66 protein-coding genes and 2 other annotated features are annotated in these 83,187 nt (G+C 38.1%); of the genes, 55 read left to right on the top strand and 11 right to left on the bottom strand.

Features of this window, described 5'->3' with window-relative positions:
* The first annotated feature begins 161 nt into the window (after positions 1-161).
* Positions 162-638 (top strand): hypothetical protein, encoded by a 477-nt coding sequence (locus N7548_RS07090; protein WP_263608776.1) that lies wholly within the window; start codon positions 162-164, stop codon positions 636-638.
* 38 nt (positions 639-676) lie between these two features.
* Here N7548_RS07090 and N7548_RS07085 read toward each other — a convergent pair whose 3' ends face one another.
* Both N7548_RS07085 and cls read right to left on the bottom strand, forming a co-directional pair.
* Positions 677-1,219 carry a DUF1836 domain-containing protein gene (locus N7548_RS07085; protein ID WP_263608775.1) on the bottom strand — a complete coding sequence of 181 codons (543 nt, stop codon included), beginning with the start codon at positions 1,217-1,219 and terminating at the stop codon, positions 677-679.
* 86 nt (positions 1,220-1,305) lie between these two features.
* Entirely contained in the window at positions 1,306-2,817 is a 1,512-nt protein-coding gene (gene cls / locus N7548_RS07080) for a cardiolipin synthase (RefSeq protein WP_263608774.1), read from the bottom strand.
* A 102-nt stretch (positions 2,818-2,919) separates the two neighbouring features.
* Between cls and N7548_RS07075 the strand changes: the two genes are divergently transcribed.
* The 4 genes from N7548_RS07075 (at position 2,920) to N7548_RS07060 (ending at position 6,579) form a co-directional block, all read left to right on the top strand.
* Positions 2,920-3,615, top strand: a complete 696-nt coding sequence (locus N7548_RS07075; protein WP_263608773.1) for a DsbA family oxidoreductase — start codon at positions 2,920-2,922, stop codon at positions 3,613-3,615.
* 81 nt (positions 3,616-3,696) lie between these two features.
* A complete protein-coding gene (locus N7548_RS07070; protein WP_263608772.1) occupies positions 3,697-5,133 on the top strand; it encodes a nicotinate phosphoribosyltransferase in 1,437 nt (478 codons plus the stop codon).
* A 119-nt stretch (positions 5,134-5,252) separates the two neighbouring features.
* The gene (locus N7548_RS07065) at positions 5,253-5,576 is read left to right on the top strand and encodes a PadR family transcriptional regulator (RefSeq protein WP_263608771.1); all 324 of its coding nucleotides are present in this window, start codon (positions 5,253-5,255) and stop codon (positions 5,574-5,576) included.
* A 10-nt stretch (positions 5,577-5,586) separates the two neighbouring features.
* On the top strand, positions 5,587-6,579 hold the full coding sequence (locus tag N7548_RS07060; protein WP_263608770.1) for a hypothetical protein: 993 nt from the start codon (positions 5,587-5,589) through the stop codon (positions 6,577-6,579).
* Between the two features lie 6 nt (positions 6,580-6,585).
* On the opposite strand, the gene N7548_RS07055 is transcribed toward N7548_RS07060, so the two are convergent.
* Positions 6,586-7,719, bottom strand: coding sequence for a glycoside hydrolase family 88/105 protein (locus N7548_RS07055; protein WP_263608769.1), 1,134 nt, complete (start codon positions 7,717-7,719; stop codon positions 6,586-6,588).
* Positions 7,720-7,943: 224 nt separating this feature from the next.
* Between N7548_RS07055 and N7548_RS07050 the strand changes: the two genes are divergently transcribed.
* From N7548_RS07050 to lspA, 26 genes are all read left to right on the top strand, one after another.
* Positions 7,944-9,356, top strand: a complete 1,413-nt coding sequence (locus tag N7548_RS07050) for an MATE family efflux transporter (RefSeq protein ID WP_263608768.1) — start codon at positions 7,944-7,946, stop codon at positions 9,354-9,356.
* Positions 9,319-10,248: an epoxyqueuosine reductase gene (locus tag N7548_RS07045; RefSeq protein ID WP_263608767.1), complete on the top strand. Its 930-nt coding sequence runs from the start codon at positions 9,319-9,321 to the stop codon at positions 10,246-10,248. The genes N7548_RS07050 and N7548_RS07045 overlap by 38 nt, the downstream gene beginning before the upstream one ends.
* A gap of 1 nt (position 10,249) precedes the next feature.
* Positions 10,250-10,771, top strand: a complete 522-nt coding sequence (locus N7548_RS07040; protein ID WP_263608766.1) for a tRNA (cytidine(34)-2'-O)-methyltransferase — start codon at positions 10,250-10,252, stop codon at positions 10,769-10,771.
* The gene (locus N7548_RS07035) at positions 10,768-11,286 is read left to right on the top strand and encodes a pyroglutamyl-peptidase I family protein (RefSeq protein ID WP_263608765.1); all 519 of its coding nucleotides are present in this window, start codon (positions 10,768-10,770) and stop codon (positions 11,284-11,286) included. Before N7548_RS07040 ends, N7548_RS07035 begins: the two co-directional genes overlap by 4 nt.
* A complete protein-coding gene (gene trhA / locus N7548_RS07030; RefSeq protein WP_263608764.1) occupies positions 11,255-11,887 on the top strand; it encodes a PAQR family membrane homeostasis protein TrhA in 633 nt (210 codons plus the stop codon). Before N7548_RS07035 ends, trhA begins: the two co-directional genes overlap by 32 nt.
* A gap of 112 nt (positions 11,888-11,999) precedes the next feature.
* Positions 12,000-13,178 carry an acetate kinase gene (locus N7548_RS07025; protein ID WP_263608763.1) on the top strand — a complete coding sequence of 393 codons (1,179 nt, stop codon included), beginning with the start codon at positions 12,000-12,002 and terminating at the stop codon, positions 13,176-13,178.
* A gap of 305 nt (positions 13,179-13,483) precedes the next feature.
* Complete coding sequence (locus tag N7548_RS07020) at positions 13,484-13,945, top strand: hypothetical protein (protein ID WP_263608762.1); 462 nt, start codon at positions 13,484-13,486, stop codon at positions 13,943-13,945.
* Between the two features lie 351 nt (positions 13,946-14,296).
* A complete protein-coding gene (locus N7548_RS07015) occupies positions 14,297-15,265 on the top strand; it encodes a LacI family DNA-binding transcriptional regulator (RefSeq protein WP_263608761.1) in 969 nt (322 codons plus the stop codon).
* Between the two features lie 13 nt (positions 15,266-15,278).
* Entirely contained in the window at positions 15,279-16,721 is a 1,443-nt protein-coding gene (locus N7548_RS07010; RefSeq protein ID WP_263608760.1) for an ABC transporter substrate-binding protein, read from the top strand.
* 67 nt (positions 16,722-16,788) lie between these two features.
* A complete protein-coding gene (locus tag N7548_RS07005) occupies positions 16,789-19,713 on the top strand; it encodes an extracellular solute-binding protein (protein ID WP_263608759.1) in 2,925 nt (974 codons plus the stop codon).
* Positions 19,700-20,632, top strand: coding sequence for a carbohydrate ABC transporter permease (locus tag N7548_RS07000; RefSeq protein WP_373425186.1), 933 nt, complete (start codon positions 19,700-19,702; stop codon positions 20,630-20,632). The genes N7548_RS07005 and N7548_RS07000 overlap by 14 nt, the downstream gene beginning before the upstream one ends.
* 9 nt (positions 20,633-20,641) lie before the next feature.
* The gene (locus N7548_RS06995; protein WP_263608757.1) at positions 20,642-21,514 is read left to right on the top strand and encodes a carbohydrate ABC transporter permease; all 873 of its coding nucleotides are present in this window, start codon (positions 20,642-20,644) and stop codon (positions 21,512-21,514) included.
* Positions 21,515-21,523: 9 nt separating this feature from the next.
* Positions 21,524-23,542 (top strand): YIP1 family protein, encoded by a 2,019-nt coding sequence (locus N7548_RS06990; RefSeq protein ID WP_263608756.1) that lies wholly within the window; start codon positions 21,524-21,526, stop codon positions 23,540-23,542.
* Positions 23,535-25,799, top strand: coding sequence for a DUF5696 domain-containing protein (locus N7548_RS06985; RefSeq protein ID WP_263608755.1), 2,265 nt, complete (start codon positions 23,535-23,537; stop codon positions 25,797-25,799). The genes N7548_RS06990 and N7548_RS06985 overlap by 8 nt, the downstream gene beginning before the upstream one ends.
* The gene (locus tag N7548_RS06980) at positions 25,796-26,671 is read left to right on the top strand and encodes a carbohydrate ABC transporter permease (RefSeq protein WP_263608754.1); all 876 of its coding nucleotides are present in this window, start codon (positions 25,796-25,798) and stop codon (positions 26,669-26,671) included. Before N7548_RS06985 ends, N7548_RS06980 begins: the two co-directional genes overlap by 4 nt.
* Before the next feature lie 2 nt (positions 26,672-26,673).
* Positions 26,674-27,594, top strand: a complete 921-nt coding sequence (locus tag N7548_RS06975) for a carbohydrate ABC transporter permease (protein ID WP_263608753.1) — start codon at positions 26,674-26,676, stop codon at positions 27,592-27,594.
* 2 nt (positions 27,595-27,596) lie between these two features.
* Positions 27,597-28,943, top strand: coding sequence for a glucoamylase family protein (locus N7548_RS06970; protein WP_263608752.1), 1,347 nt, complete (start codon positions 27,597-27,599; stop codon positions 28,941-28,943).
* Between the two features lie 100 nt (positions 28,944-29,043).
* Positions 29,044-30,276: a glucoamylase family protein gene (locus N7548_RS06965; protein ID WP_263608751.1), complete on the top strand. Its 1,233-nt coding sequence runs from the start codon at positions 29,044-29,046 to the stop codon at positions 30,274-30,276.
* Positions 30,252-31,838: a glycoside hydrolase family 13 protein gene (locus tag N7548_RS06960; RefSeq protein WP_263608750.1), complete on the top strand. Its 1,587-nt coding sequence runs from the start codon at positions 30,252-30,254 to the stop codon at positions 31,836-31,838. The genes N7548_RS06965 and N7548_RS06960 overlap by 25 nt, the downstream gene beginning before the upstream one ends.
* Before the next feature lies 1 nt (position 31,839).
* On the top strand, positions 31,840-33,966 hold the full coding sequence (locus N7548_RS06955; RefSeq protein ID WP_263608749.1) for a glycoside hydrolase family 3 N-terminal domain-containing protein: 2,127 nt from the start codon (positions 31,840-31,842) through the stop codon (positions 33,964-33,966).
* An 11-nt stretch (positions 33,967-33,977) separates the two neighbouring features.
* Complete coding sequence (locus tag N7548_RS06950; protein WP_263608748.1) at positions 33,978-37,262, top strand: GH36-type glycosyl hydrolase domain-containing protein; 3,285 nt, start codon at positions 33,978-33,980, stop codon at positions 37,260-37,262.
* 67 nt (positions 37,263-37,329) lie between these two features.
* Positions 37,330-38,262, top strand: a complete 933-nt coding sequence (locus N7548_RS06945; RefSeq protein ID WP_263608747.1) for an NAD-dependent epimerase/dehydratase family protein — start codon at positions 37,330-37,332, stop codon at positions 38,260-38,262.
* Positions 38,263-38,325: 63 nt separating this feature from the next.
* Positions 38,326-39,687 (top strand): 23S rRNA (uracil(1939)-C(5))-methyltransferase RlmD, encoded by a 1,362-nt coding sequence (gene rlmD / locus N7548_RS06940; RefSeq protein ID WP_263608746.1) that lies wholly within the window; start codon positions 38,326-38,328, stop codon positions 39,685-39,687.
* 325 nt (positions 39,688-40,012) lie between these two features.
* Positions 40,013-40,378, top strand: a complete 366-nt coding sequence (locus N7548_RS06935; protein WP_262096464.1) for an ArsR/SmtB family transcription factor — start codon at positions 40,013-40,015, stop codon at positions 40,376-40,378.
* Positions 40,379-40,392: 14 nt separating this feature from the next.
* Positions 40,393-42,732, top strand: a complete 2,340-nt coding sequence (locus N7548_RS06930; protein WP_263608745.1) for a heavy metal translocating P-type ATPase — start codon at positions 40,393-40,395, stop codon at positions 42,730-42,732.
* 159 nt (positions 42,733-42,891) lie between these two features.
* Positions 42,892-43,356 carry a signal peptidase II gene (lspA, locus tag N7548_RS06925; protein ID WP_263608744.1) on the top strand — a complete coding sequence of 155 codons (465 nt, stop codon included), beginning with the start codon at positions 42,892-42,894 and terminating at the stop codon, positions 43,354-43,356.
* Positions 43,357-43,773: 417 nt separating this feature from the next.
* Here the strand turns inward: lspA and N7548_RS06920 are convergent, their stop codons facing one another.
* A complete protein-coding gene (locus N7548_RS06920) occupies positions 43,774-44,742 on the bottom strand; it encodes a hypothetical protein (protein WP_263608743.1) in 969 nt (322 codons plus the stop codon).
* Between the two features lie 91 nt (positions 44,743-44,833).
* Here N7548_RS06920 and N7548_RS06915 point away from each other — a divergent pair, with 91 nt between their 5' ends.
* From N7548_RS06915 to N7548_RS06865, 11 genes are all read left to right on the top strand, one after another.
* Positions 44,834-45,001, top strand: a complete 168-nt coding sequence (locus N7548_RS06915; RefSeq protein WP_263608742.1) for a hypothetical protein — start codon at positions 44,834-44,836, stop codon at positions 44,999-45,001.
* 184 nt (positions 45,002-45,185) lie between these two features.
* Entirely contained in the window at positions 45,186-45,698 is a 513-nt protein-coding gene (locus N7548_RS06910) for a sigma-70 family RNA polymerase sigma factor (protein WP_263608741.1), read from the top strand.
* The gene (locus N7548_RS06905) at positions 45,695-46,093 is read left to right on the top strand and encodes a hypothetical protein (protein WP_263608740.1); all 399 of its coding nucleotides are present in this window, start codon (positions 45,695-45,697) and stop codon (positions 46,091-46,093) included. The genes N7548_RS06910 and N7548_RS06905 overlap by 4 nt, the downstream gene beginning before the upstream one ends.
* Positions 46,094-46,128: 35 nt before the next feature.
* Positions 46,129-47,013, top strand: a complete 885-nt coding sequence (locus N7548_RS06900) for a nucleotidyltransferase family protein (RefSeq protein WP_263608739.1) — start codon at positions 46,129-46,131, stop codon at positions 47,011-47,013.
* A 16-nt stretch (positions 47,014-47,029) separates the two neighbouring features.
* Entirely contained in the window at positions 47,030-53,752 is a 6,723-nt protein-coding gene (locus N7548_RS06895) for an RHS repeat-associated core domain-containing protein (RefSeq protein WP_263608738.1), read from the top strand.
* Positions 53,753-54,617: 865 nt separating this feature from the next.
* Complete coding sequence (locus N7548_RS06890; RefSeq protein ID WP_263608777.1) at positions 54,618-54,752, top strand: ATP-binding cassette domain-containing protein; 135 nt, start codon at positions 54,618-54,620, stop codon at positions 54,750-54,752.
* Positions 54,753-55,230: 478 nt separating this feature from the next.
* A complete protein-coding gene (locus tag N7548_RS06885) occupies positions 55,231-55,821 on the top strand; it encodes a type IV toxin-antitoxin system AbiEi family antitoxin domain-containing protein (RefSeq protein ID WP_263608737.1) in 591 nt (196 codons plus the stop codon).
* Complete coding sequence (locus tag N7548_RS06880) at positions 55,818-56,699, top strand: nucleotidyl transferase AbiEii/AbiGii toxin family protein (protein ID WP_263608736.1); 882 nt, start codon at positions 55,818-55,820, stop codon at positions 56,697-56,699. The genes N7548_RS06885 and N7548_RS06880 overlap by 4 nt, the downstream gene beginning before the upstream one ends.
* A 293-nt stretch (positions 56,700-56,992) precedes the next feature.
* Entirely contained in the window at positions 56,993-58,375 is a 1,383-nt protein-coding gene (locus N7548_RS06875; protein ID WP_263608735.1) for a family 4 glycosyl hydrolase, read from the top strand.
* 14 nt (positions 58,376-58,389) lie between these two features.
* The gene (locus N7548_RS06870) at positions 58,390-59,742 is read left to right on the top strand and encodes an amidase family protein (RefSeq protein WP_263608734.1); all 1,353 of its coding nucleotides are present in this window, start codon (positions 58,390-58,392) and stop codon (positions 59,740-59,742) included.
* 172 nt (positions 59,743-59,914) lie between these two features.
* Positions 59,915-63,460 (top strand): InlB B-repeat-containing protein, encoded by a 3,546-nt coding sequence (locus N7548_RS06865; protein ID WP_263608733.1) that lies wholly within the window; start codon positions 59,915-59,917, stop codon positions 63,458-63,460.
* A 348-nt stretch (positions 63,461-63,808) separates the two neighbouring features.
* Here the strand turns inward: N7548_RS06865 and N7548_RS06860 are convergent, their stop codons facing one another.
* Positions 63,809-64,336: a phosphatidylglycerophosphatase A family protein gene (locus N7548_RS06860; RefSeq protein ID WP_263608732.1), complete on the bottom strand. Its 528-nt coding sequence runs from the start codon at positions 64,334-64,336 to the stop codon at positions 63,809-63,811.
* A gap of 196 nt (positions 64,337-64,532) precedes the next feature.
* Here N7548_RS06860 and N7548_RS06855 point away from each other — a divergent pair, with 196 nt between their 5' ends.
* The 3 genes from N7548_RS06855 to N7548_RS06845 are packed head-to-tail and all read left to right on the top strand — an operon-like array spanning position 64,533 to position 67,350.
* On the top strand, positions 64,533-65,417 hold the full coding sequence (locus tag N7548_RS06855; protein ID WP_263608731.1) for an RsmB/NOP family class I SAM-dependent RNA methyltransferase: 885 nt from the start codon (positions 64,533-64,535) through the stop codon (positions 65,415-65,417).
* 1 nt (position 65,418) lies between these two features.
* The gene (locus N7548_RS06850; RefSeq protein ID WP_263608730.1) at positions 65,419-66,252 is read left to right on the top strand and encodes an RluA family pseudouridine synthase; all 834 of its coding nucleotides are present in this window, start codon (positions 65,419-65,421) and stop codon (positions 66,250-66,252) included.
* Between the two features lie 30 nt (positions 66,253-66,282).
* A complete protein-coding gene (locus tag N7548_RS06845; protein WP_263608729.1) occupies positions 66,283-67,350 on the top strand; it encodes an endonuclease/exonuclease/phosphatase family protein in 1,068 nt (355 codons plus the stop codon).
* A 39-nt stretch (positions 67,351-67,389) separates the two neighbouring features.
* Here the strand turns inward: N7548_RS06845 and N7548_RS06840 are convergent, their stop codons facing one another.
* The 5 genes from N7548_RS06840 to N7548_RS06820 all read right to left on the bottom strand — a co-directional run bounded on the left by N7548_RS06840 (position 67,390) and on the right by N7548_RS06820 (position 71,750).
* A complete protein-coding gene (locus N7548_RS06840) occupies positions 67,390-68,274 on the bottom strand; it encodes a phosphate acyltransferase (protein WP_263608728.1) in 885 nt (294 codons plus the stop codon).
* Positions 68,267-69,337, bottom strand: coding sequence for a butyrate kinase (gene buk, locus N7548_RS06835; protein ID WP_263608727.1), 1,071 nt, complete (start codon positions 69,335-69,337; stop codon positions 68,267-68,269). The genes N7548_RS06840 and buk overlap by 8 nt, the downstream gene beginning before the upstream one ends.
* 87 nt (positions 69,338-69,424) lie before the next feature.
* Positions 69,425-70,066: a protein disulfide oxidoreductase gene (gene pdo / locus N7548_RS06830; RefSeq protein WP_263608726.1), complete on the bottom strand. Its 642-nt coding sequence runs from the start codon at positions 70,064-70,066 to the stop codon at positions 69,425-69,427.
* Position 70,067: 1 nt separating this feature from the next.
* Positions 70,068-71,039, bottom strand: coding sequence for an NAD(P)/FAD-dependent oxidoreductase (locus N7548_RS06825; RefSeq protein WP_263608725.1), 972 nt, complete (start codon positions 71,037-71,039; stop codon positions 70,068-70,070).
* A 42-nt stretch (positions 71,040-71,081) separates the two neighbouring features.
* On the bottom strand, positions 71,082-71,750 hold the full coding sequence (locus N7548_RS06820) for a transposase (protein ID WP_263608724.1): 669 nt from the start codon (positions 71,748-71,750) through the stop codon (positions 71,082-71,084).
* Between the two features lie 238 nt (positions 71,751-71,988).
* On the opposite strand from N7548_RS06820, the gene N7548_RS06815 reads away from it, so the two are divergent.
* From N7548_RS06815 to N7548_RS06790, 6 genes are all read left to right on the top strand, one after another.
* Positions 71,989-73,392, top strand: a complete 1,404-nt coding sequence (locus N7548_RS06815; RefSeq protein WP_263608723.1) for a flotillin family protein — start codon at positions 71,989-71,991, stop codon at positions 73,390-73,392.
* Positions 73,393-73,520: 128 nt separating this feature from the next.
* Positions 73,521-74,417: a hypothetical protein gene (locus tag N7548_RS06810; protein ID WP_263608722.1), complete on the top strand. Its 897-nt coding sequence runs from the start codon at positions 73,521-73,523 to the stop codon at positions 74,415-74,417.
* Positions 74,418-74,471: 54 nt separating this feature from the next.
* Positions 74,472-74,680 (top strand) — a binding site (T-box leader).
* Between the two features lie 164 nt (positions 74,681-74,844).
* Positions 74,845-75,645 (top strand): transporter substrate-binding domain-containing protein, encoded by an 801-nt coding sequence (locus N7548_RS06805; protein ID WP_263608721.1) that lies wholly within the window; start codon positions 74,845-74,847, stop codon positions 75,643-75,645.
* A 2-nt stretch (positions 75,646-75,647) separates the two neighbouring features.
* Complete coding sequence (locus N7548_RS06800; protein WP_263608720.1) at positions 75,648-76,325, top strand: amino acid ABC transporter permease; 678 nt, start codon at positions 75,648-75,650, stop codon at positions 76,323-76,325.
* Entirely contained in the window at positions 76,315-77,061 is a 747-nt protein-coding gene (locus N7548_RS06795) for an amino acid ABC transporter ATP-binding protein (RefSeq protein WP_263608719.1), read from the top strand. Before N7548_RS06800 ends, N7548_RS06795 begins: the two co-directional genes overlap by 11 nt.
* Before the next feature lie 27 nt (positions 77,062-77,088).
* Positions 77,089-77,787 carry a YaaA family protein gene (locus N7548_RS06790; RefSeq protein WP_263608718.1) on the top strand — a complete coding sequence of 233 codons (699 nt, stop codon included), beginning with the start codon at positions 77,089-77,091 and terminating at the stop codon, positions 77,785-77,787.
* Here N7548_RS06790 and trpB read toward each other — a convergent pair.
* Complete coding sequence (trpB, locus tag N7548_RS06785) at positions 77,776-78,951, bottom strand: tryptophan synthase subunit beta (RefSeq protein ID WP_263608717.1); 1,176 nt, start codon at positions 78,949-78,951, stop codon at positions 77,776-77,778. The genes N7548_RS06790 and trpB overlap by 12 nt on opposite strands.
* 63 nt (positions 78,952-79,014) lie before the next feature.
* Positions 79,015-79,262: a binding site (T-box leader), on the bottom strand.
* A gap of 105 nt (positions 79,263-79,367) precedes the next feature.
* On the opposite strand from trpB, the gene N7548_RS06780 reads away from it, so the two are divergent.
* The 4 genes from N7548_RS06780 to N7548_RS06765 all read left to right on the top strand — a co-directional run bounded on the left by N7548_RS06780 (position 79,368) and on the right by N7548_RS06765 (position 83,032).
* Positions 79,368-80,120, top strand: coding sequence for a hypothetical protein (locus N7548_RS06780; RefSeq protein WP_263608716.1), 753 nt, complete (start codon positions 79,368-79,370; stop codon positions 80,118-80,120).
* Positions 80,121-80,202: 82 nt separating this feature from the next.
* Positions 80,203-80,670, top strand: coding sequence for a hypothetical protein (locus N7548_RS06775; protein WP_263608715.1), 468 nt, complete (start codon positions 80,203-80,205; stop codon positions 80,668-80,670).
* A gap of 33 nt (positions 80,671-80,703) precedes the next feature.
* Complete coding sequence (locus tag N7548_RS06770) at positions 80,704-81,819, top strand: GGDEF domain-containing protein (protein WP_263608714.1); 1,116 nt, start codon at positions 80,704-80,706, stop codon at positions 81,817-81,819.
* Between the two features lie 106 nt (positions 81,820-81,925).
* The gene (locus N7548_RS06765) at positions 81,926-83,032 is read left to right on the top strand and encodes a GGDEF domain-containing protein (RefSeq protein ID WP_263608713.1); all 1,107 of its coding nucleotides are present in this window, start codon (positions 81,926-81,928) and stop codon (positions 83,030-83,032) included.
* The last annotated feature ends 155 nt before the right edge of the window (positions 83,033-83,187 follow it).

Here is an 83,187-nt window from a genome sequence, read left to right as displayed (position 1 = left end):
ATGTATAGAGATTTTTCAACTATATTATAACATTATTTATGGGCATTTGTATACATAAATCAAAAGAAAAAATCAATTCATCCCGCTACCTAAAGAGGGTGTGGACTTCTTGATTGTGTTGTTAAAAATCATCATTTGTGAAGTGAGGTATTAAATCTATTATGAGCAGTAAATCATCGCTTAAAAGTGTGGTATTCACCCTGACGATATTGGGGCTAGTCATCGTATATGCGTATTTTAAACAAGACTTTATCGCGATTTTGAATGGTGTCATGGGCCTCTTTTTCATGGCTATTTTTGTTCATACAGTGGTTAAAGATGTGTTGTATTATCGGATACCAAAAGTGCGTGTGGATGCCATCATTCAAAAGACAGATGACACTCCAATTGACTTACTCAATACGACGGTATATACGTATCAATATCAGGGGTTTGAATCTGTTTATACCTGTTCAGACTTGGAAATCAAAAACCATTTAAACCAACCTCGAGTGAGCTTAGAAATCGAAAAGGAACATCCTTCAAGTATCCGTATTTACAATCCGAAGTTTCTGATAAAAAAGTATATTTTCATGTCTATATGGTTTTTACTAACCATTTGGTTACTCTTTGGATCTATTCAACATATATTGGCTTAATAATGAGAAAAAAGAACAGTTCTTAGACTGTTCTTTGTTTATTCTTGAGTGTTCTTTTCTTTGTCTTTCTTTTTCTTTTCTTTACTGTGTTCGGTATCTTTGCTGAGCATCATATGAGCGAAATATGCTTTGACGGATGCGTCAATCGCGAGTTCTAATGCAATCTTTGTCAATTCGTCTTCAGCGGTTAGTGCTTTTTCCATGTTGAGCATCGATTGATTGACTGCGTCGAGGTTTTTTTGATAAACACTGTAGAGTTTTTCGATGTCATTTGGACTCGATAGAATGGTTTTAATGTCTTGAATTGGCAGCACACGTTTTAGGTTCGCAACCATGATTAAAGAAGCGATGGCTTCCTTATCGTATTTCTTATCGACTGGATTCTTAATCACATTGTCTTTGACATAGTTGTTGATCATCGAGGCAGTTAAGATGTCCTTATCGGATTCTTTAAATGGGGGTAAGTGCTTTTTGATATAGGTCAGTACTTGATCCATGTAAAGGTCGATTTCAGGTAGTTTATCATAGGCTGGTGTCTTAAATACTTGTAAGAGGGCCAATAATTCGTTGAGTTCATTCATAATATCACCATGATTATTATAACATATAAATTGTGTTTAGATATCGTCATTTGAATGACAAGACATCTTATTGAAAACGAGATGGATTATAAGAGGTGCGAGAATCCCACCAATGCTTGTTGATACAAGCGGTAGAACAGATTGTGTTTCTTCAGTTCATTTAAGGTGAGCATGTTTGAGGACAACATGGCGTCTTCTAAGTAGGATTTAATGTCTTTTAAAGCGGTGGTGCGGTAAATCCAAACGGTATTTTCAAAATGCAGATACAAGCTTCTAAAGTCAAAGTTGGTCGTACCAACGGTCGCGTGTTGGTCATCGATATATAAAATTTTAGAATGGATGAATCCTTCTTTAAATTTATGGATTCGGACATTTGGAAATTGTATCAATTGCTTATAGTAGAATTCGGAAACCACGGCGACATATTTCTTATCTGGAATCCCAGGCACGATTAAATCAATGTCAATGCCAGAGGTGGCTTGTAGGTATAACGCGGTTTGAAGTTCTTGGTCTATCACAAAATAAGGGGTTGTGATGATGATTCGCTTTTTGGCGGATTGAATCATCAACATATAGGTATGTTTTGTGATGAGATTACGGTCAAGTGGGCTGTCAGAAAACGGAATAACCAATCCATCCGTAGGTCTGGTTTGAACGGGTGATGATAAGTTGGGTTCAAACTGTTTCGTTTTGTTTTCCCAGTTCATTAAAAAGATTCGCGTGAGCGATACGACCGCTTTACCTTCGATTAAAATAGAAGCGTCTTTCCACTGTCCAAAACGTTGGATGACATTGAAATACTCATCGGCTAGGTTCATCCCACCGGTGATCGCTTTTTCATTATCGACAATCACGATTTTACGATGATCACGGTAGTTCATCGATAAGTTTAAACGGGGCCTAACCGGATTGAAATTATAAACTTGAATGCCTGCCTGAATGAGCCTTTTATCGAAGTCGTTGGGTAAATTCATCGATGAACCAAAATCATCGTAAATGATTCGAACATCGACCCCTTCGCTGGCTTTTTGTTTAAGGATTGGAAATATTTGATCGAAAGCTTGTCCTGTGTTGATGATGAAATATTCGATATAAATCGACTTTTTCGCTGATTTAAAGAGTTCAATAAGGTAATTGAATTTCGCTTCACCGGTAGGTATAAATGTCGATGCAGTCTCATTAAAAACCGGCCAATGATCACTTTCTAATAGATGAATGATTTTTTGAACGTGAATATCGTCTACATCGATGTTTTGTTGGAAAGACTTTAAAGATTCGACGCGATGCGCATCGATGATGGACATCACGCGGGTCGTTCGTTTGGTTAAATTGTGGTTTTTAAACAAGATGTAGAAGAAGCCACCAAATATGGGAACAATCAATATGGGGATGATCCACGCAATCTTATAAACCAAGGGTTCTTCGGAAACCAGCACGAAAAACACCACGATGAATGAAAGTACCTCGAGGCTATAGACTACCCACTGACTGTATTTAGAAGCAGATAAGATCAACCATCCAAATACGAATAGTTGAATTAAAATCAATATACCGATGATGGTGATACGGTGTGTGATGAAGCGTAAGAATCGTGTCATAAGAACACCTCTACTCCATTATACTAAAAAACCATATATTGGGTATATCTTTTGAGATTTTTAACCAAACCATCTATAATGGTCTTATGGAGGGATAACCCCATGGAATTAGAAATTTGGATTGATTTTACCTGTCCGTTTTGTTACTTAGGTAAAATACGGTTTTTTAAAGCGTTGGCGCGATTTAAACACAAACAAGATGTGCATATCATCTTCCGAAGTTATTTATTGTCACCTAACGATAACAACCAAGAACAATTGAATGGCCACGCTTGGCTAGCCAAACATAAAGACATCTCGATGGAACAAGCCCAACAACTCAATGCTGGGATTGAAACCATGGCTTTTGATGAAGGGGTATTGTTAGATTTTTCTAAAATAACCCCAAGAAATACTTTGTGTGCACATAAAATCATGAAACAGCTCAATTCAAAAGATCAAATTGAGTTTGTCAATCGGGTATTTGATGCGCAATTCGTCAAACACTTGGACATCTCATCCTTAGAGGTGTTAACCGAGTTAGCGACACCTTTTCTAGACCCCATCAAAATCAGTGAAATATATTTATCCAATACCAGTTTGGATTTGATCAAAGAAGACATTGACTTGTCAACCAAGTTTGGACTCAAAGGGGTCCCATTCTTCGTACTCAATCGAAAATACAGCATTTCTGGGGCGCAGGATGAATTGTATTTTTATGATATGTTAGAGGAACTGTATTTTGAAACTAGGCCGAAAAAACCCATCAAGACGAGCTATTGTGTGGGTGAACATTGTGAACGTAAAGTGAAAAAATGAGTGCGAAAGCACTTTTTTTTGCCTCAAACATCTCACAATAAGGTTTATATTTGGTATAATGAATAACGCACGGAGGTATGTATGAGAAACTTATCAATGTTGATTGATTTTTATGAATTGACCATGGCCAATAGCTACTTCGAACACAACAAAAACGAAGAAGCGGTATTTGACCTGTTTTTCCGTTCTGTCCCTGATGAAGGTGGCTACGCGGTGATGGCAGGTTTGGAACAAGCCATCCAATATATCCAAGAACTCAGTTTTACCCAAAAGGACATCGATTATCTACGCGGTAGAAATCTATTTTCCGAAGGCTTTTTAAACTATTTAAAGGACTTCAAGTTCACGTCCAGTGTGTACGCCATCAAAGAGGGGACCCCAATATTTCCCAATGAACCGGTTTTGACGGTTCAAGGGCCCATCATTGAGTGTCAACTGATTGAAACCATGTTGTTGTTAACCATCAACCATCAAAGCTTGATCGCGACCAAAACCGCACGTATTGTTGCTGCAGCGAAGGGTAGAGCTGTATTGGAATTTGGTTCTAGACGTGCTCAAGGCTACGACGCTGCGACCTTCGGGGCACGCGCTGCCTATATCGCAGGCGCGGTAGGTAGTTCGAATACCATCACAGACCGTGACTTTCAAATCCCTGCGATTGGTACCATGGCTCATGCCTATGTTCAAAGCTTTGACAGTGAATACGATGCCTTCTTAGCTTATGCAAAAACTTATCCAAAAGATTCAGTATTTCTAGTGGATACCTATAGTACATTAGGTTCAGGTGTCCCTAATGCGATTAAAGTCTATCAAGATTACCTCAAACCCAACGGATATACCTTAAAGGGCATCCGTATCGATAGTGGAGACTTAACCTATCTATCGAAGAAGAGCCGAGAACTGTTAGATGCTGCTGGCTTAACCAATACCAAAATTACCGTTTCAAACTCATTAGATGAGTATCTGATTCGCGAATTGGTTGAACAAGGGGCACAAATCGACGCTTTTGGTGTCGGTGAACGTTTGATTACCTCAAAGAGTGATTCGGTTTTTGGTGGGGTGTATAAGTTATCGGCTTTAAAAGAAAATGGGCAATGGGTACCCAAAATGAAACTTTCAGACAATGTGGTTAAGACCACCAACCCTGGGGTCAAAAAATTATTCCGCTTGTTTGATAAAACCACAAACAATGCCATCGCGGATGTCGTGACCTTGGATCATGAAACCATCGATGACACCAAACCCTTCTTGTTATTTGACCCGAATTTCCCATGGAAACAAAAACAAGTCAAGAACTTTAGAGTAGAAAGTTTATTAGAACCCATCTTTATCCAAGGTAAATTGGTCTATAAGAAACCACTATTAAAAGACATTCGTGCATTCCACCAAGCTCAAATGGCGACGCTTTGGGATGAAGTCAAACGTTTTGAAAACCCACATCCATACTATGTGGACCTTTCACAAGATTTGTGGAAATTGAAACAACAACTCATTGAACAATACTCTAAAAAGGCTTAAAAACCCTTTTGATAAAAAATTATTACTATAAGTAATCACCGAAAGGTGGTTATTTTTTATTATTATACGCTTGACAATAGTGTATGACATACAGTATTATATTGGTGTGAGGTGAGAACGTGGATCAAACCATCCTAAATAATCTCGAAATTGAATTAAGACGAGGGACACAAACCTTAGCGGTGTTGTCTCTACTTAAAGAAAAACAATATGGCTATTCTCTACTACAAGCATTAGAAGAGAAGCATGTGTACATTGAAGCGGGGACGTTATACCCGATGTTGAGAAGATTGGAAACCCAAGGGTTGTTGGTATCGAATTGGGATACCCAAGAATCTCGACCGCGAAAATACTATGAATTGTCGACAGATGGACAAGCAGCATTGGATAAACTGATCGAGGTTTATCGCGACATGACCAAACACTTCAGTAGTTTGTTATAAGGAGGACACTATGAACGATTATATTGAAAGGTATATTTATGATGTTACTAAGCGTTTAGATGAAAAACAACGTGAAGACATCTCGAAAGAATTAGAAGCAAATATTTATGATATGCTTGGTGAAGATCAAAGCACTGAAAACATCAAAACCGTGTTAACTACCTTAGGATCTCCAGCGAAAATGGCGATGAACTACAAAGAACCACGCTATTTGATTTCCCCAGAACTCTTTGACGATTATAAGCATGTATTGGTGATTGTGGTTGCAGTATTTGTGGGCATTTCGTTCGCGATTGGTATCATTGAGGCCGTTACGGCTACGGGTATTGCTATCCTTGAGGGTGTATTTGAAACCCTATTTGGTTCGGTCATTTCCGCTGGTTTTAATGGGTTTGCAGTGACTACATTGATATTTGCAGGTATCGAATTATACAGAAAGAAAGTGAACCCACCATTCAGAGTGGAAAGTTTGCCTAAAATCCCAAAAGTTGAATCCAAAAAGAACCTACGTGTTGAAATGATTATAGAAAGTGTATTTGCGGTTATTTTTGGATACATATTCATCCATGTGTTGTTGACTAATTATGTAAATATCAACGCGATTTGGGATGAAGTCACTTGGATTTATACAGGCTCTGTACTCAACGCATGGGTTGCTAATCTATTTGTCCCGTGGTTCATTGCGTATTTGGTTTTAACCGTCATCATCAAAGTTTTTCAGTTTAAAGAAGGTGGCTTTACCAAAGTCTTGGGCATTTTTTATACAGCATTGGAACTCACTAGTCTGGTCATTATGTCCATCGTATTTACCAGAATGAACACGTTCAATCCGTTGTTTGTTCAATCGGTATCAACAGCCTTTAATATTGATTTTGCCTATCATTTAGATTTAGCAGTCAAAGGGATTATCTCTATGGTATGGATCATTACCACCATTGAACTGATAGTCACTTGGTACAAAATTTATCATCCCAAAAAAGGATTACCTAAACAAAAAAACTAGCCGCGGCTAGTTTTTGATTTTTTTAACTTCGGTGTATGCCAAAATGAATGGCCCAACGCCTTTCGCATCATTCGATACGATGGGTTCAGATAAGTAGTATTCTACAGTACCATTGCGTCTTGTATTATGGTCAGGACCTAGCCCAGCGACTAAGCAAATGCCATCCATGTTCAAATCGCCATTTTCTTCAGAAATGTATGTTTTTACAAGACCGTCAAAGATACCTAAACCAATCGCTTGATAAGAAGCATCGAGTGCCCCTAAACGGACCCCCTTTAAAATGGCGTATGCCAGTAAGGAAGAACCGGAAGATTCGAGGTAATTACCTTGAACATCGCTTCGATCAATCACTTGGTAAAATAGATTGGATGTTTTGTCCTGGTATTGTAAAAGGCCATCGACACATTCTTTTAAGAGTGGGAAGAAGAACGATTGTCTTTCTTTATAGTTTGGATTTAAGTACCCGATCACATCGACCAACGCGACGACATACCAACCGGTAGCACGCAACCAAAAGTTTTTCGATAACCCGGTTTTTTTGTCTGCCCAAAAGACGGTTTTAGAAGCGTCATAACCGTGGTAATAGAGCTTTTTATCTTCATTGAACATGTGAGATCTGACCACTTTAAAATGATTCACGATGTCAGCGTAATTCTTTTCTTGATTGAATACCGTCTCATAGCGGGTGTAAAAGGGTTGTGACATGAATAAACCGTCTAACCATACTTGTTGTGGGTAGATGAATTTATGCCAGAATGACCCCTCCTTCGTACGGGGTTGTCTAAGGACATGTGTATAAGTTAAATCAATGGCTTTTTTGTATTTCTCATCTTGGGTTTTCGCATATAAATCAAACAAAACACGGGATTCACATATATCATCCAAGTTGAATGTTTTCATGTCATACCCAAGCATGGAACCATCATTAGATACATAATGATCGATGAATTTTTTGACAAAGTCATAATATTTTGGGTCTTGTGTTTGGTCATAAAGAGATAATAAAGCCGTCATCATACAACCGTCAACATAATTCCAAGCAGCTGCTTTACCTTGATGGATGGCTTCAATGTTCCAAAGGGGTTTATCTGGGGTTGAACCCGACATTAATTTTTGGATATAACGATCGATCAATTCCATGGGGTATCCTCCTAAAGTCAACCCAATTATACCCTATATTTTTAGATAATAAAAGGCATTCAAAAGAGATTGATTGGAAACTTTCGAATTGTTCATCATGATAGACGAAAAGGCCGAAAATACGCCATTTTAGACAAATTATGAGAAAGACCATATATTGTATATATGATTGCAAAAGGCCCTGGATTACGTTATAATAGATGCGTTATTGAAAGGGTTATAGCATGGGTCAGCGCACACGTAAGTATTTAATACTTGAAGATAAAAACATCATGAAGGGCATCGTCGTAATGGCGTTACCTTTATTCTTTGTGAATTTACTGAAATCGCTCCATGATATCGTCGATTCCTTTTTTTTAGCCCGTATGGACGGTACTGAAGATGCCATCGCATCTACCCTCGCGGCCATCAATATCCACTGGCCAATCTATAATATTTTCAATGCGTTGGGGATTGGGTTGGGGATTGCAGGGGTAGGGATCATCAGTCAATATTTGGGTTCTGGTAAAGAAAGAACAGCCAAAACCTATGCAGCCAAACTATTAACTTATTCGGTGGTCCTAGGGATCATTGTCAACGCGATACTATTCTTGGGTGCACCTTTGATCGCGAGAATGATGGGGGCACAAGGGCTAACTTTTGACTACGCCGTGACTTATTTTAGATACCGATCGATGGAGTTTACCTTTGTTTATATATTCTTAGCGTATCAAGCCATCCGTCAAGCGAGTGGCGACACCTTCTCTCCTGTGATACTCTCTTTCGCAAGCATCCTCATCAACATGTTTTTAACTTGGTTGTTCATATCGGTATTTCATATGGGGATTGCTGGGGCTGGTTTATCCACTTTGATCGGTCAAGCCATCATCGTACCGTTTGCAGTATATGATTTGTTTTTTTCAAATGATCACCCTAGAATTGAAGTGGGTGACCTTGGCTTTGATGGACACATCATCAAAGAAATATCCAAATTCGCGCTGCCATCAGCGACCGCACAAGCATTCTCTTCCTTGGGATTCGCCGTCATTCAAGCGATGATTCTCAGCTATGGGGATGTGGTATCGTCAGGGTTTTCAACGGGGAATCGCATATCATCCTTATTATTAAACCCAGTCATGGCGATTGGTTCAGTGGTTACGGCTTATATCGGTCAAAACATTGGGGCGAATAACCCTGATCGAGCGAAAAAATCGTATCAAATGGCGAGAAACCTCAGCGTCATTATCATGGTGATTGGGGTACTCATCATCATCCCTTTCGCAAAACCCATCGCCGAATTCATTGTTGGACCTAAAAATGGTTCGATTGTCGCGGTCACCGTTGAATATTCAATTTGGATTTTAGGGACACAGCCGTTGATGGCCATCTTCCAAACCCATCTATCGGTATTCAATGGGTCTGGTAACAATAAATATGCGTTATTCATGACGTTTACACGCTTATGGATATTACGAGTACCGCTCGTTTTATTCTTTAAATACGCCACCGATGTTGGTTATGCAGGCATTTGGTATGCCATGGTTATTTCCAACTTAACTATATTATTTATGGGTTCATATCTCTATCGAAAGGTGAAATTCCAACGAAAGGTATTCATCGATGAACACGAAGAACCTCTGGACAATTTTTCAATCTAAATTCGATTTGGTGGGGATCATTCGCACCAAAGATTACTTAGAAGCAGCCCGTCAAATGGGTAAAAACGTCATCCATGAGACGTACCCGACGATGGTTGTTTTGGGGTTAAGTTACCCCAAAAGGACCCTCAAACACACACATACACACTTAGTACCTTCCTTTTATACCTTTGGAAAAGACTACCACTTGGTTTTAAAAGACCGAATGATGTCTGTATTGAATGATTTAGGTATTGAGTACAAATTGGGTGTCGATAACCATAACCACGATGAACGTTTAGCAGCGACCTTGGCTGGTTTGGGTTTCTTTGGAAAGAACCAATTGATTATCAATGAAATGTATGGTTCATATTTCTTTTTGGGGCTTGTGTTTCTGAACATCGAAATTGAATCAGAACTAAAACTGACTGTCCATGATGATTGTGGTACCTGTCGTAAATGCATCGATGCTTGTCCAACCAACGCCTTGTCCGAACAAGGCTATCGCATGGACTTATGCATGAGCCATTACAACCAATCCAAACGCATCCTCACGGATGTTGAGATGGATGCGAACTACAGTTTATTTGGCTGTGATATCTGTCAAATGGTCTGTCCAAAAAACATCCAAATCGTGAAACAAACCCACCCAGAATTCGAACTCTCAGGTAAAGAAATGGTATCGATTGTGGACTTGTTCACCGATTCGGAAAAAACATTCAAAGATAAATACGCAGACATGCCTTACTTATGGAAAGGTAAGACCGTGTTGATGCGTAATGCATTGCTCATCATCAAACGACTTAATATGAAAGAACACATCGATTTGATCGCGTCTGGACCAGACAAATCATCGATTTTATGGTATCAAGATACCTTAGACCGTGTCTTAAAAGCACTGAAGGAGGACTAATATGGACTTAAACATTGTTTTATTTGAACCTGAAATCCCTCAAAATACGGGGAACATCATGCGGACCTGTGTTGGCATCAATGCGAAACTTCATTTGATTAAACCTTTGGGATTCTCCTTAGATGAAAAGTATTTGAGAAGAAGTGCCTTGGATTACATCAAAGATTTAAACTACACCATTTACGAAAACTATGCAGATTTTTCATCCAAAAACCCAGGTCAGTATTTCTTTTTAACCCGTTACGGTAAAAAGACCTACTCTGAAATAGATTATACGAAGATTACTGAACCGATTTATTTGATTTTCGGTAAAGAGTCCACTGGGGTAGACCGCACCATTTTAGCTGCGCATATGGATACCTGTTATAGGATCCCAACCACCGACAAAATCCGTTCGCTCAATCTGTCCAACGCCGTCGCTCTGGTCGCATTTGAAGTGATGAGACAAGTGGATTTTGAAGGCTTATCTAAGTATGAACCAGAAACCATGAAAGGCAAAGATTTCTTGGATCAATTCAAATGATTCTAATCACGGCCTTTGAACCCTTTGGTGGGAAAACATGGAATGCGTCATCGATGATTTTAGAGCGCTTGAATGAGGTTTTCGATAAGCGGTTATTACCTGTATCCATCTCTGGTGCGAAAACAGAGATTGAACAACTGAATGTAGGGCTTTACCAAGCCATCATTATGTTGGGTGAAGCGAACCGTTCGTATTTATCTTTAGAACAGTTTGCGTATAACGAAATCGATATGCGAATCCCTGACAATACAGGGGTCCAAATAAATCAGCAAACCATCGATGATGGTCAGACCTATCAAACCCCATTTCAACTGGAACCATGGGTTAAATCGGGTATTCAAATTTCGGATGATCCAGGGCGTTATTTGTGTAATTATGCGTATTATCAAATGGGTAAAAAGCACCCAAATGTGTTGTTCATTCATGTCAGTGCTGATATCGATAAAATAGACTTACAAACCAAAGAAATAGAGGAGATTATTGATGAAATTAAGACCATTTCAATCGCTCGGTGAAGAGATTGCAAACGCAGTTAGTCATGGGTTAGGTGCGATATTTGGTATCGTCGCCTTGATTCTCATGTTATTAAAATCCAACAACGCCAATGAAGTTTTTGGTGCGTTGGTATTCGGTTTAAGTATCATTGTGTTATACACGATGAGTACGTTATATCACGCATTTAAAAGAGATACCAAAGTCAAACGCTTATTCAAACGTTTCGATCACATCTCTATCTATATTTTAATTGGAGGTACGTTCGCACCGATTTTCATCATGGTGGTCGATAAACCGATGGGTTGGTACTTACTCGCGGGTCAATGGGCACTCATCGCTTTAGGTGCAACCCTCAAAGCCATCCATATCCACAAGTATCAAATCCCACATCTGTTGTTATACATCATTTTAGGTTGGAGTGGTTTAGCACTCATTGGACCGCTATTTGAAGTATCTCAAGGCGCGTTTTACTTCATCCTTGCGGGTGGGGTTGCTTATACCGTAGGTGTCATATTTTACGCGTTGTCTAAAGTCTTTAAATACAGTCATTTCATTTGGCATATTTTCGTATTTTTAGGTACTTTATTACAATTTATCGCGATTTACGGCTATTTGTTATAAAAAAAGTGGATTTAAGTATTGTGAATAAATATTCATAATGATGGGAAAAAATCTTGCAAAAGCAAGTGAATTATAATATGATTAGTATGTACTAACAAGGAGATTAATAACTATGAAAATTATGGCAGTCAATGCGGGTAGCTCTTCGATTAAATTCCAATTGCTAGAAATGCCAGCGGAAAAACAAATCACATCGGGTATTGTTGAACGTATCGGATCAGAAGAAGCGCTATTTACCATTAAATATAATGGCGAAAAGTTTGTTGAAACTTTACCAATCAAAGACCATGGCGTTGGGGTCCAACTCATTCTTGAAGGGTTGATTAAGCACAACGTTATTTCTAACATCAACGACATCGAAGGCGTTGGTCACAGGGTCGTTCAAGGGGGCGAATTCTTTAAGGATTCCACCATCATCACCGATGAGGTTTTACAAAAGATCATCGATTTAGGCGAAATGGCACCACTCCATAACCCTGCGAACGCGACAGGGATTAAAGCTTTTAGACAAGTCTTACCACATGTACCTCAAGTCGCAGTCTTCGATACCGTATTCCATCAAACCATGACTAAAGATGCTTATCTTTATGGTACACCGTATGAATGGTATACCCAATATGGCATTCGTAAATATGGATTTCACGGAACTAGTCACCAATATGTGTCTGAACGTGCCAATCAATTGATGGGGACAACCCAAACCAAAGTAGTGGTATGTCACATTGGTAATGGGGCTTCCTTATCGGCTGTTAAAAATGGTCACTGTGTGGAAACATCGATGGGCTTTACACCGCTTGAAGGTTTCCCAATGGGCACCCGTTCTGGTTCGATTGACCCAGCCATCACCGCTTATATGGCCAATAAGTTAAACAAATCCGCTCAAGATATTACAGATATCTTAAATAAGAAGTCTGGTTACCTCGGTATCTCTGGGTTATCTAACGATGCAAGAGACATTGAAGCAGCCATTGAAAAAGGCAATGAAAGAGCCCGTTTAGCGTTCGATATTCAAGCAAAACAAATTGCTGACTATATTGGTTCCTACTATGTTTACATGGGTGGATTAGACGCGATTTGCTTCACCGCAGGGATTGGTGAAAACTCCCCTGTCTTAAGACAAATGATCATCGATCGTTTGGCAGTCCTTGGGGTAGAACTCAATAAAGACCTCAATAAATTGCGCGGCGAAAGACTCATCTCTTCTGAAAGCTCTAAAGTGAAAGTATTCATCATCCCAACCGATGAAGAAGTTATGATCGCAAGGGACACCATGAGATTATCGCACGAGTAGTTACCATTTTTTAAACTCTCATATAACCCTTCTATAAAAGACACGATAAATTATTTAAGTGTTTCTATAAAGGGTTTTTTTGTTTTCAATTTTTGTGATATTGATAAGGGATGTCGAGGTCTGTCTCATGAATTAAATAAGAATAAAATGATTTAAAGGTCATTCATTCATCTACAAAAAGTGATTACTTTTCATGATGATTATGGGTAAAACATCCAATTTATTTGAATTCTACGTAAATCCATCTAGTATTAAATATTTAGACATGATAGTATTACAATAGATTACTTTTGGAGGAACAAACCATGAGTTTTGACTATAATGAATACTATCAAGCATTGGTGTCAGGTCCTGCAAGCTTTTTAGCATTTGGATTCGTTATTTTCGTTTTAGGTATCATTTTCCAAATCAAACCTCAATTAATGCCTCGAAATATCAAAGAACAGTTCAAATATGCAGGCTTATTAATATCAGTGTTAGCCTTTCTAATTTCTCTTTTTATAGTTACGTCGACAAGTCATTTTACTTTGATTTATGACAAAGAAGAACAAGTGGTAGAAACGAATGGTACTATAACAAAAATTGACTTTGATCGTTACCATATGAAAATGTATTATGAAAATGAACTTGCGAACCCAATGTATATCGTAATTAATGATAGAACTTACTACATAATGACTATTGGTGATTTTGAAGTTGGTGATGATGTAACGATTGAGTATTTACCCAAATCCATGATTATCATGAAAATAGAATCTTCAGAATGAACGTTTCGGTTAAAAAATAATAAAGCGGCTTATCTAAGCCGTTTTATTTGTTTTAGGTGGACATAAAGTGGTCTTTGAATAGAGAATAGTTAACTGTGTATGGTGTTAATGATTCACCAGTGTGGAGAAATGCTCAAACAAATACGATTAAGACAATAAGGTTAATCTTTTATATGGAAAATTGAAACATTTAAAAAAATCTTAAAATCGGTTACACAAACCCCTTGAAATTATGTAAGCGCTTGTGATAAGATGATAATACAAATTGAAATGTTTCAATTCTTTTTATGGGATGATTTGAATCTTATCATTCTATAGAATGGTTTCGATACAAAAATGAGGGAGGTTCACATGGCCACAATTAAAGATGTTGCAAAACAAGCAGGGGTATCGATCGCCACGGTATCCTATGTCATGAACAATGACCCACGCATCAAAAAAGAAACAGCCGATAAGGTTTTACGGGTAGCTGAGGAAATCAATTATTTGCCCAATGGGATTGCGAGAAATTTTAAAAAGAATAAAACCAACAATGTCTTGGTCTTGATTCATAACTTTGGTGGACCGATTTATCAAGAAATCTTAGAAGAAATTCATACCACATTAAAAGCATTGTCCTACAAAATGATTGTATGCAGTGGCGAACTTGCACACAACCTCTTACAAGAAAAACAAGCCGATGGGGCGATTGTATTGGATACGACTGTGGAACCGAACTTGTTGGAACGAATTGCGAAAAAAGGTTTTCCAATCATCGATTTAAGAAAAATCTATGGACCAGCTTCAGAAATCATAGTTAAAAGTATGGATGGATTTACCCCAGTGTATGAAGTCATTAAATTGGCGATTCACTCGGGATTTTCCAAATTTGGTTTCATGCATGGGAATGAAGACTCACCCGATAATATCAAGCGGTACCGAGGCTTTGTTAAAGCCCTTCAAGAAAATCAACTTCAACCCTTTTGTGAGTTAAAAGGTCAATTTAGGGAACAATCCGGCTATCAAGCCATCAAAGAATATTTTGAAACGGGTAATGTGTTGCCAGAAGTACTGTTTTGTGCCAACGATGAAATGGCGATTGGTGTCATCAACTACTTGAATGAAATGAAAGTGGATATTCCAAAAGTCATGAAAATCATTGGCTTTGATAACATCGAACTGGGTAAATACATTAAACCAGAATTGACCACCATTGATGTCAATCGTGCGGAATGGGCTAGAAATTTAGCTGAATCCATCGTTTCCGCGATTGAAGGTAGAACCGCTGAAATTCAAAAATACGACGCACGATTCGCAATCATCCGTCGTCAAACATTTTAAAAGGAGGATTTTTATGAAAAAAGTATTCGTATTCATGGTTTTATTGTTTTCAGTCACGTTGTTAGTTGCATGTAACAATGGTGGCACAGAAGATGGCAAAGTTAAAATCACTTACGCCAACTGGAATTTAGGGGCACCTGATGCAGAAACCCCAAACATGGAAAGATTGATGATTGAAGCATTTGAAGAAGCCAATCCTGACATTGATGTGGAAATCATCGAAAGACCAAAGATTCCTGGCACCACCAATGACGTTTCTTGGAGTGAGTTCCTCGCTGCTAGAGCATCCACAGAAAGTCTACCAGATGTCTTCATGGCTGATGACATCCCTTACTATGTCGTCAATGACTGGGCTTATAACATCACAGAAGTAGCCAATGCAGACCCTGAGTTTTTAAATGTCTCTGAAGGCATTCGTGGTGCAGCTACATACAATGGTAAAGTCATGGCATTACCAAACGCTGTATTCTATGCAGGTTATGTTGTCAATAAGACATTATACGATCAACGTGGACAAGACTGGCCAACCACAACGACCACATTCGATGAATTCATTCAATTGACCAAAGCCGCTGCGAACCATTCATCGACAACCAATACCGGTATTGTCGGGTTAGAAGGTATCGAACACATCATTCACTGGTACCCAGCCCAACTCAATAACGATTATGGTTGGTTTACGATGACACAAGATGGTTTCAATTTGGATTCCACTGAATTCGCCACCACCATCGATTTCTATCGTTCATTACAAACAGACACATCCTTTGTATTAGAAGCACTCCAATACGAAGCAGCTAAAGAAGATTCCGGTATTGACATCGAAGCCATTTTCCAAGGTGGTAGCGCTGGTGCAGCGTTTAATAACGGTGCGATCCTTGCGAAATGGTTCTATTCATGGGATTTTGGTTGGATGCAAGCCAACATCAACACAGGTAACTATACTTGGGACTTAGATTTCATTGGTACCCCTGTCGTCAATGGCAACAAACGCGTGCCAATCGTCGCTGACTTCTTCACCATCGCTTCAAACACTGATCACCCTCAAGAAGCCTATGAATTGGCTAAGTGGATGGGATTTGGTAAAGATGGTTATTTGAAACGCATTGAATTGTCCAAATCGGTCGAAGGGCTTTCCCAAGTCAACTTCGCACCGCTTCAAAACGATGCAGACTTATTAGATGCCTACTTCGAACTGTACCCAGCATTCACAGGCTTAAGAGCCATCGTTGAAGCAGGTAATGTCGTTGTTGAACCACCGAAATTCTTACCTGGTTACATTCAAGCACGTTACCAAGGTACTTATGACGCTGAAAACAAGATGGGAGACATCATCAACAAGCTACGCTTTGGTGAAGTTCTTTACGCTGACGTTAGAGTAAACTTAAATAACCGTGCAAACGCTATTTATGACGAAGCGAAAGCGGCGTTTGATCAAGCAATTCAACAAAGATAAGACAAATGATAGGGGAAATCTACGTCCAGATTTCCCCTTCTTCAAATGAAACACTGTGGAGGTTAAGATGAAAATTTCAGCTAAAATGCGTAAAATCATGATGGGTTCTTTAGGGCTATTATTGATGATTTGGATCGTCAATATCATTGTCCAAAACCTCAACCCTGAGGTTGCGAAACCCACGTTAATCGAATATACCACTTCCGCACAATCGGGTACATACGCGGCTTTTTTACAAGCCCATGCCCAAACCTATGACAATGATCAAAGCTACTCATATCCGGCATCATCGTTCATTTTAGAACCAGGTGAAGCCATTTCTGTGGGTGGTTTTTATGATTGGACAACAGAAAGTTTCCTCGATTTGTCCCTTTCAGGGGTAACCCCTGGTTTGTATCAAATCGTGATGAATTATCAAGCAAAATCAGACAATTATTTACCGATTGTATTATCGATGACAATCGATGGAGCATTGCCTTATCAAGAAGCAGCACAAGCCTCTTTAGATACCTATTGGGTAGAGGCGGACGATGAAGTCAGACAAGACCGTTATGGCAACGATGTTTCTGTCTTAAAGGCGACCTACGATGCGTATGTCATCCAACCGCTTAAAGACCCGAACCGATTATACACAGAAGGGTTATTGGTGTATCTGGATGAAACAGTGGATGTCATCACATTGGAGAAGATTTCTGGGGCACTTCAACTGAAATCCATCGAATTGGTGCCTCATCAATCATTAATACCTTACAGTGATTATTTGCCTCAAGGCAGTTTTGTTCAAACCCCTAATTACCGATTTGAAGCAGAAGATATGTTCTTAATGAACCACTCCAGTATTACCAGAGGGATTTCTAAAGACATCGGGGTTTTGCCATTTTCTATATCCAAACTCAAACTCAATGTGTTAGGGACTGAAAACTATCAAGAACCTGGTGACGCAGTCACCTGGATCGCAGATATTGAAACAGCGGGTTATTATGAATTGACCTTTAAAGTCAGACAAGACCGTCAAAAGACCACAACCTATAGAACATTGTATATCAATGGTGAAATACCATTTGAAGAAGCCAAACATTTACCATTTGGGTTTAGTCGAAACTGGCAAAATGTGACATTATCGAGTTTAGAAGGCGAACCTTATCTATTTTATCTAGAACCAGGGGATACCATCACCCTCGAAGTCGACAGCCGTCTATTCATCGATATTGCGAGAAAAATGCGCATGATTTCGGATGAAATGACCCAATTCGGATTAGAAGTAACCAAACTTACCCGCAACAATGTCGATAAATCGATCGACTGGGATATGATTGCCTATTTCCCAGACATTTACACACGTTTAGAATCCTGGACCGTTGGACTCACAGAAGTCATTGAAGCATTAGATCAACTCTATGGGTATCAAGGGGATTCCAAAACCGTTTCCGATTTAAAAGCAGCAAAATCCAAAATTCAAACCCTCATCAACGACATCGATGAAATTCCAAGACGTTTAACCTTGTTATCCACTGGGTCATCGTCAGCGGTTACCCTCATCTCGGGTCAAATCGATGTGGTTTTACAACAACCCCTCGTCATGGATGCGTTTTTTGTTCATGGCGATCCAAAATTACCAAGACCGAATGCGCGTTTCTTTGAGTCCATCGCGATTGGCGTCCAACGATTTTTCGCTTCTTTTATCAACCCATCCTATTCTGAAGGGGTAGCTGATGACGAAATCGAAGTCTGGGTCAACCGTTCGAGACAATATGTCGACCTCATTCAGCGTATTACCGATGGCGTATTTACGGAGGAAACCGGGATTAAAGTCAAAGTTTCCATCATGAACGATGATGGTAAACTGTTGCTCGCAAACTCAGCTGACCAACAACCCGATGTGGCACTCGGGGTATCGGCGTGGATTCCAAACGATTACGGTATGCGAGGGATGCTCGTCGATTTATCCTCGATGCCTGGGTTTGAACAAACCCTTCAAGTATTTAATCCAGAACAAGTGGTGCCGATGATATACAACAACCAATTGTTTGGGTTGCCTGAAACTGAAAACTTCTATGTCCTCGTTTATCGAAAAGACATTTTAGATCAATTAGAACTCGATGTACCAAACACGTGGGATGATGTCTTAGAGATGTTACCCATTCTGGAACGTTATGGGATGAGTTTTTATGTCCCACTATCGAATAATTCCAGTTTGAAATCATTTGATACCACAGCACCATTCATTTTCCAATTTGGTGGTCAATTATACGCTGAGGATGGTTTATCCGCAGCGATTGATAATGAAAACACAATTCAAGCCATGACATTTATGGCGGATTTATACAGAGAATACAGCTTGTCTTATCAAGTGCCAAGCTTCTTTAATAGTTTCCGTTATGGGAAAATCCCTGTCGGTATCGCTGATTTTGGGATGTACCTACAACTCCTCAACGCAGCCTCTGAAATCAAAGGTTTATGGGATATCGCCTTGGTGCCTGGGGTAGAACGCGAAGGTGAAATTCACCGCGACATGCCTGGGGCACAACAAGCGAGCATCCTCTTTAAAAAGAGCCAAAAACAAGACGATGCCTGGGCATTCATGCAGTGGTGGCATTCTACTGAAACCCAAGTATTATTCTCAAATACTTTGATCAATACACTTGGTACCAGATACTTATGGAATACTGCCAATATCGAAGCCTTTGAACAACTCAATTGGAACAAAGCCCATCAAGACATTATTTTAGAACAATGGACCCATTTGAGAGAAGTACCGAAGATTCCAGGGTCATATATGGTGGAACGTGAATTGTCCAATACCCTAAACAGTGTGGTCTTTTATGATGCCAATTTGAGAAGTACCATGACCGACAGCATTCTCAAGATGAATAAAGAAATCAGTCGAAAGATGTTGGAGTTTGGTTATATCAATTCAAGGGGAGAATCCATTAAACCATTCATCATACCAAATCGAAGTATCGTCGAAGGGTGGGTGAATGACCATGAATAAACTTCAACAATTCATCCAAACAGAAAAACGACAATTCAAACAGGACGATAAAGCGGCTTATTTGTTCGCTTTACCGTATACCTTGTTATTTATTGTCTTCATTGTAGTTCCTATTTTACTCGCGATTCTGTTGTCATTTACAACCTATGATTTGGTCAGTTCACCGAAACCCATCGGGATGAACAACTATATTTATTTACTGACCAGCGACGAAGAATTTATGAAATACATCCTTTCTAACACCATTAAATTCTCTATTTTGGTTGGACCTGGTGGGTATGTATTATCCTTCGTTCTAGCGTGGTGTTTGGCTCAGTTACCGCACCGTTTAAGAACCATTTTAGCCGTGATTTTATACACCCCATCGTTAACGGCTGGGGTGACCATGAGCGTCATTTGGAAAGTTTTCTTTGCGGGAGATTCGAGTGGTTATTTAAACTATATTCTTTTAGAACTGGGTTTAATCGTTGAACCGATTGCGTTCTTACAATCCCCTCAATACTTATTTACCATCATGGTATTAGTCACCCTTTGGGGGTCCATGGGGGTTGGGTTCTTAGCGATGCTTGCCGGTATTTTAAATGTCGATAAAGAACTCTATGAAGCCGCTTATTTGGATGGGGTTAAAAACCGCTTCCAAGAAGTCATCCACATCACGATTCCTTCGATGAAACCGCAGATGTTGTTTGGTGCTGTGATGGCAATTGTTACAGCATTTTCAACGGGGGCCATTGGGGTTCAATTATCGGGTAGTAACCCAACACCGAACTATGCGGGGTCTTTGATTGTCAACCACATTGAAGACTTCGGATTCATTCGATACGATATGGGTTACGCGGCAGCGCTATCGGTAGCGTTACTCTTATTGATCTATTTCTTTAGCAAGATTGCGTACAGATTATTTGGAGAAAGGGACTAGGTGGAAAAGATGCCAAAATTTCAAGCCATTAGAACCAATCCAGACAAATTTCATCTCTCACAATTGCCCTATTTACTCTTTGTGTTGCCATTTGCGGCAGTCATGGTACTGCCGCTAGCATACATTTTTAACCATGCGTTTAAACCGTTTGATGAACTCATTGAATACCCACCAAGGTTCTTTGTTCAAAGACCGACTTGGGATAATTTCATTGAACTCTTCCAAGCGTCCACCACCACAGGAATTCCCGTATCAAGATACTTATTTAATTCGATTGTGATTACCTTATTGGTTGTCTTCTTATCGATATTTCTCAGTAGTATCACCGGTTATGCTTTATCTAAAATGAAATTTCATATCAATAAAGTGCTTTCTGAAATCAATACCATCGCGATGATGTTTGTTGGTACAGCCGTCATCATTCCAAGATACATCATCACCGAAAGTTTTGGTTTGGTGGATACCTTTTGGGTGCACATCATCCCCGCTTTAGCGGTGCCTATTGGGTTGTTCTTAATTAAACAATTCATTGACCAAATTCCCAATGAACTGATAGAAGCAGCTAAAATCGATGGCGCGAATCATTTCACCATTTACTTGAAAATCATTTTACCACTCATCAAACCAGCACTCGCAACCATCGCGATTTTATCCTTCCAATCGGTTTGGAATAACGCCGATGTGTCCGCAACCTACATCAATTCCGACAGTTTGAGAACATTCGCTTATTACATGTCTACCCTCTCTTCCGCATCCAACCAAGTGGTTGGGATTGGGATGAGTGCGGCAGCCAGCTTAATCATGTTCTTACCCAATTTAATCATCTTCATTTTCCTACAGAGTAAAGTCATGAATACCATGGCACACTCTGGGATTAAGTAGGAGATCATCATGAAAAAAATCATTGGATTGATGTGTATCTTACTAGGGTTTGGATTCCTATTTTCGACCATCCAAACCAAAGCCTCTCAAGCAACCACTGGGATTCCCTACAATACCTATACTTTGGGGGAATACAACCGTTTGGTTCAGACCCAAACCGCTTATATCCCTGTGGGCACATTGAGTGATTTAAATCTCAAAAACCCACAAGATATCTATCAAAAGAACAATCAACTGTATATCGCTGATACCGGCAACAAACGCATTTTATGGGTTGAACTCGATGGGACACTCATCGATACGTTTGAATCCCCAGAATTCGTCACCCCAACCGGGGTATTTGTCGATGGGCAATCGATGTATGTTGCAGATAAAGATGCGCGAACGGTGTTCATTTTAGATCTCAATACGAAAACCATTCATACCCGTATCACCAAACCAACTTCTCCAATCTTTGGTGCGAACAATGCGTTCTTGCCGACCAAAGTCGTGGTTGGTTCGAATGACGCCATTTACGTCGTGGGTGAAGGGTCTACCTCAGGGATCATTCAGCTTAACTACGCTGGTGAGTTTGTCGGTTACTTAGGGATCAACAGTGTTACCATCAGTTTCCGAAAGTTTTTATACAATTTATTCGTTAAAGATTCTGATTTAGCATCTTCTCTACCACCATCACCAACCAATGTGGCACTCGGTCAAAAGGGGTCTATTTTAACCACCAACATCAATTTCAGTCAATCATTTAAGCGATTGAATATTTCTGGGGTGAATACACTATTATCCGATACCTTATACCCTAATACGGCATTGGCAGACATATGGATGAACGATGAGAACTATATTTATATGGTATCCACCACAGGTGATATTTATGAATATGACGCCAATGGTCGATTGTTATTCCAATTCAATACCAAAGATAGTTCCATGAAACAAACCCTCGGTCTAACCAATACCCCATCGGGTATTACAACCGATGAGGCAGGGAATCTTTATGTATTAGACCGTATTTACAACAACATTCAAATTTACCAAAGAACTGTGTTCGTGGATTTAGTTCATACCGCGGTTACCCTATACAACGATGGTAAGTATTTAGAATCCAAACCCATTTGGGAAGAAATTTTAAGACAAAATACCGGGTTTGCGTTAGCACATGCCGCTTTGGGTGAAGCCTTGGTCAAAGAAGGTAACTTTGAAGATGCTCTAGATGCATTCTTTGAAGCCAAAGATTTGGCAGGCTATTCGAATGCCTATTGGGAAATCCGTAATGTCGCCATTCAGAATTATTTGGTGACTTGGGTACTGGTTGGTCTTGGATTATGGGTGGTTTATAAGGTTTCAAGAAGAAGTGTTGAGTACTTACCATTCTATTCAACCATTCAAGATAAAGTGAATACCTTTAAATCCTACCGAGTGGTTTCTCAAATTCGTTTGACCAAAAACATATTTAAGAAACCCGCTGATTTAGTCTATTATGTGAAACGGGAAAACAAAGGTGGTTATTTGAGTGGGTCACTCATCCTTTTAGGATTCATCATCGTTTATCTATCCGATACTTACTTATCGGGATTCCTGTTTAGAAATCATTTTGTCGGAAACCTCATTCAAGAACTCAGTTTGGTACTGACCGTCTTTGGTTTATATGTCGTTGTGAACTATTTGGTTTCCACATTCTCGGATGGTGAAGGTCGTTTTAAAGATGTATTTGTGATGTCAGCTTACGCCTTGATTCCATTCATCTTATTCATCCCAGTGATGACGATTTTGTCTCACTTCCTAACGTATAATGAAGCCTTTATTTACTCGTTCTACCATCAAGTGGTTTTCTATTACACCATTTTCCTATTCGTTTATACTTTAAAAGAAGTCCACAACTATACCTTATTAGAGACCATTAAGAGCATCTTATTGATTCTCTTTGGTATGCTTATTTTGGTTTTGATGGGGTTACTCATCTACGCATTCATCGGTCAAGTGTGGGACTTTGTTGTTTCGATCATTAAGGAGGTGATCTACCGTGTTTAGACACATCCGTATTAAAGTATGGATTTTGATATCCATCCTAGCATTGGGTTTGGGCGTGAAAGTCGCTATCGATAGTGCGATTTTGACCTCTGCAGATCAACCACTCCCGAGTTTCTCACAAATCACCGATTATGTGTCATCAAATCGATACACTCAAGTCGATGATTTAACGGCAGTCACCAGTCCTTATACTGTTGACCCTGAGCATACCGTGATTCCAACCGAATTAGGTAATGTCTATCTTGACATGAGTTCATTGTCATTCATGATTGAAAACGAACGTGGTTATATGTTCTCAAGTACCATTGATTACACCACCTCAGGTTTGTCTAATAACTGGCAACGCCGTGTGAGAAGTGCGATTCACATTTACTCTTATAACACCAATACGGCGAATAATGCGAGAACAGAGGAGTTTATTCTTTCAGAAAATACCTCTAAAACCACGCGCATCATCGACAATGGGTTTGAGTCTACCATTCGTTTTGGAATATCGAGAATCGCCATCACCTTGAAAGTGCAATTTTTAAGTGAAGGCATCGTCGTTGAAATCCCCAATGAATCGATTGTTGAATCGGGTAGTTTCAAAATCGCGTCCCTCTATGTGTACCCTTACTTAGGGGCAGTTAAAGAAGATACCATCCCTGGGTATATGTTTGTTCCAGATGGCGTAGGTGCATTGGTCAGATACCCGAAGGCAGTGACCGCCAATCCATACTCTAAAGAATTTTATTCACCGAATTTATCCTTCAATACAGAATCGGATTTAAATCGTATGATATCTGAAGGGACCCAATTGTACGCCCCTGTGTTTGGTTTTGTCCATGGCATAGAACAAAATGCGATGTTCGCAACCATCGAATCTGGTGCGGAAAATGGGGTTTTAACCATCAACTACGCCGGCAATTTAACGCCGTATAACGCGATATTTACTGAATTTATCTATCGTCGCATTTACAATCAACCGATCGATAAAGCAGGCAATGTCATCACCCTCATGCAGGAAAATCGTAATCCGATTGACATTAAAATCAAGTATCAAATGCTTGTCAATGAGGATGCAAGTTATGTTGGGATGGCAAAAGCATACCGCGAACAGCTTATTTCAAGCAACCAATTGACACGTCAAACCCCGAGTGTCGGTCCTACGCCACTCAAACTTGAATCCATTGGTTTGGTCAAAAAAGATGGCATTCTGTTTTCGGATACCATCGTCATGACCAAGTTAAACGCGTTAAGAACGATGATTGAATCCTTAACGATGGACAACATCATTGTCGCCTACGATGGGTTTACCAATACCGGTGCTGCCTGGGATGGTCCAACCTATGGCGGTCTATCCAATCGTTTGGGTTCTTCCAAAGATATTGAAGCTTTAAAAGCACAAGTAGCAGCCCTCTATTTTGTTACGGACGCAGTCAAAGCCAGTAGCCGTTCGGGAGACTATCAAGGGTTCACCGATTTGGCCAAGAAAATCAATGAACAAAGCTATCGTTTTGTTGAAATAGACCACAATCGCTTTTTGCTCAAACATTCAAAAGTAACATCGAGTTTCGAGGCTACTGAACACAGATTATCGAAATATGATGTCGATGGTTTGGCAGTACATTCTTTAGGCAATACCTTATATGCCGATTATGGCACAGGCGTGAGTTTAGGACAATCCATCGAAATATTCCAAACCCTGTTAAGTGAGGCTACGATGAAAACCGCTTTGTATGATGCGTATGCTTACCTTTGGGGACGAATGGACACTTATTTCGACTTACCAATGTATTCTTCACAATATTTATCCTTTAGTGATACCGTACCATTTATCCCAATCGTCTTAAAAGGGTCAATGGACTTATTTGGTTCCAACGCCAATTTCTATGATTATGCGAGAGACCAACTCTTAAGAAGCATCGATTATGGTGTAAATTTATCCTTTATCGTCACAGAAGCTTCCTCTAAAAATTTACAAGACACCGCTTTAAGACACATTTATACCTCGAGATTTACCGACCTTAAACCAGCCATTGAAACGTATTATGCGTTCGTCAATGGGGCATTATCCTTTGTTCAAGGTCAAACCATCGAGTCGAGAACGGTTTTACAAGAAGGCGTGGTTAAAGTGGTCTACGAAGACGACACCACCATTTATGTGAATTATTTAGACCAAATGGTCATCGCTGAGGGTCGTGTGGTTTTACCAAAGAATTATATCGTGGTGAAACAAGGGGTCATCTTGTCACAAACCATGGGAGGTGTCCTATGAAAAAACCGATGGCCAGAGCTACCCGTGAAAACATTTATGGGTACACATTCATTGGCATATGGGTGCTGGGTTTCCTCATTTTCATGGTTTACCCATTACTCACATCCATTTTCTACAGTTTAAATGACGTCAGATTTACTGCAGATGGCATTAGAACCACCTTCGTTGGGTTTGATAATTACTTAAAGATATTCCAAATTGAACAAGGGTTTGTCTTTGTGGAGTCCTTAACAGCATTCTTACAACAAATGGTTTTACAAATCCCAGTCATCGTGGTATTTTCCATTTTGATTGCGTTACTACTCAATCAGAAAATCAAAGGCAGAGGCATTTTCCGATCGATTTTCTTCTTACCTGTCATCATTTCATCGGGTCCAGTCATCAATGAGCTCATATCTCAAGGGGCTGGGGGCACCAATATTTTTGATTCGTATGGGTTCATCACCATCATTGAATCGACACTTAACCCTGGACTAGCCAAACCGATTGTCGATTTGTTCTCACAAATCATCATCATCTTTTGGTTCAGTGGGGTTCAAATCTTGATTTTCATCGCTGGTCTTCAAAAAATCGATGGTCAAATTTACGAAGCCGCACAAATCGACGGTGCTGGTCCGTGGCAATCCTTTTGGAAAATCACGATGCCATCACTATCGAGTCTCATCTTTGTCAATACGATTTATACCATCGTTTTACTGACCACATTCTCGGAAAATAAAGTCATTCTTTCCATCAAATCAAACATGTTCAATACCGTGACTGGGTTTGGTATGGCTTCCGCGATGGCATGGCTTTACGCTTTGGTTGTATTCATCACGATTGGTTTAGTCGCGTTCTTGTTTAGAACCAAGAACAGTAGAAGGAGGACTTAAGTATGCAAAATCGTAAAGCGACCATACAAAAATTCTTCCTCGGCCGTCATTTTACAGATGGTATGATTTTCAAAGTGGCCATCTATGTATTATTGATATCTATTGGCTTTGTCTATTTGTATCCGATGTTGTATATGATTTCCAACAGCTTAAAGAGCCAAAGTGATATCATCAACCCGATGATCAACTGGATTCCATCTGAGTTTTTCATGGGCAACTATCAAAGTGCATTTAGGGTTTTAAACTACTTCAGTACGTTTTATAAGAGTTGGTTGGTCACCTTGTTACCCGCGTTGATTCAAACGGCTGTGACCTCACTCATTGGCTATGGGTTCGCAACATTCAACTTTAAGTTTAAGAAAGTATGGTTGGTCTTGGTCTTACTCACCTTCATCATTCCACCACAGGTTTATATGATTCCAAGGTATGTTATGTTCTTTAGACTCTACCTATACAGAACCCCATTTTCCATCATCCTACCAGCATTGTTTGGTCAGGGGTTGAATTCCGCGATATTCATTTTGATTTTCTATCAATTCTTTAGAATGATTCCGAAATCATTGAATGAAGCGGCTGAAATCGATGGGGCTAGCCAAGGGTATATCTTCTTTAAAATGGCGGTACCCCTATCGGTACCAGCTTACATCACCAGTTTCTTGTTTGGTTTGGTATGGTATTGGAATGAAACCTATATTTCAAGTTTATTCCTAGACTCTAGCAATGCCAATTTACAGCTCAAGTTAGCGAATTTCGTCTCTGAATACCAAGCGGTATCCGGGGGCAATCAAAACTTAGTTATGCTCAATGAAGGCGTTCGCTTGGCGGCGACCTTACTCATCATCTTGCCGATGATCATCGTCTACTTCACCATGCAACGTTGGTTTGTTGAAGGCGTCGAAAAGACCGGCATCACAGGAGAATAGTTATGAAAAAATTAGCATTCATCGTTTTAGGTTTATTGTTTTTAACCGGTTTATACGGGTGTGGTGGGGGCAGTCAAGACCCTTTCCCAATCAATACCAAGTCTTACCGTACAGATGTTAAACAAGATGTGGATCCGGTTGTTTTAGAAGAACTTGAACTCGCCTTTGATTTCTTTTGGGAAACCCAAAATACCAACACGGCACAAGCAGGGTATGGTCTCATTCCTGACCGTTTCCACACGAATACGAATCAAATCGGTACTGTGGCATCCATCGCGTCTGTAGGTTTTGGATTAACCGCGATTCCGATTGGGGTTGAAAATGGCTTTATCACAAGAGAAGAAGGCGAAGAACGTGCCTATCAAACACTTGTTTCTATGAGCAATTTAGATAGACGTCATGGGTTCTTTTTCCACTTCATGGACATGCAAACAGGGGCACGTGTATGGGAAAGTGAAGTATCGATCATCGATACCGCTTTATTCATCAATGGGGCACTGACTGCGGGTCGTTTCTTTGGTGGTAGAACAGAAAAGTTATCGAGAGAACTCTATGAAGCGATTGAATGGAACTGGTATTACGATGCCAGCCAAAGCCGTTTCTATATGGGGTATTGGCCTGAACGTGGTTTTGAAGGGCATTGGGGCGGCTATGCCGAACAGTTGATGTTGTATGTATTGGCAGCGGGTAGCCCAACTTTCCCAGTGGGTAAGAGTGCTTATAATCGTATGAAGTTATCATCAACCTTACACTCCGCTACCCCTGAGTATGGTGCGTTCTATTCGACCCATACCGGTAGCTTATTCACACACCAATATTCACACGCATGGATCGATTTTGCTCAATATAATGATGCGCAAGGTTTTAACTGGTTTACCAATAGCGTTCACGCAACCGAAGCAGCCATCGCATACGCAAAAACGTTAACCCCACTGTATGAAGGCATCAACGCAAACTCTTGGGGGATGTCAGCAGCTGACGGTCCAAACGGCTATAAAGGCAACTATGGTAGTGGACCATCTGCAGGTAATGCTCATTTCAATGACGGCACAGTGCCTGCCTATGGCGCGATTGGATCCATTGTCTTTAAACCCGTAGAAGCCATCGCAGCGATGAAAAACTATCGTACGTTCCCATCGTATTTCAGTAAGTATGGATTTAAAGATTCATATAACCTGAGTGTTGGCGTCAATGGATGGTTCGCCAATGACATCATTGGCATCGATAAAGGGATTTCGATTGTCATGTTAGAAAACTACATGTCTGGTATGGTATGGAAAATCCATATGGAAATCGATTATATCCAAGTAGGTTTAGAAAACCTAGGTTTTACCAAAGTAAACACATAAATAAAATAACCCCTTTTATCCTAGGGTTTCGGTTGAAAACCCTAGGAAAATGGGGTAAAATAGATGAGGTTAAACGTTTCAATTTGACCAGGAGTGGACTATGACGAACCAAATGCTCATTGAGCACATACAAAAAACGGCCTTTGATTTTTTCATGGGCGAAACGAATTATAAATCAGAACCTGGGTTTGGTATGACCGTTGATCATACCGAAAAACCCCATGTCGCATCCATCGCTTCCGTTGGATTTACCCTTTCTGCTTACGTGGTTGGGGTAGCGAATCAATATATGACTTATGAGGATGCGAGAGAGAAAGTCATTCAAACATTGATTACCTTACGAGACCATGTGAGTCACTATCAAGGTTTTTTCGCACACTTCGTCGATATCCATACCGCACAACGACTCGGTCATTGTGAGTATTCGACGATCGACACCGCCCTCGCATTAAACGGTGTCATCACAGTAGATGCGTATTTTAAAGACGACACCATTCACCAATTGGCGTATGACATCATTCATCGTATCGATTTTGATATGCTGGTGCATACCCATGAAGGTAAACCAAGGTTATACATGGCCTACAATCCCGATAAGGATGGGGATTATGTCCATGGTAGACCTGGATTCATCCACCACTGGGGGATGTTTGCAGAACAACTCATGATGTATGTCATGATTGCTGGACTTCACAAAGACCACAACCTGTCGAATGCTTTATATGAAGGCTTTGACCGTATCTATAAATCGTATCAACAACACCGATTCATCATCACACCAGGCAACACATTATTTGTGTATCAATTTCCACTGGCCTGGTTGGATTTGAAGGATGTCGTGGACCGTCAAGGGATTTCTTGGTTCAATAACGCCAGAAACGCGACCTATGCACACCGTGCCTTTTGTTTGAGACACCAAAAAGCATTTAAAACATTCAACAAATACAGCTTTGGCTTAACCGCAGGTTATACACCGAGTGGGTATTATGTTGCGAATGCATTGCCAAATATGTTGGGCAAATACTACACCAACGGGACCATTTCACCCTCAGCGATGGTAGGCAGTTTACCGTTTGCGAAAGAGATTTGCTTACCAGCCATTAAACATATGGCGAATCAACCTGAGCTTTGGGGTAAGTATGGTTTGGTGGGTTCTTACAACTTCGAAAAAGAACCTTGGATTTCAACCAGAGATTATGCCTTAGATAAAGGTTTAGAGTTATTGATGGCAAATGCCTATTTAACCAAAGATGTCCAGAATGCATACATGAGTCATCCAATCATTCAAACCGGAATGGGGGTATTGGGATGGAAAAAAATCGAAAAGCAGTAGTCTATCAAATCTATCCACTAAGTTTCAAAGATACCAATCACGATGGGATTGGGGATCTAAATGGCATTACCTCTGAACTCGATTACCTAAGAGACTTGGGTATCGATGTCATTTGGTTATCGCCAGTGTATCAATCACCGATGGATGACAACGGCTATGATATTTCAGATTATTACCAAATCAACCCGATGTTTGGGTCAAAAGCAGACCTCATGGTGCTTTTAACCACTGCCCATCAAAAAGGTTTGAAAGTCATCATGGATTTGGTGTTGAATCATACCTCGGATGAACATGTGTGGTTCAAAGAAGCCCTTAAAGGTAAAGATAATCCATATTATGATTATTATATTTGGTCTGAAAAACCATCCGACATCACTTCTGTGTTTAGTGGGTCTGCTTGGCAATTTGTACCGCATTTGAACGAGTATTATTTTCACTTATTTAGCGTAAAACAACCCGATTTGAATTGGCAAAACCCGCGTTTAAGACAAGAAATCTATCAGATGATCAACCATTGGTTGGATTTAGGGTTTGATGGCTTTAGACTCGATGTCATTGATTTGATTGGCAAAGATGTCCATCAAAAACAACTCGCCGATGGTCCGTACCTTGAAACTTATTTAGAAGAACTGTATGAGACTTGTTTTAAAGGTAAAGAGGTCTTCACCGTGGGTGAAATGCCAGGCATTTCTTTGAAGCGTGCCAATGAGATTACCACGACACAAAAAGCCTTAGACATGGTCTTTCAATTTGACCATATCGCGTTGGATGAGGTTCAAGGTCAAGGCAAATGGGTGCTAAAAAAACTCGATTTAATCGCTTTAAAACAAACCTTAAACCATACCCAACAACTCTTTAAACACCAAGGTTGGGCCAGCTTATTTTGGTCGAACCATGACCAACCAAGGGCGGTATCCCGCTATGGGAATCCCAAAGAGCCTTACCGTAAGGACAGCGCGAAAATGTTATTCACGTTGTTATTCGGTATGAAGGGCACACCTTACATTTATCAAGGTGAAGAGTTTGGTATGACCGGTATTCAATTACCGATCGAAGATTACCGTGACATCGAAACCAAAAATATTTATCAAGAATTAAAGACCAAAGGTTGGCCTGAAGCTGATATTATGAATTCGATTTACGCGAAAGGCAGAGACAACTCTAGAACGCCGATGCAGTGGAATGATTCAGCCTACGGTGGTTTCTCAACGGTAACCCCTTGGTTAAAAGTCAATCCAAATCACATTTGGATCAATCGTGATTTGGATTCAAAAGACCCCAATGGCATTTTGTCTTATTTAAAAACATTACTCAAGTTGCGTAAACAATACGATGTATTTACCGATGGTGATTTCCACTTATTAGAGGATCAAAACCCTAACCTATTCATCTATGAACGCACCACACCTAAAGAACGCGTTTTGGTGGTTTGTAACTGGACCAGTGCGAATATCGAAAACCCAATTAAGGTAGACAATTTAGACATATTACTAACAAACGCAAGCGAACACAATACATTAAAACCATATTACGCCACCATATTTTATGAGAAGAGGGATTGAAATGATATCCATTGAAACTGTGATGAAGAACCTCACCATCGAAGAAAAAATCGGACAGTTGATGCAACTGGCACCCTTTTTCTTCATCGGTGATTTGAAAAAAGAAGTGTATGGCCCCATCCAAGCGTTGGGATTAAAAGAATCCGAAGTGTTTTTATCAGGGTCTGTTTTGGGGATTGGCAATGCTTCCGAAATGAAACGCGTACAACAAGCATACTTAGAAAAAAGCAGACACAAAATACCGCTCATTTTTATGGCGGATATCATTCATGGCTATAAAACCATATTCCCAGTGCCCCTCGCCATGGCCGCTTCCTTTAACCCTACATTGGTTAAAAAAGCAGCCCGTATTTCAGCACTAGAAGCACAAACGGCAGGAATCCACGTAACATTCTCGCCAATGGCGGATTTATCCCGTGACCCACGTTGGGGTAGGGTCGTTGAAGGCTTTGGTGAAGACCCATATTTAAATCAAGTCTATGCGAAAGCGATGGTCGAAGGCTATCAACATGATGGCATTGACAAAGTCGGTAACTTAGCGAGTTGTGTGAAACACTTCGCCGCTTACGGCGCGAGTGAAGCAGGTCGTGATTATAATACCGTCGATCTTTCTCGTTTAAACTTACACCAGTACTATATGTCTGGTTATAAAGCAGCGGTAGAAGCGGGTGCTCGTTTGGTAATGACCTCATTTAATATTGTGGAAGGCATCCCAGCGACTCAAAACAAATACCTTTTAAGAGATGTTTTAAAACAAGATTGGCAATTCGATGGTGTGGTCATTTCGGATTATGATTCCTTAAGACAAACCATCGAACACGGCACGTCAGAAAATGACCGTGAAGCCGCTAAAAAAGCGATTTTGGGCGGATTAGACATTGAAATGGCCACCTCATCTTATGTCTTAAACCTCAAATCGCTCATTGAATCGAATGAAGTTCCGATGGCTTTGTTGGATGACGCCGTTTATCGCGTACTCAAACTCAAACAAGATTTAGGGCTATTTGAAGACCCATTCAAAGGTGCGGATGAAATCAAAGAGAAAACATTTGTTTTATCCGATGAAAATAAGAAAGTCGCATTAGAAGTGGCGAGAGAATCGATGGTTTTACTCAAAAACGATGGTATTTTACCACTCAAAAAGACTCAAAAAATCGCTTTGATGGGCGAATACGTCGCTTTAACCGATACCATTGGTCCGTGGCATTGGCACGGTCGTCACGAAGACTGTATACCGCTATATGAAGCGATATCCGAGTATGCTAAACCCAACTTGATTTCAAATCAAAATACGCTTTCTAACTTATCTGAAACAGAATATGCTGGTTTATTAGACGCCGATGTTGTCGTGGTCGCGGTCGGTGAACACAAGATTGAATCGGGTGAAGCCCATTCAAAAGTCAATATCACCTTAAAACCACAAGATGAAGCATTGATTGATGCTTTATATCAGTTAGGCAAGCAAGTGGTCTTGGTTTTATTCCATGGTAGACCACTCGTACTTACCAAAGTTGAACCAAAAGTTAGTGCCATCTTAGATACATTCTTCTTAGGGACCATGTCTCAACAAGCGATTGCAGAAACATTATTTGGTTTGAATAACCCATCGGGTAAACTCACCATGAGTTACCCTAGACATGTGGGTCAAGTACCGATTTATTACAACCATTTGAATACAGGTAGACCATTTAAAAACGATGGGAACCCATTCACATCCTTTTATTTGGATGAACAAAATACCCCATTGTATCCATTTGGGTTTGGGTTATCTTATAGCTCATTTAAACTTATGAATTTAACACTTTCTACTCAAAAGATGACTGAAAAAGACACGATTATCGTTTCAGTCGATGTTGAAAACACATCCAATATCGATGGGTACGAAACTGTACAACTCTACATCCGAGACTATAGTGCAGAGGTATCGAGACCTGTTCAAGAATTAAAACAATTCAAAAAAGTGTGGGTAAAAGCCCATGAAAAAGTAGTGGTATCCTTTACCATCTCAGAACAAGATTTGGTCTATGTTCACAGTGATTTATCCGTTTACGCCGATCCAGGCAAATTCAGCATTCAAGTCGGAAATGCATCCAATCAAATACTTAAAGCCGACATCACACGTGTCTAGGGGGTTATGATATGCAACTAAAAATGGACATTAAAAAACATTTGTTATCGAGTAACGATCTCGTTTTTGAATTGCTAGAAAGCGGCGATTTATTTCGAATTAGGTATCACCACAATCAAATCAACTTATTGCGTGGGAATCTCTTAGATGGGTCGGTTTCTAACTTATACTTAAGACGTTTTCATGATGGCAAATATAGTTACAAAAAACTGTTAGGCATCCAATCGAATGCCGCATTTGAGATTGTTGGTAACCAAGCGGTCTATCAAGGACAAGCGTTTGGTATCGATTATCAAGTGGTATTATCACTTCATGGCCACGCGTGGGTCTACGATGTGTTATTGGGCAAAAAGACCTTAGATGGGGTCTATGATTTGTTCTATGGTCAAGATGTGGGCATCGCTTCTACCGGTTCTGTCCTCGCATCCGAAGCTTATACAGCACAATACATTGACCACCAAGCATTTAAAGATCAATTTGGTTACACCATTTGTTCTAGACAAAACCAAGGGGATACCCAAGTGTTACAAATAGGGTCATTGACTAAAAACGTTGGTTTCGTCACCGACGGGACACAATTCTTTGGTTTGTCTTATAAATTAACCAACGAACCAAAAGCGTTGTTTGAACCCAAATTAGCGAATGAAAACTACCAATATGAGTTTCCATATATTACCCTTCAGTCCGAACCACTCAAGCTCAATCAACCGACCTCGGTGGTTTTCTATGGTTATTATAAACCGCTCCATGAAGGCATTGTTTCCCAAAAATTCGCCGTTTTAGATACGTATAACTTTATTAAGACGATGTATCGTTTGACCCAACCCAAACGTTTGAAACCATTCTTGTACAATGAAGATGTGATTGTTGGTAAACCGGTGGATGAAAAAACACTTAAAGCGTTATATCCAAACCAATCTCATATAGAACATAAGGATCAATTATTATCGTTCTTTACCAATGAACACACCCATGTGGTCTCTCAAGCCAAAGAACTCTTGGTAGAAAGACCGCACGGACACATGATCATCCATGGGGATATGTTACATGTGTCAGAAAACATCATGGCTCAAACCAATTTCATGTATGGTGTGTTCGCCTCACACGTGGTGTTGGGTAATACCAATTTCCATAAATTACTCGGGGTAGTCAGAAACTTCTTAAATGTAGATAAGTTGTCAGGTATGCGCATTTATCTTAAAAAAGAGGGTAGAAATCATTTATTGACGATGCCATCCTATTATGAAATCGGCATTAACTTTTGTAAATGGGTTTACGTCTTAGAGAACGATACCTTAGAAGTGATGGTATCCGCCGATAAGGATGAACTCTCACAAAAAGTGACGTTTAAATCCCTTTCAGGAAAACACTATGACCTCACCGTTACCCAAGCATTGGTGATGCATCCGCAGGAATATGAAGTGAATATCCCACTCACAATTCAAACACACGAAATCACCATTGATACAACGCTAAATGGCTTCATTCATGATCATTATCCAACCTTAAAATACCGTTACCGTGTATCCGATATCGATTTATCCGAAACGATGTTGAGTCAAAACGAAGCGTTGTCTAATTTTGGCGTCATTACTTTTGAGTATACACAAAAAGAGGCGTTTGAATTCTATATCGACGGAACATTCGACACATTTAAAGATGTTATTATTGATTTGAAATCATCTCAACAGAAGTTCAATCAATTCATTGAAAGCTTAACTGGCATTCAACTCAAACACCCTAAACTTCAACATAAACTCGACATTTTGAATGAATCTGCCTTTTGGTTTACCCATAACGGGTTGGTGCATTACAGTTCACCGCATGGCCTTGAACAAAGCAATGGCGCAGCGTGGGGTACCAGAGACATCTGTCAAGGCCCTGCGGAATTGTTTATGGCAGCGTCACGTTATGATATCGTCAGAGAAATCCTGCTCAAAGTATTTAGACGTCAATTCGTCGAAGATGGGGATTTCCCACAATGGTTCATGTTTGACAACTATTACCGTATACAAGCCCATGAATCCCATGGTGACATCATCATTTGGCCACTCAGAACGTTGGGTATCTATTTGAAAGCGACTCAAGATTTATCGATTTTACAAGAACGTGTGCCTTACATGTCAAAACGTGAGAACGCATTTGTGAAAGCGGATAAGACTTTATTGGATCATATCGTTAGTACTTTAGATTGTATCGAAGCGTCCTATATCCCTAATACCCACCTACCCCGTTATGGCGGTGGTGACTGGGACGATACCTTACAACCAGCGAATCATGATTTGACATCCAAAATGGTCTCTGGTTGGACCATCGCGTTGTTATTTGACGCCTTAAATACGTTATCCATTGAATTGTCTCATTTAGAGATTGCGAAACGTTTGAATCAAATGAAACAGGATATGCAAAAGGATTATGAAACCTATATGGTTAAATCTGGCGTACCTGCAGGGTTCATTGTCTTCAATGATCAAAATCAAATCGATTATTTACTCCATCCAAACGATGAAAAAACAGGGCTAAAGTATCGCTTACTCGCTTTAAAACGCCCGATCATCTCAGAAATGATTGATAAACACCAAGCCGTCCAATACAAAGATTTCATCACACAGGTATTAAAACACCCAGATGGGGTGAGATTGATGGATACCGCAGTCACGTATCGTGGTGGATTGAAGACCTATTTCAGCCGTGCAGAAACGGCAGCGAACTTTGGTCGTGAAATTGGCATTCAATATTGTCACGCCCACATTCGTTTCATCGAAGCGATGGCGAAATTAGGTGAACCAGACTTGGCATTTGAAGCCTTATACACCATCAATCCAATCGACATTCAACAATCGGTTCCAAACGCGATGTTACGTCAATCAAATGTGTATTTCTCAAGCAGTGACGCGGCATTTAAAGACCGCTATGAAGCGAAAAGAGACTTTGAAAAGGTCCGTCAAGGACTCATCCCGGTCAAAGCTGGTTGGCGTATGTACTCTTCCGGACCAGGTATTTATTTGAATCAAATGGTATCGAATGTGCTTGGATTCAAACAGTACCATCAAGGCTTATGGATTGACCCAGCGTTACCTCAAGCACTCGATGGGTTAGAACTGTCTTACCACATGGGTAATTACCCGCTTCAAGTCAGCTACCACTTCGGTACTGAAAATCAAGTGAAAGTGGGACAACAAGTGGTATCGTCCACCCCAATGAACAACCGATACCGTGCGGCTGGGGTATGGATTCCTTCAGAGTTATTGAAGCAAAATCAAGTCAATCGTATTGAAGTGACCCTTAAAAAATAGTCAAAGATAAGCATGTGTGCGACAACACATGCTTATTTTGTTATAATGATAGTAGATAGGACGTGTTATGGTGTTTATCGTCACAGGTGCAAGCGGACACATTGGCAATCAAGTGGTTCGAACATTACTACAACAAGGCTATGAAGTCAAAGTGCTTGCGAGAAATCCACTCGCTCAATTTCAAGGCAAAGCCGTGGTCGTCACGCTAGGTGACCTTACCGACCCTGATTTTTTAAACCGTGAGATTCGCATTAGCGATATTGTCATCCACGCGGTCGGGTACATTGATTTACACAACAGTGATTATGACAAGTCGGTGGAAGCCAACTTAACCACAGCACAAGTCATGGCCGATGTGTGTAAAGACCGTGGGGCACGATTGGTCTATATATCTACAGCAGATATCATCGATAAAGAAGACGAAGGTATCATCGAAGAACCGGTCACATTTAAAACCATCGATCCAAGTGATCACTACGCCTATACCAAAAAAGAAGCGACCCTCTATGTTCGAAAAACCATCAAAAGCGGTTTATCTGGGGTTATTTTATATCCAACGGCTGTCATTGGTGCGAATGATTACAAACTTGGCCCGATCAGTAAAGAAATCCAATCGGTCCTTAAAAAACGTGTATTATTCTCTTTATCGGGTGGTTATAACTTTATCGATGTTGAAGACTTGTCAAAGGCCATCATTCAAAGCGGGTTCTTACCTTATAACGATGAATTCATCTTATCTGGTTTTAATCTATCCATTACCGATTTATACAAACGCATCCGCAACTTCACCAAACAAAAGAAAATCATCATTCATGTCCCTTTATGGTTGGTTCGTAAACTCATCGGTTTTAACAAACAGTATTCTATGAAGATGATCGATGTGGTGACTGAAAACCACAAATATTCAAACCAAAAAATGAAAAAAGCGTTGTTATCTGAGCTAAAACCATTCGATTTAACCCTCGCGGAAACCATCCGTTTCGTTCAAACAAAACGATAAATACGCCAATCCATGGCGTTTTTTTTCGTTTTACATGGTATAATCAAAAGGTAGGTGATTAATATGGAAAACAAACTCCCCATTGGTCAAAAATTGACCATCGAAGTACAACGTTTAGGGATCAACGGTGAAGGCATCGGGTATCATAATCGTAAAGCCATCTTTGTTGATTTTGCATTACCAAAAGAAGAAGTTGAGGTTGAAATTACAGCCGATTTTGATACGTATTATAAAGCGAATCTCGTTTCTATCGTCAAAAAGAGTCCATCGCGTGTCGAACCATTTTGTTCGGTCTATCATGAGTGTGGGGGTTGTCAGTTACAACACCTCGCCTATGATGAAACGCTCAAACTTAAACGTGAATTGATCATTCAAGCGATTCGTCGTTATGTGAAAACCCCAGTGTCTTTAGATTTGATCAAAGATACCATCCCTTCTGAACCAAATACGCATTATCGAAACAAAGCGAGCTTACCACTCCAATACAAGTATGGAAAAAATGTCATTGGGATGTATAAACCCAATTCCAATCATTTGGTAGAGATCAAAGATTGTCCAGTTCAAGAACAAGACATCAATAAGTTTTACACATTGATTCTCAATCAAATGGAAAAACGTAAAATGTTGGCGTACAACAATACCTCTAAAACAGGGACTGTTCGTTTCATCATCATCCGTAGAGCAGCAGCAACCAATGAGATGCAAGTCACCTTTATTCTTTATAAAGAAGACCCTGAAGTCGTTGAACTTGGTAAGTACTTGGTTGAAAAATTCAAAGAAATCGTCTCTGTGTACTCTGTCATCAATGATGATTTGAAATCAAGAGAGTTCTTCACCAAAAATACCCACTTAATCGCCGGTAAAGAAGCCATCAATGAAGTGTTGAATGGGGTTGTGTTCTCGTTAAAACCAGACGCATTCTTCCAACTCAATACCAAACAAGCCGATGTCTTATACAATAAAGTCATTGAATTGGGGAACTTTAAGAAAACAGACATCGTGATTGACGCCTATAGTGGTATCGCACCGATAGCGCAATACATCGCACCACATGTGAAAAATGTATACGCCATTGAGTCTGTACAGGCTTCTTATCAAAGCGCGAAAGATACGATCATTCAAAATGTGAACAAGAATATTGATTTGTTAAAAGGTGATGTGGTTGAAGTATTAAATAGAAATAAAAATATCCCAGTAGACGTCATTGTTTTTGACCCACCAAGAACAGGTTTGGGTGAAAAAGTGACTGAATTCTTATTGAAAAAGAAACCGAAGAAGATTATTTATATTTCATGTAACCCATCGACGCTTGCGAAAGACTTAGATGTCTTAACACAAACTTACACCATTATGAGCATTGAACCACTCGATATGTTTCCATTCACTGCGCATGTAGAGTCTATCACGTTGCTTTCATTAAAATAGCACTTGTTATATACTTGACACATACTTGACAGCACTCTATATTTAACCCAACTTAATAAAAATCAGCCATCAGATGACCTTCATAGGTATCCGATGGCTTTTTTTGTCTATGTGTGCAAATTTCGTCCATTGTGGGAACATATTTTTTGATGAAAAATGACCTTTTTTGTCCGAATGGTTGTCTTACGCAACATATTTAATTCAACATGGTAGTAACAACAAAAACTTATTATCGTTCAAAACCGGTGTAATTTCATTGACTGCTTATTTTGTTGTGATATAATATACCTATATGAATGAACGCTCATATAGATAGGAGATTAGTATGGATCAAAAAGATATCATTGAGTTTTGTGAATGTAATGTTCTTCACCCTGAAAAAATAGAAATAGCCCATAAAAATTTGCTTGATAATGAATCTATTTCACTTCTGACTTTGTTCTTCAAAACATTTAGTGATCCCACAAGAATGAAAATCATATTGGCATTAAAAGAAACCGAGTTGTGTGTATGCGATCTGTCTGCTGTGATTAGTGTCAGTCAATCCGCTGTCTCACATCAATTGAAAACCTTAAGAGAGAATCGTTTGGTTAAATACCGAAAAGAGGGGAATGTTGTTTATTACTCGCTTGACGATGACCACGTCCACGTGTTAATAACTCAAGCAATGAATCATCTAAAACATAAGTAGAATGGAGAAAAAACATGAAAGAGATTAAATATAGTTTATCAGAAATTAGCTGTGCGAGTTGTGCAGATAAGATTGAACAAAAGATAAAGAAGTTAAACGGAGTTGAGGAAGGTTATTTAAACTTTGTTACAAAAGAAATCAAGGTACAAGTTGCGGATTCAACTAATACTGCAAGACTATTTGACACGATTAAAAAAATTGTGAAAGATGAAGAGGGTGATGTCGAGGTATGTGAACTAACCCCAAATGTCATTTATACTATAGATGGTTTAGACTGTGCAAATTGTGCGGCTAAGATAGAAGAAAAATTAAACAAAACCGAAGGAATTTTAGGTGCCAACATTGATTTTCTAGCAAAAAAACTGACACTTCAATTCAAAAATTCGCTAGATCAAAAACGTATAGAAGAAAAGGTTCAAAAAATTATTGATAAAATTGAGCCTGGCGTAACGATAGCACAATCAAATGTGAAGAATGAAGATCACGTGGATGAAGAATCATCAATGACGAAAGATTTAATCATCTTCGGTATAGGTATCTTACTATTTATTGGAGGATTATTGATTGCTGAAGGAACGGTTTTTCGTTATGTATTACTTATACTAAGTTATTTCATCATCGGTGGAGAAGTTGTACTGAAGGCAGTCAATAACATATATCGAGGTAAGGTGTTCGATGAAAACTTCTTGATGACGATAGCGACTATGGGTGCATTTGCAATTGGAGAACATCCTGAGGCAGTTGCAGTTATGGTTTTTTATAAGGTCGGTGAGTTTTTCCAAGACGTAGCAGTCAATCGATCCAGAAGATCCATTAAAAAATTGATGTCAATCAGACCTGATGTCGCAACGATTAAAAGAGGCAACACTTCTGTGGAAATGCGTGTTGAAGACGTTCAAACTGGAGAGATAATGATCATTAAACCAGGCGAAAGAATTCCGCTTGATGGTGAAGTGTTGTCAGGAGATTCCACGATTGACACAAAAATTCTAACAGGAGAATCTGTGCCAGTAAATGTTACAAAAGGCGAGATGGTACTCTCTGGTTGTATTAATATCAACGGGTTATTGACCGTTAAAGTTACTAAACTCGCAAGCGAATCAACTGTTTCTAAGGTACTTGAATTGGTCGAAAATGCAACCAGCAAAAAAGCACCAACCGAGAATTTTATCACTAAATTTGCACGAGTATATACTCCAATTGTCACTTCGTTGGCTGTTTTGATTGCGGTAATACCACCACTCGTTATACAAGGTGCAACTTTTGAGGAATGGATCTATAGAGCACTTATATTCTTAGTTATTTCATGTCCATGTGCACTCGTTGTATCTATTCCGCTTGGTTTCTTTGGCGGTATTGGAGCTGCATCAAGAAATGGTATCTTAGTTAAAGGTGGGAATTACCTAGAAGCATTAAATAACATTGAGATTGCAGTTTTTGATAAGACTGGCACATTGACTGAAGGAACGTTTACGGTGACTGAAATTAATACAGCAAATGGTGCAACACAAGAAGAGTTACTTGAAAAAGCAGCTTATGTGGAAAGTTTTTCTAATCATCCTATCGCTGTCTCAGTCGTCAATAAATACAATAAACAAATTGATCAAAGTTTAATAACTGATGTTGAAGAAATATCTGGACACGGTGTGAAAGCAACCTATCAAAATGACGTCATTGCAATAGGGAATGCTAGGTTGATGAAAAGAGAAGGTATTGAATTCAAGGAATCTGTTGCCTTGGGTTCAATTATATACATCGCTATCAATGGGAAATATGTTGGAAATATTGTTGTCTCAGATCAGATAAAGAAAGACTCAAAAGCAGCTATCAAAATGTTGAAATCATTAGGCATTAAAAAAACTGTCATGCTAACTGGTGATAAGAAATTAGTTGCTGATACAGTTGGAAAAGAGCTAGATATCGATGAAATTCATAGCGAATTGTTGCCTGAAGATAAACTCAACATTGTAGAGGAGTTATTACTCCAAAAATCGAGCAAGGGAAAACTATTCTTTGTAGGTGATGGTATCAACGATACACCAGTATTAGCGAGAGCTGATATCGGTATAGCTATGGGTGGACTCGGTGCCGATGCAGCCATCGATGTAGCTGATGTCGTGATAATGAATGATGAACCTTCAAAGATAGGTACTGCGGTCTTTGTGGCAAAGAGAACCAGAAAGATTGTTTGGCAAAATATATACTTCGCACTAGGAGTCAAATTCCTGTTTCTAGCCTTAGGAGCTATCGGAATCGCAACTATGTGGGAAGCCGTGATTGCTGATGTTGGGGTATCTTTATTAGCAGTTCTGAACGCAATGAGAGTACTCAAATATGATTACAAAAATAAATAGTTGATTTGATTCGAATGTGTTAAGGGATTGTGTTCATATTGGTTATGATAATCTTAGTCTCTTCAAATAAAAACAATTTCATCTAGTTGTAATCTAAGGGAGCATAATTGTATTTAAGTAGATAGATCAAACCAGAAGTTAAAATTAAGGGGGAAGAAAATGTTATATATATTTATAATAATATTATTGACGGGGGTTGATCAGTGGACAAAGTATCTTGCAGAAACGCAATTGAAACCGCTAGGATTTATACCCATTTTTCAAGATGTATTTCATTTAACTTATGCAAGGAATACGGGAGCAGCATTTAGCATTATGATGAATATGCAGGCATTTTTAATAATATTCACAGCAATTGTTGTTGGCGTATTAACGTACTATTTAATACGATTATTTAAAACAAAAGAGGTAGCCCTTAAACTATCTTTAGCAATCATTATCGGCGGTGCTTTAGGGAATCTTATCGATAGAATTAGATTGAACTATGTGACCGACTTTCTCGATTTTACACTAATTAATTATCCCATTTTTAATTTTGCAGACGTTTTTGTAGTTATAGGAGTAGTTATACTTTCATATATGCTTTTGTTTAAAGGAGCTATGCCTAAAATTTCTAAGTTATGAAATGGGTTTCTGAAAAAGAAATGTATACATCATCTAATGTGATGCATGTGTATTTGGTGCTGATGAAAGTTTCATATGACAATCTTGTAGGTTCAAACATAGTAACTCAGTTGTTGAACAAATAATAAAATTGGCTATCTTGTAACAAACTACGAGATAGCCTTTTTTTATATTTCAGTGTTAAGTTATAAACGATTTGTGGGCTTTTTGTCCTAATGGTTGTCTTACGCAACATATTTTGCTTCAAAAAAAATTAGATAATAACGACCTTATAATTCATAATCTTATCATACTTTTCGTTGTGATAAGTACCAGTTGCTAGTGGTTTTAGTGCTTCAAAAGTATGTCTATTTTCTGAGAATTCTTTATCAGTATAATTCTTGGTTCCTGCCACACAGAAGACGATGTTTTCAGGTGTTACTGAGATGATCTTGTAGATAAATGAGCGTAAGGTGTCACTGGAACTGTCCTTTTTTTATTTTCCCAATACCCTATCTCAAAATCAAATATATTAATATCAAATTCTTGTTCAATCAGTCTTCTTATTTTCGTTGTCAGTTGATTTTTTAACCCGATTTCCAAGGTGACTATTGATAATTGGATGTTTTCATCTCTTTCAATAGTATTATCCAACTTCTGAAAGTAATAAGCCTTCAAATAATAAAGATGGGCTAATAGATAAAAATGGTGATATTGACTTGAGAGACTTACACCAAGATTACATAAATCTATTGCTTCACTTAGTTTGTTATCAGTACCATGAATTCTAATCACAGTATACATAATGATTAGGTAATAATCTAGTGAACTCAAATCGTTGATTTCATAGGATTTTAATGCTTTAGAAAGCTTATCGATAACTAGTTGCCGGTCTGTAGGATTGAGATCAGTGTTGATATTTGAAAGGATTAGCATTTCATAAATTGAAATGATTTCGAAAGACATCAATCGATCAAAATCAATTAAGTCTTTTACTCTATCAATGAAATCAGTTTTTAGTAAACGCTTGTTTTTATAGTCATAGAGATATGTGCAAAATGTAAAAAGGATTCGATCTGTCCTTTCAATGAATATGGATTGATTCAAATCTTTAATAAGGATATCTATACCCTCTAATTGATCGCTCAATAGCCTGTTGTAAAGACTTTGAACGATCTTTTTTTCTTTTTTGGTTGTATCCAAATAAAATTTTAACACTTCTTCAATGCTCATATTCAACCTCGCTATTAAGGAAATGAATATTTCTGATGGCATACTAGAAACCCCAGAAAGGTATCTTTGATACTGTCTGACATCACAAATATCATCCACAAATTTTTCTTGACTATTGAAACCTCTCGCGATTCTTAATCTCTCTAAAATGACTGCACCTTCATCTATTAACATATTCCCTCCCAAATTTCAAGGACAAAATTGTCCTGTTTTGTGTTGATAGCAAAAGTTATCCTTAAGCTATACCAAGGAAAGGAGGGTACATATGAAAAAGATTATGCTTGTTTTAATGATTTTGTCTGCAGGATTCACTCTTTCAGTAGCAGCACATGACGAACCCAAAGATTCAAATGTTCCATTTGAAAGTCAGCTGATTACGCTTGATGGAGATGGTCTTGGCGGTGCACCAATCAATGGTGTAGTAGGAGGTTAAGTTCAAAAAAACAATAAAGAATGTGCAATTCAGAAGATTAGATTGTCTTTAAGTGTAGAGATAAAAAATTAATCTTTTGAAAGGGCAACACCAGGTGTCATACCTATCCATGGGGAATCGTGTTGATTGAAGGTCATCTTCAAGGGTTGGATAAAACATTTCGTCTGGTATCATATGTGAAAACATGGAAATAGAAAGGATTTTAGAGAAATACAAGCATTTAATGCTTGTTATTATCAATCAAGTAGGAGTTACAGATTGGTTTCTTAGGGAAGATTTATTACAAGAACAAAGAATGCATTTGGTTCAACTTTATAGGAAAGGTGTATTTCAGAAAAAATTCGAAAACATTGACGATTATATCTTTATTTGCTTAAAGCGAAGAGTGATCAATGTTCTTATTCAAGAAAAAAGAAGTCGTTATACCTCTTTAAATAAGAAAATGCTTGATTCAGAGTTTGAATACATTGATTTTCTTATAGAACCCATAAATGCTGACAATTATCAAACAATACTTGAAAACATTATAACATATATTACTTCTCATTTGAGCGTAGAAGAACAAGCTCTTATAAACTTATACTTCTTTAAAAATAAAACACTTGAAGAAATAGGTAAATCCAATAATGTCTCTAGAGAAACCATTAGGCGAAGCATCAAGAAAATCATCAACGAGATAAGGAGGTGGTATAGATGAAAGAAGAAACAGAAACACATAAAACAAATCAACTAAACGAGTTCGAGAAAGACAAGATTAAAAGCCTCAATCAATTTTTCATGAAAAGTATTACACATGGATTACTATTTGCTTTCCTACTCTTTATTATTACAGTTGTTTTGTTGTTATTTACAATTATTGCAACCGACATGGATTCATCGGTAAAGATTACGATTATTTCTATGGTTGCAACATTTGTTTTAACGAGTAGCAAAACTTTAATGGATCGAACGGTTGAGATTATTACTTATACGGTTCGATTACTAGGCGAAGAACAGCGTGGATTCAACAAGAAAATTGGTATTGAAATTGAACCTGTTGAATTTGAAGAGTTGTCTGATGACAACGACAAGGAGGAAAAGAAAAATGTATAGAATTTTTACACCACCATAATGAACGGAAAATGATGATGAAAAACAGATATCAGATCGCAGACAAAACCATTTATCGATCTATCAAGTTTCTATTTAAATATTTAAAGTATGATATGTTTCATGAAGTTTATAAAAAACTTTGGTTCGATATTGATACTGCAAAGGATAGCAGAGAAAAAGATATTCTAGCATACATTAAAAGTCTGAAATATTTAATGAGTCAATTAAGTTCAGGTATCAACCCTGATTTAGTTAGGGATAGTTATTATTTGTTAACTGGATCAAAACTCAGTGAAAAGAAAGTTGAAAAGATACTTGTGTCCTATTACTCAAATCATGAGGAATCAGGTCATATCTGTGCAACGATGATTCACAAAGCAATCTATGAGACAGTTAAAACTAAAAAAATCCAGTTTGCAATGTTGTTGACGAATTATGTGCTACTTCGAAATGGTTATACCATCATCACAATATTCCAAAGTGAAATCGCAAAATACCGACATGCAATTAGAAACCTTGAAACCGACTGGACTTATCTTTATGGCTTTATCGTTGCTAATGAGCTTTTTATTAGAAATAGTGATTTAAGGATTCAAGATACTCCACTTAGATACACAAAAGATTCGTTTATGACTGAGATAATCAAATACAAAAATAGATTGATTCACGATTTTAAGATTCAAAACATATACTTATATGGCTCATTATCAAGAAATCAAAATAATCAATCAAGTGATGTTGATTTATTAATCATCATGGATGAAAAACAACTAGAGTACTTTGAAAAGGTGCAATTAATTGCGGCATGTAAAAAGTATTTAGAAAAGAATTTAGAAATAAGAATTGATCTAATCGATATTAGGTCAGCAATTAAGTTGTTTGGTACTAGAGGTATCGGACAAGCAATCAAAATTTATTAATAAGGAGAAAATAAAAATGATAAAACGAATTACAAATAATCAAGGAATTAGTGTTCAAAGTACATATGTGATTCAAAATGAACAAGAACCTGAAGCTAAAGGTATTGATAAAATCTATCTAGCAACAGGAAGTAATCAACATGTACTCATGAAATTTATTGGGCTTGATTTAAATCAAATAGATAGAATTGGTAGAGCAGTATTGAGATTAGCAGTATCCCAAGATACAACGATATTTCAAAATTCAACTGAGAAATCTGAATACTTTGTTTATAGGAATACATCAGATTTTGATCCCTCCGATGTACTTTGGACAGGAAAACCTGCAATGTCTTCAACTTATGAAGCGGGAATATTAGTCCCATTTTCATTAGTACCTGTTGGGTGGTTTCCAGAAAATCCCAATGACTTACCATATAAAGTTGTTGAGTTGGACTTAACTGAGATAGTGAAGTATTGGAAGAAAAATAATATTTCAGTTCACGGAATAACTATTACAAAATCATCACCAGGTGTGATTTATAACCCTTCAATTATCGAAAGAACAGGAATCTATGAATATTTCATTATAGAAGATTCGAAAACACAAGGATTAGAACCACTTTTAAGTCATACACCAGTTGAATGTGGTTTTCCAGGAACTGGTTATGTAAATAACTTAACAGGAGAATTTGTTTTTCAGACAGTTCAACTTCAAACTTCATCAAAGAATGCACCAATTTCATTCACTGCATTCAGAAATAATAAGTCATTATCAGGCTTTACCAAAACAAATTTTTTAGGCCCCAAATTCAGAGCGAATTTCGAGTTTGCATTAAAATTAGAAACCCATTATGCACTATTAGTACATCCAAATGGCAGTGAATCAATCTTTACAAAAATGACAAGACTTGAAGCTGAAAGATTTGGAATTTTTGCACAAGAGAGTGATGTTTATGTTGACTTATCCAGTTATGCATATGCGATTTGTAATGAAGCATCCATCGTGATAAGATATCCTGATAATATGAAGATTGAACTCAATACACACAAGATTGAAAAAGTTACGATGCCTTCTGGAGATACGATAACTTATTATTGGAATCCATCCAAAGATAAGCTATTATTTATTGTAAACTCTGATGGAGAAAGAGTAAATTTATACTACAATAGCCATGGAAAAATCTCCGAAATTGATTTCATCAGTGAGCAAAGATTAATGCAAATCACTTATGATAGTAACCAAACTGAAATTACTTCCATCACATTAAGCAAATGGGTGTTTGATCCTGAATCATCTTCTGAAGAGAAAATCTATACCGAACTTGAAAAAGCAACATTTACTTTAAGTGAACCATACTATTCTGTTGTTGATGTTAAAAATGATGATAGAACAGAGTTTCAACTTGCGTCAGAAATAGTCTATTCTGTTGTGAGTAAGAAACATGCATCTGGCGACATATTGAATCAGATACATTTTTCTAGAGAATTAGATAAAACTGTCATTGAGGATTTTTTTGGCAACAAACAATACTTGTATTTTGATGACTACGGCCAAGTTAAGCACAAGATTGACAATCAAGGCAAATCAATAAAAGCCGACTATGAGCTTGTAGGTTTAGATGGCACGACAAGAAGAGTAACCAGCAAATCAGAAATTCAACCAAACAGAAGCAACCTTATTGTAGATTTTAGTTTTGATAATCAAATTGGTGAATATAAGACTACAACAAAAGGGTGGAAGAAAAACACTGATACGAACAATATTGTGAAAACAATGGATGGTGGTGTGTTTGGAAACAAATGCCTTCTGGTTAGAAAAACCGGTTCAGGTCAAACACGTATTACTCAACTGATCAACGTAAATCCAGGTAGTTATTCCTTTATTGGTTTTGAGAAGAGAATTAATATCTCTGGTAACCCAGTAGTTAAGGCAAACATCACTTATACGATTTTAAGACTTGCTCAAGGCTCTGAAACAGGTATCTTAGATGAATCAGGGAACTCATGGGTAAGTGATACAGTAACTACATCTGTATCAACATCTGCATTAACTGGAAGCACCAATAAATGGCAAAAATTTGTATTACCTACCATCATTATCCCAACTGGTGCGACCAATTCTACAATTGAATTAGAAATATATGCATCACACACTTCTGGCGATTTATTACTTGATGATTTCCAACTCGCTGCAAGTGAACATGCAGTCAACTTCAATCTAATTCCAAATGGATATTTTGAAGAAAGCGTCGGTTCATTGCCAACAGAATGGACAGGAGAAAATCTAGATTCATCTGATAGAATTGTGGATTCAAGTATAGATTTTCCATATTATATATTTGTAGGATCAAGAACAATGAGATTTATTGGTGACTTCACAAAGACCAAGAAGTTGTTTAAAACATGTGATGTTAAAGGCACACTTGGAGATGAACTCGTTTTTTCAGGATGGTTTAGAGGAAAAGTCTTAACAAATGAAGAAGCCAAAGTCATTGTATCATTTATTAATGAGTCTACTGTTACTGATGTACAAACAGTTTTTTTTCAACCAAACGATTCTGGTTGGCAAAATGTCAGTCGTGGGTTTGTAGCAAAAACAGACTTTACACAAATTAAGATATCGATTGAATATCGAGGATTTAATGTTCTTTTATTTGATGCGCTACAACTTTATGTAAACAGCAATGAATCTCACTATGCTTACGATGATTTGGGTAACATTATGGATCAATCATCTGCAAAAACATCAAGTGAATCTATTAGTAACACATTAGGTCAAATCGTTCAATCATCGAATAAACAAGGTGAAGTCTATCGCTACAAGTACGACACTAAGGGACAAATGACCGAGGTTAAAGATAATAAAGGTAATAAAGTCGTTCATGTTTATGATTCTAAAGGAAACCCAATCACGATGGAGTTGAATTCATCACTTGGAAAGGTATCCCACTCAAAAACATTTAACACAAAAAATCAACTAGTTAAATCGACAGATGAGTTTGGACGTGAATCAATTAATCTATATGATACAGAATTTAGACACATTCAAACAACTGACCCACTTGGACATAAGGATAAGAAAGAATACAATGAATTTAATCAGTTAATGAAAATTATTCGTGAAGATGCTCAAAGTGGTAGTGAGTCATTAACTTACCAATATGATGAAAATCGAAATTTAAAGAAAATTATTATTGATCCAAGTAAGTATTATGAGTTTTTTTATAATTCGAAAAACCTTGTAGAAAAAATTAACATTAATTCAACTACGATCATTCATTATACTTATAATTCAAAGAGTCAAATTGTTATTCAAAAATTTGGTTCACATTTAAATAGTGATTATTACACTTTTGGTTATGATACACGAGGTAGATTGATTTCAGTATCCTTCAATGGGGAAATAACTCCAAGTTGCACATATAAATATGACGAACTAGACCGAATCTCGGAAGTTAGATATCAGAATGTAACTACATATTATTCATATGACAGAAGTGGAAAACTCATTCGTAAAACAAACACTGATGGGATATCTGAAAGATACATATTTGATAATATTGATTCCATCCAAAAATCTATTATAGATATCAACGGAGTGATTAGAAGTTTTGAATACATCATGCCTTATGAAACGAGTCAATACAACTTTGATGGATTCGTAAATCGATTGGACAAAGCTTTTAATGATGACTACTTGGTAACTGATGGTCAACATAATGGACAAACCGGTTTGAAATCGACATATGCTAGAGGAATCAGTAGAGAAGACGACGTAGTGTTAAGAACACCTGTTGTTACGTTTGGACCATATGGGTCATATATCAATTACAACCTATTGTTAGCAAATAAACGTAGAGTTACACAAGGTTTTTCAGGTGAGAAATTTAACTATGGTGAATGGAAAACACGATTTGATAAAAAGAAAACAATTTATGGCTGGTTTAAATTCATAGCGTCAAAAACATCAGATCAAGCTGTTATTACTATGAGTAAAACCGGTAATAACGATAGTATTATCATGTACCTAACACCTGAGGGACTTATAAAAATTACTTATGGATCTTCAGTATTAACAACTATAGCATCATCGGTATTCAATTACACCTTGAACCAATGGGTTAAATTGGGTATGCAAGTATTCACTGAAAATGATATTACATATTTAAAAGTTTTTGCTAATGGCTTGTTAGTCTATAGTGAACAATTATCATCAACATTGATGACAAAGGATTTATCTGATTTACGTATTGGTTCATATGTACCTGATAATCAAGTAGGTTCTAATACAAACTTTAAAGCAGCGCACATTGTTGTTGGGGCATACAATTATACAGATGAAGACATGTTGAAAATTTATACGCTTGCATTACCATATTTTAATGGAACTATTGTTCGCAAACAGCGTTCAGGTGTCTTATATCATGATCATCAAGCCTATGAAGGGTTAGATGTTGTTACACTTAAAGGTACTCTTGTTTCGCACAAAGGTGTCCATCCAGAAAGTATTGGATATCAAGCAGGAACATATAAGCTTGATAAAACAAGATTATTTGAATATGATGATTCAAGAAAAATACACGTCTATGGTAGTTATGGAAACGATAAAGACCTCATATCTTCAAAAGCAAAACTGGTTTATGATTTTAATATGAAGAATACAGGTATGTTATCTATTCGCTTTAAACCAGTAGATGTAGGCACGGAGTTAAGAACGATTCTATCGTTACAAAAAGGTACAGAAACACCATTAGGTTTATATGTAAATAGTGCCAATAAGCTTGTACTCACTCAAGCACAACAAGAAACATTAAATAATACAATTCTCACAAGTGGATGGAATCAACTAGTCATCAGATGGAGCGAAACATCATTATGGATTTACTTGAATGGTGATACTGTTGTATCTAGAACGAAATCTATAAGTTATGAAAATGCATTAGTTTCAGTTGGAGCATTGATTAACAGCAGTGTGCCATCATATCACTTTAATGGTCAATTTGAGATGTTAGCTCATAGCGATCAAATTTTTGATGACGCAAAAGTAACATTAATTAGAAACTCATATCAAACTATCGCTTATGAATCAGAATATGATGTATTAGGCAGAAAAGAAAAAGATGAGTTAAGTATTGGTACTACAAAACGAACTGCAGACTACACGTATAAGAGACCTTATAGTGATCAAACTAAAACATCTTTCGAAGTTGAACACATGAAGACATTAGCAAACCACAACATTTATTACAACTATGATGATTTGGGAAATGTCACTGAAATGGATACTCCTGAAGGAACATATGAATACAAGTATGATTTCATGGGAAGACTCATTGAAGAATATAATCCAGTGCTTAATCAAACCATCAAGATGGAATACGATAAGCAGAACATGATATTCAAGAGATTCTATGCTGGGAAAACCACAAACTTGGTTAAGCAACTTGAGTTTCTAACAAATGCAGAGGATCAGTTGGTTTATGTTGGGACAGTAGAAGGTGGAAATGAAACGCCTTTAGATATAACCTATGATCCTAAGTATGTTGGGAATCCGTTATCCATTGGAACAAAACAACTCACTTGGGAAGGTAGAAGATTAAAACAAATCATTGATGGTACTAATACATTCACCTACTCATATAATGAGCAAGGCTTAAGAACAAAGAAAAACATCAATGGTGTTGAAACAAAATATTATTTACAAGGAGCTAATATCATTGCAGAAGAAAAGAATGGTCAAATCATGCATTTCATCTACAATGAGCAAAACCAATTAGTAGGATTTGATCATCAACAAAACAAGTATTTCTATGTAAGAGATCTACTTGGGGTTATTAGAAATATTATTGATATTAATGGTAATATTGTGGTAACATATAGATATGATGCATGGGGTAATCATAAGGTTTATGATTCATCTAATGCAGAGAACACAAGTTCATCATTTATTGGTAATATTAACCCATTTAGATACAAGGGATACTATTATGATGTTGAAACTGGTTGGTACTATTTAAAAAGTAGATATTACAGTCCATTATTATCAAAGTTTATTAATATGGATAGTACGCAGTATTTAGAACCTGAGAACATCGAAGGCATAAATTTATTCTCGTATTGTGGTAATAACCCAGTCATGAAATTAGATGACAGTGGAAATCTTCCTAAATGGCAAAAGTGGGTAATTGGTGGGCTATTCATTGTAGCCGCTGTAGCACTCACAATAGCCACTGCAGGAGTAGGAACTCTATTTGCAGGTGCGATGGGTGGCGGACTTGTAGCATCTATTGCCGGAGGAGCAGCTGCAGGTGCAATTCTTGGTGCAGCAAGTGGTGCTCTAGTTAATGCCGGGACTCAAATTATAACAAAGGATTTTGATGATTTTAGTTTAACTGAATTGGGTAAATCTGCACTTTCTGGTGCCATTGCAGGTGCCCTTGCTGGAGGATTATTCGGTGGAATTAAATATGGACTATCTGCAGGCAAAATTGCTAGAGGTGTATCAGGGTTAAAAAATGCAGAGTCAAATTTAACTAATGCATTCAGTCCTCTTAAAAACATTAAAAGTTTAGCAAAAATGCCTTTTAGTAACACTAATATTTTTAGATCAATAGGACAAGCGGCATCAAATTTTAATAATGCTTATTCTGCTTATGTATTTGCAAAGGCTACATACACAGCAGTGAATATAGCTGCAAGCGCAACATACTTCTTATTAGAAAATTTGACTAGTGAACTGTTAGGTTTAGTATTGTAATAATGGAGGAATCAGATGAATAATCAAAATTGTGTTGATTTTCCAAAAATCAGGTTTTGCGGTGATATGCTTTTCATAAAACGAAGAAAACCTATACAGATTCGAATACAGGATATAGAGAGTTTGTATTATGCTAAATGGTCGTTCTCTAATTATTTTTCATTAGCATTCGGTGATTTTAAATCACCGGGATTCTTATATATTATTCTCAAAAGAAAGAAAATCTTTAATAAGAGTCTTGCATGTACATTTAAATATAATGATTTAGAAAAAATACCTGATTCATTTCGAAAGATTTTGGTATCTAAGTAATATTTAATTAAAAATCTTTTACTATCATATATAAATGTGATAATTGTTATGATATAAGAACATAGTAGAATTTTAAGATCATTTAGTTCCCTTTGATAAAACATCTGTAAGACTAATTATTGCAGAGTGTGCTCAAAGGGATTTTCTTCTAATAGAGTTGACTTAGATGCCTGTTCCATTAATAGTTTTGAAATAGAATAGAGATTTAAGATTTTTGTTCTTGAATTGTAAGCATTGCTGCGGGTACCACGGTTAATACTAACATCAGTTGTCACCATCAGGGTCTACATTAATAATAGTGTACATTTTTTTTGGGGGGACTCCACTTTTTTACATTCAATTTTCATTTATACAAAATGTCTTATACTATGGCTCGTGTACTTGCCAAGTTTAGAAATAGGAACAACGGGTTTGTTTTCCAAGAATATTTATTAATTCCTTATTTATCTGTTAAATAAAATCTTCTGTTACCGATTTTACATGTAGACAAAAACAAAAAGAAAGGTTATGAAGATAAAACAATATATATTTCGAGTTTACTTGGAATAGATAAATTGATGAATCAAAACACAAAAAACTTTCGGGTGGTGGAAAGCAGAGATTTTCACTCGCAAGATCAATCATAAATGATCCGCTAATGATTCTAGCCGATGATCCAACCGCGAACCTTGATAAACAAACACAATAATTGTCTTGAATGAATTGGTTAGAATCGATTAAACGCTTGGAGTAACAGTAATATTGGTGACAAATGATGATTTTTTATTATCTGTGTGTGATAAAGTTTTAAACTTAAAGGATGGAAAATTGGAATTATCAAATCAAAATAAGTCTTAAGTTGATAACACCGATTATGTTTATAAATTATGTACAAATATGTTTCTACTCTCGAAAAAGTCTGGTTAGAGGAAACAAAAATAGTCTAAAACATGTTTCCTATGTACATTAAACTGCATAAAAGCAAGCAATCATGTAGTTTCAACGCACGTTGAAAGTATATCATTGCTTTCCTTAAAATGATAAAATTATAGTTAAATTATAGGAGATTTTCATTCAAGTGGAAATCTTCATTTTTTTCAAATATTGGATAATTCGCTACCAAACAGATGTATATATTGATTTTCTCCAGATAATGGTATAAAATAAAATTAAGTGGAGGGAATAGCATGATTATTACAACACTAAACCTAAAAGAGATGTATAAAGACTATACAGATGTTAATGGCAAGATAAAAAGAGATATTGATAAAGGCATTTTGTTCCCACTTGTAAGAGGTATTTATGAAACCAATGCTTTAGTGGATGGATTCTTACTTGCTTCATATATTTATGGGCCATCATATCTATCATTTGAGTATGCACTTTCGTTTCATAATATCATTCCTGAAAGAGTGGTAGTATATACGAATGCTACATTCAATAAAAGAAAAAGTAAATCCTATCATAATCACTTTGGTCTTTTTACCTATAGAGATGTTCCAAGCGCTGCTTTCCCTTTCTCAGTTAATGTTTATGAAGAAAATGGATATGCATACGTCATGGCTAGTCCTGAGAAAGCATTGTGTGATTTACTATACATAAAAAAGCCTGTAACAAGTATCAAAGAATTGAAAATGGTACTATTTGAGGACCTTCGCATAAATAAAGAATCGTTTGATCATTTAAAATTTGAGGAAATACGGTTTCTATCTGATAAGTATAAATCAAATAATATAAAGTACCTTAGAAAATTCATTGAAAGCGAGTATATCCAATGACAATTATCCAACAAATGATTGATAAATATAGTCCAAAAACAATAGAAGATAAAAAGAACGCAATCAAAGAAGTGCTCCAAGAGGTGGTTTTAGCGGGACTTTCAAAAACTGATTTCTTTTCACATGCGGCTTTTTATGGTGGAACAGCTTTACGAATATTTTATGGTATGGATAGATTTAGTGAGGATTTAGATTTTTCACTGCTTGTTGCTGACGACGCTTTTGATTTGAGTAAATACTTTAAACCAATAAGCGATGTCGTGAATTCACTAGGGTTAAGTTTTGAAGTGTCAAAAAAAGTAAAGACAACAGGTTCAACAATTGATTCAGCCTTCATAAAGGGCAATACAAAGGAAACGATTATTACCATTTACCCTGATTCTGCAGATTCAAGTCGTATTATTCAAAATGAGAAAATCATTATCAAGTTTGAAGTTGATGTGAATCCACCCTTGTATGCAAATACTGAAATTAAGTTTCGTTTACTACCATTTCCATATCAAGTCAGGGTGTATGATCAATCGTCTCTGTTTGCTGGAAAAATCCATGCTGTAATTGCTAGAGGTTGGAAGAATCGCATCAAAGGTAGAGACTTATATGATTATATTTATTATTTGAGTTTGGATACAAAAGTGAATCTAAAACACTTAGAAGCAAGACTTAAACAAACAAAAACCATAGAAGCAGATGTCCAATTAACCAGAGCATTTTTAATAGAAATCCTAGATAAGCGATTTGATGAAATTGACTATGATATAGCCAAATCAGATATCAGACCATTTATAAAAGATCATCATAGTTTAGACCTATGGGGTCGTGATTTTTTCAAATCGATTACTAACCATATTCAAGTAGATTTGAAAGATAATAAAGATTAAGCATAAACAACTATAAAAGAAGTGACAAAGTTGCCAATGTAAGTCTGTCAACAAACATTACATGTGATAAGATTCGATAGATACGATGCATTTGGTTGTCATAGATTTATCCATTTACGACAGGTACTGTAAGTAACAATGAAGTGCTATTTTATGTATATTGCGTTACTTTCATCGAAATAGACTAGATGATATCACAAATTTTTCCTTTGAATAATTTGTGGTTTTTATTCTTTATAACCATCTATGTGTTACAATTTGAGTAAACAAACATATGAAATTAGGTGATTTAGATGAAACAGATTAGAATTGCTTATATTGGTGGTGGGTCTCGCTTATGGGCAAGGGGTTTAATGAGTGATTTGGCTGTTGAATCAGACCTTGGTGGTGAAGTCATTTTATATGATATCGATTACCAAGCTGCGGTAAATAACGCAACCATCGGTAACCTCATGATGAAACAACCAAATGCGGTTGGAGAGTGGACATTTTCCGTATCCAAAACCCTAGATGAAGCTTTGGTTGGGGCTGATTTTGTTTTCATTTCGATTTTACCAGGCACGTTTGATGAAATGGAAACTTATGTCCATCGTCCTGAACACTGGGGTGTTTATCAAACCGTTGGTGACACCACGGGACCTTCTGGGGTTTTTCGTTCATTGATCATGATGCCGATGTATGAAACTTTCGCAAAAGCCATCGAACGCATTTGTCCCCATGCCTGGGTCATCAATTTCACAAACCCCATGACGATGTGTGTTCAAATGTTATATCATGTCTTTCCAAAGATTAAGGCGTTTGGAAATTGTCATGAAGTGTTTTTTGTTCAAAAAATATTGGCCAGAGCACTGAAAGAAGCGACTGGTATCGACGCCCATAGACATGAGATTCAAATCAATCCTCAAGGGATCAATCATTTTACATGGATCAATTATGCTTCCTATAAAGATATCGATATCATGCCAATCTATCAAGATTTTGTTGATAAATACTACGACGTTGGGTTATCCGGTGATCAATGGGTCCATGTAGGTCCATTTGGCAGTGCTGAAAGAGTTAAACTGGATTTATTCAAACGATTTGGTGTCATCGCTGCTGCAGGCGACAGGCATTTGGTCGAATTCTTACCTCACGATTGGTATATGAAAGACAAAGCGATGATCGAATCTTGGCGTTTCTTTTTAACCCCAGTTAGTTTAAGAAAAGAAATCAAACAACGGGGAAATGAATCCGCTGAAAGGATTGCAAAAGGCTTAGAATCTGTTCGTATTTCACCCTCAGGTGAAGAAGGCATCCTTCAACTCAAAGCGTTGTTGGGTTTGACTGAACTCATCACAAACATCAATATACCCAATCAAGGTCAAATTCCTAACTTGCCTTTAGGCCATGTGGTGGAAACCAATGCAGTATTTAGAAGAGACGATGTCAAACCTGTGTTCACTGGCAATATGCCTGAAATTCCAGCTGAAATCACGATGAAGCACATCGAAAACCATCACCGATTATTAAAAGCCTTTGACCATAAAGATTTAGCGTATGCCTTAGAAGCACTGGAGCACGATGTATCCCTATCACACTTATCCAAATCGGACATTAAAGCGATGTTTGATGACATCGTTCCAAGACTAAAACCTTACTTAACATATTACTCAAACACAAAGTTGATCAAACTATAAAAAGAGGTATCCCTATGGACTTGAAAACCTGTATTTCAAAATTGAATCATCAAGAAATCAGTAGTGTTGAATTGGTTCAACTGGCCATTCAAAAGCATCAAGAAAACTTAGATAAAAACGCGATTGGTTCTATATGGGCGGATGCTTTGAAATGGGCAGAAAAACTCGATGAAGAGCGAAAAAACGGTCATGTACGCAGTGCTTTACATGGGATACCCATCGCGATTAAAGACAACATCTTATTCAATGATGGCACACCGACGACCTGTAATTCCTATGCTTTCCATGATTTTATTCCACCTTTCAATGCGAGTATTGTGGATAAACTGTTAGAAGCTGGCATCATCCCTTTATTTAAAGCGAATTTATCTGAATTTGCTTATTTCATGAGCGATGAAGATATGCCTTCTGGATATGGTTCGATGCATGGTCAAGTCAAACACCCATTCGATGAAACCATTGATCCTTATGGGTCATCTACAGGCAGTGCTGTCTCGGTTAAATTAGGCATCATACCCATCAGTATTGGTTCAGAAACTAATGGATCCTTGATGGCCCCTGCGTATCAATGCCAAATTGTCTCATTCAAACCCACTTTCGGACGTGTATCTAAATACGGTATCATCCCAATTTCACATACCCAAGATACAGCAGGACCGATGGGCAATACCGTATTTGATTGTGCTTTATTGATGGATGTCTTATCGTTTGCTGATACAAATGACCCAGATACATTAAAACACGTCCATAAACCGGTATCTTTGGCTTTAGATAAACCTTTAAAACCCTCCAAGGTCGGTTTATTGTCACTATCCAATTACCCTTACGATGAGGATTCGAAAAAGGTCTATGAACAAACCAAAACTAGATTGGTTTCGATGGGTCATACTGTAGTTGAATTCAGTACTGAATACCCAAATATGGACAATAACCCCACCCTTAAAATCGAATTCAAAGCGAACATGAACGGTTTTCTTGAACGCGTTAAAGGACATACCCCACACCAAACACTTTCGGATATCATTGAATTTAATCAGAAGCATACTGAACGCTGTTTAAAATACGGTCAAAGTCTTTTGATACAATCCAATGAAACCGATGGCGATTTGAATGGTGCATTCTACCTAGAAAAAAGAGCCGATTTGCTGGATAAAGCAGGGTATTTAGAACGTATCATGATTGAACAAGATTTAATCGCGGTCGCTTCCCCATTTTGGCTATCTTATGCACCTATTTATGGTAACCCTTCGGTTTGTATCCCAGAAGGGATTTATTCAGGGAAACCCAAAGCGATGGTATTTGTCGGTAAAAAAGACGATGATGAAACACTCTTAAGGTTATGTCATCAATATGAACGTCAGAAATGATTGAGAAAGAAATTCAATAAATCACAAATCAAAATGACACCTTTAGGGGTGTTTTTTGATTGGATTTTGGATTTAATAATTTTTTACGATAAAATGCTTTTAATTATTTATAATTAGTGATATCATAGTGTTTACATCAGTATAAGAAATGTACTAGAAAGAGGTTTTTATTATGAAGAAAATAATGGCCGTTTTGGCATTATTGTTGGTCTCTTTCGGATTGGTAGCTTGTGATCAAAGTAGCCTTCAAAAAATCACATTCGAAACCAACCAAGGAACCACCATTGACGCAATCGAATTTAGTGGTGAATATGACATCACTCGATTGAGTCAATTCACAACCACCAGAGAAGGGTATACCTTTGTTGGATGGTTCACCAATGCTTCACTCGATGCTTCATCTGCATTGACTGTAAACATTGATAAATCCGTAACGCTTTATGCGAAATGGGAATTGGTTAATTATAGCATCACTTACCACTTAAATGAAGGCGTCAATGCGAGTGGTAACCCAAGTAGTTTCACGATTTTAGATACCGTGAATCTACAAAATCCAACCAGAAGTGGATATGTCTTTGCTGGATGGCATAAAGATGCTCAATTGACACAAGTAGTCACAAGCATCCCAGCCGGTTCTAAAGCCAATGTCGAACTTTACGCGAAATGGTCCTTAGATACCAGCATTACTTACAACATCACTTGGCAAAATGAAGATGGGTCTGTATTAAAGACCGAAGCGGTTGCTCAAGGCTCGATGCCTGCTTATGATGGTATTCCAACCAAAGCAGAAACCGAAACCCATACATTTACCTTTGCAGGTTGGTCACCAGCATTATCTGTTGTTTCAGGCGATCAAACTTATGTCGCAACCTATACCATGACATCAAAATATGCAGGGGTTGCTTTTACACCGACTGCACTCAATACCATTTTTGGTTTTGATGTTTATGCGTTGATGCCAGGAGTCGTTAGCCAAGATTACTTATTGATTGATGCGAGCGATCCAACCTGGTTTGAAGTTTATATCGATTTCTTCGATTGGGATTCAGAAGATGCAGATGCTTATATCGCACTCATGGATCAAAATCTTACCTACGATGATACCGAAGAATCTTGGGTAGTTGGGGATTATTTCATTTATTTATATGAAGACCCAGATACATACCCAGGTCTAGTCGTTTATGGCATTGTTCTTTACGGCAACGTTGAACAAGGTGGTGGCGATAAAGCCGATTATGACCCAGCTGCACTCAATGCGTTGTTTGGTTATGATATTTACGCTGCAATGCCAGCATTCCAAACCAATGATGCAGAATTGGTTGATTTTTCTGAAGGCACAACCAAAGAAGTATACATCGATATTTTTGACTGGGTTGAAGCCGATGCTTTAGCTTATATGGATTTATTGGATGCTTTATTACCTTATGACGATGTTGAAGAGTCATGGGTGATTGGCGATTATTTCTTATATGTTTATGCTGACGATGAAACCTATCCAGGACAAATGGTCTATGGTATTGGTATTTATGGTGAAGCTGGCAGTGGTCCAGTCGACCCAGTAGAAGGTGTCTACTACGCATTTAATGTTCAAGACACCACCGCTAGTGTTGCAGGCAGTTATAAAGATACACTAGACCAAACCATTACCTTCCCGGGTAGTGAAGGCAAAGTCATCGTTAAGGTTAGTCATTTGGCAAATATTACAGCAACCCCACCAGGTGGATTGACCAACGGGTTCATTTTCGCAGCCTCTGTCAGTGGTAATGCGAACCCTGTGACATACCTTGAAATCGATACTTTAGGTCAAGTGATTCAATCCATCTCATTCGAAATTGAAGCGAGAGACGGGTTCTCACCACGTCTAGCAGGTGCGAAAGTTCAAACATGGAATGGTTCTGCATGGGTAGACCTTGCGGGAGGCGATTTCTACAGTCAACTTTCTACAGATATGAAGACCATCACGATTGCGAATGTCAATGCGTCTAAATTCAGATTATTATTCGTCGGTAATGGCGAAACCAGCAATGGTGGACAAGTGAAGATTTCAACCGTACAGTTATTAACTGGTTCAACCGCTCCAGCGATTGAATCTTGGTCAGATATGATTCAAGTCTTAGGTGGAAACCTTAACGAATCTTCGTTAGCAACCTTACTACCTGAACTTGAAGGCATTACCAACTTTGTTTTATCTAAAATCAACAACTCAGAATATAAAGTGACTGGTGATTTTGCTTATGCAGATCATCAAACCCGTGTGAACAACTATATTCAAAGTTTATTGTTAAAAGGCTATCTACTTGATTCTGTATTGAGTTCAAGTCGTGGTCAAAATGTCTATTCATTGGAAATCAATAACGATTTAGCTTATGCCGTTTATGTCGTTACCAATGGCACAACCATCGAAGTGCGTGTTTGGAAGTTTGACCCTGTGGTTGAACCTGCCAATTTATCTACATTAACAACACGTCAAACCATCAATCAATATGAAGTAGCAACCTTCGGTAAATCTGGATTGCCTTCAACGGGGACATTTGATGTTTTAGTCATTCCGGTTGAAATCAAAGACAATCCGTTCCCAAGCGATTATGCTTCTAAATTAGACTTGGTATTTAACGGTACAGCAGCCGCTACCGGTTGGCAATCGGTTGCGTCCTACTATTACACCAGTTCATGGGGTAGTTTAGATATTACCTTTGACATCGCACCGAAGTATACCACCATCAACAATAAATCCTATTATCAAGGGTTCAGTGATGAAGGCGATCAATACGCCATCGTTGAAGCTTTAAATGGGTTAAACAGCCAAATCGATTATAGCCAATACGATTCGAATAATGATGGTCAAATCGACGCTGTTATTTTCATCTATTCCGTAGCGTATTCTGATTCCGATCCATGGTGGGCATGGGTTTACAGTGCCCAATATGGGGTTGCGAATAGCTTGGATTTACTTGACGGGAAGAAGTTTGATTATTATTTCTGGGCAAGTTATACATTCATCAATGACCCACTTCAAGGTTTATCCGGATTGGTTGTCAATGCAGAAACCTTTGTCCATGAATTAGGACACTTGATGGGTATGCCTGACTTATACCCATATTCAGACACCTTACAATTTGGTCCTGTGGGTGGATTCGATATGATGGATTACAACTCAGGGGATCATGGTCCATTCAATAAGATGGTTTACGGTTGGTTACAACCACTCCTCGCGACCACAGGTTCTTATCAAGTCACCCTAGACGCGTATTCAACCGATAACGATGGTCTTAATAACACTTTATTGATTCCATACAATTCAAACGATTTAAACGATGGTAATGCCTTCGATGAGTACTTATTAATCATGTTCTATACACCAAATGGGTTGTATACAGGACATTTAGGTACACCTTATGTATTAGACAACGCTGGCATCGTGATTTATCATGTGGATGCGAGAATGAATTCGAACAATACCTATTGGGGAGAATACTTCTTAAGAAACAACAGCGGCACATCTAATTTCATAGTTGAATTGTTAGAAGCAGATTTCAACGCATCGATTCCAACAGCCTCAAACAGTGGTATCGCACAATCCGATATTCTCACTTCAGGGTCAATCAATTTAAGTACCTATCGTTGGAGCCAAGGTGGTGCCATCAATGTCACCATTGAAATCGCCCAAGCATTCAATAATAACAGTACTCAAGCGGTTTTAAACGTTAACGTATCCTAATATAACCAAAAGTCAGTATTCGCCTTTGTTAAGGTAAATACTGACTTTTTGTTTAAAGGAAAGTATAGGCTTATAGCCTGTTTTGGATGTCATAAAAAAATCTTTTCATTTTTCACACAAAAGTGTGGCGTTTTTAAATGAAAAGGCGTAGAATAGGTATGGGTTAAATCGTTAGATAAATCCGTTTTATGAAGGAGAACACTCATGCAAGTTCATGGCAAAGATTCACGTGGTACACACCTCAAGAAAAATGCGATCAGAAATGCTAAAAAAGCCGGTAAAAAAGTAGTTAAAAATACCATTCTGAAATAAGAAAAAACAGGGTCACTTTAGGTGGGCCCTGTTTTTTTATGTCGCGTATTTGTGTGCGATGGAACTGGCTGCTGCGGATGCGATGGCACCAATAATATCGTCTAAGAACGTATTGCAATGCCCTTCTTCCTTACCGGCTTCATCAATTGTACCGATGATACCAGGTTTGAGTTTATCGACATAACCGAAATTGGTCAAACCAATCGAACCATAGACATTGACAATCGAGAGTGCCAAAATCTCATCGATACCAAATAGACCATAGTCACCAAGCATCATCGAGAGTAGTGGTTCGCTGATTATTTTTTGTTCAGCAAGCACATCGAGTTCGATACCAACCAATACGGCGTGTTGAACTTCACGTTTTAAAATGACACGGTCAACATGTTCTAAACAAAGTTCAATGGTAAGGTTTTGAACGTATGGTTTTTGAAGGTCAAACGTGATTTTCGCGATATCAATCAATTCAACACCACGGTCTTTTAAACGTTGTTTGATGATGTCGTATTTCTTTGTATCATTCAAACGGTTGTACTCTTTTTTACTTAAAGTAGTTTCACTCATGGGTAGGCCTCCTTTCCTATTTTTGTGAGGGAAGTTTATTATAACACGTCTATTTTGAATGTCAATGCTTTTATGGATATTTTGGTTATAATCTTTTTGAAAATGTCGTATTTATGCTGTCTATCCAAAGAATTTAGATAAGCGTTTTTACTGAAATAATGATATGATGGATGTATACACTAAAACGAGGTTAAGTATGTCAACCATTGACTTCATTGAAAGTAAAATTAAATCCTATTATCCAAACCATGTTGAAGCAATTATGGCAGGGTTAAAAGCGCCTAAAAAAGTCACATTTCGTATAAATACCCTCAAGTCTTCTATAGAAGCAGTATTAAGTACACTTGAAAAGCAGGGCTTAATGGTCACGCCAGTAGATTTCAGTGAAATCGCATTTATATTAAATGAAGGTCATGAACAAGACCTTCAATCGTTAGATATTTATGACCAAGGACACATCTACCTGCAAAGTCTTTCCTCGATGTTACCCCCCATTGTATTAAACCCTCAAAAAGGGGATATATTAGATATGGCAGCAGCCCCAGGAGGAAAAACCACCCAAATGGCTGCTTTAACACATGGATTGTGCACCATCACAGCCTGTGAACAAAATCCAATTCGAGCTCAAAAACTCAAGTACAATTTGGATAAACAAGGCGCAACCAAAGTGACGGTCATCACCAAGGATGCAAGACAACTGGATGATTTTTTTCGGTTTGATCATATCCTTTTAGACGCCCCATGTAGTGGATCAGGCACACTGGATTTAAATCATGAAAAGCATTTACAAAACTTTACAGATCACTTGATTCAAAAATCGATTCAAACCCAAAAAGCACTGATATTAAAAGCGATTGAACTCTTAAAACCAAAACAAACCATGGTGTATTCCACCTGTTCGATCTTAAAATCAGAAAATGAAGACATCGTCAAATTCGCCTTAAAAACGAATAAAGTCGACATCGTTCCGATCGATTTAAACATTGAAGGCGTATTACCATCGGATATCCCTGGTGTCATCACCGTGATGCCGAGTGCATTATATGAAGGCTTTTTCATCGCCTTATTGAGGAAAAAATAACATGGCCACATTAAACATAAAAGTACACCCAAGTTTCCATCAAAAAACCCTCAAGGATTTTTTTGATTTTTACCATGTGGGTAAGAAAAACCAATACAAACTCACCTTACAAGGGGTGTATATCGATGGGAAGAAAGCAGTCACCCAACACCATATCGAACAAGGACAAACCATTACCATTGAATTAGAAGATATGATTTTACCGATGGCTGCGAAAGCACCCATCGAAGTCATCTATGAAGATGATGATTTATTGATCGTTAATAAACCCATTGATTTATTGGTCCATACCGATGGGATTGCGAAAGACGATTTAAACCAAAGGGTAACCTATTATATGGCTAGAAAAGGCTATAAACAAGAAGTACTTCCGGCCCATCGTTTGGATAAAGATACGTCTGGGATGGTCATCTACGCCAAACACATTTTAGCGTTGAGTTATTTATCTTATTTATTTGAAAGTCATCAAATGGAAAAGACGTATGTGGCGTTAACAACACCCAACCTCAGACAAAAAAAAGGACGCATCGATAAAGCCATTGGTGCGAGCAGACATGAAGATAAGCAAATCATAAACGATCAAGGACAATCTGCGTTAAGTTTATATGAAGTCATAGAACAAAACCCAGATTATGCACGGTTAAAAGTATCGATACTGGGCGGTCGTAAACACCAAATTCGAGTCCACCTCGCATTCATTGGACACCCTATTTTAGGGGATAAACTGTATGGTGGATTATCTTATGAACGACTTGCGTTACATTTTCATCAAGTTTCATTTGTTCACCCAACTTCTTTAGTAAAAGTGAACTTTGAATCGAAAGTACCATTTTAGTGGTAAAATAAAAATTAGGACGGTATATATATGAAAAAAATATTGAAATTCATCCTTAAAGTCGTTGTTTTAATTGTTTTATTGGCTGGTGGTTTTATTGGATATTTAACCTTAACCGAATATAAACCAGCACCCATTGAAACGGTAGAAATTGAACAAAATCCTACCCAACAGGTAGCAACCAATCAAAATTTATCTTTCATGACATTCAATACAGGCTATGCCGGATTGGGCGAAGATGAAGATTTTGTGATGGATGGTGGCCAAAAAGGTCGACCAGACAGTCAAGATGTCGTTGAAGCCTATTTAGCTGGTATCGAAGGTTTAATCAGTGCCCACGAAGCCGATTTCTATTTACTTCAAGAAGTGGATTTAAAAGCAAGAAGAAGTTTCAATTTAAATCAAGTGACGCATTATCAAGACTTGTTACCCAATTATCATTCGACTTTCGCATACAACTTTAACGCTGTATTCGTGCCATTCCCAGTGTCGTTAACCGATTATATTGGACCGGTAAAAAGTGGGATACAAACCCTAGGTCGTTTCAAAGTAGAATCCTCAGAGCGTCATCAATTCCCAGGTGAATTCAGTTGGCCACTCAGGGTCGCGAACTTGAAACGTGCCATGATGGTCAACACCTATACAATTACAGGGTCTACAAAGCAATTGGTAGTTGTTAATCTACACATGTCTGCGTATGATGGCGATGGTTCCTTACGAGCTCAAGAAATGGCTTATTTGAAAGCATTCATGGAAGCACAAACCGCTTTAGGCAATTATGTCATCATTGGTGGGGACTTCAATCAGACTTTCCCAACAGCGGTAGATGTGTATCCAACCAAACCGGGTTTATATCAAGCCTATCCGATCGAATCCAGTTTCTTACCTGCCGGATACCAATGGGGTATTGACATCACCGAACCGACCTGTCGTTTGCTGAATCAACCCTATGAACCAACGAGTGATTTAAATCAATATTACATCATCGATGGGTTCATTGTTTCAAATAACATCACGGTCAATAACGTATCTGTCATTCAAGACAACTTTAAATACAGCGATCACAACCCTGTATTCATGACAGTTACATTGAACTAAAAAAAAGGGACGCTCAGTTAAAATGGGCGTCCTTTATTATTAAAGTAAGGCTGCAAGTGCGATAGAGTTAAATTTGGTTTCATCGCTATCGGCACGAGAGGTTAATACAATGGGGTGTGTAGCACCACAAACGACACTCGCGCTTTTCGCATCCGATAAAAACATCAATGCTTTATATAAGATATTGCCAGCTTCAATGGCAGGCATCAATAAGAAATCGACTTCACCTGCCATAGGGTCATTAACCCCTTTGTGTAACGCTGCCTCTTTATTGATGGCGTTATCAAGACCAAATGGACCACCAATTTGATAAGAAACATCGGTGTGAGATTCGATTAATGCTTGTGCATCGGTGGTTGCAACCATCTTCGGATTGACTTTTTCGACCGCTGCAATCACACCCACATTCGGCTTTTCAATGCCGATTTTGTGGAGGACTTCCACGCCATTTAGGATGATTTCTTTTTTAAGTTCAACATCTGGAGCGATATTCATCGCAGCGTCTGATAAAAGGAGTAGTTTGTGATAATGTTTGAGTTCCAATAAAGTGATGTGTGATAGACGTCTCGGACCACGGATACCGAATTCTTTATCCAGTACTGCTTTAAGCAAAATCGACGTATCAATCAAACCTTTCATCAAGATATCACCTTCGCCTTGACGAATCATGTAAGCGGCTTGTTTACAAGCCAAAACGCCATTGGGTTCATCGACGATTTGATAGGCTTTTATATCATAATGGAGGGCTTGTAGTTCATGCGTAATGGCAATCTCATCGCCAACCAAAATGGGTTTAATATTCAATACTTGTCTGGCATGTTCAACGGCTTTTAATACATAAGGGTCATTCGCAACCGCCACGACCAATCGCTTTTGTGGTTTATTTTTGGCTAATTCAATCAAGTCTTGGATGGTTTTAGGCATAGACTTTAACCTCCTCTTGTTGGTTGAGTACACGTAAAGCCCCTTCAGCTAACGCCAGCATTTCATCTTCACCAGGATATATATGAACTGGTGCGATAAAGGATACACGTGACGTAATCAAATCAGTAGTGAGTTTATTATAAGCAAATCCACCGGTTAAAATGATGGCGTCTACCTGTCCTTTAAGCACTGTCGAAGCCGCACCAATTTCTTTCGATATTTGATAGCACATGACTTCGTGAATCTTGGTTGCGAGTGGGTCACCAGATTGGATGCGTTTCATGATTTCCATCCCATCATTGGTGCCTAAATAAGCTACCATCCCACCTTCGCCATAGTTTTTACGTTTAATATCTTCTAAGGTATATTGACCAGAAAAACACATTTTATAAAGTGGACCCAATGGTACCGAACCACTGCGTTCAGGCGACATTGGTCCATCGCCATCTAATGCATTGTTGACGTCGATGACTTTACCCTGCTCATGACTACCGACGGAAATACCCCCACCTAAATGGGCAATGATGAGGTTTAATGATTCATAAGGTTTACCCAAATCTTTCGCTGCTCTTTTCGCAACCGCTTTTTGATTTAAAGCGTGGAATGTCGACACACGTTCGATTTCTTTCATGCCGGTATAACGAGCTAAATCATGCATTTCATCGACAACCACGGGGTCAACGATGAAAGCTGGAATCGATAGTGGTTTCGCAATCGCGTCCGCGATTAAGGCACCCAAATTCGATGCGTGTTCACCGCGAATCGCGTTTCTTAAATCGGATATCATCGCTTCGTTGACTCGGTATGTACCGGATGCTAGAGGTTTGAGTAGACCACCTCGACCAACTACAGCGGTCATTTGGTTGACATCATAGCCCGCTTCACTGATAAAGTCAAGAATGGCTTGTTTTCTAAAACCATACTGGTCAATCATCCGTTTAAATTGTTTTAAAGTCGTTGGGTCATGAGCAATGGATTTTTTAATCACTTGGGTTTGATTTTCAAATAAGGCTACTTTGGTTGAAGTAGAACCTGGGTTGATGATCAATAATTTATGTGTCATATGGGCTCCTTGAAATCGAATTATCTACTTGTATTATACCAATAAATAGCCATTTTTCTAAGAAAAAAAGCCCAATCGGGCTTCATCTTATAAGGATTCGATTTTCTTTAAGAATTCTTCAACAGGTTGGTTACCAAGCAGTTCAATCTTGTCATTGATGACAATTTTTGGTACACCAGAGACATTATACTTCGTAGACAAATCATAGAAGGTTTGGGCTTCAATCATTTCACCTTTAACGTTACTGTTGAGCATCGCTAAGCGGTGAGCGGTTTGAACTGCACCTGGGCAGTGTGGGCAGCTTAGGGTAACGAATACTTTGATGTCTACAGGTTTGTTGATTTTCGCGATTCTTTCTAAAACTTTATCAGAGAATTTGAATTCAACACCAGACATTTCCATGATGGCTGAAATGAAGGAATTGATTTCATGACCCGCAGGAATCCCGTTGAACTTCACGCCACGATACGCACCTTTGTCATCTAAGAAAATGAATGCTGGGGTTCTTTCAATCCCATAAGTCACTAAGTCATCACCGGCATCGGCAAGTTCAATGACGTCTAAATTGATTTTGTCAGAAAGTTCAGCAGTTTCTGTCAATAATTGTGTGGTTTCTTGGCATGTATCACAGTTGCCATCGACGTATAATTTGATGGTGATTGGGTTGACCATCCCTTTAAAAATGTCTTTAATTTGATTCGCTACATCTTGTGAAAATAGTTTTTCCATCTTATTTATCTCCTTTTTGATTGATGAATGAGGTTGCACTTAAGGCAGCAACAGCGCCTTCTGAAGTGGCGATGATGATTTGCTTGTTGGGATTATCCGTCACATCGCCTGCTGCATATAAACCAGGTACCGAGGTTTGTTGGAAACGATCAACCTTGATTTCTTTGGCATCGTTTAAGTCAACCAAACCTTCGAGTAAGGATGAGTTTGGGATATGGCCGATTTCGATGAATATGCCATCAGCTTCAATGAAGGACTCGGTCTGTGTCTTTTTATCTAAAACACGAACACCAGTCATTGTGATATCCCCTTGAACTTCAAGAATTTGTGTTTCTAAGTGGATGTCCACATTGGGCAATGCTTTGATTTGATCAATGGTGGTTTGGTCACCCTTGAATTGACTGCGATGAACGATTGTAACTTTGGATGCGATTCTGGATAAATCAATCACTGCGTCTAAAGCACTGTTACCGCCACCTGCTACGATGACATGTTTCTTCTTAAAGAATGGGGCGTCACAGGTCACGCAGTAGGAGACCCCTTTAGAAGCATATGCTTGTTCACCAGGGATACCGAGTTTACGAGGGTTACCACCAAATGCATATAATAGTGTCTTTGTTTTAAGAATTTCTCCATTATCGAGTGAGATTTCGAATACATCGTTTTTTTGAATCGATGTGACTTTCACTTCGGTAAGCATCGGTACTTCAAGTGCGGTGATGTGTTCTTTGAATTTTTGAATCATGACACTCGCATCGACATTGCCTAACCCAAGATAGTTATCGACGTCCGAAGTATTATTGAGTTGTCCGCCTAAATCATACCCAACCAACAATGTTTTCAACCCTTTTCGTTTCGCGTAAAGAGCGCCATTCATGCCAGCGGGTCCTAACCCTAATGCAATGAAATCGTATGTGGTTTGATAATCGATTAAAGCGGTTTTTGGTTTTTCAATTTGGAAATTAAACATCATAAAACCACCTTTCACTCCTATTATAAGGGGACGAATGTTGAATTACAACTGGTTTGCTTCTGATTTGATGATTTTGGAGACCATAGAAGGGCTAATTTCAAATAAGACAGCTAAATCTTTTAAACTGCAGCCCGTTTCACGATATATTTCGAGAATACATTGGTTTCTCAATTCTTTATTATTTTGGATGTCTTCACGAGTACAGTGGTGATCATCACACAATAGTTTGATTTTTTCTGGAATTTCTAATTTTTGAATGGGTTTGATATCGAATGGTTGATTGGTGTAATAATCAATCAACTGCATCGAGTCCTCACGTGCGCCTTTATAATAACAAAGAGAGGCATATGGGGAATCTTTTTTATGTAATTGATCAAAAGCTTTGTCCATATCGGCTTTATTTTTAATTGGATAACTCTTGTATCGTTCTTTGTAGAGTTTTTCTTCACTGGCGTAATATTTCGCATAGGCAATCATCAAGGATTGCATGATTTTAGAAATCGTTTGATGCTTGACATGAATGATTAAACCGAATTGGTCATCGTCGCATAAAGAGAAGCCGTAACAGGCAAATTGATACTTGGATTTGGTTTCTTTAAGCAAGGCTAAAAACTGTTTCCGATCTTGATCGTCACGAAACAGTTTGAGTTCGCTTTTTTGAATGACCAAAAAAACGGTCGATGAGATTTTGTTTCGAGCCATTCTTGGCATACAAACACCTCTATATTAGTTATATCACTTATTCATCCATAAAGGCAAAAAAACGCTAAATTTTTATCTGTTTATGGCGTATTATCGGCCTAAATGGATTAAAACATAAAAAAACCCATAACCGCTTAAGGTTGCAGTTATGAGAGATAAAGAATGTAAATTTATAGTTTTTTTTAAAACATATTGCATATACCCGTATTTTATTATAAAATGAATACGTTGAAAGGAAGATGAACACATGCCACAAGTTTTAACTGCTCTAGGAATTATTATTGCATTACTCGTTGTTTTATTTGTCATGTCCTATGTCAAGGTTCGTCCTGACAAGGCCGTCATCATCACCGGACCAAGAGGGTCCCGTATCGTTACTGGGAAAGCGACCATTCGTATCCCATTTATTCAAAGAATCGACTATTTACCACTTGACCTTATTCAGGTAGATATTCGTACCTCTTCAGCTGTACCAACCAATGAATTTATCAATATCTTCGTCGATGGTGTAGCAAACATCAAGATTCAATCCGATGAAGCATCCATCCGTCTCGCTGGGGAAATTTTCTTAACCAGATCATTAGAAGATGTTAAACAAATCGCTAAAGAAGTATTAGAAGGTAACATGCGTGAAATCATTGGTCAAATGAAATTACGTGAACTCGTTCAAAACCGTGATAAGTTTGCTGAACAAGTGAAGCTATCTGCATTAGCAGACATGAAGAAGATGGGGCTAGACATCGTCAACATCACCATCCAAAACTTCGCAGATAAGAATGGCGTTATTGATGACCTTGGGGTCGACAACATTGCACAAATCCGTAAGGATGCTTCGATCGCAAGAGCCAACTCCGAAAAAGAAGTTGAAATCGCTGTTTCAAAAGCCAAAGAACTTGCAAACGACGCGAGAATTAAAGCTGAACTTGAAATCGAACAACAAAACAACTCACTTGCATTAAGACAAGCTGAATTGAAACAAAAGGCAGATATCGCGAAAGCGACTGCTGATGCTTCTTATGAAATCCAATTTGCGAACGAAGCGAAAACCATCAACATTTCAAAACAAAATGCGGAAATTGCGCGTCGTGATAAAGAAATTGAACTTCGTGGTAAAGAAGTTGAAGTTGAAGAAAAGACCCTTGAAGCACGCATTAAGAAATCTGCTGAAGCAGAACGTTATGCTAGAGAACAAAAAGCAGAAGCCGAATTATTCGTCAGAACCAAAGAAGCTGAAGCGTTACTGGCTGAACAAGAAAGAGCTGCGCGCGGTCTTAAACTACAAGCCGAAGCTGAAAAGTATGCTCAAGAACAAAAAGCGATCGGTATACAAGCTGTCGGTCTAGCTGAAGCTGAAGCGATTGAAAAGAAAGCCGAAGCGATGAAGAAGATGGAATCTGCCGCTGTCCTTGATTTAGTCCTTAAGTCTGATGTATTACCAAACATCGTCAGAGCAGCTGCTGAACCGTTAACTAAAGTAGATAAGATTGTTATGTACGGGGATGGTAACAACACCAAACTCATGGGCGACATCGTCAATTCAAGTACCAAAGTGTTGGAATCCGTGAAAGAAGCGACTGGTTTAGACCTTGCAAGCTTACTAGCTGGATTCGCGACTGGCAAATTGACTCAAAAAGACGAACCAAAAGAATAACAAAATGAATTGGAGAAGCGCGAAAAATCGCGCTTTCTTTTTTATGAAAATGAATAGAATATTTATAAAATATGTGTTATCATAATTTCGGATGTTGAATAATAAAATATTATTTTTGGGAGGAAATTATGGCAACTCTACGTAAAATGACCGAGTTTGGTGCAACCATCAAAGGCAACATTGCTTATAAAGAAATTGAGGGTTATCAATTCAACTTTGTCGAAAATCAAATTGCGAATCAGCACATTTTTATGATTCCACTGGTTGCAACACAACAAAATATCACAGTTTTAAAGAATGAATTGAAGGGACCATCAAAATCATTAAAGTTGAGTGTGACTCAGTCCAATGCTTCGATGGTGACTTTCTTATGGCAAGGCAGTCTCAAAGGATTAAATCTTCAAAGTCTTAAAGAATACACAGACGGTTTGGTTGCTGTTCTCCAAAAATTATCGATTCAACCACACACCCTTTGTCCATTTTGTGAACAAGGTGAACCTGATACCACGGTTTCCATCAATGGTATAACGGTCAAAGGTCATGAAGCCTGTAAACAAAATGCCATTCAAGAACTGGCGAATGCACCCGTTGAAGTGAAGAAAAATCCTTTTGCAAAATCGCTTTTCGGTGCACTATTGGGGGCAGCGATTGGCGCGATTCCATGGATTTTAGTGGATCTATTTGTAGGATTCTTTGCAGCCATTTTGGGTGTATTGATTGGCTATAGTGCTTTCTACTTTTATAAAAAACTGGGTGGTGTCGTTGTAAACTACACCAAATATATCATCATTGGATCCACGATATTTGGGGTGATTTTCGCCAATATTGTCATCGCTACTTATGTGATTGTGAATAGTGGTGGTGCAATCGTATTTGGTAATTATGTGGTTGTGTATTCTGATCCTGAAATTGGACCGATCCTTTTACAAAGCCTCGGTATCGGTTTACTCATCAGTTTGTTCAGCTTACCTACCATATTTAAGAAGGTTCAATCTGAAGAAGATACCAGAACTGTCATCGAGTAAAAACGTTTTCAACACAAAATCGCTTGCACATCTAAAAAAAAGTTCTATAATATGAATCAAGCGATGAACAAGAGTAGTAATTGGCGATTAACAGCTGAAGAGAACCAGTGGTTGGTGTGAACTGGTGCGTTAACCAATGAACGTGCTTGGGAGCTTTTAAATCGAAGTCTTGAGGTTTAAACGTACGTCGGCGTTAACGATATGAGGGCTAGGATTTTTTTAATTCTAGAACTAAGGTGGTACCGCGATATTTCGTCCTTAGCATATAATGCTAGGGACTTTTTATTTTTAGTACCCAAAAACCCAAGAAAGATTTAAACGTATACCGGCGTTAACGGTTCGAGTGTTGGAGTTTTCCAGAATCAAGGTGGCACCGCGGTTTATCCGTCCTTGGCAAATAAAAAATCTTTTTCACAGGAGGAAAAATATGAAAAAGGGATTATTCATCACAGCTTTACTATTATTTGTAGGGATTTTAAGCGGATGCAGCACATCATCCAATATTTACACCTACATCTTAGATGACTCTTATGAAGGGTTCATCACACTCGGAACATCGGCAGACTACCCACCTTATGAGTGGCCAAAACAAGTCGATGGTAAAAACACATTGGTCGGTATCGACATCGAAATCGCTAAAGAAATTGCAAAAGCATTAGGCAAAAACTTAAAAGTCGTCAATAAAGGGTTTGACTTTTTATTGGATGACTTAGAAAACGGGAAAGTAGATTTTGTTTTAGCAGGGATGACACCTACCGAAGAACGCGCACAACAAGTCGACTTCTCAATGGTATATTATGAAGCAACCCAAGTGATTCTCATTCAAAAATCCATGGTAAACACCTATACATCGATTGAATCCTTAGATCAAGCAAGCGTACGTATCGGCGCACAAATGGGTTCGATTCAACAAGATTTAGCAACAGATACATTCAGTGTTGCTCAAACATCGTTCATTCAATCCATTCCAGATTTGGTCATGAGACTGATGGATGGTCAAGTGAATGCGGTAATTATGGAAAAACCTGTCGCGGATGGCTATGTATTCAACCAAACGTCTTTAGCCATCGCGAATATTCAGATTGGTGACCCAGATGGGGGCTCTGCAGTTGCAGTTCAAAAAGGCAATTCAGAATTACTCAAAGTCATCAATACAGTATTAACTTCTTTAATCGAATCCGGTAAAATGGATCAAATCGTCGCAGATGCGATCATTCTCAATAGTTAATCATGGATTTTAGTTTTATTTTAGATCCATATTATATAGGTTTACTGTTTAGTGGGTTATTGATGACCTTATTATTGGCCATCATTTCCGTTGTATTGGGATCGATGTTGGGATTGATCCCTGCATTGATGCGACTATCTAGTCAAAAAATATTCAATTTAATGGGCACCACCTATGTCGAAATCATTCGTGGTACCCCATTATTGGTTCAAGTTTTATTAATCTATTCATTTATAAAATTACCAGTAACGTTGTTTTTAGGGATTGACTTATCCTCATTCATTCCAGGGATGTTGGCGTTACTCATCAATTCATCAGCCTATGTTTCTGAAATCATTCGTGGGGGGATTCTATCGGTAGACCGTGGTCAAACCGAGGCAGCCCTCAGTTTAGGTTTCTCAAAATCAAAAACCATGCGTGTGGTTATCCTACCTCAAGCCATCAAGCACATCATTCCAGCCCTCGGCAATGAGTTTGTCACCATGATCAAGGAAACATCCATCTTCATGTATTTAGGGATTGCAGAACTTATGTACATGGCATCGATGGTCAAGGCCGGTACGTATGCGGTCAAAGAAACTTATATAGTGGTAGCTGTACTCTATTTTGTGCTCACCTTCCCAACCGCGAAGTTGATGGGTGCTCTTGAAAGGAGACTCAAGAAATCCGATGCAAAATAATCTATTTTCAATCGAACATATATCGAAAGTGTTCTCAGATGGTACCGTCGCGATCAATGATGTGTCCTTAGAACTCCAAAAGAATCAAGTCTATGTGATTATTGGACCATCAGGTTCAGGTAAATCCACTTTATTAAGAACCCTCAATCTCATGGAAAAACCAACCAGTGGCCATATCTATAAAGATGGTCAAGACATCACAGCGAAGTCTTACCCCATAGAAAAACACCGTGAACGTGTGGGTATGGTTTTTCAAAACTTCAACCTATTTCCACACATGACGGTGTTAGAGAATATCAACAGTGCTCAAATGCACGTATTAAATCGTGATTACAAAAACGCGACTGAAGTGTCATTGGGGCTCCTGGAACAAGTAGGTTTACTTGAAAAGAAGAACCATTATCCCAATCAATTGTCTGGGGGTCAAAAACAACGTATCGCGATTGCGAGAGCGTTGTCGATGCACCCAGAAGTGATGTTGTTTGATGAACCCACATCGGCTTTAGACCCTGAAATGATTGGAGAGGTTCTTTCAGTCATGAAGAACCTGGTTCATTCCGGGATGACGATGATAGTCGTGACCCATGAAATGGGGTTTGCGAAAGCATTCGCCGATGAAATCATTGTCATGGATCAAGGGAAAGTCATTGAACAAGGCACACCTGAAGTCATTTTCAATCAACCCAAAGAACAAAGAACAGCAGCATTTTTGAAAAGTGTATTAAATCCATTATAATGGTATGTAGGATTAGGAGGATTGGTTATGAAAATCCTGTTCGCACCTGCCAAAAGCTTTCGTGAGGCTAACCCTCATGAAGGTGTTATCATCAAGCATAAACAAACACTCAATTTGGTTAAAACAATTTCAAAATGGACCAAAGAAATGGTTTCTAAAAAATTCAAGATTAGCCCTGATTTGACCAATGAAGTACATGCCTATTACAAGCATTTCAACAAACACCCAGGGTATATCGCCATCGATTATTATTATGGTGAATCGTATAAGGCATTGTATGCCGATACGTTGGGTGAAGCAGAAAGAGCTTATTTGAATCAGCATGTATACATCATCGATGCCCTTTATGGCATCATTCGTCCGCTCGATTGGATAAAACCGTATCGTTTGGATTTTACGATATCCGGTTTGGATTTAAATCATTTATGGAAGCCTTTATTTGAGGATACGTTCAAAGGAGAGGTTGAACCCATCCTCAGTTTGGCTAGCGATGAATTTACATCCAAAATCAGTGCATTCACACCGGTTTATGAAGTGCATTTTATGGACTGTAAACAAGGTCAATGCAAAGCCATTTCAGTTTTCAATAAACAACAACGTGGGGCTTTGTTACGCCATGTTGTGAAGAATCGAATCGATACTATTTCTGACTTACCTCAAACGTTTAATGGGTATACACTTCAGGTTGACGGTTATCACTTAAACTATATCAAATTAATCGATTAATGTTTCACCTAAAAATCTCGCAATTTGTTTAACATCCTTGTCTCCTCGACCCGAAAGGTTGATGACGAGGATGTTTTCTTTTGGTAGCGTTGGGGCGAGTTTAATTGCGTATGCAACCGCGTGAGATGACTCAATTGCAGGGATGATGCCTTCGGTTTTGGTGAGTAACATGAACGCATCCACTGCCTCTTGATCGGTTGCGGCGACATATTGAACACGATGGATGGATTCCAAATAACTGTGTTCAGGACCTACCCCTGGGTAGTCTAAACCAGCTGAAATCGAATAGACTTCACTGATTGAACCATCGTCTTCTAACAAGACTTTGGTTTGCATCCCGTGGATGATACCTGTTTTACCCAAAGTCATGGTAGCGGCGTGGCGCTTGGTATCTACGCCATCACCTGCGGCTTCCACACCAATCAATTTCACCGATGGGTTTTGAATGAAATCATAAAATGCTCCGATGGCATTGGATCCACCACCCACACAAGCCAGTACATAATCAGGAAGACGTTGTTCAGTGGCTTGCAGTTGAGCTTTGATTTCTTCACCAATGACTTTTTGGAATTCTCTAACCATGATTGGGTATGGGTGTGGTCCGACAGCAGAACCAATCAAATAAAAGGTTGTGTCAAGTTCATTAGCCCATGTGATTAGAGCACTATCTACGGCTTCTTTAAGGGTTTTTAAGCCTTCTTCAACGACCACTACTTTAGCCCCTAACATCTTCATACGATACACATTTAAACTTTGTTTTTCAACATCGACAGCCCCCATGTGAATTTCACATGCCATGCCCATGAGTGCGGCAACTGTCGCGGTAGCAACCCCATGTTGACCCGCACCGGTTTCAGCGATGAGTTTCTTAATGCCCATGCGTTTAGCCAACAACGCTTGACCTAAAACGTTGTTAATTTTATGTGCACCGGTGTGGTTCAAATCTTCACGTTTTAAGAAAATACGTGCCCCACCCAAGTGTTCAGTTAAACGTTTTGCTTCATAAAGCAGTGAAGGTCTGCCGACATATTCTTTTAAGTACTGTCTGTACTCCTCTAAAAATGATGGGTCTTTCATGGCTTCTTCATAAGCCTGTTCAACTTTCTTGACCGCATCCAAAATCTTACCGGGGACGAATTGTCCACCAAAACTACCAAATTCCATCTTAGACCTTTCCTTAAAGCCTTGAGTATTTGTGATTTAGGTATAAAAAAAGAGCACTCGTTGTATTGGGACGAAAGTGCTCGTGGTACCACCCAAATTTGAGAATAAAAATTCTCCTTATTACAAAATACGCCATCATTGAAGACTTTAATATTTTTGCCTGATAACGTAGGCTACGGCATCGGATACTATCATTTCCCCTAGCTTCTCGTGAGTCCATTCATTCAGTTAGTCGGTATATGCATCTTTCACCCTCATGCACTCGCTTGGATACGTTTACCTGAATTACTCATCTCAGTCATCGAATTTAATCTCATTATACGGAAACCAAAAACGAAAATCAAGCGATTTTTACCAAAATTTTGAATGATATTTATATCATGTTTTGTATAATGAAGACATGAGGATGTGAAACTATGTCAAAAGCGTTTGATTATTTAAATCGATTAGGACAATTTGTCTCAACGAACCCTAACGTATTATGTTTATTAGGTCTTGGCAGTATGTCAGAAATCAGTCGAATGGATGCCTATTCGGATATGGATTTTTTCTTAATCGTTGAGACTGGACATAAACAAGCGTTTATCAGTGATTTGTCCTGGCTCGCTGTCGAACCCATCTTATTCCAATTTAGGAATACTAGAGATGGATATAAGGTGTTGTTTAAAGGCGATGTGTTCGCTGAATTTGCGGTATTTGAAGCAGAAGAATTACCTGAGATTGCGTTTACAGAAGGTAAAGTGATTTTTGCGAAATCATCCTTTGATTTGAATTGGATTGTCCCTAAAAAAGTACCCAATATTCAAAGACGTTCTTCTGAATTTTTAATGAATGAAGCGTTAACCAATTTATACATTGGACTCAAACGTGACCACCGTGGTGAAACCGCGAGTGCATTTACGTTTATTCAAGTTTACGCATCTGGTTTGATCAGTGAATTGTTTCAAGATATATACCCTACAAAACCGATTTTAATCGATCCATTTGTGAGTGAAAGAAGAATCGAAAATCGCTTTGTAGAAGCATTTGACACACTTTCCACTTTTAAACAAGGCTATACCAAAAATCGTGAGTCAGCGAAGGCGGCTGTTACCTTTTTGAAGACCCATTTTAACCCAAATGAAGCCATGGTTCAAACCATACTTGAATTGTGTGATTCATCCTTATAAATCCATAAATAAGCGTTAATTAGTGTTTCAAAATATATCTTTGATATAATAGACTTACATGTGAATAAAGGAGAATTACATTATGTTAAGCTTAGTGCTAAAAAAACAAACCTCAGTGAAGTATTTGGTCTCATTTGCGATTTACGCTATATTTTTTATGGTGATTTATTTTCTATTAGACAGTTTGAACGGTGGTTATTACGAGATGTCAGTGGAATATGGATCCTATTTAGTGTATCTAAATATTGGATTAAACATCGTCATGTCATTGGTATCGGCGTTTATGTTTAACTTATCGAGTGCATTGGTAGATTTAACCAAAAAAGAAGGCAAAGGTACATTTATGACCATGTTTTCCGTGTTATTTGGGGTATTGACCTATGGTTGTACGTCCTGTGTGATCGCATTTTTCGCGGTCATTGGGATTACATTTTCAGTCGCTGTGTTACCGTTAGCAGGTTTACCGTATAAGCTGATTTCTTTGGGATTATTGGTGATCGGTTTCTTTTGGTTACTTCGTGAAATAAAAAGAAGTCAATGTAAATTATAAGTAGTATAATAAATAGTATTAGGAGGCGATGCTATGCAACTGTATTATCAAACCGACGTCAGTTTCATGACCGCCTTTTTGCTTACCCTTGTCGCTGTAATCGCCTATTTTAGGTTAAACCGTAAAGATACGATCTCACAGGCGTATTTGATTACCTCAGGAATCATCGTATTCATATTATTGATAGAAGCATATACCATGATCATCGATGGGAAGAACGACGAACTCTCGGTGTTTCTAGCCATCGCCTTAAATACTGTATTGTTTTCTGTAGGACCGATATTAACCTTATCCTGGTTTTACCTCATTCGTTCGATGTTCGCGCCGAATATTAAGCGTAAAAGTTTAATCCACTGGTTGTTATTTTTCCCTCAAGTCGTTAATCTAATCATTGTTTTGACCAACCCTTGGACAAAAGTAGTGTTCGCTGTTGTGGATGGTCAATATGTCCGAAATGAATGGTACTGGCTGGTTACGATTGTTACTTATATGTATGTGTTGTTTTCACTCTTTATCGTCATCAAAAACCGAAAAATCATCACGAAACAAGATAAAATTTTATTGCATGTCATTACTACATTACCAATGGTTGGTGGTGCGATACAAGGCAATTTTTACGGCATCTTAACCATATGGCCAAGTGTAGCGTTCGCTTTGATATTGATGTATCTATTCTTACAACAAAGGGTCATTCACTTGGATTTTCTAACAGGTGCTTGGACACGTGAAACCTTCTTTTTACACATCAGCCGTCTTGCAAAACTCAAAGACAAACACCCAACAAATGCTCTTTATTTTGATTTAAATCATTTGAAAGAAATCAATGATACTTATGGCCACAGTGCTGGTGATTTCGCCTTGAAAACCATTGTACAGTTGGTCAAGATGGAGTTGGATTCCAAAGACATCATTGCACGGTTAGGTGGGGATGAGTTCATCGTTTTGATGGATGATCAACGTCGAATCAATATCGACGAATTGATGGCTAAGGTACATCGAAATATTCGGGCTTTTAATGAGCAAAAAACATTAGACTTCAAATTGGGTATTTCCATAGGATATGGCCGTTTTGAAGGCGATTATCAGCAATTTGATAAGTTTATGAATTTGATTGACCAAAGAATGTATCAACAAAAACCTAAAAAATGAAATAAGTCCGAAATTATGGACTTTTTTCATTTTATAATTATAAACTATTTTTTTTATTAAAAATGTGCTAAAATCCTTATGCGTACTTACAGTAGAGGGGAATAATATGAATAAATCCCTACAAGATGAAATCAAAGCGAGTTATTTGAAGAAAAATGCTTATAACTTGGCAAAGGACACCCTTGAAAACTTAAGAATGGCCGCAATCCTGTCATTGTTCATCAATGCTGTTTTTACCGTTGGTATTTTGAATTTCTTAATGAATGACACCATGATTATGTTGGGTTTCATCTATTTATATTTGTTGTTCATCATAACCGCACTTTATTCAAACCATGCATTAAAGTACAATAAAATCCATGTTAAGCATACCTATAGGTATGTATTAATATTTTTGAGTTTGATGTCGATAGGATTAATCTATATGACCGTCTATTTAGATAACAATATTATTCCGTTATTTTTGATACTATTTCTGGTCATGTATCCAACCTTATTTTTACTTAAAAATTTGGATTTGATTTTATTTATTACACTATCAGGGGTAATTTTCATTGTCATTCACGCGCTTTTCACGAAACAAGAACAGGATGTTTTTATTTTAAACACGTTCATTATTTTTGTGAGTCAATTGATTGGTATCCCCATTAATTTGATGGTTATCAAGCTTAGAAGAAAAGAGTTATACCTAAAAGAATTATTCATCGCCTACAGCCATTTAGATGAGTTGACAAAACTGCCGAACAGACGCGCTTTCAACTTGCACATTGAAGAAGTATTTAATGATAATAAAAATAACCATATTCCCCTGGGGGTAGCATTAATTGATATCGATGATTTTAAATTATACAACGATGCCTATGGACACCTAGAAGGAGACAATGTTCTAGAACAACTCGGTTATATCATACAAAATCATGTCAATCCTAATGCCTTCTTTGCCCGATTTGGTGGGGAAGAATTCATCGGTGTTTTTACCAATCAAACCAATGAGCAAATTCAAACATGTCTATCAAATATTTGTCAGGATATCTTAAACTCAAAAATAATCAATCAAAAAACCAAACATGAAGTTACCGTATCTATTGGATTTCACAATGAAGTAGACTTATCAAAAACGACTTACATGAAAGTCATTGACTACGCCGATATCGCGCTCTACAAAGCAAAAATATATGGTAAAAACAGAATCGAAATGTACACAGAAGAATAAAACACATCTTCCTTTGCGAGAAGATGTGTTTTCGTATACTAAGACTAGGAGACATCTCTTAGTCTTTTATATTTATATGAATGGTAGTAAAATGAAGGCGAAGGCGTAGTTAAAAAATTTGAACCTTGAGTTCGTAAAAACTAGTATACCTATGA

This window comes from Paracholeplasma manati, from assembly GCF_025742995.1.
Lineage (GTDB): Bacteria > Bacillota_I > Bacilli_A > Acholeplasmatales > UBA5453 > Paracholeplasma > Paracholeplasma manati.
Note: the sequence above shows the minus strand (reverse complement) of the source record. Positions and strands in the feature narration are given on the sequence as shown.

Bases quoted from the DNA above. Each gene is read 5' to 3' on its own strand.
- N7548_RS07090 (WP_263608776.1), top strand. From the start codon at position 162: ATGAGCAGTAAATCATCGCTTAAAAGTGTGGTATTCACCCTGACGATA.
- N7548_RS07085 (WP_263608775.1), bottom strand. From the start codon at position 1,219: ATGAATGAACTCAACGAATTATTGGCCCTCTTACAAGTATTTAAGACA.
- cls (WP_263608774.1), bottom strand. From the start codon at position 2,817: ATGACACGATTCTTACGCTTCATCACACACCGTATCACCATCATCGGT.
- N7548_RS07075 (WP_263608773.1), top strand. From the start codon at position 2,920: ATGGAATTAGAAATTTGGATTGATTTTACCTGTCCGTTTTGTTACTTA.
- N7548_RS07070 (WP_263608772.1), top strand. From the start codon at position 3,697: ATGAGAAACTTATCAATGTTGATTGATTTTTATGAATTGACCATGGCC.
- N7548_RS07060 (WP_263608770.1), top strand. From the start codon at position 5,587: ATGAACGATTATATTGAAAGGTATATTTATGATGTTACTAAGCGTTTA.
- N7548_RS07055 (WP_263608769.1), bottom strand. From the start codon at position 7,719: ATGGAATTGATCGATCGTTATATCCAAAAATTAATGTCGGGTTCAACC.
- N7548_RS07050 (WP_263608768.1), top strand. From the start codon at position 7,944: ATGGGTCAGCGCACACGTAAGTATTTAATACTTGAAGATAAAAACATC.
- N7548_RS07045 (WP_263608767.1), top strand. From the start codon at position 9,319: ATGAACACGAAGAACCTCTGGACAATTTTTCAATCTAAATTCGATTTG.
- N7548_RS07040 (WP_263608766.1), top strand. From the start codon at position 10,250: ATGGACTTAAACATTGTTTTATTTGAACCTGAAATCCCTCAAAATACG.
- N7548_RS07035 (WP_263608765.1), top strand. From the start codon at position 10,768: ATGATTCTAATCACGGCCTTTGAACCCTTTGGTGGGAAAACATGGAAT.
- trhA (WP_263608764.1), top strand. From the start codon at position 11,255: ATGAAATTAAGACCATTTCAATCGCTCGGTGAAGAGATTGCAAACGCA.
- N7548_RS07025 (WP_263608763.1), top strand. From the start codon at position 12,000: ATGAAAATTATGGCAGTCAATGCGGGTAGCTCTTCGATTAAATTCCAA.
- N7548_RS07020 (WP_263608762.1), top strand. From the start codon at position 13,484: ATGAGTTTTGACTATAATGAATACTATCAAGCATTGGTGTCAGGTCCT.
- N7548_RS07015 (WP_263608761.1), top strand. From the start codon at position 14,297: ATGGCCACAATTAAAGATGTTGCAAAACAAGCAGGGGTATCGATCGCC.
- N7548_RS07010 (WP_263608760.1), top strand. From the start codon at position 15,279: ATGAAAAAAGTATTCGTATTCATGGTTTTATTGTTTTCAGTCACGTTG.
- N7548_RS07005 (WP_263608759.1), top strand. From the start codon at position 16,789: ATGAAAATTTCAGCTAAAATGCGTAAAATCATGATGGGTTCTTTAGGG.
- N7548_RS07000 (WP_373425186.1), top strand. From the start codon at position 19,700: ATGACCATGAATAAACTTCAACAATTCATCCAAACAGAAAAACGACAA.
- N7548_RS06995 (WP_263608757.1), top strand. From the start codon at position 20,642: ATGCCAAAATTTCAAGCCATTAGAACCAATCCAGACAAATTTCATCTC.
- N7548_RS06990 (WP_263608756.1), top strand. From the start codon at position 21,524: ATGAAAAAAATCATTGGATTGATGTGTATCTTACTAGGGTTTGGATTC.
- N7548_RS06980 (WP_263608754.1), top strand. From the start codon at position 25,796: ATGAAAAAACCGATGGCCAGAGCTACCCGTGAAAACATTTATGGGTAC.
- N7548_RS06975 (WP_263608753.1), top strand. From the start codon at position 26,674: ATGCAAAATCGTAAAGCGACCATACAAAAATTCTTCCTCGGCCGTCAT.
- N7548_RS06970 (WP_263608752.1), top strand. From the start codon at position 27,597: ATGAAAAAATTAGCATTCATCGTTTTAGGTTTATTGTTTTTAACCGGT.
- N7548_RS06965 (WP_263608751.1), top strand. From the start codon at position 29,044: ATGACGAACCAAATGCTCATTGAGCACATACAAAAAACGGCCTTTGAT.
- N7548_RS06960 (WP_263608750.1), top strand. From the start codon at position 30,252: ATGGAAAAAAATCGAAAAGCAGTAGTCTATCAAATCTATCCACTAAGT.
- N7548_RS06955 (WP_263608749.1), top strand. From the start codon at position 31,840: ATGATATCCATTGAAACTGTGATGAAGAACCTCACCATCGAAGAAAAA.
- N7548_RS06950 (WP_263608748.1), top strand. From the start codon at position 33,978: ATGCAACTAAAAATGGACATTAAAAAACATTTGTTATCGAGTAACGAT.
- N7548_RS06945 (WP_263608747.1), top strand. From the start codon at position 37,330: ATGGTGTTTATCGTCACAGGTGCAAGCGGACACATTGGCAATCAAGTG.
- rlmD (WP_263608746.1), top strand. From the start codon at position 38,326: ATGGAAAACAAACTCCCCATTGGTCAAAAATTGACCATCGAAGTACAA.
- N7548_RS06935 (WP_262096464.1), top strand. From the start codon at position 40,013: ATGGATCAAAAAGATATCATTGAGTTTTGTGAATGTAATGTTCTTCAC.
- N7548_RS06930 (WP_263608745.1), top strand. From the start codon at position 40,393: ATGAAAGAGATTAAATATAGTTTATCAGAAATTAGCTGTGCGAGTTGT.
- lspA (WP_263608744.1), top strand. From the start codon at position 42,892: ATGTTATATATATTTATAATAATATTATTGACGGGGGTTGATCAGTGG.
- N7548_RS06920 (WP_263608743.1), bottom strand. From the start codon at position 44,742: ATGTTAATAGATGAAGGTGCAGTCATTTTAGAGAGATTAAGAATCGCG.
- N7548_RS06915 (WP_263608742.1), top strand. From the start codon at position 44,834: ATGAAAAAGATTATGCTTGTTTTAATGATTTTGTCTGCAGGATTCACT.
- N7548_RS06910 (WP_263608741.1), top strand. From the start codon at position 45,186: ATGGAAATAGAAAGGATTTTAGAGAAATACAAGCATTTAATGCTTGTT.
- N7548_RS06905 (WP_263608740.1), top strand. From the start codon at position 45,695: ATGAAAGAAGAAACAGAAACACATAAAACAAATCAACTAAACGAGTTC.
- N7548_RS06900 (WP_263608739.1), top strand. From the start codon at position 46,129: ATGAAAAACAGATATCAGATCGCAGACAAAACCATTTATCGATCTATC.
- N7548_RS06895 (WP_263608738.1), top strand. From the start codon at position 47,030: ATGATAAAACGAATTACAAATAATCAAGGAATTAGTGTTCAAAGTACA.
- N7548_RS06885 (WP_263608737.1), top strand. From the start codon at position 55,231: ATGATTATTACAACACTAAACCTAAAAGAGATGTATAAAGACTATACA.
- N7548_RS06880 (WP_263608736.1), top strand. From the start codon at position 55,818: ATGACAATTATCCAACAAATGATTGATAAATATAGTCCAAAAACAATA.
- N7548_RS06875 (WP_263608735.1), top strand. From the start codon at position 56,993: ATGAAACAGATTAGAATTGCTTATATTGGTGGTGGGTCTCGCTTATGG.
- N7548_RS06870 (WP_263608734.1), top strand. From the start codon at position 58,390: ATGGACTTGAAAACCTGTATTTCAAAATTGAATCATCAAGAAATCAGT.
- N7548_RS06865 (WP_263608733.1), top strand. From the start codon at position 59,915: ATGAAGAAAATAATGGCCGTTTTGGCATTATTGTTGGTCTCTTTCGGA.
- N7548_RS06860 (WP_263608732.1), bottom strand. From the start codon at position 64,336: ATGAGTGAAACTACTTTAAGTAAAAAAGAGTACAACCGTTTGAATGAT.
- N7548_RS06855 (WP_263608731.1), top strand. From the start codon at position 64,533: ATGTCAACCATTGACTTCATTGAAAGTAAAATTAAATCCTATTATCCA.
- N7548_RS06850 (WP_263608730.1), top strand. From the start codon at position 65,419: ATGGCCACATTAAACATAAAAGTACACCCAAGTTTCCATCAAAAAACC.
- N7548_RS06845 (WP_263608729.1), top strand. From the start codon at position 66,283: ATGAAAAAAATATTGAAATTCATCCTTAAAGTCGTTGTTTTAATTGTT.
- N7548_RS06840 (WP_263608728.1), bottom strand. From the start codon at position 68,274: ATGCCTAAAACCATCCAAGACTTGATTGAATTAGCCAAAAATAAACCA.
- buk (WP_263608727.1), bottom strand. From the start codon at position 69,337: ATGACACATAAATTATTGATCATCAACCCAGGTTCTACTTCAACCAAA.
- pdo (WP_263608726.1), bottom strand. From the start codon at position 70,066: ATGGAAAAACTATTTTCACAAGATGTAGCGAATCAAATTAAAGACATT.
- N7548_RS06825 (WP_263608725.1), bottom strand. From the start codon at position 71,039: ATGATGTTTAATTTCCAAATTGAAAAACCAAAAACCGCTTTAATCGAT.
- N7548_RS06820 (WP_263608724.1), bottom strand. From the start codon at position 71,750: ATGCCAAGAATGGCTCGAAACAAAATCTCATCGACCGTTTTTTTGGTC.
- N7548_RS06815 (WP_263608723.1), top strand. From the start codon at position 71,989: ATGCCACAAGTTTTAACTGCTCTAGGAATTATTATTGCATTACTCGTT.
- N7548_RS06810 (WP_263608722.1), top strand. From the start codon at position 73,521: ATGGCAACTCTACGTAAAATGACCGAGTTTGGTGCAACCATCAAAGGC.
- N7548_RS06805 (WP_263608721.1), top strand. From the start codon at position 74,845: ATGAAAAAGGGATTATTCATCACAGCTTTACTATTATTTGTAGGGATT.
- N7548_RS06800 (WP_263608720.1), top strand. From the start codon at position 75,648: ATGGATTTTAGTTTTATTTTAGATCCATATTATATAGGTTTACTGTTT.
- N7548_RS06795 (WP_263608719.1), top strand. From the start codon at position 76,315: ATGCAAAATAATCTATTTTCAATCGAACATATATCGAAAGTGTTCTCA.
- N7548_RS06790 (WP_263608718.1), top strand. From the start codon at position 77,089: ATGAAAATCCTGTTCGCACCTGCCAAAAGCTTTCGTGAGGCTAACCCT.
- trpB (WP_263608717.1), bottom strand. From the start codon at position 78,951: ATGGAATTTGGTAGTTTTGGTGGACAATTCGTCCCCGGTAAGATTTTG.
- N7548_RS06780 (WP_263608716.1), top strand. From the start codon at position 79,368: ATGTCAAAAGCGTTTGATTATTTAAATCGATTAGGACAATTTGTCTCA.
- N7548_RS06775 (WP_263608715.1), top strand. From the start codon at position 80,203: ATGTTAAGCTTAGTGCTAAAAAAACAAACCTCAGTGAAGTATTTGGTC.
- N7548_RS06770 (WP_263608714.1), top strand. From the start codon at position 80,704: ATGCAACTGTATTATCAAACCGACGTCAGTTTCATGACCGCCTTTTTG.
- N7548_RS06765 (WP_263608713.1), top strand. From the start codon at position 81,926: ATGAATAAATCCCTACAAGATGAAATCAAAGCGAGTTATTTGAAGAAA.